This window comes from Longispora sp. NPDC051575, assembly GCF_040681875.1.
In the GTDB taxonomy this organism is placed as follows: Bacteria; Actinomycetota; Actinomycetes; order Mycobacteriales; family Micromonosporaceae; genus Longispora.
Window position 1 is genome coordinate 397,574 of the sequence record NZ_JBFAZP010000004.1, and the last position, 115,343, is coordinate 512,916.

A 115,343-nucleotide genomic window follows, 5' to 3' on the forward strand; every position below is an offset into this window, starting at 1 on the left:
GGGCACGGTCCAGGCCAAGGTGGGGCACGGTCCAGGCCAAGGTGAGGCGCGGTCCAGGCCAAGGTGAGGCGCGGTCCAGGCCAAGCCTGAGATGCGATCCAGGCCAAGTGTGAACACGAGGAACTGTCATACCTGACGGTTACGGTGCGGGTGAATCCTGGAGGAGGAACCATGCACAGCCTGCCCCTGTCCGACCCCGACCGGCCCCACGCCCGGATCCGCTGGCTCGATCTGCCCGGCGACGACGAGCGCCCGGTGCGGGTGTTCGTGCCCGGCGCGGGGGTCGGGGACGGCGCGGTCGACTACGTGGAGTCGGCTCTGCATCCGGCTCTCTCCGGCCACCGCACCCTCCTGGTGGACCTGCCACCGCCCGACCGGGCCGGCCCCGGGACCGACCCCAGGGCCGACCCCCGGGCCGCCTCCAGGACCGACCCCACCCCGGCACCGTCCATACCGGGCGCGCCCCCGACGGACATCGACCCCACCCCGCCGTCCGCCGGGCCGAGCCCGACTCCGACGGCCACCCCGACGACCCGGACCCCGACAGGCGCCGACGCCCTCGCCGCCCTCCTCGACCACCTGGCCCTCACCGCCGTCGAGATCATCGCCCACGGCTCCGCGACCCCGGCCGCCATCGTGCTCGCGGAACTCCGACCGGAACTCGTCGGCCGGCTCATCGCCGCCGCGCCGGACCTGACCGACCACGGCGATACCTTCGCCGCCCTGAAGTGCCCCCGCGCGTTCGTGGTGGGCGGCCGCAACCGACCAGCCCCCGAGGAGGACCTGGTCAGGGCCGCCGGGGTGCCGATCGTGGAGGTCCTCGACGCGGGCCGTGACCTGGTCGGCGACAACCCGGCCGGCTACGCGGAGTCCATCGCGGCGGCCCTGCTCGTGGCCCGCTGAGCCGCCGACCAGCCCCCGCGAAGAGCCCGCCGGCCGGGTCCCCGCGCAGGCCCGCCCCCGCACCCACCGCCCACAGGCATCGACTGCCGTTGTCGGCCCGACTCCTTGACCCGGGGTCGGGCTGGCGATAGATTGCCCTCACTGTTTATTTAGGAAACCTATCTATTTATTAACAGTGAGGCCCCTCATGCAGCTCCGTACCCCTCTGCTCGCAGCCGTGGGTGCGGCGGTCGTCTCCGTCGGCGCGATCCTCGCCGTCTCGACCCCCGCCCAGGCCGCGAATCTCGTGACCAATCCCGACTTCGAAACCGGGAACCTCTCCGGCTGGTCCTGTTCGAACGGATCCGTCGTCTCCAGCCCCGTGCACGGCGGGTCCAAGGCACTCCAGGGCGGCGCGAGCGCGTCCGACATCGGGAAGTGCACGCAGACCGTCAACGTGGTCCCCAACACGGCCTACACGCTCTCGGCCTGGGTCCGGGGTAGTTATGTCTACCTCGGAGTGACCGGCGGGGCGTCGACGTGGACCCCCTCGGCCACGGCGTACTCGAAGCTCACGGTCGCGTTCACCACGACCGCGAGCCAGAGCAGCGTCCAGATCTACCTGCACGGCTGGTACGCGCAGGGCGCCTACAACGCCGACGACATCGCGCTCGACGGCCCGGGCACGCCGCCCACCACGGCCCCGCCGACCACGCCGAACACCAGCCCGAAGCCGACCACCCCGCCGCCGACCACGGCCCCGCCGACCACCCGGCCGCCGACGACGGCTCCCCCGACGACCACTCCCCCGACCTCCCAGCCTCCGGGGAACTGGCACGAGTCCGCGCCGTACCTGTACTTCGGCTGGGGCGAGCCGCCGGCACCGTCCACTGTGATGACCGCGACCGGGATCAAGCACTTCACCCTCGCGTTCATGCTCTCCGGTGGGGGCTGCGTGCCGAAGTGGGACAGCCAGCGCCCGCTGACCGGTGGCGTCGACCAGCAGAACATCAACGCGATCCGCGCCGCGGGCGGGGACATCGAGATCTCGTTCGGCGGCTGGAGCGGCAACAAGCTCGGCCCGAACTGCTCGAGCGCGGCGGCCCTGGCGGACGCGTACCAGCAGGTCATCAACGCGTACAGCCTCAAGGTGATCGACATCGACATCGAGAACACCGACGAGTTCGAGAACTACACGGTGCAGGACCGGATCCTGGGCGCGCTGAAGATCGTCAAGGCGAACAACCCGGGCATCAAGACGGTCGTCACGTTCGGCACGGCGACCTCCGGGCCGACGGAGCACGGCGTGCGCCTGATCAACCAGGCCAAGGCGCTCAACGCGAACATCGACGTGTACACGATCATGCCGTTCGACTTCGGCAACGCCAGCACCAACATGTACACCGCGACGATCAGCGCGGCCGAGGGGCTGAAGAACCAGCTCAAGTCGGCGTTCGGCTGGACCGACGCCGTGGCGTACAGCCACATGGGCATCTCGGGGATGAACGGTCTCAGCGACAACAACGAGACCACCTCGCTCGCCCAGTGGACCCAGATCAAGGACTGGTCGAACTCCAAGCACCTCGCCCGGCTGGCCTTCTGGTCGGTGAACCGGGACCGGCCGTGCCCCGGCGGCGGCCTGCAGGAGACCTGCTCCGGCATCGCCCAGCAGAACTGGGAGTTCACGAAGATCTCCGCCGGCTTCACCGGCTGACGGAACAGGTGGGGCGGCCACTCGCGGGGCCGCTCCACCGCCCGGTCACGTCACAGGAAGCCCGGAACCACGACCACCTGACGGGTACGAGGTCAGGCCGCCCGCGACCCGTTCCGCGCCCGCTTGATCCGGTACAGCGCCTCGTCGGCCGCCCGCAGCGCCGCGTCCGCGTCCTCCCCCAGCACCGCCCAGCCGATGCTCACCGACACCGGCGTGCCTGGCACCAGCGCCCCCCAGTCCTCGGCGTCGACCGCCGCCCGGATCCGGTCCCCGATCTCGGTGGCCTCCTCCGGCGAGGTGCTGGGCAGGATCACCACGAACTCGTCGCCGCCGTGCCGGGCCAGCAGGTCGCCCTGCCGCACCGCCCGGGCGAAGATCCCCGCGATCCGTTGCAGGACCAGGTCCCCGGACGGGTGCCCGTGGGTGTCGTTGACGGCCTTGAACCCGTCGAGGTCCAGTACCCCGAACATGGCGCTGACCCCGCGGCGGCCGAGTCCGGCGACGAACGCCGCGATCCGCCGCCGGTTGGGCAGGCCCGTCAGCGGGTCCGTGGAGGCCGCGCCCGCGTACTGGGCCGCGACCCGGCGGAGTTTGTCCTGGTCGAGTCGGGCCCCGATGCTGTCGGTGAACAGTTCGCGCAGCTGGCGGTCCTCGGCGGTCATCATCCGCACCCCGGCCCGCTCGGCGGCCAGCGCGCCCTCGTGGTCCCCGGCGACGGTCAGCGCGATGGAGCGCAGCCGCAGCGGTTCGACCATGCCGAGCGCGTCGCCCGCGTGCGGGGCGGAGTCGAGCAGCCGCAGCGCCCGGGGCGGGTCGCCGGCCGCGATGGCCTCGCACACCTCGGCCAGGTCGTTGACGTGCTGGAGGATCAGGTCGATGTCGGGGTCGGTGTCGTGGGTGACCTCGAGGTCGACGAGGTGGCCGAGGGCGGCGAGCCGCTTGACCGCGTACCGCAGGTAGACCCGTTCCATCACTACCAGTTCGCCCATCTGGGCGCCGGAGGCGACGAGCGCGCGGAGTTCCCGGACGCTGCCGTCGGTGTCGCCGCGCTGGTCGAGGAAGATCGCGGCCTGCACCTGGGTGGACATGTTCGCCGAGAACGACATCGGCAGCCCGGCCGCCGCGCAGATCCTGGCCCCCTGGCGCATGGCGGCGATGGCCTCGACGTGGAACCCGAGCCAGGAGTACGCCATGGACAGGTCGTGCCAGGTGTCCACGGCCGCGAGGTTGACCTCGGTCATCCGGCGCAGGGAGCGTTCGGAGTGCACGAGGTGCGTCATCGCGGTGCCGAGCGAGCCCTGCTCGTACGCGATCAGGCCGGCCATGGTGTGGAACTCCCCGACCAGCCGGGGGTCCGGGGCGCGGCGCAGGGTCGCGTAGATCTCGTCCAGCAGCGGGCCGAGGCCCTGCGTGTGGCCCAGGTTCATGTAGGCGACGAGCTTCTCGATCAGAGCCTGGGCGACCCGGCGGGTGTCGCGGGATTCCGCGACGATGCGCTCGGCGAGGGTGATCACCTCGGCCGAGCGGCCCGCGCCTGTCAGGTCCCGGAACACCACCCATTCGGCGGCGACCGGGTCCTCTGCATTCCCGTGCGACATAGGCAACTACTCTACGCAACCTAACGACAACTGTACGTGAACTCTCCTGCTGCCTCCGTCGGGTTCGGCCCGAGAATCCGGAGGGTGGCCTTCGCCTGGTACTCGCCCTTCCCGCTGAACTTCCAGTGCAGGTGCAGCGGGACCGACTTCGTCCCGGACGGCACGCTCTGGCTCAGTTCCTGGGTGGCCTCGCCGTCGCTGCGCAGCCACTGGTACGTGACCGTGCCGGGCCGGCCGTTCGTGGTGACCGTGCCGACCACGTCGACCGTGACGTCGCACGCCGTCCCCGGGGCGGTCGCGGGTGCCACCTGGGCGGCGGTCACCTTCAGCGGGTGCGCGTTGTACCACCAGAAGTAGCCCACCACCCCGCCGATGATCGCGCCCGTGACCAGGCCACCGACGATCCGCCGCCACCGCTTGCCGGCCTTCTTCGCCGACTTCGGCGGCGCGGGCGGACCGGCCTTCCACGCCTCCTCGACCCCGGCCGGGATGCCCCCGCCGAACCGCAGCCGCACGTCGGAGCCGTCCCCGGGGCCGACGACGGGCGCGGACCGGGTACCCATCCGGGTCGCCTGGTCCTGCCCGCCCACCGGCTGGGTCGCATGGCCCGTGGGGGCCCCGGGCTGGGTGGCCTGCCCGGTCGGGGTGCCGTAGGCGGTCGGCGGGCCGGTGTGCGGCGCGTAGCCGGTGGGCGCGCCGCCCGGCTGGGTCTGGTCGCCGAGGGTCGCCCCGGGCTGGGCGGCGGGGGCGGGGCGCACCGGCCCGGGCCGGATGACGGTCGATTCATCGGTACGCATCGTGAGCTCGTCGATCGCGCGCGCCGCCTCGGCCGCGTCGGGCCGCCGCCCGGGGTCGCCGGGGGCACCGGGGTGCCCGGGGGCGGGCGCGGAGCCGGCGGCCGGGGCGGGCGACCCGACCTGGGGCGCGGTGGCCGGCCAGAGGGGCACGTGCGGGTCGGAGGCACCCGGCCCGCCGTAGGCACCGGGAACACTGGGCGCGCCGGGGGTGCCGGGCCCCTCGACCCGGACCGTCGGGGCCGAGCCCAGCGTCATCGTCGGCCCACCCCCCGGAGCCTGGGGCGGCGGCGGGGGAATCCGCGCGGTCGAACCCGTCCCGACAGTCTCCTCCGGCTGGAACTGCCGGGTCTGCTCCAGCCCACCCGGTCCGGGCACCCGCACGGTCGGCGCGACCGGCGGCACGGCCCCGGACCCGGCGGGAGCCGTACCCGTCGAAAGGTCCTGCTCTCCCACCCGGACGGTCAACTCCGCGGGCAGGGGCGCCCCCGGGGGCAGCCGCACCGTCGACTCGGCGGCGGGCACCCGCACGGTGCGGTCGGCGTTCCCGCGCACCCCCGGCGGCAGGAACACGGTCGGCTCGGCCAGCGCGGGCCCGGTCAGCGCGGGTCCCGGGTCGATCCGGGACAGCTCCTCCAGCCCGGCGGCGAGCCCCGAGGTCTCGGCGACCCCGGCGGCCCGGGTCAGCCCCGGGTCCCCCCACCGACCGGCGAGGACCCGCAGCAGCGCGGCCCAGCTCCGGACGTCGGCGGACCGCTCGCCGGGCGCGAGGGCCACCTCGATCAGCGCGGCGGCCCCGCTGGCGGCCAGCACGACGCTGTGCGCGCCGAAGTCGCCGTGCGCGAGCCCGCCGTTGTGCAGGGTCAGCAGGGTCTGCCCGGTCCACAGCGCGACGGCGATCGCGTCGTCGCCGTCGTGCGCGGAGTCCGAGGCGAGGAGTTCGGCGACCGTGGGCGAGGCCGGCTCGGCGGTGACCATCCAGACCTTGCCGTACTCGGTGACGACGTCGACCACGGGCAGCACCCCGGGCACGGCGAGCCCCCGGACGGCGACGACCTGCGCGACGAGGTGGTCGAGGGCCGGCCCCTGGCTGATCGCGGGGTCGAGGAGCAGCGCGCCCCGGGTGGCCCCGGCGTGCGTGCTGGCCGTCCACCAGGTGCCGAAGCGGCTGCGTCTCGAGGGTTCGGCGAGCCGCAGCCCTGAGACGATCGTGGGCTCGTCGGTCATCGGAGTACTCCAGCGAGTCGTCGTCCGAGCCTGAGCCAGACGGGGAACAGGGCGACCATGATGACACAGCCTAGGGCGACCAGGCCCCACGGCGGTGGAAGATAACGCTGGGTGAGCTCCGACAGGCGGGACCGCCAGGCCAGCAGGGCCATCAGGACGAATCCGGCGGTTCCCAGCAGAGCGGTCAGACCGTACGTGACCAGGCCCAGTTCGCGGCGGCCGGGGCGGGTCCGCAGCCACGCGCCGGAGAACAGGTACCCGAAGGACTCCTCCCGCAGCCGGGGCATCCGGAGCACGTCGGACAGGGCCTGGTACCCGTCGAGCGGCAGCAGCGGGTTCAGGTTGTACAGCGTGTTGAGGTACAGCCCGAAGGCCAGCTGGTAGCACAGCCCGGAGGCGACCGGGTCGGGCACGGCGGCCGCCCCGACGGCGGCGACCCCGGCGAGCGCGGCCGTGGACAGCGGCCCGGCGAGGGTCACCACCAGCCGGGACCGCCGGTCCCCGAACCACATGTCGCTGGTGTCCACGAACGCGAACGGCAGCCCGAACATCAGCATGAACCCGGCCCGGGTCACGGTCCGGCCGTAGGACTTCACGGCCAGGGCGTGCGCGGCCTCGTGCAGCACGAGCGCGCCCAGGTAGGCGACCGCGACCCCGACCGCCCCGACCCAGCCGGCCCCGGCGGTGTCGAACAGCCGCTGCCGCCCGGCCGCGACCCCGAAGGCCACCAGCCCGACCGCGATCGACACCCACAGCACGACGATGGAGGTACGCGTGAAGAAGCGCCACCCGCCCCGCTGGTACAGCCGCTCGAACCGGCCGTCGAGTCCCGTGATCGCCAGCTCCAGCCGGGCCCACCGCCGCCACCGGGCCCGCTTCCCGGGGGCCTGCCCGTGCAGCCCGCGCACGAACTCGTGCGCGCCGAGGGTGTGCAGGGTGCGCTCGATCCGGGGCAGCGCCAGCTCGCCGTACTCCTCCGCGAACGCGAACAGGAGGTCACGCACCGTGTTGCGCCCGTCGAGCAGGTGCCAGAGGAAGACGTCGCGGTCGTCGAGTTCGAGATACCGGCCGGTCCGCGTGTTGCGCAGCACCCAGGTGCCGCCGCCGGGGACCTCCTTGAGGGCCCAGTGGCCGCGCCGGCGGGGGCGGACGTTGAGGGGTTCGGTGGCGGTGGGGGCGGGTTCCGGGGCTCCCCCGGGCCCGGGGCCCGTGGCCAGGGACGTGTGTTCCGTGCCCCGGACCATCGTCCGACCGCCGACCGCCGCCGACCGGGGCTGCTCGAACCGGACGGGGACGTCCCCGATGTACAGCTGGGTGCTGTCCGGGAGCAGGGCCGAGTCGGCGAACAGGGTGCGGTCGGCGACCCCGGTGCCGTTGAAGGACCCCAGATCCTCGACCGAGAAGCCCTGCGGGGTACGCGCCACCCGCGCGTGCCGGCGCGACACACTCGGATGGTCGATGACCAGGTCGTTGTCCCCGGCCCTGCCGATCGTGGTGACCTCGCGGTCCAGCGGGTAGTCCGTGCCCTCGTGCGACAGGCGCGGGGCCTCGAACTCCGCGATCCGTACTCCGATGCGTAAGGTGCCACACCGCAGGCAGTACGGAAAGTCCCGCCGCAGGTGCACGTGGCAGGCATGGCAGAGCATCGGGGGCCTTCCGGGACGGGCGAGGGTGCGGTGAGCCTAGATCGTTCTCACCGTGCGTGAGGTCACCAAGTTGACAGTGTCCTGCGCCGCCCCCACTCGTTACAAGTCGCCCCGGCCACTGATCCGCAACGATGTCCGGCCCGGGCCTCGCCGGGCGGGCCGGTCCGTGGGCCACACTCGGTGACGGCGGGCCGGCCCCCGGGAACGGCGACGGTCGGCGGACCGCCCGCCATGACCGGTCGGCGATCAGCGCGAACACCTGGTGGGTGTTCGCGGGTCACGTCCCCGGCAGGGCGGGGCGGCCCCTCTCATCCGCAGGTGCCGCACGCTCCCACTACTTCGGACGGAGCCCGCCACCCGCCCTGCGACCTTGTGCTGACGGCCCCGCTCCCCACCAGGTCCGACGCGGCGCGCGCGCCCGGCGTCCAGGCTGAACGCACTGCCCCCTACCTGAGGAGTACCTGGATGAGGCGCACTCTCGCGCTCGTCGTCGCGGCCACCGTGACGGCCACCCTGCTCGCCCCCGCCGCCGCCCACGCGTCCCCGCCGGCCCGGCCGGGTCTGGAGCGCGCACTGGCCGACCTGGTCGGGACCGGCCCTCCCGGCGCGCTGGTCCAGTACCGCGACGCGCGGGGGGCGTGGACCGGTTCGGCCGGCGTCGCGGAACTGGGCCGGCCCGGCCGGGTCGACCCGCACGGCGTGTTCCGGATCGGGAGCGTCACCAAGACGTACACCTCGGTCATGGTTCTGCAACTGGTCGGCGAGGGCCGGCTGCGGCTGACCGATCCGGTCGAGCGCTGGCTGCCGGGGCTGGTGCCCGGCGGGGACCGGATCACGCTGCGCCAGCTCCTCGGCCACACGGCCGGGCTGTGGGACTACACCGACTCCCTCGGCGACTACCCGGAGCTGTACCGCGACCGGGACAAGCAGTGGCGCGCCGAGGACCTGTTGGCGCTGGCCACCTCGCACGAGCCGCTGTTCGAGCCCGGCACGTCGCAGGCGTACTCCAACACCGGCTACCTGTTGCTGGGCATGGTGCTGCGCAGCGTCACCGGGCACTCCTACCAGGAGGAACTCAGCAGGCGGATCACCGGGCCGCTGCGGCTGGAGCACACCGCGATGCCGGCGGACTCGGCGCTGCCCGGCCCGCACGCGCACGGCTATGTCGAGATCGACGGCGCCCTGACCGACTTCACCCGGATGACCCCGTCGTGGGCGTCGAGCGCCGGCGGGCTGGTGTCGACGGCCACCGAGGTGAACAAGTTCTTCGCGGCCCTGTTCGCCGGGCGGCTGCTGCGGCCGGCCGAGCAGCGGGAACTGTTCCGTCCGGTGGGCGCGGCGGACCACTACGGCCTCGGCGTGTACCGGGTGGACGTGTCCTGCGGGCTGAGCGTCTGGGGGCACGACGGTTCGATCCCCGGCTTCGAGACCTGGGCGTTCCAGACCCTCGACGGCCGCCAGCAGGTGGCGTTGTCGTTCACCACGGCCCGGGGCGACTTCGGCGCGGCGGTGACGGCGGTCCTCGACAAGGCGTTCTGCCCGGGCTGACCCGGGCGCCCGAAAGCCGAACCACCTCTGGGCGCCCCTGGCCGAACCGGCCCGGGGCGCCCCGGACAGAACCGAGTGCCCCGGGCCGAACCGACCCGGGGCACTCCGGCGCCCGAGTACCCATCGATGGTTCCCGCTGGGGACAGGTCCGGGAAAATCACCAGAGAGCGCTCTCTCATGTACTCGAAACCGGTGAAACATCACCGCGAAACATTGACGACACAGTGTGGTCACGCTAGCGTCCCCGACAAGAGAGCGCTCTCACCTCCTCCCCTCAGGAGGCACGATGAAACCGTCCCGCATCCTCGTCGCCACCGTCGGCGCCGCCCTCGTCGCCGGCACCCTCACCCACGTCCTGAGCACCGGAGCCCAGGCCGATCCGGTCGGCGCCGGCAGCTACACCACCACGCCCGCCGGCCCGCTGCCGACCGGCTGCGGCACCCTGTCGACCAACCCGCGGCAGTTCGTGACCGCCAACGCGCCCGCCGGCCCCGTGCCGACGAACGACTGGTGGTCGACGATCCTGTTCAAGAAGACCGACTGCGCGTTCGGCGAGCCGCTGCACGCGCACCCGGTCTCGTTCGACACGTTACCGGGTGGATTGGGCCTCTCGGCGAACACGACGCCGCAGATCAGCGGCACGGGTACCGGGGTGGGCGAGTACCACTTCCCGTACGTGCAGGACCTCCAGGTGGGGGTCGCCGGGCTGAACGCGCCGAACGTGAAGGTCGACGGCTGGACCGACTGGACCGTGAGTCCGTTCTGGACGGACGGCGCGCGCACCCTGCGGGCCACGATCGGCCACGGCCTGCCGTTCAGCTACTACCAGGTCACCGGCGGCAACGCGCAGCTCACGGTCAACGCGCCGCAGGTGTGGTCCAACTCGGGCGCCGCGATCGGCTTCACGGCCAACGGCCACGAGTACGCCGCCTACGCCCCGGCGGGCGCGACCTGGCAGGTCAGCGGCGGGACGATCACGTCGGGCCTCGCGGGCAAGGGCTACTTCTCGGTGCTCGCGCTGCCGCCGGGCGACCGGGCCGCGCTGGCCACGAGCCTCGGGCGGTACGCGCACAACCACGTCACCGGCACGAAGGTGGCCTACGCCTACAACCCGGCGACCAGCAACGTCGCGACCACCTACTCCTTCACGACCACGGCGCGGGAGACCGGGTCCGCCGGCACGGTCGCGGCGCTCTACCCGCACCAGTGGCGCGCGCTGACCGGGGCGACCCCGCTGACCAACACCTACGTCTCGGCGCGCGGCACGATGAAGGTCCTCGCCGGGATCGGCCAGTTCACCACGAGCATGGCGTTCCAGGGGGTACTGCCCGAGATCCCGGCCGTCGCCGACAACGCGGGAGCCGAGCGCGCGACCCTCGACGCGTACCTGGCGCAGGTGGCCGGCAACCCGGCCGACTTCCGGGGCGACGACACGTACTGGACCGGCAAGGGCCTCGGCCGGGCCGCCCGGATCGCGGAGATCGCCGACCAGCTCGGCAACACCGGCACCCGCGACGCGGCACTGAACGCGATCCGGACCCGGCTCACCGACTGGTTCACCGCGAGCCCCGGCAAGACGTCCCGGCTGTTCTACTACGACCAGAACTGGGGCACGCTGATCGGCTACCCGGCCTCCTACGGGTCCGACCAGGAACTCAACGACCACCACTTCCACTACGGGTACTTCGTCGCGGCGGCGGCCACCCTGGCCAAGTTCGACCCGCAGTGGGCGACCACGGGCCGGTACGGCGGCATGGTGGACCTGCTGATCCGGGACGCGAACAACTACGACCGCGGCGACAACCGGTTCCCGTACCTGCGGGACTTCGACATCTACGCCGGGCACGACTGGGCGTCGGGGCACGGCTCGTTCGGGGCGGGCAACAACCAGGAGTCCTCGTCGGAGGGGATGAACTTCGCCAACGCCCTGATCCAGTGGGGCCAGGCGACCGGTAACACGGCGGTCCGGGACGCGGGCGTGTTCCTGTACACGACGCAGGCGGCGGCGATCCAGGAGTACTGGTTCGACAGCCGGGACGCGAACTTCCCGGCGGCGTTCGGCCACAAGACGGTGGGCATGGTGTGGGGCGACGGGGCCGCGTACGCGACCTGGTTCAGCGCCGAGCCGGAGATGATCCAGGGCATCAACATGCTCCCGGTGACCGGCGGGCACCTCTACCTGGGCAACAACCCGGCGTACGTACGGGCCAACTACGCCGAGCTGCTCACGAACAACGGCGGCCCGCCGAGCGTGTGGCAGGACATCCTCTGGGAGTTCCAGGCCCTCGGCGACGGGGACGCGGCCCTGGCCAACTTCCGGAACAACAGCGGCTTCACCAGCGAGGAGGGCGAGAGCAAGGCGCACACCTTCCACTGGATCCGCAACGTCGCCGCACTCGGCAACGTCGACACCTCGGTGACCGGGAACCACCCGCTGTCGGCCGTGTTCAGCAGGAACGGGGCGCGCACCTACGTGGCCGCCAACATCACGAACGCGCCGGTCACGGTCACGTTCTCCAACGGCTGGACCCTCCAGGTGCCGGCGGGGAGGACGGCGACGAACGGCGCGTACACCTGGAGTGGCGGCAGTGCCGGCGGCGGCACCAACCCGACACCGTCACCCACCGCGTCGCCGAGCCCCAGCCCGACGCCCTCCCCCACCGGCAACCCGTCGACCAGGACGCTCCACCTCCAGTCCAACGGCACCCTCGGTGGTACCGCCCCGGCGGGCACCGCACCCGTGGCCTCCGCCGGCGGGACCAACCACGACGGCGTACCCACCAATGCCTCGGTCTTCGCCGCCTCCGGCCTGAACGTGACCCGCTCGGCCGGGACCACGACGTTCGACCTGTTCGTCGACGCGGGCAGCACCGTGGCCAACGGCACCCAGGTCCGGGTGTCCTACGACCTGACCGGGGACGGCACCTGGGACCGCGTGGAGACCTACCGGTACTTCGCCACCGACCCGGCCCCCGGCTGGGAGCACTACACCACCTCCGTCGGCCTCTCCTCGGCCACCGGCACGCCGGGCAACCTCACCAACGGCCGCGTGCGCCTGGAGGTCTGGAACGCCATCGGCAACGGGCCCAGCACCGTGGGCACCGGCAACCAGTCCGTCATCACCCTCTAAGGAAGGTCATCATGCGTCGCGTCCTCGCCCCGCTCCTCGCGATCTGCCTGCTCGCCTCCGCCGCCGCGTGCGGCTCCGGCGACGCGAAAGACGAGAAGGTCAAGCTCACCATCGGGCTCTTCGGCGACTTCGGCTTCAAGCCGTTGTACGAGGAGTACAAGGCCACCCACCCGAACATCCAGATCGAGGAGCGGGTCTCCGAGTTCGCCGCCCACCACCAGAATCTCACCGCGCACCTGGCCACGAACACCGGCGCGGCGGACATCGAGGCGATCGAGGTGGGCTACATCAGCCAGTTCACCGCGCAGCCGCAGAAGTTCCACAACCTGCTCGACCGGGGCGCGGGGAACCTGGAGGGCAGGTTCCTGCCGTGGAAGTGGCAGCAGGGCCTGTCCGGCGACGGGAAGTCCCTCGTCGGGCTCGGCACGGACGTGGGCGGCATGGCCATGTGCTACCGCAACGACCTGTTCGCGGCGGCCGGGCTGCCCACCGACCGCGACGCGGTGTCCAGGCTCTGGCCCACCTGGGCGGACTACGTGAAGGTCGGCAAGGAGTACAAGGCGAAGAAGCCCGAGTCGGCGTTCTTCGAGAGCTCCGGCAACATGTTCCGCGCCATGGTCGAACAGGGCTCGCAGGGCGTCTACGACAAGCAGAACAACCTGGTCGTGGACTCCAACCCCGGCGTGCGCGCCGCGTGGGACACGGCGGTGGACGCCATCGACGCGGGCATGTCGGCCAAGCTGACGGCGTGGACCCCGGAGTGGACGGCGGCCTTCGAGAAGGGCTCGTTCGCCACGATCGTGTGCCCGGCGTGGATGACCTCCTACATCCAGACCAACGCCAAGAACGCGTCCGGCAAGTGGGACGTGGCGGCGGTCCCGGGCGGGGCGGGCAGCATGGGCGGCACGCACCTGACGCTGCCGAAGCAGGGCAAGCACGCCAAGGAGGCGTACGAGCTGATCTCGTGGCTCACCGCGCCCGCCCAGCAGGCCAAGGTGTTCAAGGCGACCGGCAACTTCCCGTCGACCCCGGAGCTGTACTCCAGTCCCGAGATCACCGGGTTCAAGAAGGACTTCTTCAACAACGCGCCGATCGGGCAGATCTTCTCCGACTCGGCGAAGGCCGTGAAGCCGCAGTACATGGGGCCGCGCACCGGTGACGTGTTCACCACGATCGGCTCCGGGCTCGGCCGGATCGAGAACGGTCAGCAGAAGGCCGACGACGCCTGGAAGCAGGTCCTGTCGGATGTGGCCAAGCTGAAATGAGCGACCGCCTCTACCGCTGGGACCTGAAGGCCTCGCCGTACGTCTACATCGCGCCCTTCTTCCTGCTCTTCGGCGCGTTCGGCGTGTTCCCGCTGCTCTACACGGCCTGGGTGTCCCTGCACGACTGGACGCTGCTGTCCGAGGAGCACCCGTTCGTCGGGCTGGGCAACTACTCCGCGCTGTTCGGCGACCCGTACTTCTGGAACGCGCTCGGCAACACGCTCTCGATCCTGGTGCTGTCCACCGTCCCGCAACTGCTGTTCGCGCTGGTCCTGGCGCACCTGCTCAACCGGCCGCTGCGGGGTCGGACATTCTTCCAGCTCGGGCTGCTGCTGCCGAACGTCACCTCGGTGGTGGCGGTGGCGGTCATCTTCTCGCAACTGTTCGGGAGGGACTTCGGGCTGATCAACGCCGTCCTGGAGTCCCTCGGGGCGGGCCGGATCGACTGGCAGAACGGCACGGCCAGCTCGCACGTCGCCATCGCCACCATGATCGTGTGGCAGTGGACCGGCTACAACGCGCTGATCTACCTGGCGGCGATGAAGGCCGTGCCCCGGGAGCTCTACGAGTCGGCGACGTTGGACGGGGCCACCGGCCTGCAACAGCTGACCCGGATCACCATTCCGATGATCCGGCCGACGATCATCTTCACCGTCGTGGTGTCCACCATCTACGGGTTGCAGGTCTTCGCCCAGCCGCAGCTGTTCGGGGGCGGCGGGCCGACCGGGATCACCGGGGGCACGGACCGGCAGTTCCAGACGCTCTCGCTGTACCTCTACGAGCACGCGTTCACGAAGGGCTTCCAGTTCGGGTACGCCTCGGCGACCGCCTGGGTCATGTTCGCCGTGATCGTGCTGGGCGCCGGGCTCAACTACCTGTTCGTCCGGAAGATCAGGAGCACGTCGTGACCCGCCGGCTGGTCTACCTGAGCCTGACGGCCGTCGTGTTCTTCTCGGCCTTCCCGCTGTACTTCAGCGTCGTCGTCGCGTCCTCGGACACCTCGGCCCTGAGCAGCGCCCGACTGCTGCCCGGCGCGCACCTGTGGGACAACGTCCGCCGGGTGTTCGGGACCGTGCCGTTCGGGACGGCGATGCTCAACTCGGTCCTCGTGTCGCTGTCGATCACGGTGTCGGTGGTGCTGTTCTCCACCCTCGCCGGGTTCGCGTTCGCGCGGCTGCGGTTCCGGGGGCGCACCGCGTTCCTGGTGTTCATCGTGGGCACGATGATGGTGCCGACCCAGCTGGGCATCATCCCGCTGTACATCCTGATGGCGAAGATCGAGTGGACGGACTCGCTCCAAGCGGTCGTCGTCCCCGCGCTGGTCAACGCCTTCGGGGTGTTCTTCATGACCCAGTATCTGTCGGAGGCGCTGCCGAAGGAGCTGCTGGAGGCGGGCCGGATGGACGGCTGCTCCACCCAGCGGCTGTTCTGGCACGTGGTGCTGCCCGTGGCCCGGCCGGCGGCGTCCGTCCTCGGCATGCTCACGTTCCTCGCCGCGTGGAACGACTACTTCTGGCCGCTGGTCGTGCTGTCCTCGCCGGAGAACCACACGGTGCAGGTCACGCTGTCGCAGCTGCGCAGCGGCTACGTCACCGACTACGCGTTGTCCCTCACCGGCACGGTGCTGGCCACCCTGCCACTGCTCGTCGTGTTCGGCCTGCTCGGCAAACAGATCATCGGAGGAATCATGCAGGGGGCGGTCAAGGGATGATCACATTTCCGGAGGGTTTCGTGTGGGGGGCCGCCACGGCCGCCTACCAGATCGAGGGCGCGGTCGCGGCGGACGGCAGGGGACCGTCCATCTGGGACACGTTCAGCCACACGCCCGGCAGGGTGGCCGGCGGGGACACCGGGGACGTGGCGTGCGACCACTTCCACCGGTACGCCGAGGACGTGGCGCTGATGGCCGACCTGGGCCTGCCGGCGTACCGGTTCTCGGTGTCCTGGTCCCGGGTCGCGCCCGACGGCCGGGGGCTCAACCCGCGCGGCCTGGACTTCTACGACCGGCTCGTCGACCGGCTGATCGAGACCGGCATCGACCCGATCGTGACCCTGTACCACTGGGACCTCCCCCAGCCGCTGGAGGACACCGGCGGCTGGACCGCCCGGGACACGGCGGAACGGTTCGCCGACTACGCCGCCGCCGTCCACGACCGGCTCGGCGACCGGGTGCAGACCTGGACCACCCTGAACGAGCCGTGGTGCTCGGCGTACCTCGGCTACGGCAACGGCGTGCACGCCCCCGGGCAGCGCGACCCCGGCAAGGCGTTCGCGGCGGTGCACCACCTGCTGCTCGCGCACGGGCTGGCCACCCGGGCGCTGCGGGCGGCCGGGGCGCGCACCGTCGGGCTGACCCTCAACCCGGCCTCGGTGTCCCCGGTGGACCCGGACAACCCCGCCGACGTGGCCGCCGCGCGCCTGGTCGACGGATTGCAGAACCGGATCTTCCTCGACCCGGTGCTGCGCGGCGAGTACCCGTCGGATGTCCTGGCCCTGGTTTCCGCGCACCTCCGCGACACCGACCTGAAGGTGATCTCCGAGCCGATCGACCTGCTGGGCGTCAACTACTACATGCCGCTCTACGTCCGGGCCCGGCCCGGCGCGACCGGCGGCGGCGAGGCCTACCCGGGCACCCGGGACATCGAGTTCCTGCCGGCGGCGGGTCCGGTGACCGAGATGGGCTGGCAGATCGAGCCGGCCGGCCTGACCCGGCTGCTGGAACGGATCGCGCGCGACTACCCGGGCACCCCCCTGATGATCACGGAGAACGGCGGGGCGTTCGCGGCGGGCACGGCCGACGCGGACCGGATCTCCTACCTCGACGGGCACCTGCGCGCGGCGCACGAGGCCATCGCCCGGGGGGTGGATCTGCGCGGCTATCTCGTATGGTCACTCCTGGACAACTTCGAGTGGGCCGAGGGCTACCGTAAGCGGTTCGGGATCGTGCACGTCGACTACGACACGCAGCGCCGGGAACCGAAGGACAGTGCCCTCTGGTACCGCGACGTGATCCGCCGGAACGGCCTGGAGGGCTGAGGAATGAACGCGTCACGGGGGCGGCCCACGCTGGAGCAGGTGGCGGCGCGGGCCGGCGTGTCGCGGGCGACCGTCTCGCGGGTGGTCAACGGCTCGACGTCGGTCGCCGAGTCGATCCGCGAGGCGGTGAACCGGGCGATCGGCGACCTCGGCTACGTGCCGAACCTGGCCGCCCGCAGCCTCGTCACCCAGCGCACCGACTCGATCGCGCTGGTCCTGCCGGAGGCGGCGACCCGGGTGTTCTCCGACGACCAGTTCTTCCCGAGCGTGATCCGGGGGGTCAGCCAGGAGCTGGAGGCCGCCGACAAGCAGCTCGTCCTGATGCTCGCGGGTTCGCCGGCCAGCCACGACCGCGTCGAGCGGTACGCGGCGGCCCGGCACGTGGACGGGGTGCTGTTCGCCTCGATGCACGGCTCGGACCCGCTGCCCGGCAAGCTGGCCCGGATGGGCATCCCCGTGGTGTGCAGCGGCCGCCCGCTCGGCCCGGCCACCGTGCCCTACGTGGACGTGGACCACATCGGCGGCGTGACGGCGGCCGTGCACCACCTGCTCGCCCTCGGCCGGACCCGGATCGCCACCATCGCCGGGCCGCAGGACATGGTCGCGGGCATCGACCGGCTCGCCGGCTACCGCGGCGCGCTGAAGGACTCCCGCAGCCGGTCCATCGTCGCGGTCGGCGACTTCACCCGCGAGTCGGGCGCGGTGGCCATGCGCCAGCTCCTCGACGACGATCCCGCGCTGGACGCCGTGTTCGTGGCCTCCGACCTGATGGCGCACGGCGCGCTGGGCACGTTGCGGGCGGCCGGCCGGCGGGTGCCGGAGGACGTGGCCGTGGTCGGGTTCGACGACATCGAACTGGCCCGGTACACCGAGCCGCCGCTGACGACGGTGCGGCAGCCGATCGTGGACATCGGGCGGGAGATGGCGCGCCAGGTGCTGCGGTTGGCGGCCGGGGAGGAGGCGGAGCCGGCGATCGTCCTCCCGACGGAACTGGTGATCCGCCAGTCGGCATAGGACCCTTCGACGGGTACGCGGCCCGCGTGGCCGGGGCTCGGTAGCTGGTGGCGCGGGCGGGTCGGCCGGTTGCCCGGACGGGTCGGCGACCGTCACCGCTCCGGATGTCCCGCGTGGCCCGTCACCCCGCCCGGGACGGCACCCGAACCACCCTGTCGAGCCGCGCCTTCAGCCGGGGCGCCAGTGGTCTTTCCACGCCCACGTGGATGCCCCAGGCGAGCAGGCCCATCGCGGCCGTCAGCCCCGCGACCAGCACGTACCTGTTCACGTGCGGGCCGAGCCAGGCGAGCGCCACGAAGCCGAGGTGCGCGTGCACCAGGTACAGCGGGTAGGTCAGGGAGCCGGCGTGCGCCATCCAGGGCCGGCCGAGCGCCGCCGTCCCGCGCAGGGCGACCAGGAGCATCACCGCGAACACGGCCGTGATCACGACGCACACGACCACGGGCGAGAACGCGGTCGCGTACCGGTCCTGGACACCGGCCGCGAACCCCACCCCCCGGTAGAGGGCGTTGCCCCAGCACAGGGCGAGGATGGCGCCCAGTTCCCAGGTCGGGCCGGAGCGGTAGACGAGGCCGAGGGCCATGCCCGCGACGAAGTAGTGCGCGAAGGTGGACTGGCCGAGCAGGTCCACGAACCCGGGCAGCAGACCGAGCTGGGTGCCCAGGGTGACACCGAGCCAGGCCCACAGCGCGAGGAGGACCCGGCGGCGGGTCAGGCCGATCAGGACGAGGACGAACACCAGCAGGTAGAAGCGGAGCTCGGCCCACAGGGTCCAGTACACGACGTCGACGTTGGCGATGTCGACGGCCGGGTTGAGCATGGTGAGGTTCGCCAGGTACTGGCCGAGGCCCACCCGGAATCTGCCCGACAGCACCGACACGAGGGCCGTGAGGGTGACCGCGACCCAGAAGGCCGGGTAGAGCCGGACCACCCGGGACACGGCGAACCCGCGCGCCGTGCGGCCCCACGCGCTGAGCAGCACCACGAAGCCGCTGATCACGAAGAACAGATCGACGCCGAGGTACCCGTAGCGGGTCAGCTCGCCGAGGCCCGGGAAGCGCGCCGGGCTCAGGCCCTGCATCCAGCCGGAGAACGTGTAGTGGAAGACGACCACGGCGACGGCGGCGCCGATCCGGAGCAGATCCAGCTCGTGCAGCCGCCGACGCGCCGGCCCAGGGCCAGTTGCCGTGCCAGCCCCGTCCGGCCCCGCCGCCGGCGTCACAGTTCGACGGGCCCGTACCGGGTCGCGGCGGCCCGGGTGCTCAGCGCCCAGTACCGGTCCCCGAACGACCAGTGCCACCACTCCGTCGGGTAGTTCACGAACCCGGCCGCCCCCAGCACGGTCCCGAGCACGTCGCGGTTCCCCCGGGCGGCGGCGGACACGGCCGACCCGGTGAAGCACGCGTCCCCGCTGGCCAGCGGGCTGTCGTTGACCAGGGTGCCCATGTCCAGCTCGACGCCCTCGGCGGTGCACAGGGTCAGGTCGACCGTGCCGCCGGTACTGTGCGGGGCCACCTCGGGCGGGGACACGTACTTGCTGGCCTCCACGTGCAGCCGCGCCGGGTCCCAGTCGGGATAGCTGAGGCGCAGCTCGTCGCGGTACCCGTCGAAATAGGTCTTCTGCAGGCCCAGCGGCCGGTAGCCCTCGACGACGAGCAGCCGCAGGCCGTCGGGCAGGGCGCGTTGCGCGGCGAGCAGGCGGTCGACGGCGTTCTCGCGCAGGTGGGCGTAGGCCCCGGCGGGGTCGGCGAGCCGGGGGTCGACCAGCAGGTCGGGGACCTCGCGCAGGTCGACGAGGGCCTCGCCGTTGTCGCGGAGCGGGACGGCCGCGACCCGGGGGTCGGACAGCAGGATCACGACATGCCCCGCTTGCGGGCGTGCCGCTCGAAGGCGAGGGCGATCAGCCGGTCGAGCAGGTCCTGGTAGGACACCCCGGAGGCCTGCCACACCTTCGGGTACATCGAGTGCGCCGTGAAGCCGGGCATCGTGTTGAGTTCGTTGACGTACAGCCGGTCGGCGGCCTCGTCGTAGAGGAAGTCGACCCGGGCCAGGCCCCAGCCGCCGACCGCGCGGAACGCCGCCACGGACAGTTCCCGGGTCCGCGCCTCGACGTGCGCGGGCAGCACGGCGGGCACGATCATCGGGTCGAGGGTGCCGAGGTACTTCTGGTCGTAGTCGAACCAGCCCCCGCTGACGGTGACCTCCCCGACGCAGGACGCCTCCGGCTCGAAGCCGCCGAGCACCCCGCACTCGATCTCCCGGCCGGTGACGCCCTGCTCCACGATCACCACGGGGTCGTACTCCAGGGCCCGGTCCACGGCCGCGACCAGGTCCGACGGGTCGACCACCCGGGTGATGCCGATCGAGGAGCCCATGTTCGCGGGCTTCACGAACAGCGGGTACTCCAGACCGTCGACCAGCGCCAACGGGTCGGCCATCCCCCGCCAGCGGACCTCGTCGGCCCACACGTGCGGGGTGACGGGCACGTCCTCGGCGAGGAACGCGCGCTTCATCGCCACCTTGTCCATGCCCACGGCCGAGGCCGCGATGCCGCCGCCGACGTAGGGCACGCCGAGGAACTCCAGCAGGCCCTGGAGCACGCCGTCCTCGCCGAACGGGCCGTGCAGCAGGGGGAACACGACGTCGAGGTGCGCGACCGGGTCCCCGTCGGCGAGCACCGCGACGCCGGGCCGGCCGGGGCGCAGCTCGACCAGGGGGCCGACGACCTCCAGGTGGTCGTCGATCGCGCGCACGCCGTCGGGCGGGGTCATCAACCCCTCCACCACGTCGTCGGGTACGAGCCGGAAGTCGCCCTCCCGCGTCACCCCGACCACGACCGGCGCGTACCGGTCCCGGGGCAGCGCCCGCACGACCGCCAGGGCCGAGGAGCAGGACACCGCGTGCTCGGCCGAGGGGCCGCCGAAGAGCACCCCGACCCGGATCCGCGCGTCGCCGGTCATACGGTGGCCTCCTGGGGGTGGGTGCCGGCCGGGCGGCCGGGGTTGGTACCGGCCTGGTGGCCGGGGTTGGTGAGATGGGTGCCGGCCCGGTGGCCGGGCGCGGTCGGGTCCTCTGTCGCCAGGATCCCGGCGAGGGTGCCCGGGTCGACGTTGCCGCCGGTGAGGACCACGCCGATGTCGCCGAGCCCGCCGGCCGCCGCGAGCTGGAGCGCCCCGGCGAGCGCGGCGGCGGCCGACGGCTCGACGAGCAGCTTCGCCTCGTACAGCGCGAGCCGCACCGCGTGCGCGATGGCCGCGTCGTCCACCCGGACCACGGCGGACACCACGTCCCGGACGAGCCGGAAGGGCAGCCGGCCGACCTGCGCGGGCCGCAGCCCGTCGGCGAGGGTCGGTTCGGGGACCACGGTGACCCGGTTGCCGCTGACCAGGCTCCGGGCGAGGGAGTCGTTGCCGACCGGCTCGACCCCGTACACGGCGAGGTCGTGGCCCTCGGCGGCCAGGCAGGCCCCGGCGAGGCCGCCCGCGCCGCCGACCGGCAGGACCACGGCGTCGAGGCGCGCGCCCCGGGTGCGGACCTCGTCGAGGAGTTCGAGGGTGGCGGTGCCCTGGCCGCAGATCACGTCCGGGTGGTCGTACGCGTCGAGGACGGCGTGGCCGGTGGAGACCCGGAGCCGTTCGACCACCTCCAGCCGGTCGGCGAGGGTGTGCCCGGCGAGCATCACGTCGGCCCCGGCGGCGTGCACGAGCGCGATCTTGGCCGGGGAGGCGTCGACGGGCAGGACGGCGACGGCGCGCAGGCCGCGTTCGCGGGCGGCGAGCGCGACGGCCACGGCGTGGTTCCCGGTGCTCTGGGCGATCACCCCGGTGTGCCGGCCCTCGTCGGCGATCCGCCCGACGGCCAGCGTCGCCCCCCGGTACTTGTACGAGCCGCCGCGCTGCAGGTTCTCGGCCTTGAGCCACAGCCGGGCCCCGGCCAGCGCGTCGAGGGCGGCCGACCGGACCACCGGCGTCCGCACGACCCGCCCCGCGAGCCACGCCCCGGCGGCCAGGACATCCCGACCACTCAGAGTTATCATGCTTGTCGCCGTAGTCACCGCGATGTGCCCTCCCCGTCCTGAACCGGCTGGTGAGGCCACACTGCCGGGCCAATATGCCCGCCCCGTCCCCGCCGTGTCATGAACCGGTAACAACACACGGAGAGTGACCACGGCGCGTTGGCACGAAGCGGGGATCAGACCGCTGGCCGGCATCTCCTATGGTGTGCGCAGACGCGAGAGGGAGCAGAGATGGCAGAGATGGACGACTGGAGCACGGACGAGCCGGCCGAGGTGGTGGTCGTCGACCACGCTGGTGGCGGCCACGAGGTGGTCACGGACACCGACCACGACGGGTACGCGGACTCGGTCGCCGTCGACGCCGACGACGACGGGCACTCCGAGGTGGTCTACACCTCCGAGCACGGCGACGGGACCACGCTCGACACGGCCTCGGTGGACACCGACGGTGACGGCCGGATCGACGCGGTGTACGCGGACACGGACCACGACGGCCGGGTCGACTCGCTGATGGTGGACCGCGACGGTGACGGCCAGGCGGACGCGATCTACCTGGACACCAACGGCGACGGCATGGTCGACCAGGTCATCCTGGACACCGACTTCGACGGCAACGCCGACTACGCGGCGGCGGACACCAACTTCGACGGGGTCGCCGACGTGACGGTCACGGACACGAACTTCGACGGCACGTACGACACGGTGCACTACACCGAGGCGGGCCCGCGCGGGCTGGACCCGTTCGGCGCGAACTAGTACGAGGGTCGCGGCGGCCACGCCGCCGCGACGCAACCGCCCGGCCGGCACCGGCGCGGGCGACGCCCGTCCGAGCGGCCCGACCCGAGGACGCGGGGTGACGCCTGCCCGAGCGGCCCGGCCCCGGAGCTGTCGGCCCGGGACCGGCCGGTCAGTCGAGGCGCATCCGGCGGCGGGCCGCGACGAACATGCCGGCCCCCACCCCGAGGAACGCCAGCCCGGCGGCCAGCCCGCCGAGGATCCACGTCGCCCCCGTGCCGGCCAGCGCGTCCGACCTCCGGTGCGGCGCGCCCACGGCCGGGGTGCCGGAGGGGCCGGACGGGACGTCGTACCCCGCGTCGAGGGTGTGGTCGTTGTGTCCTGCCGCCCCGGTGGTCAGGCGCACCGACCGGCCGGGGGGCTCCGGGCCCGCCCTGGTCGCCAGCAGGGTGCCGGGGGCCGGCCTCCCCGGCAGGGCCGAGGTGTCGGCCGTGGACACGTCGAACGTCAGCTGGTACTCGGTGCCCGGACCGACCGCGAACAGGTACTCGCCCCGCGAGTTCGTCGTGGTCGACGCGAGCTTCTTCCCGGCCGCGTCGAGCAGGTTCACCGTCACCCCCGGCAGCGGCTCCTCGGACGGGTCCTGCCGGCCGTCGCGGTCCCGGTCGAACCACACCCGGCTGCCGACCTGCACCGGCGGCGGATCGCAGAGCAGTTCCAGGTCGCCGAGCCCGTTGGCCCGCCCGAACGTGCCCTTCCCCGCGCCGTCGACCGCGAAGTCCTGGCCGCCCTCGCCCGTCTTGTTGTCGAACCTGCGGGTGCCCACCGGGGCCACCATCGTCGACACCGTGCCCGTGAACCGGGGCGCGAACGCCAGCCCGCCCATCGCGCCCTCGGCGCGGGTGTCGTCGGCGAAGTCGCCCGGGTAGTACTCCTGGACGCCCGACTGCGGGGGGCCGCCGCGCACGGCGCCGACGTGGCTGGGGCAGGTCAGGCCGTCGCCGTCCCACACGTAGCCGTCGCCGGTCCGGCAGACCCGGGTGATGTCGCCCATCGCCGCGTCGAGCGACCGCCGGCCCGTGTCCACCGCGCCGACCGGACCGGACGCGTCGAGGCCGGCCTGGTCGCCGAGCCGGTCGCGGAAGCCGAGCACGATCGAACCGTCCCGGTCGAAGACCAGGTCCGACAGGATCGGCTGCGGCCGGTTGGCCTCCCGGAACCACCCTCGTCTGGGTACGTCCGGGTCGTCGAACCTGCCGTCCGCGCTGTTGTACGGCTCGTACGTCGGCTGCCACGGCCGCCAGTACCCGTCCCGGCCGCCCCGGCGGTGCTCCAGGCCGTGCGCGACGACCGTGGTGAACGCGGTGCCGTCGAGCCGGAGCACGTACGCGCGCAGGTCCTCGCGCCGCTGGCTGCCCTCGGCGGCGCAGGTGCCGCCCACGTACATCGCGCCGTCGTGGTAGCCCAGCCCGTACGGCCGCCAGTCGGCCGGGCCGGTCGGGCAGCCCGGGTCGGGGATGGGGACCGTCCGCTGGGGGGCGCCGGCCGTGGTGCCGGTCGCGTCGTAGAGGTAGAGGGCGCGCGCCTTCAGGCCGACGGCGTACAGGGTCCGGCCGTCGGCGGACAGGTCCAGGTCGCCGAGCCCCTCCTTGCCGACCGCGTTGTTGACCGCGAGGCTGTCGCGGTCCAGGTCGGCGGCGTGCTCGGCGGCGCCCGCGTCGGGGACGGTCGCGAACGTGGTCACGGTCCTGGTGGCCCGGTCGATCAGGTAGATGCCGCCGGGGCCGGCCGGGCCGTAGGGGGTCATGCGTTTGGTGAGGGCGCCGACGAAGAGGCGGTCGCGGTCGCGTTGGTACGCCAGGCCGTAGGTCGCGCCGATCTGGGAGGTCACGGCCTCGACGGTGACGCCCGATGTTCCCGGAGCCGGGGCCTGGGCGGCGCCCGGGGCCGGGGCGCCGGGTTGGTCGAGGGGCCAGGACACCAGGGCCCGGCTGTCCGGGGTGGCCGCCGTCCCCTGCCGCGCGCACGGGGTGGCCAGGTCCGGGGTCGCGTGGCAGTAGTCGGCCGGGTCGTGCACCCCGGTCAGCACCGTGGCCTTCTTCCCGCCGCGCACGTCCACGAAGCTGACCAGCGCCGACAGGGTCGGGTCGGGGCCGCCGACCGGGGCGGGCCGCAAATACGACCTCGTGGCGGGCACGACGACCTCGACCCGGTACCGGCCCCCGGACAGCCCGCCGGCCGTCGGCTCCAGGACGGCCACCCCGCCCGCGTCGGTGGTCGCGTCCTGGGTGGCCCCGGCGTCGTCGGTGAGCCGGACCAGCAGGCCGGGCTCGCCGACCTCCAGCGCGGGGGTGTGGCTGCCGTCGGAGTTGACGTCGCGGACCACGGTGACGGTGACCTGGCCGTCGCCGGTGTCGGCCCGGGCGGGGGCGGTGCCGGCGAGCAGCCCGACGACGAGCGCGACGCCCGCCGCGACCCGCGCCCTGCGTCCCCGTGCCGTGTGTCCCCGCGCTCTGTGTCCCCGCGCACCCGGCATCTGCGGCCCCTTCCCGGAGCAGGAACAAAACAGACCTAAGTTACATTCCAGACCCTCATCGGGTACGGGACACGCTCACACCCGGTCCACGGAGGGCACCAGGTCCGCACAGCCCGGGAGCGGGCCGGATCGCGTGAGGGCCCGGAAAATGTCGGGGGTGGTGGTTAGGGTCGGCGGGAGTCGGTCGAACGAGGGGGTCGGGCAGTGGTCCAGATCGCGCGCAGCACATTCGTGGCGGGTTCGCAGGACGCGGGGACCGTCCCTTGGGAGGGCGGCCAGATGAGCCGCACGCACTGGGACAAGACGTTCACCGGCGACCTGGCCGGCACCAGCGCGGTCGAGGCGGTCATGCTCGGCCTGGACGACGGCGGCCCCTCGATCTACGTCGGGATCGAGCGGATCGACGGCACGCTGCACGGCCGGGCCGGCAGCTTCGTGCTGCTGCACACCGCGACGCACCACGACAGCGGCGGGCTCGCCCAGTGGGTGGTCGCGCCGGGTTCGGGCACGGGCGAGCTGACCGGCCTCTCCGGCACGGCGCAGATCCTGCCGGGCCACGAGTTCACCCTGACCTACGAGCTGGAGCCCTGACCCCGGTCCCGTTGCCACGCCGTTCCCAGGTCAGCCCTGCCGCCCTGGCCACAGGTCAGCCCCCGGCGGAGGGCGCCCGTGCGGCCAGCCCTTCAAGGACCAGGTCGAGTTTGCGCCGCCACCAGTCGTGCGCCGACCCGTCGATGATCGCCGTCATGATCCGGGCGAACGGCGCGCTGGCCCGGTCCGTGCGGTCCACGCCCCAGGCCTCCCGCATCGTGTCCCGGACGGACGTCGGCCCGTCCGGGGTGTGCCGGACCTGGGTGAGCCGGTCCCAGCCCCGGTACGAGTCGGCCGCCAGGTCGGCGACCGTGTCCATCGCGAGCACCGCGTCCTCGCCGGTGAAGCCGAGCCGGACCAGTTCGGTGACGACGGCGAAGAACACCTCGGTCACGGCCGGCGGGCTGACCGCGAGGACCCGGACCTCCTCGGCGAGCCCCGGGTTCGTCTCGAACAGCCGCCAGATCGCCTCGGCGACGTCGGTGAGGTAGCCGCGCCAGTCCTCGCCGGCCACCGGCCACTCCACCCGGGCCACGGCGAGGTCGATCGCGGCGAGGACCAGGTCCTCCCGGCCCCGGATGTGCCGGTACAGGGACGAGTGGTTCACGCCGAGCCGGTCCGCGACGGCGGTGAGGGTGAGGTCGCGGAAGCCGAGTTCCAGGGCGGCGACGGCGGCGTCCTCGCGGCTGATCCGGGGTCGGGGGCCGGGTCGGCGTCCAGAGGGCGAGGTCATGCCGCCATTGTGCCGACCGGCCTCCCGCCCCACCCGTCGCGGGCCCGCTCCCCGGTCAGCGCTCCCCGGCCCCCGCCAACCTCCACCCCCCGGCCCGGTTCCGCTCCGCCCAGAACCGGGCGTAGTCCCCGCCGGCCGCCAGCAGCTCCGGATGCGTGCCCACCTCGGCGATCCGCCCGTCCCGGAGGAACACGATCTGGTCGGCGGCCGCGATCGTGGCCAGCCGGTGCGCGATCACCAGCAGGGTGCGCCGCCCGGCGAGGGACCGCAGCGCGGCGCTCACCGCCGCGTCGTTGCGCGCGTCGAGGGCGGCGGTGGCCTCGTCGAGGAGGACGATCGGCGCGTCCTTGAGCAGGGCGCGGGCGATGGAGACCCGTTGGCGTTCGCCGCCGGACAGCCGGGTGCCGCCCTCGCCGACCCGGGTGTCCCAGCCGTCGGGGAGGCGGGCGGCGATCTCGTCGACCCGGGCGAGCCGGGCCGCGTCGGCCACCTCCGCGTCGGTGGCGGCGGGCCGGCCGACCCGGATGTTGCCGAGGATGGTGTCGTCGAAGAGGTACACGTCCTGGAACACCATCGACAGCTGCCCCATCAGGGCCTCGGTGGAAAGGTCGCGGACGTCGTGCCCGCCGACGAGTACGGAGCCGGCGTCGACGTCGAAGAACCGGGCGATCAGCCGGGTGACGGTCGTCTTGCCCGAGCCGGAGGCCCCGACGAGGGCGGTCATGGTGCCGGCGGGCACGGTGAGGCTGACGTCGCGGAGCACGGGGCGGTCGTCGTAGCCGAACGCGACACCGCGCAGTTCCACGGTGGGCGCGCCGGGGACGGCCGACTCCGCGGGTTCGGGCATGGTCGGGGTGGCGAACACGTCGGCGAACCGGCGGAGGCTGTTGGCGCCGATCCGCAGTGCCCCGCCGAGGTCGGCGGCGAGCACCAGGGGTTCGGTGAACCGGGTGGCCAGGACCAGCACGGCGACGAGGTCGGCGGCGCCGATCGTGCCGCTCAGGGCCAGGCGCACGCCGAGGACGAGCACGGCGGTGTACGTGGCCTGCACCGCCAGCGCGTTCATGGCCTGGCCGGACACGGTGCCCGTGATGAGCCGCCGGCCGGCCCGGTGCTGGGCGCGCAGGGCGTCGTCGAGCTGGGCGTACCCGCCGGAGGTGCGGCCGAACGCGCGCAGCACGGCCTGGGCGCGCGCGTACTCCACGACCCGGCCCCCGGCGGTGACCCCGGCGTCGTCCACGGCCCGGTCGGCGCGCCCGGTGAGGCCGGCGGCGATCCGGTAGGTGCCGGCGAGCAGCGCCCCGCCGACGGCGAGCGCGAGGCCGAGCCGCCAGTCGGTGGCCAGCGTGACGAGCACGACGACGGCGGGGGTGACGTACGCGGTGACGAGGGGCTGGAGCAGGTGCGCCGGTACCCCCATGACCTGGGTGACGCCCTGGGTGACCATCCGGCCGAGCCGGCCGGTGCGGTCGGTGGAGAACCAGCCGAGCGGCAGGCCGGCGAGGGTGTCGCCGAGCCGGTGGTACAGGGCGCGGGACAGGTCGAGGCCGACCCCGAACCCGAGCACGGCCTGGGTGTACTGGAGGACGGCGCAGACCACGGCGGCCCAGCCGAGGGCGAGGATCCACGGCCAGGCCCGGGAGGGTTCCCCGGCGAACAGGGCGCGCAGGATGGGCACGAGCAGCGCGTACGCGGCGCCCTGGGCGAGCGCGAAGGCGAACAGGGCGGCGAGGTACCGGCGGACGGCGCCGGCCCGCCGGGCGTCGCTGACGGCGGACAGTAGCCGGATCATCGGTCCTCCAGGGAGTCCCACAGCCTGCGGTACAGCCCGTCGGCGGCGAGCAGGTCGGGGTGCCGGCCACACTGGACGATCCGCCCGTCGTCGAGGACGGCGATCTGGTCGGCCCCGGTGACGGTGTGCAGCCGGTGGGCGATGACGAGGACGGTGCGGCCGGCGACGAGGGTGCTCAGCGCGTCCTGGACGGCGGCCTCGCACTCGGGGTCGGCGTACGCGGTGGCCTCGTCGAGCACGAGCACCGGGGTGTCGGCGAGCAGGGCGCGGGCGATGCTGACCCGTTGCGCCTCGCCGCCGGAGAGGACGGGGTCGACCGTGTCGTACCCGTCGGGAAGTTCCGTGATCCGGTCGTGGATCTGGGCGGCCTTCGCGGCGGCGCGCACCTCGTCGTCGGCGGCGTCGGGCCGGCCGAGCCGGATGTTGTCCCGGACGCTCGTCCGGAGCAGTTGGACGTCCTGGAACACGAGCCCGACGTGCCGGTACAGCTCGGCGGGGTCCATGTCGCGGACGTCCACCCCGCCGAGGGTGACGGTGCCGGAGTCGGGGTCGAAGAACCGGGGCAGCAGCCGGGCGAGGGTGGACTTGCCCGAGCCGGACGGGCCGACGAGCGCGGTGACGGTGCCGGGCCGCAGGGTGAGGCTGACGTCGTGCAGGACGGGCGCGTCGGCGGCGTACCCGAAGGTGACGTTCCGGAACGTGATCTCGTGGCCGTCGGGCACCCGCGGTGTCGCGGGCACGGGCAGCGGCGGCGTGTCCAGGGTGGTCCGGACCCGGGTCGCGGCGGCCCTGGCCTCCCGGAGCGCGGCGGCCCCGAAGCCGAGGGTGAGCAGCGGCTGGCCGAACCCGAGCCCCAGCAGCACGAACGGCAGCAGGTTCGCGGGCGTCAGGGTGCCGGACCCGATCATGGCGGTGCCGGCGGCGAGCACGACGGTGAGGACGGTGACCGGCATCAGGGTGGTCTGCGCGGCGCCCTCCCACCGGGTCATCGGCCCGACCCAGGACCGGAACCGGTCGGCGAAGTCGTCGGCGGCCGCCGCGAACCGCGAGGAGGCCCGCCGGGTCCCGCCGAACGTCTTGACGACCGCGATGCCCGAGACGAACTCGACGGCGGCGGTGTTGATCCGGCCGATCGCGGCGTTCATCTCGGCCATCTTCTTCTGGTAGCCGCCGACCAGCACCGCGTACACGGTGAGGTAGACGGGCAGGGTGGCGGTCGTGACCAGGGCCATCCGCCAGTCCACCCAGAACAGGTAGCCGAGGGCGAGCACGGGGGTGACGGCGGCGGCCACGATGTCGAGGGCGGCGTGCGCGACCAGGCTGTGCATGCTGTGCACGTCGTCCTGGACGGCCTTCTTCACCTCCCCGGAGGTGTGCGCGGTGAACCAGCCGAGCGGCACGGTCCCGAGCCGCCGGGCGATGCCGGACCGCAGGTGGTACTGGAGGTCGGCGTCCGCGAGGTGGCTGACCGTGAGCGCGAGGCCCGTCGTGGCGGCCCGCACGGCGAGCGCGACGGCGGCCACCAGGACCCAGGTCCACAGGCCGGTGCGCCCGCCGGCCAGGAGTCGGCGGGCGAGCTCGACGACGGCCAGGTAGGGCACGAGTCCGGCGGCGGAGGACACCGCCTGGAGGAGACCGGCGACCCACAGCCGGACCCGGACGGGGCGCCATACGTCGAAGGTGGGAAGGGTGGACATCAGCACCTCAACTTAGGGGAGCCTTACCTATTGGAGACATGCTGTTGCAATTAAGCCGGGGTGTCAAGAGCCCATCCACCACGAGGGGTACGCGTCGGCGCGTCGCCTGCCTCCGACCAGGGCGGGCACACGGAAGAGCCCCGGACCGCCGCCCTGGTCGGGGCGGGGTCCGGGGCCGTGGGCGCTCCGGGTCGGCGGGTCAGCCGATGATGATCGTGCAGTCCTTGGTGAACGGTCCGGCGCTCGCCCCGGTGCTGGTGGACACCAGGAGCCGCACGTTCGTCTGGGCGTTCGGCCACTTGAAGTTCAGGCCCGGCACGCTGAGGGTGTAACTCGTTTTGCCGCTGTGGCTCGTGGTCGTGCTGCCGGTGGTGCTCCACTGCCGACCGTTGAGGACCTGCACCGTGTAGGTGACCGTGATCGGCCGTGCGTCCGAGGCGGTCATCGTGCCCCGGATCGTCACGCTCGCCTTCGCGCAGTCCCAGGCGACGGCAGAAATGCTGGGGGTGCTCGTCTGCGGCGGCAGCGTGGTCGGCGGCGCGGTCTTCGTCGGCGGCTTCGTCGTCGGCGGCTTGTTCGGGTTCCCGGTCAGGGTCGGCGGGTTCGGCCCGACCGTCGGGGGCACCGTCACCCCGGGGGTCGCCCCGGGCGTGGCCGACGGCGACGGGGTGGCCGACGCGCTCGGGTCGGGGCTCGGGCTCGGGTCGCCCGGCGCGCTCGGCGACGCGCTCACGACGGTCTCGCCGGAGCCGAGCGGCAGGGTGGTGGTCTCCCCCGCCGACAGCGCGTACCCGGTCGCCCCGCCGCCGACCACGATCAGCAGCACGATGGCCCCGGCCGCGAACCAGGCCCGCTTGGGCCCGCCGACGATCGTCTTGCCGAGCACCGTGGTGCCGACCGCGCTGCTGTTGGCCTCGGGGCCGGCGAGCGGGAAGAGCAGGGCGAGCAGGGCGGCGCGCTCGGCGAGCTTGTTGCGCCCCTTCTCCTCCCAGCCGGGCCCGTACCCGGCGGTGGCGATCTGGTCGAGTTCGGCCACGAACGCGGCGGCGTCGGCCGGGCGCTCCAGCGGGTCCTTGGCCATGCCCCGGCGGATCAGTTCGCGGACGGGCTCGGGGGCCTCGTCGGCGGGGATCGGGGCCTGTTCGTGCTGGAGCTGCATGGCGGCCTGGATGTCGGCCACGTACGGCTTGCGGCCCACCACGCACTCGAAGAACGTCGCGGTCGCCGCGTAGATGTCGGTCCGCGGGCTGGCCGGCTTGCCCTTCCACTGCTCGGGGGCCATGTAGGACGGGGTGCCGGCAGCCTGGCCGGTGGTGCCGGTCCGCGCGGAGATGCCGAAGTCGGCGAGCTTGCTGTTGCCCTCGGCGTCGATCAGGACGTTCTCGGGCTTGTAGTCGCGGTGCACCACCCCGGCGGCGTGCGCGGCGGCGAGCCCGAGGAGCGATCCCTTCAGGACGTACAGCGCCGCCTCGGGGCCGGTCGCGCCGTGCTCCTTGAGCAGGGCGCGCAGGGCGATGCCGTCGACGAGTTCCATCACGATCGCGGCGGAGTGGTCGGTCTCGACGTACTCGAACAGTCGCACCACGTTGGGGGCCCGCAGTTCGGCGAGCAGCCGCGCCTCGCCCCGGAACCCGAGCAGGAAGTCCCGCTGGGAACACAGCTCGGGGGCCAGGTACTTGATGGCCACCCGCACCCCGGACACGTCGTGGGTGGCGAGCACGACCCGGCCCGCCCCGCCCCGGCCCAGTTCACGCACCTCGGTGTACCCCTGCACCGTCCAGGTCTCGGTCATGGCTCGTACTCCGTCCACGGCGGTCGATGGGCAACGGTGGTCGATGGCGTCGGCGGGATTCTTCCTCGAAACCCGGCGGCGCGCAATTTCAGTCCTTCCGGGGCAGGCGGATCAGGCTGGCCGCCCCGCCGCCGATGACGCCGCCGGCCGCGACCCCCGCGGCCCCGTACAGGATCCCGGTGGTCAGGCTGTCGTCCGCGGTGGCGGTGGGCAGCAGGCTCTGGGCGCCGCCGGAGACGCCGCCGGACGGTTCGACGGGGACGACCTCGTAGTCGGTCGGCGCGCCCGGGCCCGGCGTGACCACGTCGGTCTGTACCGGTGCGTCCGGGTAGGTGACGGTCGGCGGGTAGGTCGGGGACGGGGTGCCGCCGGCGGCCGGCGGAACCGGCGGATCCACCGGCGGAACTCCCGGATCGGCGGCGAGCGGGAGGTTCGGGTCGACCGGCGGCACGGTCGGGTTCCCGTACGGCAGGTGCGGGTCCAGCGGCGGCGCCGTCGGCGTGCCGAGCGGCAGGTGCGGGTCGAGGTGCCCCACCGACGGCGGCGTGACCTTGACCAGCGGCTGGTGGACGGAACCCAGCTCGGCGCTCCAGTCCAGGCCGTGCGGGATGAGGGACACCGAGGCGCCGCCGAAGCCGGTCTTGGACAGCCGCGCGCCGAGGGCGGTCGGCCCCGCGTCGGTGCGGGCGTCCACCAGCTTGCGGAGCTTCTCGGTCTCGTCGACGCCGAGTCGGTAGATCCGTGCGACCTCGTCAGGGTTCGTCCGGGCATGGACGGCGAATTCGTCGTCGATGGCCATGCGGGCGATCAGGTCCCGGTAGAGCGACATGTGCGGCCTCCTCCTTCTATGCTGAGCGAGCCTAGGGAGCGGACGCGTCCGCCGAACATCCGGTTGAGTACGGATCTTTCCGGGCGACCGCACATCCGTAGCCTGGGGAGGCGCCGTGGAACTCGTGGGTAGGGAGCAGGAGCTCGCCCTGCTGCGCGCCCGGGTCCAGACGGTCAAAGACGGACAATTTTCCTGCGTACTGGTGGGCGGCGACCCCGGCATCGGCAAGACCCGCCTGCTCGCGGAGCTGGACGACGGCATCCGGTACGTACGCGGCGTCTGCGTACCGAGCGCGGACGCCCCGCCGCTGTGGCCGTGGCGGTACGTGCTGACGGTCCTGGGCCGGCCGGTCCCCGAGGGCGAGGGCTTCGCGGTGCTGGTCCGCTACGCCGAGGAACTCCTCGCGGCCGCCGACGAGCCGCTCCTCGTGGTGGTGGACGACCTCCAGCACGCCGACCCGGCGACGGTGAGCCTGTTCGGCTATCTCGCGGCCCTGTCTCCGGCCCGCCCCCTCGGCGTGATCGGCGCGTACCGGGGCGAGTCGAGCCCGGTGCCGGTCACCGGTCCGGCCGTGGCGCGGATCCGGCTGCGCGGGCTGGACACACCGGGCGTGGGCGCGTACCTGGAGCGGCTGCTGGACCGTCCGGTGCCCGCGCCGGTCGTGGCGGAGCTGCGCCGGCGCACCGAGGGCAACCCGCACCTGCTCGCCGAGATCGTGCCGCACCTGACCGCCGCCGAGCTCGACGGCCGGGGGGACCGGTTGCCGATCCGGTGGCCGGCGGAGGCCCGCGCGGCGGCGGCGGCCCGGATCGACGCGCTGGGTCCGGCGACCCGGGCGGTGCTGGCCACCGCGAGCGTGATCGGCCGCGAGTTCGACCTGGCCATCCTGGAACGCGTCGCCCTCGCCCGCGCCCGCACGGCCCAGGCCCGCACACCGGACCCCGGCACCGTCCGCCGCCCGGACTCCTCCGGCCGCACCGGCGCGATCTGGGCGAACCCGACCCCGGCCGACCCCGGCCACCCGCCCGACCTGCTCACCGGTCTCGACGAGGGCGTCACCGCCGGCCTGCTCACCGCGCTCCCCGGCCAGGTCTACGCCTTCGACCGCGCCGTCACCCGCGAGGTCCTCTACGAGTCGCTCCCCGCCCGGGACCGGGCCCGCCTGCACGAGGCGACGGCCGACGCCCTGACCGCGTTCAGCGCCGACGTGGGCGAGCGGGGCCCGACGGCGGCGGAGCTGGCCCACCACCTGGTCGCGGCGGCCGTGCTCGGCGGGGACGACCGCCTGGACCGGGCCATCTCGTACGCGGTGGCGGCCGGGACCGCCGAGGACGTCGGGCAGCACGAGGCGGCCGGGCACTTCGCGTCGGCGGTCCGGCTCGCGGTCCGCGCGGACTGGCCGCCCGCCGCGCTCGGCCGGCTGGTCGTGGCCCTGGGCCGGGCCCGGCTCGCGGTGGGCGACCTCGCGGACGGCCGGGGCGTGCTGGCCGCCGCCGCCCGGCACGCCCGCCGGGCCGGCGACCCGGAGCTGCTGGCCCAGATCGCGCTCAGCCACGGCCCGCGCGCCGGCCTGGGCGACACCGCTCCCCCGCCCGACCCGGCGCTGGTGGCGCTGCTCCGCGAGGCCCTCGCCGCCGGGGTGGCCGACCCGGATCCGTTGCGCGCCCGGCTGGCCGTCGAGCTGGTCGGTACCCCGGAGGCGGCCGGTCTGGCGGAGGCGGCCGGGGACGGCCCGGAGGCGCTGCTGGCGCTGTACGCGGTGGACCCGCGCCCCGGGTACGCGGCGGCGGCCCTGCGCACGGCCGCCGACCCGTTGACGGAGTGCCGGGCCCGGCTGGCCGTCGCGCACCACCAGCTCGAACTGGGCGCGGTCGCCCCGGCCCGCCGGGAACTGGACGAGGTGACCCGGCTGCGGCTGCGTACCCCGCTGGGTCTGTGGTGGGCCGCCCAGGCCGAGGCGCACGTCGCACTGTTGTCGGGGGACCTGGAGCGGGCGGAGCCGTTGATCGGCGCGGCCCTGGCCGTCGGGCGGGGCGCGGACCCGCACTCGGCGGCGCTGGGCCACCTGGCGCAGCTCACGACGCTGCGCACCCTCCAGGGCCGGCTGCCCGACCTGGCTCCCGCGCTGGCCGACCTGGACCATCCGGCGCCCCGCCCGCCGTGGCTGGCCGCCGCCTCCGCGCTGGTGGCCGCGCACCGGGGCGAGTCCGCGATCGCCGAGGCGCTGCTGGAGGCGGCCCTGGGCGACGAACGCGGCAGCCTGTGGACGTCGGTGCTGCTGCTGGAGGTGGCCGCCCTGGTCGGGCACACCGCCGCCGCCGAGCGCCTGACGAGTGCCCTGAGCCCGCACGCGCACCGCTGGATCGTGATCGGCCCGGCGGTCAGTTCGGCCGGCCCGGTGGCCCTGGTGCTGGCCCGGGCGGGGGCGGATCCCCGGCGGACGGCCGGCTGGCTGGAGCTGGCGGGCACGATGGTCGACGGCACGCCGTGGAAGGTGCCGGAGGTGCGGACCCCGGGGCTGACCCGGCGCGAGCAGGAGGTCATGGAGCTGGCGGTGGCGGGCGCGTCGGCGAAGGACATCGCGGAGCGGCTGTTCATCGGGGAGCGCACGGTGGAGACGCACCTGGCGAACATCTACCGCAAACTGGGCGTCCGCTCCCGCATCGAACTCCTGGCCCTCCACAGAACCTGAACCCCTGTTCCGGGTACCGGGACGCACGCAGCGCCCGCCCGCGCGAGGGCCCCGGTGTCCACCCCCGGCAGCGCGGACCTGCCGCTCCGTCGGCCGGGCCGGCTCCGCCCGGAGCACGCGAGCCTCGGGGGGCTCCGCCCGGAGCGCGCGACCCTCGGCCGGCTCCACGCGGACCGCGCAACCCGCTGTGCCGCCGGGAATCCGGTCGTAGGCTGGGCGGATGGAGTTCGCGCAGCTCGCGGGCACGTCCGCCGCCGTGGCCGTCACCGCCGCGCGCAAGCAGAAGATCGCCCTGCTCGCCGAGGCCCTGCGCGCCCTGGGCCCGGCGGAGGTGCTGGCCGGGACGGCGTACCTGGCCGGGGAGCTGCGCCAACGCCAGATCGGGGTGGGCTGGGCGAGCCTGCGCGACCTGCCGCCACCCGCCGACGTGCCCACGCTGACCGTCGGGGAGGTCGACGCGGCGCTCCAGTCCATCGGCGAGCTGTCCGGCGCGGGTTCCCAGGCGGCGAAACGCGACGCGCTCGGCGCCCTGTTCGCCCGGGCGACGGCCGACGAGCAGGCGTTCCTGCGCGGCCTGCTGACGGGCGAGGTCCGGCAGGGCGCGCTGACCGGGGTCCTCACCGACGCGGTGGCCCTGGCCGCCGGCCGGCCGGTCGCCGAGATCCGCCGCGCGTTGCTGCTGGCCGGGGACCTGCGCGCGGTCGCCGCCGAGGCGCTGCACGGCGACCTGGGCGCGATCCGGCTCGCGGTGGGCCGCCCGCTGGCCCCGATGCTCGCGAGCCCGGCCACGGACGTCACGGACGCGCTGACCCGGATCAGCCCGGCGGCCGTGGAGCCGAAACTCGACGGGATCCGGATCCAGGTGCACCGGGACGGCGACGAGATCGCGGTGTTCAGCCGCAGCCTGGACGACCTGACGGCGAGGGTGCCGGAGGTGGTGGCCGCCGCGCGCGCCCTGCCGACCCGGGCGGTGATCCTCGACGGCGAGGGCCTGGGGCTGGACGGTTCGGGCCGCCCGCTGGCGTTCCAGGACACGGTGCGCAAGGGCGGCGTGCTCCAGCCGCACTTCTTCGACGTGCTGCACCACGACGGTGCGGACCTGATCGACGAGCCGGCGGCGGCCCGGTTCGCGGTGCTCGACGCCCTGGTCCCGGCCGCGCACCGGGTCGGCCGGACCGTCGTGGACACCCCGGAGCAGGCGGCGGAGGCGTTCCGCGCGGCCCTCGACGCCGGCCAGGAGGGCGTCGTCGTCAAGGACCTGGCCGCCGGCTACGACGCGGGCCGGCGCGGCGCCTCCTGGCTGAAGGTGAAGCCCCGGCACACCCTCGACCTGGTCGTCCTGGCCGCCGAGTGGGGCCACGGCCGCCGCCAGGGCTGGCTGTCCAACCTGCACCTGGGCGCGCGCGACCCCGGCACGGACGGTTTCGTGATGCTGGGCAAGACGTTCAAGGGCATGACCGACGAGGTACTGCGCTGGCAGACCGACCGGCTCCGCGCCCTCGCCACGACCGAGGACGACTGGGTGGTGCGGGTCCGCCCGGAGCTGGTCGTGGAGATCGCGTTCGACGGGGTGCAGCGCAGCACCCGGTACCCGGGGGGCGTCGCGCTGCGGTTCGCCCGGGTCGTGCGCTACCGCGAGGACAAGACCCCGGCCGACGCGGACACGATCGCCACGGTCCAGGCCCTGTCCCCACCGTGACCCCCGCCCCGGCCGGGCGCCGCGCGCCCCGCGTACCCGTCGAAGGGTCTGTCAGCGGCGTCGGCGGCGCGCCGACGTGGTCAGGGTCGCCGCCCGGGTGGTCGCGGACGGCGCCGGCCCCTGGGCGACGGGTCGGGGCTGCTCGCACGGGTCGAGGGCCTGCGAGTTGGGTTTGCTCGCCTGCGGCGCGATCCCGGGCAGCGAGTCCTTGAACTTCTGGTCCCAGGCCTCGTCCACGAACTCGGTGAGCTTCGCCTTGAGGAACGCGCAGAGTCTGGGCCGGTTGTTGGGCATCCCGATGCCGTAGCGCTCGGTGCCGACCTGCACCGGGGACACCCGCAGCCGCTTGGGGTCGCGGGCGGCGAACCCGTTGAGCACCCCGACGTCGGAGGTGACGGCCACGACGCTGCCCGCGTAGAGGGCGTCCATGCACTGTTTCAGGGTGCTCTGCGGCAGCGGGAGGACCTTGAAGCCGCCGATCCGGTCCTGGTTGGTCGACCCGGCGGTCACGCAGACCTCCCGGCCCTCGATCTCCCGGAGTTCGTTGACCGGCCTGCTGCTCAGGGTCAGGAGCCCCTGGTAGGTGGAGAAGTACGGCCCCGCGAAGTCGATCTCCTTGCGCCGGTCGTCGGTCATGGAGAAGTTGGAGATCACGAGCTTGATGGGCGGCGCGGTGACCCCGGGCACGCTCGCCTCCCGGAGCTTGATCATGCGTTCGTTCGTGGTCATCGGCAGGAACTGCGGCGTGAACCCGACCTTGTGCCCGAGCCAGTTCGCGAGCGAGATGTCGAACCCGGACCACACGCCGTTGACGTAGTCGCTCCACCCGGGCAGGTCGGAGTTGGCGCCGATCTGCACGGTGCCCGACAGGTACTTCGCCGGGTCCTCCTCCGGGTCCGGGTCCGTCGAACAGGCGGCCGACAGGAACATGGCGGCCACCGCGAGTACCGCCCACATGCGACGCATCGTCGTCTCCCTCATCGAAGGGTCCACCGGATCTGGTTCTGGCGGCTCTCGTTCTGGCGGGCCTGGTCCCAGCGGCCCCGGCCTTAGCGGCTGAGCGTGCCGCCGGTCAGGGTCGCGGTGACCTCGCAGCCCTGGTTGGCCGGGTCGAGGTACTCCACGAAGACCTTCACCACGCGGGTACCTTCCGGGATCGGGATCGACACCCGCTCGCCGGTCCGGGCGGTGCGTCCGTGGTCCTCCAGCCACCGGGCGTCGGCGGACGCCTTGATCCGCAGCGACGCCGGCTGCACGCAGTCCCCGGTCTTGTTGTCGGACGTCATGAGCACCCCGAACTCCAGGTCGCCCCGCCAGCGGGGTTGCTCGATCTGGGCGACGATGGTGCGCGTGGAGGTGGCACTGATCAGGAAGGGCCCGCCCAGGCCGACCTCGACGTCGGCCCACTGGGTGTAGAGCCAGCCGCCCACGGCGAACAGCGCGAGGACGACCCCGGTCACCGCCACGTGCCGGGGCCGGAGCTCCGGGATCCACCACGGCGGACCCGACGGCGAGGCACCCGAGCCCCGGGCGCCGAGGAACGCCCCGAACACGCCCACGACGAGGCTGACGACGGCGACGGGCAGCCCCAGCACGTCCGCGATCGCCGCCCCGCGGTCACCACTCGTCAGGAGCCACCAGGTGAGGGCGAACGTGAGCACCACGACGGAGAGCAGCACCCACCAGATCCACATCCTGTTCTTCGAAGCATTGCCCGTCTTCATGGACCTTCCCCGAGGGATGCGCGCGCGACGGCCGTGGCGAAAACGGCCCCACATAAGGAATAGCCCACAAGTAGCAGGATCACCGTGTCGAGATCCCGACATCGGTTCCGGCGTCACACCGCGCGCCCGACGGCGTTGTCCGTGCCCATTGCCTGCCCGGCGGCGTTGCCCGCACCGGCTCCTGCCCGGCGGCGCTGCCCGCATCCGGCTCCCGCCCGGCGGCGTTGCCCGCCCGGCGGCGCTGCCCGCGCGCCGTTCCCGCCGCCGGGCGGTGCTCAGCCGGGGAGGACGGGCAGTCGGGTGAGCCCCCGCATGATCCGCGACGGCCGCCAGTCGAGGTCCTCGGGCGCGACGGCGAGCTTGGCGGTGCCCAGCCGTTCCAGGAGCAGCGGGAACGCGATGGCCGCCTCCATCCGGGCGAGGGTGGCACCGATGCAGAAGTGCGGCCCCCGGCCGAGGGCGAGGTGCGGGTTGGGGTCGCGCCCGAGGTCCAGCTCGTCGGGGTCGGCGAACCGCGCGCCGTCCCGGTTGGCCGACCCGATGGCGAGGCTCACCACGTCCCCGGCCGGGATGGTCACGTCGTGCAGGTCGAGGGGCCTGGTCGCGGCCCGGAAGGTGGCCTTGCGCACGGGGCTGTCGTACCGGAGGAGTTCCTCGACGGCGGTGCCGACCAGTCCGGGGTCGCTGCGAAGCCGGTCCCACTGGGCGGGGTGCTCCAGGAGCGCGAGGGTCCCGTTGCCGATCAGGTTGACCGTGGTGTCGTGCCCGACGAGCAGCAGGATGTACGCGGTGCTGATCAGCTCGTGTTCCGTGAGGGCGTCGCCGTGGTCGCAGGCGTCGACGAGTACCCCCAGCAGGTCGCCGGAGGCGTGTCCTGCCCTGCGTTTGTGCGCGATCAGCTCGGTGAGCCACGCGTGCAGCCCGGCGTCGAGGTCGGCCGGCGCCCCGGCGACGGGCGCGAGGCTGGCGGTGAGCAGGTCCCGGGCGGCGGGGGTGTCGAGGTGCCCGGGCACGCCGAGGACGGTGCGGATCAGGTCGTAGGCGAACGGGAACGCGAAGTCCCCGATCACGTCGACCGCCCCCTCGCGGGGGAAGCGCGCGATCAGGTCCCGCGCCATGCCCTCGACGAGGGGGGTGAGGGCGGCGACCCGGCGGGCGGTGAAGGCCTGGTTGGCGAGGCGTCGCAGCCGGGTGTGCTCGGGTGGGTCGGCGTGCACGAGGTGCTGCTGGAGGCCGGCGGGGCCGGAGACGTAGCCGGCGCCGACGCTGGCGGGGCGTTTGGTGAGGCGGCGGTCGGCGAGGAGGTCGTGGACGTCGGCGTAGCGGGTGACGTGCCAGACGGTGAGGCCGTTGGGTTTGCGCTCGGGGAACACCGGGGCGTGTTCGCGGAGCCAGGCGTAGTAGGGGTAGGGGTCGCGGAGCCGGGCCGCTGCCACGTCCCCGGGTGCCGCCGGGCATAAATTCTGCATTCTGATACTCCCCCGTATAGTTAATTTACGGGCGCAAAGATATCAAAACAGACATTCGACGGGTACGAGTGGGGAGCGGTGCCGGGCGGCGTCATCCGGGTGCGCGGGTGGCGCTGGCCGGGGGCCGGCTCGGCTGGGCGGCGCCGGCAAGCGGCGGGAGCCTGCACGGGTGGCCCGCACCAGCCACGGCGGCGGACACAGCGAGGGACGGAGGCGACGGGGTGCCGCTGCCCGGTGGTCGCCGGCCGTCCGCCGTCAGTGGTCGGGGTGCCTAGCGGTGGAAGGTGCCGGACTTCGCGGCGGTGGTGAAGGTGTGCCAGTCGGCGGGGGTGACCACGAGGGCCGGGCCGGTGGCGTCCTTGCTGTCCCGGACGCCGGTGACGCCGGGGACCTGGGCGACCTCGACACACTGCCCGGAGTTGTCGCTCCGGGCCGACTTGCGCCACACGGCGCCCGTCAGGTTGGTCGTCATCGCTGATCGAACTCCTCTGCTGCTCTGGCCAGGAACACCCGCGAGTCTGCCGCGTTGAGTGCCCTGCTGGCGAGGTCGGTGAATGCCTCCGCGTATTGCCCTACCGCACGCGGGCTGTCGAGATAGAGCTCTCCTGCGAAGGTGCCGACGTAGACAGTCGTGGGCTCACTGTCACCGTTGTGCGAGCGCGGAAATTCAAGAAGCGTGAAGTCCCGAGCCTGCATGCCCTGGTGGAAGCCGAATGCGAATGGGACCACCCTGATCGACACGTTCGGTAGGTGCCCCACATCGTTGATCCGTCGAAGCTGGGCCGCCATCAACGCGGCTCCTCCCACCGGGCAGCGCACCACGGCCTCACTGATGACGATGTCGAGCCGCGGCGCTTGGGGCGTGGTCCTGGTCAGGATCGCCTGCCTCGCCATGCGCACCTCGACCCCTCGCCGGATCTCCTCCTCACTCCGACCACTCATGGAGCCGATGACAACGGCCGCATACTCAGGAGTCTGCAACAGCCCCGGAACGAAGGTCGCCTCATACCACTTGAACTGCGAGGCCGCCGCTTCCAGGTCGAAGTACAACCCGAAGCTGTCTCGAATGACATCGCCGTAGGCGTGCCACCAACCTTTGGCCTTCGTCTCGGCGGCAAGCGCGACGAAGCTGGCCGTGGCCTTCTCTCCGACTTTGTAGACCCGGCAGAGGGCTTCGATGTGGGAGCGGCCGTACTTGACGCTCGGGTCGCCGTTCTCCATCCGCCACAGGGTCTGGCGGGAGACGTCGATGGTCTCGGCGACCTGGTCGGCGCGCAGCCCCGACTTCTCCCGCAGCGCGCGCAACCGCCTGCCGAGCTGCCGGCGCGGTACCGAACTGCCTGCTCCGTCGGACGTGTTCATCGGTCTGACCGGCTCCTCACTGGGGCTCGCGTCCGCGTTCCAATATAGGCGCGGATGTTCCGGGCGGCATGGGGCGGTGGGGCGGGAAACGCCAGATCCGTACCCCTCAAAACAGCTTCGGATCCTACGCCCTGGAACGTTGAATTCCATGAGGGAGGGTTCTACTTTCACCCTTATGAGCCACTCCACGATCGAGGCGGAACTCGCCGGCTGGCAACGCGAGGCGACCGCCCTGGCCAACCTCCTGCGCCGCCACCTGGGCGTCGACGGCCTGTGCCCCGTCTGCGTCCACCCCACCGGCGACCCCCTCCCCGACCCGTGCCCCACCACCACCGAGTCCCGCGCCGCCCTCCGCACCCTGTGCGGCGAACCATGACCCCCCACCCGGCACCAGCCCAGCCGCCCCCGGCCCCCGGCGCCCCCGAGCCGACCGCGCCATCACGGGCCGTGGGGCAACTCCCGGCCGACCCCGCCCCGACCGCAGCACCCGGGAGTGCCGAGCCGATCCGGCCCGACCACGCATCGGCGACAGCGGCCATGGACCACCGGCCAGACCCGGGCCACCAATCACGGGAACCCGGGCGGGCCACGACGGCCAGAGACCGGGAGCCGGTGATGACCTCGCGGGAACACGCGGAGCGCACGCTCGACACGCATGTGGAGAACCTGATCGGCTCGTGCGGCCGGTGCTACTCCGACACCGGCTGGGTGACCCCGGCCCCGTGCCCGTCCCGACGGGCCGCCCGCCGCTACCTCGACACCCCGGACCCGTCATGACCGCCCACCCGTGGCGCGCGTCCCGCCGCCTGAGCCGGTCCTGGGCCGACTCCTTCGGGTGGGCGTCGTGACCGTCTACTACAGCGCGTGGGCGCTACCCGGCCCTCCGGAACGCTGCCGCTTCACCGGCATGGGCCTCGCGGTCCTCACCGATTCGGAGGCACTCCACGTACTCCGCCTCGCCGGCGGCCGCCACGGGCACCTGGTGGCGGTGCGCTGCGACCCGTGCCGGGGCTGGCACATCCGCCCCCGCACCGAACGCACCCGATGACCCCGCCCCGCCCGCACCCACCGGAATCCCCACCCGACATCCCGAGATGCGCCCACCCGGCATGCTTCGACCGGGGAATGGAACGCACCCGCTTCACCCGCACCCAGGTCGACTCCTTCACCCCGACCCAACTCTCCCGGGTACTCCCCTTCCCCTGCCCCACCTTCCCCGGCCTCTTCCACACCCGCACCCGCCCCGGTTGGCACGTCTAGGCCGACAAACACTATTCGCCGAAGATTCACGGCAGGAGAAGCCAATCGAGCGCCCGATGCAAAGGAATGTGGGTACTAGCCGCTTCACTGACACCGGCGCACCGAGCCCGTGCCGATCGATCATTTCACACGAGAACGGGCCTCAGCTACATGGCTTTTTCGGCTACTCAACCGCAATTGGCCCGCCGTAGTGTTGAATTCATCGGACGCGGAATCCAACGCCATGAGTGTTACCGTGATGCTTGCCCAGTCTACAGCCGTTAGATCATTCCCGAAGTGAGCCGAGCCGTCAGGACAATTTCATGGGCTCCGCGAAAACTTGTCAGGATTGAGTCCATGGTCCAACTCACTCGGACCCCAGACTAGGGCTGGCTTGCTGCCTGCGACCTCGCGGCACGCCACCTGCCCCGGCAAGCCAAGCCCAACGACGAAGCCCGCAACCTCAGCGAACAGCCACGTCCTTCGACGCACTTCGGAGTGGTTCCACTATATTCAGCGGTGGAACCACTCCCATCCCAATCTGTCGAATTTCCCACCACTCACGATCGAGCAGTCATTCATGGGGAAGCGCGCCGGATCGCGAGGTCATTTCATTCTTTCTCGCGACTCTTTTCGACCTCATCAGGCATGATGATCTCTCTCCAGAAAATGACTCGCGCCTCCGAGTCCTGGTTCGCGAGCGAGTCATCCAAGGCAGGGTCGTTGACTAGCCTTGGATGCCCCCAAACCGCCTGTGTTCCAGCTTCTCCGCCATCCCGCTGCGCGAATAGCCAATTGTCCGGGAAGCTTCCGTCCACCACATCGAACAGGTCAATCGGATACCAGTCAGGCTGCCGGTTGTCGTCAATGACCAGCACGATCAGACCAGAGTTGAACAGGGCCATCTCGTACACGTCGTAGGTTTGACCTGGGGTTACGTGGAATACCGTCTGCTCCGTGTAGTACAAACCCCGATGGCCAGCCGGCAACTGACGGCCTGTCGCGGTGCGGCATCTAACAATCATGTCTTAACCCGTCACCTGAACTTGTAGTCGTCGACCTGGCCTGTGACCGTGTTTCTCACATAGTGAATCTCGACGCCATTGACGTTCTGAGCCATCTTCACCCAACCATCTTGCGCCATCCATCGCGGGTCAGTCATCGTAACGCCCCGAAGCTGCTTACCCGCCGCTGGATTCGACATCGCGGATTCCATGCCCAACTGCTCTTTTAGGGTATGCGGAACTGTGTGTCCAGTTGAACCGCGACCAAGCGGTTTGAGATCAGTTGCAACGCCACTGGAATCAACCTCAAAGCGAGCCTTACCGCCAGAACCACAGTTGTGCACGAGGACTGGCGATTTCCCTACTATCACGTAGTAGGTGTGGATGTCTGCGACGGTGAGGTCGCGCATCTGCTGGGAGCCCGTGAAGTTGTCGACCGCTGCGACGCGTTGGGCTGGCGCTTCGTCGAGGGTGAGGAGCTGGTGGCCGGGGATGAGCTGTGCGGCATCCACCCAGCGGCCGTCCGTCGCGTCCCAGAACGGGTGGTGCTGGGTGGTGTGCAGTGTGCTGCTGATTCCGTCGGCGGCGGTGACGGTGACATCGGTGAGGTCGGTGTCCTGGTTGATGTGCAGGTTCGTGACCGGCTTGGCAAGGGTCTGGCCGGCCTCCGGGTCTGTCGTCGTGACCTCGTCGCCGACTTCGATGTCCTCGATGGCCTTGTGGCTGCCGTCGGCCATGACGACGAGCGTCGCCGGGGAGAAGCTGTGGACCGAGCAGACCTTGGGCGCGCGACCTGTCTTGATCGCTCTGCCAAGCCCGTCGGTGGCGACAGCTAGCGCTGCGTTGAGGCCGAGTTCAGTGCTGCCTGCGACAGCGGTTTCCACATCGCCGGCAGCGAGCGCGTTAGCGGTCTCGACTTGCAACTTGACGTTTTCCCATATACCTAGGCCAATACTGGCACTGACTTCCATGTTGACCATGAACAGGTTTGCGTATGGGTCCCAGATGTCCATTTCGCCGCTGGTGATGCCCTGGTAGCTCTGCACAAACCAGTTGCCGTAGGCCGTGGCGGTTTGTTTCACGCCACCGACGATGCCGTTACCGAAGTTCTTCGCACCGGTCTTGACGCCGCTCTTGAACTGATTCCAGAGGCTCTTCTTGTTGGTTTGGGGTGCCGTGGGCTTGTCGTAGCAGTCGTCGCGTTGGACGCAGCCCTGGCCGGGGTCGTCGCCCTCCTGGCCGGCTTCCGGGTTGCGGAACAGCCCGGTCGGGTCGCTGCTGGTGGCGGGGGCATTGTTCGCGTAGGCGTAGCCGTTCCAGCTCTGTGGGTCGGCGCCGTCGAAGACCGGGTCGATGGAGATGAACCGTCCGGTGGTGGCGTTGTAGTCGCGGGCTCCGATGTGCAGGAGTCCTGTGTCGGGGTCTTTGACGCCGTTGACGAAGCCGCGTTGGGTGGGCCAGGCGACGGCTGTGCCCCGGGGGCCGCCGTAGGGGTCGGTGCGGCGGCGGGTGACGGTGAGGTCGGTGGCTTTGATGCTGGTCTGGCTGGTGCCGTGGTGGTCGGCGATCATCCAGACCAGGCCGCCGTCGGTGGTGCGTACCGCGCCCGGGTAGGTCCGGGTCACTGTCGGGGACGACACGGGCGTGTTGGCGTGCATCTCGGTGGTGCCGAGGTAGGTGGTGGTGCCGGTGGAGTCTTTGCGCAGGACGCGGTTGCCGTCGGCGTCGTAGACGAAGTCGGTGGTCGCGCCGCCGCTGATGGCGACCTTGGACAGTTTGCCGAGGACGTTCCAGGTGTAGGTGGCGTTGTTGTGGGTGGTGGTGTTGCCGGTGCTGTCGTAGGTGAACGTGTCGGTCGTGGTGGCGGGCGAGCTGCCGACCTTGGTGTCGACCTTGGTCAGGGAGTGTGCCTTGGGCTGGCCGGCGCCCGGGGTGGTGTAGGTGCGCTCGGTGTCGGTGCCCAGGCCTCCGCCGGGTGCGGCGTGCTTGAGTTCCTTGTACCGGTTGCCGGCGGTGTCGAACTGGTAACTGGTCCAGTACGGGTCGGCGCCGCCGAGTACCCCTGTTGAGGGGGTCGACTGGCAGGTGGTGGCCGCCGTGGTCCAGGACTGGGTCATGCGGCGCAGGCCGTCGTACCCGAAGCACTGGTTGGAGATCGTGGCGGGGCCCTTGGTCTCGTTGATGCCCAGGACGTTGCCGGCCAGGTCGTAGGCGTAGTTCTCGGTGTACTGCTCTTCCCACCCGCCCGGCGCGGACACCTTCTCGGTGTCGACCCGGGAGGCGGCCATGCGACCGGTCACAGCCTGACGCGGAGTCGACACCATGACCCGCTTGTCACCCTTGCCGTGGACGGACTGCAGGACGGCGCCGTCGTAGTCGTAGGTGACGCTTGCCAAGTACGTGTCGAGCGGGCTCGTGATCGAGGTCTGCTGGCCCGCCGTGTTGTAGGCGTAGGTCAGCGTCTCCGCCGCCATCGTCCCGGCCGCCGGGTAGGTCACCGTTTCCGGGGCGCCGTTGGCCTTGTAGGTGAAGGTGGTCGTGTAGACGCCCTTCAGCGTGGTGCCCACCGAATCGGGGATCGTGACCGAGGTGCCCAGCGGTCGGTAGCCGCTGTCGTAGGCGGTCACCGCCGTCGTGTACAACTCGGAGCCGACGTGCCGCGAGGAGGAGGTCAGCTGTCCCTTCGCCAGGGTGTCGTACACCCAGGACGCCAGCTGCGTGCCACCGATGTTGTCGATATACGTCCCGGTCCTGCGACCCATGCCGTCGTACTTCACAGCGACCTTGCGTGACTCCGCGTCGACGGTGTGTTCGAGCTGCCCGTCGTCGTAGTACTTCATGGTCGTGATGCCGTTGTCCGGGTCGATCTTCCGCTTCACCTGGCCGCGGATGTCGTACTCCGTGGTCCAGGTGCTGCCGGCCGTGGTGGCGGTGAGCTGGCGGCCGAGCCGGTCGTAACCGTATGTGGTGTCCTGGAACGAGCCCGACGGGGCAGACCCCAGGTACTGGCGCAGAGTGGTCGTCCTGCCATCAACGTCGCTGAAGGTCGTGGTCGCGGTGCCGCCGGTCGGCGGGGTCACGGTGACGCTGTCGCCGTCGTAGGCCGTCGTGACCTGCGAGTGCTTGACGCCCACACCCCACAGTTCGTCGGTGGTCTGGCGGCCCATGTCGTCGTAGGTGGGCCGGTGCTGGACAGCGGCCTGACTGTCGGTGACCGCCTGTAGCACCCCGGACGGCGCGCCGGTGATCCCGAGCTGCGAGGTCTTCGCGGTACGGCCGGCCGTGTCGTAGGTGACGTCGGTGACGTTGCGGCCACCGTTCTGGGTGACCGACTGGCTCTGCCTGGGCCGGAACCGGGAGTCGAGGATGTCGTAGGACACGATGCGGTCGTCGTTGTCCGGCCCCAGCGCGGATGTCGTGATGAGCGGTAGCGCCGTCTTGGAGATGGAGTAGCTGTAGTTGACGTTCGCGCTGTGTATGCCCCTGACCCGGCCCGGACGCCACACCGAGACCACCCGGCCCAGGGCGTCGTAGTAGGCCTCTGTCGTCTTCCCGTTCGGGTCCACCTTCCTGATCGGCAGCCCGGTGTGCGGGTTGATCGTCGTCGTGGTCGCGAACCCCACACCGGTGCCCGAGGGCGGCGGTGTGGTCGTCACGACCTGGGTCGTCGCCCCGGCGGCCGCGGGGGTGTAGGCGGTGGTCGCCGACCGACCCCGCGCGTCCGTCGCCTTCACGACCCGGCCAAGAGTGTCGTACTCGGTGAGGCCGACCGTGGCGTATCCGGGCGCGTTCGCCGACAGGAGCTTCGTCCGGGTCGGCTGCCCCTTGGTCGGGGCGGTGGCCAGGCCGGTCACGTCGGCGGCGCCGTCGTAGTAGGTCTGGGATCCGTTGAGCGGTTGTGCTCCGTTGGGGATGGTGCCGCCGGGGCAGGCGAACGTCTCGGTCTGGGAGACGGTGGACATGATGTGGGCGGTGAGGTTGCGGTTGTACGTGAGCTTCGCGCACACGTCATCGTCCGTCGTGGCGTGGTCGCCCTTGTCGAACTCGATGCTCGGGAACCGCTCCGCGTCGTAGGTGGTGTCCTTGCTGGAGACCCGCCACGTGGAGCTCCGGTGGACCCGGTTGCGGGTCCGGGTGGACGATTCGAGGATGGCCGAGGCGATCCGCGGGATCTCGCCGGTGATCTGGACGGCGAGGACCGCGCCCTGCAGGTCGTGGATGGTGAAGTGGTCGGGGAAGCCGTTGTCGAGGGCGTACTCCTCCCACAGCTGGCCGCGCAGGTTCTCCCAGTCAGGGCTGTTGGTGCTCTCGGAGTTCCACACGTTCATGCCCCGAGTGCCCCAGCCGGCGTCGGTGCGGTCGCCGTGCAGGCCCCGGTAGTACCGGCGGACTGTGGTCTGTGGTTGTTGACCCGCGACGCCGTGGGTCGTGACGACCTGGGAGTAGCCTCGCCAGTCAGACCAGGAGCGTTGCGGCAGCGGGGTCATGAAGCCGTTGTTGTGCGCCCACAGCACGTTGCTGCCCGACGCCGGCACGGAGTTCTCGTTGCTGTAGGCGTAGGACCAGGTCTCCACCGGGCTCACACCCAACGAGTCGGTCACCGTGACCTGAGTGGCGACGTACTTCTGCCACCACGCCCAACCGGCCGGCGAGCCGATCGGTTTCCAGTACTGCGGGAAGCAGCGTTTGGTGTTCATGTCCGGGTCCGGCATCGGGGAGGCGGCGGCGCAGTCCTCGCCCGAGTAGGTCACGGTGGTCACCGCGCCGGTCTCCGAGGAGATCCGGTCGACCCGGTAGTGCACCATCGGCAGAGAACCGGTCGACACGTTGTGGTCGGCGCGGTTGTTCTTCTGGATGCCGTAGAAGTTGACCGGGGGCGTCGCCAGGCCCGTGCCGTCGGAGTCGTAGCCGGTGTGGGTGACCGACTCCAGCCACAGCGATGGCGAGCTGTTGTCGGAGACGGTCGGGAACGATGACGGGAAGTCGTACCGGTCGAGTTTCTTGTAGGTCGACGAGGCCGGGTCATAGACCTTGGTCTCCATGGCCGAGATCTTGTTCAGGATCCAGAACGTCGGCGACTGCACGGACGGGCACGAGGTCCACGACACGTCGCAGAACTGGTCCCACGGCACGTCCGGGAAGTTCGGCTGGTCGTTCCAGGCACAGCTCGAACCGGGCTTGCACCGCCACAGGGTCGGGAACTCGATCCGGTACGGGGCCGGCCCGGCACCCTCGGAACCCGCTCTGGTGCCGTACTCGATGTGGTGCAACAACGCGCCCCGGTGGAACGTCGCCGTGCTCTGGTTGTTCCAGATCCCGTATTTCTGGGTCTCCTGGGTGTAGAAGTACGACATCGAGTTACCGGCCGGGTCGATGACGTAGTCGAGGTTCCACTTGTAGTTCTGCCAGCACGTGGAGGCCTTGATGTCGGGGCTGGTGTAGCAGGGCTCACCCGGGTGGTTGCCGATGACCGGCACCGACTGCTCCGAGCTTGTGCCCGCGTCCCCCGCGAACCGCACCCGGCGCCCGAAGAAGTACTGCGTCCCGTCAGCCGTCGTCACCTTCCACTGACCACCGTTGAACATCGACCCGGTGTAGTCGTTGAGGTGCTCGATCTTCCAGCCCGGGTCCCCGTCCACGTGCCACAGGTCCGAGCCGGACTCCTTGACCAGCGCGCCCGACTTCCCACCGAACGACATCGTGTAGTACTCGCCGCTGAAACACAGGTCCCCGGTCGCCGTGCCATCGTCGGCACACGACACGAACGAACGCTCCACATGCCCAGTGCTCAGGTCCCAACCCGCACCGATCGGCGAACCCTGCGCCGACGTCGCGTTCGTCATCCCGTCGATCGCCGCCGAGGAATACGACAGACTCAACCCCGGCTGCGGACCCGCCGGCGCCTGCGGCGTCTTCAATGGGTACGACCACGAGAACCCACCCCCGGAGTCACCAGCCGTCCACGAGGACGACTCCCCCAACGCCGACTTCGAGAAGTCCCCGGCCGGCCCGCCCGGCGCCGACGCCAACGCGAACACCGGAGCCGAAGCCCCGACACTGGCAGGAGCGGCCATCGAACGCGCCCGCGGCTCCGCCGCGTCCACCGGAGCCGCGTCAACATCCGCCGACACCGTCCTCGACACGGCGTTGTTGGTCGCCCCCACCACCGGCGTCTGCGTCTGGCACTCCCGGCGCTCCGGCGTCACCAGCACACAAGCCGGCAACTCGACCAGAACCAACCGCGAACCGTAGTTCCCGCCAAACGCCTCCGAGAACCCCGAATAGTCCAACTCGACCCGAACCCGGCCCGGCGTAGTACCCCCATCGGCACGCGTCACCCGCAGGCCCGTGCCACTCGACACCACCTGCGAGACCTTGCTCCGGTCCACGATCTCCGCCAGCACCTGCGACGGCGCGGTCGCCGCAGCCGACCGCAGACCCTTCTCATCGTCAGCGGGCGCCGCCGCCGCGGACGCGGAAGCCGCCGTACCGAGTCGCACCGGCAGGGACCCGGCCTTCACGAGGCCAGCCGGGGCGGTCTTCCGCAGCGAAGAGGCCGAGCCCAGCTCCACGACCGCCGAACCCGGCACCGGCCAGGTCACGGGCGTGTCCCCGGTCGCATACGTCATCGGCGCACCCGGAGCCACCGGCTTCAACGGGAACGGCGACGACGGCGCCAACGACACATCCGGCGCGCCAGCACCCGTCCCGGGGGCCGCCAACACGGGCACCCCCGACAGCAAACTGCCGACCAACACTGTGGACAAGACAGCCACAAGCGACAAACGCCGCACGCCGAACCCCCGTAGACATCGAACCCGCGCAACACCAGCGGACAGACCCTACGGAGACCCCGACACCCCGACAAGACCCGTCCCGCTTCGACCGAGATGACTTGCGATGTAGGTCACAGACGAAATGCACATAGACCGTGGCCAATTATGACTGATCTCAGTCAGTCATAAGATTCTGCCTACGGCGCGACTGGGCCGCCAGCAGTGGCACGCGTTCCGACTCAGGCCCTCGCCAGCTGATCCCTCACCCGGGGCGCCATCAGGAGCAGCCCAGCCTTGGCCCTGGCCGCCTCGACATGCTGATAGCCGAACGCCGCGACCAGCGTGTACCCGGGCAGGTCCTGCGCGACATACAGGACACACTCGGTGGACTCACCGTCTCCCCGCAAGTTCGGGCCGTTGACGCAGTACGCGACCGCCCCGGTGCCGGCGTCCAACATCTCCAGCCCATCCCGGACGCCACAGTCCCTCGCCTTGCTTTCGACCCGCTGCAACAGATTCGCGGCCTTCACATTGGTCTGCACAGCACCAGTGCTGACAGCGCCATAGTCCCCGACAGCCCAAACATTCTTGTCCGTGTCCCAGGCTCGAATGTGCGCGGCCTGGGGCAACTCCGAGTGAGACGCCTCGATCCCACACCCGGGAATCAGGACCGCCACCGGTTGATCGACCTCCGGCGCGCCCGTCAACCCCAACGGGGCCAGCGCATCGACCGGCAGAGTGATCCGCTTCGCGACCGCCAAGGCGTCAGCCTCGGACAACACCCCGGCCGGGGTCCTCCCCACGGAAGCCGGCACCGCCTCGGGGCCACAGGCGGCCAGCCCGAGGACGGCGACCAACACGAGACCGATCCGACCGGCGACCACAGGACTCCCCACAAAGATCAACAGAATCCGCAGGGTACTGCGCCCGCCCGACCCGAACCTCCCCAGGGGCTGGCCATCGGGCGACCACAAGCCGCGGGGCGGGCTCGAACCAGGGCGCAGCAAGGGAGTAGGACAGCAGCGACGCCGCGACGCCATTGCCAGCTCCGTTCACCCTGGAGTGCGGATTGCCGCCAGGCTATGCCAGGCTCTCGAACACCACCTTGGCCGAACCGGTCACCAGAGCCACGCGACCGCCGTCCGGCGAGATCGCCACGTAGCCGGCCGCCATTTTCCGCAGCAGACGAAGGTCCCCCGTTGCGAGGTTGACCTCCCACACCCCGTGCACGTTCGCATGAGTAGCCGACAAAAGTACCCGTTTGCCATCGTTGAAGGCCTGAAGCCCGTCGACGTCGCTCAGCTTGTCGACGACGACTCTCGCCGTGGCCGACTCCGGCCCGGCATCCGAGAGCTGCAGCTCCCATTGCCTGGTCTCCGCCCCCTCGGAGGCGTCGCGGATCGGTGCCGCCGCGACGAACAGGAACTGCCTGTTCCCGACGACAGCGGCCGGGCCGACGTCGCCATAGCGGTCACAGTCCGCCGCCGTGTTGGCCTTGGACGCCTCAGGCCGCCAGGAGAAGCCGTGCACATCGACGGTCAGCGACAGATCACGGAGGCCGCGCTCGTCGCGCCAGGCGGGCACCTGGCACTCGCCCAGCCAGAAGTAGCCTCCGGCCAGATCTGGCATCCACACGGACTCCCAGGCCACGGCCGGCACGGGAGCGAGAACCGTCAGGTCCCGCGATCCGAGGTCCATGGCCACGTTCTCCGACTGGCCGTCCTCGCACCACGCCAGCAGGCCCAGGCGCCCGTCGGGGAGGGCCGACAGGTCTGTCCATCGGCCCCCACCGCACGACGCGTCCTTCGTACCCGTCGAGACCTTTTCAACGGACGCGCCCTCCCGCACCCTCCACAGGGTGCTCCGGACATCGGTCTCGGCCCCGGTGGGATGGCGCAGGAAGTAGACCCAACCGTCCGGCATCCACACCGGGGACCAGGCCCTCAGATCAGGATCATCGGGCGACCCACCTCGCAGCAGCCCGCAGCCGCCCAGCAGGGCTGCCAGCAGGATCCCGATGGCCATCACTGCTCCGCAGGCGCGAGAGATCGGCGCCATCAGTCCTACTTTCCCTATCCCCAGGTGAGATCCAAACATACCCCCGCGTTCCCGCAGGTGCCGGGCGTAGCCGCGTTCTTCACCCGGACGCTGAGATCGGTGCTCGTACCGCCCTGCGCCGCGACCGATTCGCCGATCTGATATCCCGCGTAGTTGTTCCGCATGTCGACCCGCGATTCGCCCGCGCCGAACTCCGGAACTCCATCCCCGTGGGGCATGTTGTCCAGCTCGTGTGAAACGGCGAGCATCTCCGCCTCCTTCTCGGGGATTCCGGAGAGTGCCATCTGCCCCATCCAGAAGGCGTGGTGGAAGGCGTTCCACTGCCGCGCACGTCGGTTGTTGGCAGGGTCCTTGATGTTGAGCCCCTCCACGCTGCCGAAGGCTTCGTCCGCCGCGTGGTCCGCCGACTTCTGGGCCGCTAGCGCCTTGGCGCACAGGACGGGACCCACGCTCAGACACCAGGCGGCCTCGTAGCTGTACTCCTTCTTCGTCGAGTCCGAGACCGGGGAGAGAAGATTGATCGGACTGACGACGGTGCCGAACATCCTCCTCATGTCCTCGGCCTCGCGCTGCTGGCGCCGCTCGTTGTCAGTCATCCCGCCTTTGGGAGGAGTGCCGCACTGACCCCAGTTGCACTTCTTCCGGGAAGCAACCGCCGCCGCCTTCTCGTTCTGATCGGCCGTTTTCACACACTGGTCCCGGTCCCCATAGCTGTTTCCACCAAGCGTGCAGCCCAGCGAATCCTTGACGGAGCCCGGACCGCCGCCGTCCCCGCTGGTATCACGGTTCTGTCGACCACTCGGATCACTGGTTGTCGCGGGCGCGTTGTTGGCGTAGGCGTAGCCGTTCCAGGACTGGGGGTCGCCGGCGTCGAAGAGCGGGTCGACGGAGACGAACCGCCCGAGCGCCGGATCGTAGTCACGCGCGCCGATGTGGACGAGACCCGTGTCCGGGTCGTTGACCCCGTCCACGAAGCCCCGCTGGGTAGGCCAGGTCACCGCCGTGCCGCGCGCCCCGCCGAACGGGTCGGTCCGGCGGCGCGTGACGGTCAGGTCGGACGCTTTGATGCTGGTCTGGCTGGTGCCGTGGTGGTCGGCGACGATCCAGGAGAGGCCGCCCGCCGTGGTGCGCACCGCGCCCGGGTACGTCCGGACCGCCGTCGCCGCCGACGCGGGGGTGTTCGCGTGCAGCTCCGTCGAGCCGAGGTAGACCGTGGTGCCGGTGGAGTCCTTGCGCAGGATCCTGCGGTCGTCCGCGTCGTAGACGAAGTCGGTGGTGGGGCCTGCCGCGACAGCGACCCTGGAGAGTTTGCCCAGGTCGTTCCACGTGTACGTCGCGGTGTTGTGGGCCGTGGTGTTGCCCGTGTTGTCGTAGCTGAACGTGTCGGTCGTCGTCGGCGCGGCGGCGCCGATCTTGGTGTCGACCTTGGTCAGCGAGTGCGCCCGGGGCTGGCCGGCACCGGGGGTCGTGTAGGTCCGCAGGGTGTCCGTCGCGACGGCGCCACCGGCGTGCTTGAGCTCCGTCGACCGGTTGCCGGCGGCGTCGAAGCCGTAGGTGGTCCAGTACGGGTCGGCGCCGCCCAGCACGCCCGCCGTCGGGGACGACTGGCACACGGTGTCGGCCGTCGTCCACGACTCGGTCATCCGGCGCAGGCCGTCGTAGCCGAAGCACTGGTTGGAGACCGTCGCCCCCGCGAACGTGTCGTTGATCCCCACGACGTTGCCGGCCAGGTCGTAGGAGTACTTCTCCGTGTACCGCTCGTCGAACGCGCCCGGCGTCCCCGGCCGTTCCGTGTCGACCTGCGCGCTCGTCAGTCGGGTCGTGACCTCCTGGCGGGCGGAGGTCACCCTGACCTGCTTGGACGCCGTACCCATCACCGACTGGTACACGCCGCCGTCGAAGAAGTACGTGACGTTGGCGAGGTAGCTGTCGAGCCCGACGACGGAGGTCTGCTGTCCCGCCGCGTTGTAGCCGAAGGTCACCGTCTCGGCGGCGAGCCCTCCGGCGGCCGGGTAGGTGATCGAGGCCGGGGCGCCGTTGGCCTTGTAGGTCGCGGCCGACGTGTACGTTCCCGCCAGGGTCGTGCCCGCCGACGCGGGAATCGTCACCGAGGTGCCCAGTGGCCGGTACGCGTCGTCATAGTCGGTGACCGCGGTCGTGTAGTCGCCGGTCGCGTCGTGCCGAGTCGAGGAGGTCAGCTGGCCCTTGTCCAGGGTGTCGAACACCCACGAGGCCAGCTTCGTCGCGCTCGTCGAGTCCTTGTACAGCCCGGTCTTACGCCCCAGGTTGTCGTACTCCACCGCCGTCTTGCGTGCCGCCGCGTCCAGGGTGGTCAGCGGCTTGCCGGCGTTGTCGTAGGTCATTGTCGTCGTGCCGGTGTCCGGGTCGGTCTTCGAGGTCACCCGGTCGCGGCGGTCGTACACGGTCGTCCAGGTGCTGCCGGCCGTGCTGGCGGTGGTCTGCCGGCCCTGGCGGTCGTACCCGAAAGTGGTGTCCTGGAACGAACCCGTCGGCGCGGCGCCCAGGAACTGGCGGACGGTCGTCGTGAGCCCACGGGCGTCGGCGAACACCGTCGAGGCGGTGCCGCCCGTCGGCGGGGTGGTCGTGACCCGGTCGCCGTCGTAGGCGCTGGCGGTCTGGGAGTGCTTGACGTTGGTACCCCACAGCTCGTCGGTCAGGGTCCGGCCGAGGCCGTCGTAGGTGTACCGGTGCTGGGTGGCCGCGTCCACGTCGGCCACCGCCACGAGTGACGCGGCCGGCGCGCCGACGTGTTTGAGGACCGTGGTCCGGTCCGTGCGGCCGACGCTGTCGAACCTCGTGTCCGCGACGGCCGTGTGGCCGTCCTGGGTGACTCCCTGGGTCTGGCGGGCACGCAGCCGGCCGTCATAGAGGGCGTACGAGTCGATGGTGGAGGTGCCGTCCGGGGCGAGTTTGCTGGTCTTGGCCCAGTTCACGGCTGTGTTCGACACCGAGTACGCGACCGCGACGTCCGGCACGGCCGAGGTCGGCCGGTTGTTCGACCAGCCCTTGGTCAGCCGTCCCAGCGGGTCGTACCGCAGGGTACGGGTCTTGGTGTTCACGTCGGTGGTGGTGAGGGGCAGACCCCGGCCCGGGTCGAGGGTGACGGAGCTGGTCCAGTTCGCCACGTTCGTCGTCGTGACGGCCGTGACGGCGACCGGCCCGGAGGCCGGCGTGAAGGCGACCGTCGTCGGACGGTCCAGCGCGTCGTAGGTGACGACCGGACGACCGTTCGTGTCGTAGTCGGCCCGGCTGGCCATCTTCCAGTCCCGCACGCCGGCGGCCACGTCGGCCAGCTTCGAGGACTTCCTCGGCAGCCCCAGGGTGGGCGCGACCCCGTTGCCACCGGTGTCGTAGTTGATCTGGGTTCCGGACAGATGGTCGGCGTCGCCGGGGCTGGCCGCACAGGTCGTCGTCACCGTCTGGGACGGGAAGTCGATGAAGTACGGGGCGCCGTCGTCGCGGGCGTAGTCGACGTGGGTGCACGTCTCGTCGCCGTTGACGGCCAGGTCGCCCTGGTTCTTGGTGTCCACCGGCAGGTTGTAGATGTCGAAGGTGGCTTCCGTCTGGGTGCGGCGCCAGGAACTCGTCGCGGCGATCCACGTCCGGTTGCCGGTGGCGGTCTCGTTGGTGCGGTGGGAGTAGAAGTGCGGGCCGCCGACCGGGGAGACCCGGTGACCGGTCTGGGTGGTGGCGTACCCGTGCGTGGTGGCCGCCGCGATGCTGCCGTCCCCGTTGATGGTGCGCGACTCGAGCACCTTGCCGGTGAAGGGCTGCTTGTCGATGTACCGGCCGACCCACTGCTGCGACCGGTGCGTCGAGACCGCGCAGTCCGCCAGGACCGGGGTGGCCAGCATCAGCGCGTTGTCCCCCGGGTCGAGGCACCGCCCCGAGGCCGGGTTCTTCAGGGAACCGTCGGCCTGGGCGACCCAGCGCTGGTTGGGCGCCGCGACCCCGCCGCTGGCGACGCAGTCCCACAGTTGCACGGCCGTGCCGGCCGTGGTGCCCGAGCCGACCAGGTCCAGGCAGCGCCCCGAGTAGGCGCTGAGCAGGCTGCCGTCGGTGCGCAGGGTCCAGGTCTCGGCTTGGGCGCCGTTCGTGCCGCCGCAGTTGTCGGTGCGGACCAGGCCGCCGTTGCCGACCCAGCCGGCGGCGTTGATGTTCAGGCACCGGTTCGCGTCGGACGTGACCAGGGCGTGGTTGTTCTTGGGCATCAGGTTCTGCCGGTAGGAGCCGTCGCAGTCGTTGATGATCAGCTCGGCGCCGTAGCCCCGGGCGCCGCCGGCCGTGTCCAGGCAGCGGCCGGAGAACACGTTCTTCAGGCTGCCGTCGGGCTGCTCCTGGAACCACTGGGTGGAACTGGAGGTGTTGCAGGTCCAGAGCTGGATCCGGGTACCCGGCCACGCCGACCCGCCCACCAGGTCGAGGCACTTGCCGGACTGGGGGTTGATCCAGTTGGAGTTTCCGGCGGCGTCGTTGGAGCGCCACCACATCTGGTTGAAGTCGTTGTTGCAGGGTGCCAGCATGATGCCGGTGCCGTCCGCCATCGTCCAGTTCGGCCGGTCGACGCACATGCCGCCGCTGCCGGCGACCTGGTGGGACAGGTTCGGGGTGCCGAGCGGGAGGGTCGCGCCCGCCCGGCGGGCGGTCCACTGCTTGACCTCCGGGTCGCCGGTCGCGCGGGCGTCGCTGTCCATGCCCCGGTGGTAGACGGTGGTGGTGGTCTGGGTGGGGGCCGTGCCGCCCGCGCCGTGCACGACGCTGACCGTGGAGTAGCCGGCCCAGGCGGACCACGAGCGGTGGCGGAAGGACGAGCCCTCGTTGCCGACGATCCGCCACAGGGAGTTGTCGCTGGACTCACCGGTGGAGTACCAGTACCGCCAGGTCTCGTCCGGGCCGCCGCCGGTCAGGTCGACCTCGGTGACGGAGTCGACCACGTACTTGTGGAACCAGGCGTAGCCGGCCGAGCTGGTCACGTCGTACTGGCCGTACTGCGGAAAGCACCGGTACGGGTTCGAGTCCGACACCGGGACGAACCACCGGTTGCACTCCGTCACCGAGTAGGCCACCCGGGTCTCGGAGCCGTGCCCGGACTTCACCGTGCCGATCCGGTTGTGCCCGTAGGCCCCCAGGCCCCACGCGGAGCCGTAGCGCACCCGGTTGGCCATGGGCGTGGGCACGAAGGTCATCGTGGGCTCGGCCAGGCTGGAGCCGTCCGGGGAGAATCCGACATGGGTGACGCTGTCGAGCCACAGGTGCTTGTCCCGGGTGGCGCCGGAGTCGTCGTCGCCGATCACGGCCTCACGGAACGAGTGCCCGAGATCCCACCTGTCCACCGTGCGGTACGTCGAGCCGGTCCAGATCTTCGTGGTGACGGTCGACAGCTTCCACGGCGTGAGGTACACCGGCACCGGGGTGTTCGGGCACGCCGTGTCCGACCAGCAGAACGTGTCCCACGCCGCGTCCGGGTAGTCGGATCCGGTGCAGGAGTTGATGCAGCGCAGCGACGTCCCGAACTCGATCCGCGCCGATCCGCCCGTGGTCGCCTCAGAACCGGCCCGGGTGCCGTACTCGATCCAGTCCACCGCCGCCGCCGAGTGGTACTGCACCACGCCCCAGTAGGAGTTGTTGAGCAGTCCGGTGCGGCCCAGGTAGCGCTGGTAGTGGTAGGTCATCGAGTTGCCGCGCGGATCGACCACGTAGTCGAGGTTCCACCGGTAGGCCTGGGCGCAACCCGAGTACGCGATCCCCGAGGCGTTGTAGCACGGCTCGCCCGCGTTGTTGCCGTACACGTGGGTCTTGAGCACCGAGTCCGTCGTCATCGTGTCGCCGACGTAACGCTTGTTCTTACCGAAGAAGTACTGCACCCCGTCCTTGTCTGTCAGCCGCCAGTACTCGCCGTCGTTGTCCTCGTTGGCCGCACCCGTCAGCCGGTCGATGCGCAGGCCTTCGTCGTCCCTGCCCCGCCAGACACCGCTCGTGCCGTCGCGGACCAGCGGCATGGAGCGGCCGTTCCACAGGATCGTCGCGTTGTCGGAGAACCAGCAGTTGTCCGAGGTCGTCCCCGTGCCGTCGGTCTTGCACGGCCGGTAGGCGCGCTCGATGAACCCGGGCTGGTAGTCCCAGCCCTCGCCCACCCACGAGGACTGGCCGTTGGCCGCCGACGTCTGGCCGTCCGCGCCGCCCGAGTCGTACGACAACGCGACCTGCGGAACAGGGCCGCCCGTGCCCGGCGGCAGCGCGAACGGGTACGAGTAGGAGAACCCGCCACCCTGCGAACCGGCCGCCCACGACGAGGACTGCGACAGCGGGGTGGCCGTGAAGTCCCCGCCCGCCGACGAAGACCCCGACACGGCCGCCAACGCCATCGGCGCCGCCCCGGACTTCGCGCTCCCCGATCGGGCACCCTTCGACGGCGGCGTGACGTCCTCCGAACCCGGGCCCGCCGGCACCGGCACCTGGGCCGTCACCTTGCCCGCCGCGTTGCGGGAGCCCAGTTCCGTGCGGGTCTGGCACTCCTTGCGCTCCGGCGTCGTCAGCGCGCACGCCGGCAGCTGGACCAGGCGCAGCCGGCCGCCGTAGTCCGCGCCGAACGCGTTCGTGAAGTCCGTGTAGTCCAGCGACACCTCGGCCCGGCCCGTCGACGCCACCTCGTCGCCCCGCGCCACCGACAGCAGGACGCCCGCGCCCACCTGTGCGGCCTTCGCCGGCTCGACCACGGACACCCGGACCGACGCCGGGGAGGACGGCTCCGTCGACCGGGAGCGGGCCGCCTCGCGGGCGGACAGCGGTTCCGGTCTGTCCACAGAGGTCGCGGTCACCTTCAGACCGCCGATGCTGGCGGCGGGGGCGTCCACCGTCACCACACCGGAACCCGCCGACGGCAGGGTCTTGTGGTCGATCGCGGAAACCCCGGGCACCATGGGGGTACCGGGCTTCGCGGCCACCGCGCCCGTCCTGGACAACCGCTCGTTCAGGCCACCCGCGCCCGAACCCGGGGCCGCCAACGCGGGCACGCCCGACAACATCGACCCGACCAGCGTGGCTGACACGACAGCCAACAGCGAAATACGCCGCACGACGAACACCCCCGAAGTCCCTGCACAGCAAACAGCGGGGACGCTACGGACCGGGCTCAGGCGGCACAAGACCCGCTTTTGGTTCGCCCACAATCAAGCGCAATATTCCCATTTGTCGATGGATGGCGAGCTGGGCAGCTTCAGGCCACCGAGTCCCGCCGGACACCCGCAAGACGGTGCAGGGCCGGCGCCTGACGGCCCTACACTTCCGAAACATCCAGTAGACGAACGCCCGAGCCGCCCTCGCCCAGTGTGCCTGTCAGGAGAACCTTGGCCGAGTGTGGCGGGTCGACCAGATCCACGGCCATCTCGTACCTCCACATCCCGGCGACGGTGAGCGGACCCGCCGACGGCACATCCTCGCCGTCCGGACCGACGGCGCGAAACCGTTGCCCGCAGACCAGTTCCCCCTGTAGACAGCGGACTACGCACTTCACCTGCGTCGCGGTCAGGACCTCAACGCCCAGTACCGCCAGAACGGTGTTGGCAAAAGTCACTTCTCCCCCGTTCCCGAAGTCGGGGTCGGAGCTTGGGTCGGGGCCGCATTCGGAGCCGAAGCCAGGGCCGAAGGGGAAGCCGGGGCCGAAGGCGGGGCGAGAGCTGGGGCTGGGGCCGGAGCCGGGGTCTGGGGCGGGCCGGTGAGTGCGCCGGCCAGCAGCAGCCCGAACCCGATGATGTGGATCGGCATGCTGACCGCGGAGATCACGGTGTGCGCCAGGGCGATGCCGAAGACCTTCATCAGCGGCCCCGTGGCCAACATCAGTCCGTGCGTGACCAGGATGTTCAGCAACGACACCAGGCACCCGGCCAACGCCAAACGGGCGCGCCGTCCCCGTTTCGGCAGCAGCACGGCGGCCAGGGTCGCCCCCGCCAGCGGCGTCAGTACCGCGACCAGGAGAAGGAAGAGGTCGAAGACAGCGGCTACGCGATACTCGGTCACGCTCGTATCGTGTACGGACCGGCCGCGGGACGCACCTGGATATGTTCACGCTCACAGAGCCCCCACCCCAGGTCAGGCTCCCGGCGGGCCGTTCAGACAGCGGACGCCTTCCCATGGACCAGCCGGCCCGCGCACCACCGTCCCGGGGCCGACACCACGACAGACACCGGACCGAACGCCACCGCCGGCCACGGCACCAGCACCGCCAGCACCGACCACGCCAGCAGCGGCAGCTGCCACGCCAACGCCAGCAGTCACGGCCACGACTACGGCAAGCCCCAGAGACGACGCCTCACTCGGGCGGAACCAGGTCAAGGGCCGCAGGCCCCGGCGGGGCGAGGAGCTGACCACCGAGCTCGGTGTGCGTGTACCGCACCTCCCGCCCATACCGGTGCCGACTCAGCAACCCGGCCTGATGCAGCACCGCCAGATGCTGCGACACACTGCCGGGCGTCAACCCGGTCCGCGCGGCCAGCGCCGTCGTGGTCACCGGTGTGGCGGTCAACTCCAGCAACCGCGCCCGGTTCGCCCCCAGCAGCCGGGCCAGCGACTGCGGCCGGTGCTGCCCGGACGACTCCCACAGCGTCCCCACGGCCCGCGCCGGGTAGATCGCCGACGGCGGGTTCCAGTCCGACTGGGTCAGCATCACCCGGTGGTCGAGGAACAGGCTGGGCCGCAGCGGCAACCCGGACCCGGCGACGGCTACGTCGATCCGGAACGCGTCCTCCACGAGCAGCCGGTCGCCGGCCCAGCTGGTGCTGGGGTGCAGGGTGTCGAACAGCAGCCGGGGCCCGCCCTCGGCGAACTGCCGGGACCGGTGGCCGATGTCGGCCTCCAACAGTGCCCGCATCCGGGGCCAGTGCGGCAGGATGGCGGCCCGCCACCAGGCGTCGACGGCGTCGGCGATCCGGGGCAGCCAGTGGGCGGGGTCCCCGGCGGCGGCCCGGGCGAGCGGGTGCAGGGGGGCGGCGGGGCGGTGGGTGCTGAGGATGTCCACGGCCACGATCTCGGGCGGGGTGGCCCGGACGGCCGCGACCTCCTCGCCGATCTCCACGAGCGGGTCGCCGGGCGGCGGGACGAGGAAGTCGGGCAGGGGGGCCTTCGGGCGGGCGAACGCGGTCAGGAGTTCGACGTGCGGGGTCAGGGCGGGCTGGGCGGCGACGGTGCGGGCCCAGCGGATCCAGGGCAGGTGGCAGGCGTGCCGGGACGGGTCGGCCAGCGCCCAGAGGCTGGTGACGGTCTCCCAGATCGGGGAGACGCAGAACCGGATCTCGGCGAGGTCGGCGACCTCGAACCGTACCTGTGACATGCGACCTCCACCCGACCAGGATTCGCCTCAGCCTAAAACAATGGGTGTTTGCCGCGCTGTCCCGTTGGCTGGGGACACCACCAGGGTCCCTGTGTCACGGGGGCACAGGGACCCCTGCCCAGGAACGGAGCCGCCCTGTGCGGGCTGTCATCGCCGCGGCGTTCGTCGCCTTCGTGCTGTCCCTGTTGATCACGCCGTTGGCGGCGCGGCTGCTCCGGGCGTTGCGGGCCGGTCAGCCGATCCGGTCGCTGGGCGCCGCGACCCACACCGGCAAGCAGGGGATGCCGACGATGGGCGGGGTGGTGTTCATCGTGGCGACGGTGCTCGCCTACGCGGTCGGGCACGGGGTGCTGGCCACCATGCCGGCCACGGCCACCCGGAGCGCCGGGGTGACCGTGACCGGGGTGGTGCTGCTGGGGCTGCTGGTCTGCTGCGGGGTGGTCGGGTTCCTCGACGACTGGATCAAGGTCCGGCAGAAGAACCCGAAGGGCCTGAGCAAGAAGGGCAAGATCATCGGCCAGGTACTGGTCGGGGGCGGCCTCGGCTGGGTCGCGCTGGGCTTCCCGCGCACCGTGAACGGGTACACGATGACGGTGGGCAGCGAGTACCTGTCGCTGGTGCGGGACATCGACTGGCTGCGGACCGGGCAGGTGTTCGCGATCGTCGTCTTCGTCTTCGTGATCATGTCGATGAGCAACGCGGTGAACCTGACGGACGGGCTGGACGGCCTGGCCACGGGCGCGTCGATCCTGGTCCTGATGGCGTACACGATGATGGCGTTCTGGCAGTACCGGCACTGGTGCCCCGACTACCCGGCCAGCCAGGCGGGCGCGTACTGCTACTCGACCCGGGACCCGTTGGAGATCGCGATGGTGGGCGCCGCCGCGGCCGGGGCGCTCCTCGGTTTCCTGTGGTGGAACACCTCACCGGCGCGGATCATCATGGGCGACACCGGCGCGCTGGGGCTGGGTGGCCTGATCGGCGGCATGGCGATGGCCACCCGCACCGTGCTGCTCACCCCGATCCTGGGCGCCCTGTTCGTGATCATCACGATGTCGGTCGTGCTCCAGGTGATCTCGTTCCGGACCACCGGCCGGCGGATCTTCCGGCTGTCGCCGCTGCACCACCACTTCGAACTGGTGGGGTGGAGCGAGGTGAACATCGTGGTCCGGTTCTGGCTGGTCGCCGGGTTGGGCGTGCTGACCGCGCTGGGCGTGTTCTACGGGGCGTTCCTCCAGGCCTACGGCTGACGGGTCGCCCCGGACGACCCGCGTGCCGGGTGCCCGGCTGACAGGTGCGCGGGCCGACCGCGCGTGCCCGGCTGGGTCGACTGGCCGACTCGCGCGCCAGATGCCCCACTGACAGGTGCGCGGGCCGGCCCAGGTGCCGGGTGCCCGGCTGACGGGTGCGCGGGCCGCGCGGCCCCGCCGGGTTCCCGGGGGACGCCGGCAGGCGGGCCCGCACGCGCCGGCCGGCCCGGCGGACCGATGCGCGCCGGGTCGGGCGCCGCCGTAACCCTCTGATCGTGGTTTCAGGGTCTGCGGCGGCGGGCCTGGGCGCGCGGGGTGATCAGCGACGGGGTGCGGACCGGGTCCGGCGGGCGGAGGGCGTCCTTGCGGACCTGCTCGTAGACGATCGAACTGTGCACCGCGACCACCTCCTTGCGGGTCTGCACCTCGTCGAGGACCAGCTGCTGGAGGTGGCGGGTGTCGACGCAGGCCACGTGCACCAGGAAGTCCGCCTCGCCGCTCACGTGGAACAGGGCCCGGACCTCGGGGACGTCGAGGGCGAAGTCCACGAACCGGGCGAACACCTCGCGGGTGTGCGGGCGGACCTGGACCGCGAGGATCGCCTGCACCGCGAGGCCGACCGCCTCCGGGGAGACCTCGGCGTGGTAGCCGACGATGACCTGGCGTTCGCGGAGGCGGCGGACCCGGTCCAGGCACGTGGAGGGGGCGATCCCGACCTGGGCGGCGAGGTCCTTGTTCTGGATCGTCGCGTCGGACTGGAGGCGTTCGAGGATGGCCCAGTCGATGGCGTCGAGCCTGGTCGCGGAATCCATGACGACGACGATACGGGCGGGGGCGGGGATTCCGCACCCGATTCGGTGAGGGGCGTCAGATCCGTGCTGGATCCGGGAAGTCTTGTGCCGGGTCGGGGCCGGGCCGGAAACTCGCGCACATGCAGACCTCGCCGCGCCACGCCACGCCGTCGTTCCGCGCCGCACCCGGGGCCGACACCCCGGCCGGGGCGCCGGTCGAGCCCGTCGTGCTCGCCGAGGTCGTGCGGTCCGGTTTCGTCGAGGGCCGGCACCGGGGCTCCCTGGTGATCCTGGCGGCCGACGGCACGGTCGCCGCCGAGTACGGCGACGCGCGCACCCCCATGCTCCCCCGGTCCTGCGCCAAGCTCGCCCAGGCCGCCGCCGTCGCCGCCGCGGGGGTCGACCTGCCCGGCCACCTCACCGCGCTGTCGGCCGCGTCGCACTCGGGCGAGGACTTCCACGTCGCCGGGGTGCGGGAGATCCTGGCCAGCGCCGGGCTGTCCGCCGACCTGCTGCGCACCCCCGCCGACCTGCCCTACGAGCGCGAACAGGTGCACCTGCGCGCCGGCGGCGAGGCCAGCCCGCTGCTGATGAACTGCTCCGGCAAGCACGCCGCCATGCTCGTGGCCTGCGCGGTGAACGGCTGGCCGCTGGACAGCTACCTCGCGCCCGGGCACCCGTTGCAGGTCCTCGCCCGCGACACCCTCGCCGACGGGGCCGGGGAGCCCGTCGCGTGGACCGCCACCGACGGCTGCGGGGCGCCCGTGCACGCGATCAGCCTGACCGGGCTGGCCCGGCTGTACCGGACGGCGGTGCTGTCCCCCACCGGCTCCCCCCTGCGGCGGGTGGCGGACGCGATGCGGGCCTTCCCGGAGTACGTGGCCGGCGAGGCGCGGCTCGACACCCGGCTGATGCGCGCCGTGCCGGGGCTGCTGACGAAGGTCGGGGCCGAGGCGGTGCAGGTCGGGGCGCTGCCCGACGGGCGGACGTTCGCGGTCAAGGTCGACGACGGGGCGCAGCGGGCCGTGCGGCCGGTGCTCGGGGCGGTGCTCGCGGGGCTCGGGGTCGGCGGGGACGTGGTCGACGAGATCTGCCGGGTCCGGATCCTGGGCGGGGGGCGCGAGGTCGGCGGGGTACGCGCGGCGGCGTGGTTGGGGTAGCGCCGCGCGGGGGTGACTCCGGACACCCGGGGCGGGACGGCGGGGCACTCCGGCTGTCCCAGCCGGCGGGAAGTGGTAGGCATGAGTCATGCAGCCGGAACTAGGGAGATGTCGATGAGGCAGTGGGAGTCACTGGAGGCCATCGACGCCATGGCCACCACCCTGCACCGACGGCACGTCGACAAGAGCGGGGCGCCGTACATCGAGCACTGCCGGGCGGTGGCCCGGATGACCGCGGCGAACGGCGGGACGCTCGTCCAGCAGATGGCGGCCCTGCTGCACGACTCCGTCGAGGACGTGGACGTGACGCTGGACGAGCTGGTCGGGCTCGGCGTGGCCCCTGAGGTGGTGGTGCTCGTGGACGCGATGAGCCGCCGGCCCGAGGAGTCCCAGGAGGAGTACCTGGGCCGGCTCGTCACCACCCGGGACGCGATCCTGATCAAGCGGGCGGACATCGCGCACAACTCGAGCCCGGAGCGGCTGAGCCATCTGGACGAGGCGACCCAGGCGCGGCTGCGGCTGAAGTACGCGGCGGCGTCGGCCAGGCTCGACGCGGCCGACCCGCGCTGACCCGTTCGGGCCCGGGCCGGCCGTGGAGCAGACCCGCCTCACCCCGAGGCCCGGAAACCAGCCCTGAGAGGCCCCGGGCCGGTCGCGGAGCCGCGCCCGGTGGTTGTCTAGGCGTTGACCGACGTCAGGGACGCCAGCGCCTCGCACAGCCGCTCCGCCTCGTCCTGCCACGCGTCGAACTCGATCCGGTCCTCGGCGACCGTCACCGTGACCGTGGTGAGCAGCCCCAGCTCCTGCGTCGTCGGCCCGGACATCTCCGCGACGGGCAGCGTGCGTCCACCGAGGACGAGCCGGTCGGCGTGCAGCTCGGCGTCGACGAACTCGCCCGCGACGTAGGCCCGGCAGCGGAACAGTGCGTCGTTCATGTGTCTTTCCCCCAGCGTGATCCCCATGACAGTGTCCGGGGGATCCTGCCACACACTGTCCACTACCGTCAGTGAAAAAACCGACAGTCCTTCTCGGACATCTCCCCGCGATCGTCACTCAGTGCTATCAAAAACACAACGAGTGATCTTTGTCGGGTACTTGACCGCCGTGACCGCCCATCCGGGGCCACAAGCGCCGGTACTCCCGCCGGTCCGCCGGATTCCCGCCGGTCCGCCGGACGGCTACGCGAGGGCGGCGGCCCGGGTCACCAGGGCGCGGCGACGGCGACGGACCACCCGGACGGCGAGGACCAGCCCCACGGCGAGCACGAGCCCGCCCAGCGGCAGCCACGGCGGCGCCCACACCGACCCCGACCCGGTGGCCACCGCCAACCGGCCGTCGGCGCTCTTCGGGTTGAACGTCACCAGCGCGGTCAGCCGGCCCAGCGGGGCGACCCCGCTGATCTTCCGGGTCACGGCGATCTCCGACCCGGGCAGCATCTCCGGGATGGCCGCGTCCCCCGTCTCGCCGAGCCCGACGCCCAGCGGCGCGCGGGCCCGCACGTTCGCCGCGCCGGAGACCCGGACGTTGCCGGAGTTGCGCAGCCAGTACGTGACGGTCATGTCCCCGCCCGCGAACGGGTTCCACGGGTTGTCGTACTCCACCTTGACCGAGGTGACCTCCGTGTACGGCCGCACCGGGCCCTCCACGCGGACGTACACCCGGGCGGCCACCCGCTTGTCGACGTTGACCTTCTTGCCGTCCGCGCCGGTCTGCACCTGGCTGACCGAGGCGATGATGCCGCCCGCGTGGTCGCCGGGCGTGACGTTGGCCGGGACGGTCAGCCGGAACGGGATGTCGACCCGCTTGCCGACCGCGATCGTGTACTGCTTCGGCGTCAGGTCCGTCCAGCTGCCCAGGTCCTTGGCCTTCTGGCTGGCCGGCAGCAGGCCGTACGCGCCGTCGGTGGCGGTGAACGCGTCCGTGGCGTACACCGACAGGGTCAGGTCCTGGGAGCTGAGGTTGCTGATCCCCACGTAGTCGAGGATCTGGTGCCCCGGCGCGGCCTTGTACTCGAAGGCACCCCGGCCGTTGGGGCCGTTCTCGGTGGAGGGCTGCACCGCCCACCGCAGCTCCTCGGCGGCGTGCGCGGGCGCGGGGACGAACACCGCGAGCAGCGCGAGTACACAAAGAATCAGGAAGCGTTTCATGGCGGCACTCCGGAGAACGAGAGAATGGCAGAGGGGCCCCCGAAAGGACCCCTCCGCCCCCATATCCCTAGGCCAGGGTCAGGGTGAGGGTCGCGCTGTAGCTGCCCGGAGCGGTGGTGTCCGGGATGTTGAGGCTCAGGTTCGCGCCGCACTTGAAGGTGCCGGCGCTGCTGGCCGCGACGGCCTTGCAGAGGGTCTTGGCGGTGCCGAGACCGTTCGGGGAGACGGAACCGGCGACGACCGCGCCCGAACCGCTCACCTTGCTGGCGGAGGGGGTCCAGCCGAGGTTGTCGGCACCGAAGGTGCCGGCAGCGCCGGTGAAGTCCTCCACCTGACCGACCAGGTTCCAGCCGGCGTTGGTGCCCCGCAGGTCGACGACCGTCGCCTGGTTCAGCGCGCCGGTGGCGGTGCCACCGACGGTGCCGCCGGCCAGGGTGACGGCGTTGCCGGCCAGCTCCAGGGAGAAGGCGCCCGGCGCGATGTCGGCCGTGATGGTCTGCGGCTTGTTGATGCTGCCGCTCGGGGCGGTGACCTGGTACGTCTGCGCCGAGGAGACCGACGGCTTGAAGGCCGCGGCGTTCGCCGGGACGAACGCGGCGGTCAGGGAGTGGGTGCCGATCGGCAGCGTGTTGGTGGTGAGGGTCGCGACACCGTTGGAGACGGTGCCGGTGCCGACCACGTTCGCGCCCCGACGGAACTCGACGGAACCGGCGGCGGCGGCCGGGGTGACCGTGGCCGTGAAGGTCACGTTCGAGCCCTGGGCGACCGGGCCGGCCGGCGCGATGCCGAACGCGGTGGTGGTGTCCTGGGCCGGAGCCGTGGACTTGACCGCCCAGTTCGCACCGGTGACGGTGATGTCCGTGACGAACAGGTCCGGGTGGTCACCCTGGGTCTCGCTGGTGCACACCAGGACGACCTGGTAGTCACCCGAGGTCGGCGCGACGCCACCGTTGGAGGTGGTGAAGGACCGGTTGGCGCCGATCGTGAACGGGGCCGTGTCGTACCCGCCCGCGGAGCCGACCTTGTTCAGGTTGTTGTACGGACCGCCGACCTTGCCGACCTTGATGGTCGCGTTGGTGCCGTAACCCGTCGGGCAGGCGGTCGACGTGGTAGCCCCCGCGAACATGGGGTTGGTGGCCACGTCGCCGCTCGTCTGCGACAGCGTCAGCGTGCCCAGCGGGGCCGCCTGAGCCGGCGCGGCCAGCGCGAGCGCCGCGGCGCTCGCGAGGACCGTGGCAGCCGCGAGGGCCGCCCCCCGCGCGAACAGGGACTGAGTACCCTTCATCAATCATCTCCTCAGAACGGAACAGATCCGAAACGATCTGTGCCTACGGTCAGGTTCATCACCGGTGGTGGCGGCGCATGCAGGCCAACGTCTACGCCGGACATGCGCCAGGGAAACTCGCGGTGACACCGCCTAGCCAAAACGCCCATGTACGTAGTCATGGGTGCGCGGGTCGACGGGGCTGTCGAACATCGCGGCCGTCGTCCCGTGCTCGACGATCAGCCCGGGGGTGCCCGCCTCGGCGAGGAAGAAGGCGCACTGGTCGGACACCCGGGCGGCCTGCTGCATGTTGTGCGTGACGATGACGATGGTGACCTCGGAGCCGAGTTCGGTGATGGTCTCCTCGATCCGGCGGGTGGACGTCGGGTCCAGCGCGGAGCAGGGCTCGTCCATCAGGAGCACCCGGGGGCGCACGGCGAGCGCGCGGGCGATGCAGAGCCGCTGCTGCTGGCCGCCGGACAGTCCGCCGCCGGGCTGGCGCAACCGGTCGCGGACCTCCTTCCACAGCCCGGCCTTCGTCAGGCACTCCTCGACGAGCCGGTCCTTCTCGGACCGAGACACCTTGGCCGCGATCAGTTTCAGGCCGGCCACCACGTTGTCGTAGATGGACATCGCGGGGAACGGGTTGGGCCGCTGGAACACCATGCCGATCTGCCGGCGCGCGTCGGTGATCCGGCGGGACTGGTCGTAGAGGTCCTCGTCGTCGAGGAGCACCTCCCCGGCCAGGGACGCGTCGGGGACGAGTTCGTGCATCCGGTTGAGGATCCGCAGGAAGGTGGACTTCCCGCAGCCCGACGGCCCGATCAGGGCGGTCACCTGGCCGGCCGGCATCGTCAACGACACCCGGTCGAGCACCTGGTGGTCGCCGAACCAGGCGGACACGGCGCGCGCCTCCAGCGTGGCGAGCGTGGTGACTGCGTCCATCACAGCGGTCATCGACAGTCCTTAGAGGAGGTTGGGGAGGAGGCGGACCACCTGGTCCGCGACGGTCAGGCCGAGCGCGCCGAGGACGGGGACGCCGACGAGCCACGCCTGGCGCCGGCCCCAGCGGATCCGGGCCCAGGACAGGGCGAACGCCGCGATCGTGAGGGCCTGCCCCCACAGCAGCAGCGGGGTCCACGCGCCGGGGTCGACGGCCAGGGCCCGCTCGGCGGCGGGCAGCGCGGCGGCGGTCAGCGGGCGGGCCCCGATCGGCTGCGCCTCGGAGACCAGGTCCGCGTCGACCTGGATCAGGTTGTTCGGCAGGAACGGTTGCCCGTCCGCCGTGACCAGCACGAGGCGGCCCGTGGTGGCCGGGGGCGGCTCCAGGTCGCCGGTGCGGCGGACGCCCAGCACCCGGTAGGTGTGCCGGCCCTGGCCCGTGGTCACGACGATCTCGGCCCCGCTGGTCAGCATGTCCAGGTCGCGGAACGGCGCGCCGTAGCTGGACCGCCGGCCCATCAGGACGCTCGTGCCGGCCTGGCCGGGGTACACGGTGTCCCGCCGGTGGCCGGGGCCGTCCTCCAGGACCCCGGAGGCGGTGCCCTCGAAGACGACCTGGCGCAGGTCGAGCGACGGCACCTCCAGGACGGCGATGGCCGTGCCGGGCTGGTACAGGCGGCCGTGCTGGTCGAGCTGGCCCACCGGGGCGGTCGCGGTGGCCAGGGCGCCCCGGAGGTCGGCGTACGCGGTCTGCTGGGTCCGCTCGTACCGGACGTGCGACAACCCGGCCACCTGCGCGGCGAAGCCGAGGGACATGACGCCGAGCAGGCTCAGCGCCGCCCCGGGCAGGGCGACGGCGGCCCGGTTCATGCCGCGCGCCGGCGGCGGACCATCCACACGGCCCCGGCGCCGGCCCCGAGCAGGACGAGACCGATGGGGAGGAGTGTGCCGAGCGAGACGCCCGTGGTGGGCAGCGGGCCGCCCGTGCGGGTCGGGGTCGCGGCGGCGGTGGGCGTCGGACCGGTGACCTCGGCGTTCACCTGCTGGGACGGTCCGCCGGGGGCCCCGAGGGCGGCGCCGCCGTTGACCTTCCAGGTGCCGCCGGTGACGGTGATCCCGGCGACGAACAGGTCCGGGTGGTCGCCCTGGGACTCGCTGGTGCACAGCACGACGACCTGGTACTCGCCGTCGCCGCCGGCCTGGGCGGCGCGCAGGGACCGGTTCGCGTCGAGGGTGAACGGCGCCCGGTCGTACCCGCCCGCGGAGCCGACCTTGTTCAGGTTGTTGTACGGCCCGCCCGCCTTCCCCACCTTGACGGCGGCGTTGGTGCCGTACCCGGCCGGGCAGGCCGCGGAGGTGCGCACGCCGGCGAACACCGCGTCGACGGAACCGGTGGCCGGGGTGATGGCCAGAGTGCCGAGAGGCGCGGCCTGGGCAGGACCGGCCGGAGCCAGTACCGCCAGAGCCGCGCCGAGGGTGATCAGGGCTTTCATGCGCGCACGCCTTTCGTCGACAGTGGTGGCGCGACCACGCGGGCCGCGCCACCACCGGTTGCCGTCAACTAGCTGTTGGCCTTGAGCCGGGTGTCGCCGCAGCCCTGGTGGAGCAGGTCCGCGAACGTGGAGCGGTAGCCGAAGCCGAAGAGCTCGATGCTCGACTTCGCCTGGCAGACCTTGGAGTTCGCGCCGACGAACGTCGCCGCGATGGTCGGGTCGCCGAGCTTGGCGGTCGGGACGACGTTGTACACGTCGCGGACCAGCTCGGGACGGAAGCCGACGTTGAGCACGCCGCCCGTGACCGGGGCGATGTTGTTGACCCGGCCGAGGATGGCCTGGCCGCGCCGGTCGGCGACGGTGACGCCGGTCTGGGCCGCGATCGCCGAGGCGTTGCCCTGCGCGATGTACTGGCCCACCGAGAACGGCAGCAGGTAGTCGTTGTGGCCGTTGACGACCGTGCCGTCGTGCTCCTGGATCGTGTTGTTCAGGGTGTTCAGGCACGGGTAGTCACCGGCGGCGATGTCGGCCTCGGTGACGCCCATCTTCGACAGCCAGAACGAGCGGGTGCCCGAACCCGACTGCATGAGCAGCGGGGTGACCGGGGTACCGCCGACGTTGGTGGTCAGGCAGCGGTAGATGCGCTGGAGCTGCACGTAGGTGAGGCTGGACGGCAGGTCGCTGTCCGCGTTGATCGCGTAGGTGACCGCGTCGACGCCGAAGGAGATGTAGCTGTACGCGCCGGTCTCGGTCGGGGTCGCGCCGCCGTAGCTCGACGAGCGGGCGAAGTCGACGCAGCCCGCGACGTTGACGCCCTGGTAGACGCCGCCGCTCTCGCCGTTGGAGGCGCGCAGCGCGGTCCGGCCGGCACCCGAGCCGTCGGGACGCTTGAACTCGCAGCCCGTCGCCTTGGTCTTGATGGTGGTGTTCAGCGGGCGCGCGTCGTAGGAGGCGACGACCTTGTTGTTGGAGCCGTCCTTGACCACCTCGCCCAGGCCGTTGAGCACGTCCTGGGTGGTGTCGGAGCCGACGCCGGCCAGCTGGCGGTAGTCGCCCACCGGGTTCGGCTCGGCGGCGGCCGGGCTGGCCACGACGGCGAGGGCCAGAGCGGCCGCACCGAGGCTGACGCCCAGCACCCTTCCAATGATCTTCACAGGTACTCCTCGTTCACAGGGGCAAGAGCCGGGATCATCGTTTCCCCGACTTGTGGTCGGGCCGCTTCGCCAACATGTAGGCCGAATGAATTCACTGGCCTCTCCGTCGACGGTTTTCCCAGCGCAACAGGGTCGGACCGGACAACGCGCCGAACAGACCGACCCCGAGCACCGCGAACCAGACGAACCGCAGGACGCCCACGGGCACGCCCTTGGTGACCGACGCGGCGGGTACCGGGGTCTTCGCGCCCAGCGAGGGGGCGGGCACCACGGCCGCGGGCGGGGTGGCGCCGCGGTTCGGGGTGCCGCCGCCCGCGGTGGACCCGCCCGACGTCCCCGGCGGGGTCTCCGCCGGCGCGGTGGGTTCGCCCGCGTTCACCCACTTCTCCAACTTGTCGGCCATCTCCAGGGCCTGCTTGCGCAGCGGCTCGGGCAGCGGCACGTAGCCGGCCGGGAGCTGGCCCCGGGTCCGCCCGGCGACCTGGCCGGGGCCGGCGGCGTAGCGGACCAGGGCCGCGTAGTCCTTGCGCGCCGCGGCGTCCTCGGTGGTGTCGGCGGCGGCGTAGGTCAACATCGTCAGCGGGTACGCGCCGGCGGCCTTGCGCTGCGGGTCCACGGCCAGCACGCCCGCCACCGGGCTGGGCACCATCGCCCCGTAGCCGGCGAGCATCGCCTCCGACGTCGGGGGCACGAACTCGCCGTTGCGGTTGCGCAGGCTCGCCGGGTACAGGCCGAACCGGGAGGCCGACGCGGAGTCCGTGATCGACATCGCGAACCGGACGCCCGGCGACTGCGGCGGGTTGGCCTTGAACGCGGGCGGGATCTTGTTCGGGTCCCACTCGCCGTTCTTGGCCTTGGCGTCGGCGCGCAGGGTCTGGGTGGCCGTCTGGTGCATGCTGCCCAGGTAGGGCCGGTAGTCCTGCATGCAGAACCCGGGGACCGGCACGTCCGGGGTGGCCCGGTAGCAGGACGGGTCCGGGTTGGGGTAGTTCTCCGGGGCGCCGCCCTTGAGCTCGTTGGCGAAGTACTTGTTGACGACCATCTTCGTGGCGTCCGGCTGCCCGTCGAGCCACGCCTTGGCCTCCGGGTCGGCGAGGATCCACCGCCACACCTCGCGGGCCGCCGCCGCGTCGCCGAGGGCCACCATCAGCCCGTCGGGGGCGGCCTTGCGCACGAACGGCGCGAACTTCGGGTTCAGCTCCAGGAACTCGGGGTCCTGGCGCAGGTTCACCTGGTTGTCCTTGACGTGCGTGATCGGAACCTCCGGGGTACCGCCCTGGCTGCCCCCGGGCACGTCCCGCTTGTACGAGTGGGTCAGCAGCTTCGCCACCAACCGGGGCGTCAGCTTCAGTTCGCGCAGCGCGGTGCCCTGTTCGGGGGTGGCGATGTCGAGCTGGGTGTCGATGTTGAACGCGATGACCACACTGGACAGTGCGACGGGCGCGTGCAGGATCGGCGGGGCGTCCTCCGCCGGCAGCACCGGGTCGGCCGTGAACGCGAGCCCCGGCGCGCCCGGCCCGGTCAGCTGCACCTGGCGGCGGGCGTCGGAGTCGCCGGTCTGGGAGTACCCGTAGACCGCGCCGCCGCCCTGGCACAGCGCCGGCTGCCAGGACGTGATCGCGTCGCTGACCATCTCGGTGCCGACGGTGCGCCGTTCGGACCGGCCGATCGGGCACAGGCCCGACACGGGGGCGAAGTCGAGGCGGATCACGATCGCGTCGGCGAAGAAGGTGGCCGACAGCGGACTGCCGTCCACCTTGGCGCCGGAGCCGTCCTGGTACGTACCGTCCGCGTCGTGTTCCCCGCGCGGGACGACGACGAGCCAGCACGGTTCCACGGGCCCGCCGGTCGTGCGCGGTTTGCCGCAGCCGAGGTGCGGGGCCTGCACGGCCGTCTGGGTCTCGAAGATGACCCGGCCGGTGCCGTCGCCGGAGGTGAGCGCGTAGGGCACCTCGTTGGAGCTGTACAGGTCGAAGTAGGGCGCGACCAGGTCGGTGGAGTCGACCGGGATGCTCGTGCCGGGCCGGTTCGGGAACGGGTTCGCGGCCCCGCCGTCGGGGGTGACCTCGCCGGTGAGCTGGGACCGGAACGGCACGGCCTTGGCGTCGGTGCGTTCCCGCGGGTCGATCCCGGTCACCAGGTCGCGGTGCGCCGTGGCCGCGCCGGGCTGGTTGCCGGCGGCGGTCTTGCCCGCGCCGAACTGGCAGGTCTGCCGGAAGTCGGCGGCCGTCGGATCGGGCCCCCAGCACTGCATCAGCTGGAGGTAGTTGGCGCCGAACCCGTCCGGGGACGTCGGTTTGCCGCCCTTCCAGGTGACCGACAGGCCCTGGTTGGTCAGGCCCCGGGTCTGCGCGACCGTGACCTCCAGGGCCGTGTAGTCGTCGTGCGCGCCCTTGCGGCCGTGCGCGACGACGGCCGAGTCGGTGAGCTGGTCGAAGTCCCAGGTCGGCGGGGACTGCGCCTCGGCCGGCGGCCCGGTGAACACGAGGCCGAGGACGACGGCCATGGCGATCCACCTGCGGCGGCTCACGACTTGCCGTCCTGGATCCGGCGGGCCAGCAGCGGCGGGCCGACGATGACCATGAGCAGGAGCACCCCGGCGAGCACCATCATGGTGTGCCGCAGCCGCCAGCCGCCGTCGGCCTCCAGGGACACCGGGATCGCGTTGACGTCCCCGGCGGAGCCGGCCACGTTCGTGTCGCCGCCCCCGCCCGCGCCGCCCGTCCCGTCGGCGGCGCCCGGTGCGCCGGAGCCGCCCGGCGCGCCGGGTGCCGCCGAGCCGGTGCCGCCCGCCGTGCCGCCGCCCCGGGTGACCGGCGTCGGGGCCTTCGCGCCGCCGGTGCCGGTCGCGCACTGGACCGTGCCGACGTGGTCGCACTCGGGCGGGTTCGGGGCGTTCTTGGCCAGGGTGTTCGTGCCGTCCGGCGAGAAGGTCGGGTTGTTGCACTTGGACAGCACGATGTCGTTGCGCGCCGCGCCCGGCACCTGCGTCACCTGTTCCAGCCCGGCCTTGACCAGGTTGATCGGCAACGGCGAGTAGCCCAGGGAGTCGGCCTGTTGCTGGCCCTCGCAGAGGAAGTAGTAGCTGAACGCGGCGATCGTGTAGCCCTTGTTCTCCGTGATGCCGTACTCCAGCCTCGTCGGCAGGATCATGTAGGAGTACGAGGACAACGGGTACGTGCGCTTGTCGTCGTTGCTGTACACCTGGTCGAGCTGCTGGGTCAGGTAGTTCGGCCCCGGGGTCCTGTCGATGCCGGCGAAGGTGAGCGCGACGGCCACGGCCTTGGCGGTGGGCTCGACGTAGTAGCCGCCCTTGTTGAGCACCTTGGCGACCGGGAAGTTGTTGTTGACCGCGTAGGAGTACTCGACGTAGGTGATCGCGCCCTCCGACGAGCTCTGCTTCACGAAGCTGGCCACGCCGGTCGAGTTGGCCTTACCGACGCCGAAGTTGGCCGGGGCCGGGTAGGACGAGGTGAGCCCGCACGGGGTGTTGCGGCCGGAGCGGCGGCAGTAGTCGTTCCACAGCGCCGGGTACTCCTTGCTCATCCACAGCGTGAACTGGGCCGTGGTGCCGGAGCCGTCGGACCGGTACACCGGCACGATCTTGCGGGCGGGCAGGGCGAGTTGCGGGTTGTCCACCTTGATGGCCTTGTCGTCCCAGGAGGTGATCACCCCGGTGAAGATCTTGACCACGTTCTCGCCCGACAACCGCAGGTTCGTCACCCGGTTGTTGCCGATCTTCAGGTTGTACATGAACGACGTGCCCCCGGCGACGATCGGCATGTACGCGAACCCGCGCGGCGGCGGCGGGTCGGCGCTGCCGGTCCCCGCGTCGTTGAGCCCGTACGGGATCTCCGACACGCCGAAGTCGGCCTTGCCGAGCCGGAACTGGTTGCGGCCCTCGGTGGAGCCGGGGTCCTCGTAGTTGATCGTCATGCCGTACTGGTCGACGTTGCGGCGCCACTGGTGGATCGCGTTGGCGCTCCACGAGGAGCCGACACCGGTGACCGGCACGAACACGGGGGCGGCGTTGGCCGGGGTGGCCCCGGTCAGCGCGGCCGAGGCGAGCAGCAGGACGACGAGCAGGCGCCTGAACATAACCTTTTCCTCACGGTCCAGAGGGTGCGCGGGAGCCCGGCACCACGGCGATCGTCTGGTGGCGACCGTTGAAGCGGATGACGTCGCGCGCCGAGGCCCGGGCCCGGCGGCGTTGCTGGCCCCGGGTCAGCCGGCCGGCGGGGCGCCCGCCGACGATCCGGGCCACGATGAAGAGCACGACGACCAGGAACATCAGCACCGCGGCGGTACCGAACCCGCGCGCGATCATGTCGGGCATCGGCGACTTGACGGCGGAGAAGGTCTGCAACGGCAGGGACACCTGCGGCCCGTCGAACGGGTTGGCGTTGACGGCGAAGGCCATCCCGGCGGTGAGCAGCACCGGGGAGGTCTCCCCCACGCCGCGCGCCGTGCCGAGGATGACGGAGGTGGTCAGGCCCGACCGGGCGGTCGGCAGCACCACGTGCCACACGGTGCGCCACTGCGACGCGCCGAGGGCCAGGGACGCCTCGCGCAGGGTGCCCGGCACGAGCCGGAGCACCACGTCGGCGGCCCGGATGATGATCGGCAGCATCATGACGCTCAGCGCCACCGAGGCGGCGAACCCGGACTTGTGCAGGCCGAGGCCGATGATGAGCATCGCGTACACGAAGAGGCCGGCGACGATCGAGGGCAGTGCCGTCATCGCCTCGGTCAGGGTGCGGACCAGTTTCGCGAACCGGCCCCGGGTCTCGCCGAGGAACACCGCGCAGCCCAGGCCGAGCGGCACGGTCAGCAGCAGGGCGATGCCGATCTGTTCGAGGGTGCCGATCGCGGCGTGCGAGATCCCGCCGACGGTCAGCGGGTCCAGCGGCCCGGCCTTGGCCATGTCGGTGGTGAAGAAGTTGACGTGCAGGTACGCCCGGTGGCCCTCCCACAGGATGAAGGCGACCACGAGGAACAGGGCGAGGAACAGCAGGTACCCGAGGCTGCGCACGACCACGGCGGCGAGCCGGTCCCGGACGGCGGGGCCGTTCTCCTCCAGGGAGACCAGCAGGCCGTAGAACCCGAGGAAGGCCAGGTAGGCGATGACGACGAAGCCGAGTGCCCCGTCGAAGGGGGTGAACTGGGTGTAGAGCAGGGTGGTGAGGCCGAGCGCGGCGGCCCCGGCCCCCAGGAGGGCGTACAGGTCGGTGCGCCGCGCCCCGCCCAGGACCCGGCGCTGCTGTGGGGTCGTCGGCTCAGGCGTCACTGCTGGCTCCGGAACGGCTGCGGGTGATGATCGAGGAGGCGACGAAGTTGATGACCAGCGTCATCAGGAACAGGGTGAGTCCGGCGGCCATCAGGGCGGAGGTGCCCAGCGGGCTCGCCTCGCCGTAGCGCAGGGCGATCAGGGAGGACACGGAGTTGGCCCCGCTGCGCAGGATGTGCGGCTGGATGGCGAACACCGGGGAGATGATGAGGAACACGGCGATCGTCTCACCCAGGGCGCGGCCGAGGCCGAGCATCGTGCCGCCGATGATGCCGCCCCGGCCGTACGGCAGGACGACCGTGCGGATCATGCCCCACCGGGTGGCGCCGAGGGCGTAGGCGCCCTCCCGCTCGCCGACCGGGGCCTGGTTGAACACCTCGCGCATGATCGAGCACATCACCGGCGCGATCATCAGGGCCACGACGATCCCGGCGACGAACGTGGACGAGGTGTACACGGTCGCCGTCGACAGCGGGTCCGTCGGGTCGGCCCCGGGCACGTCGAACAGCGGGATCCAGCCGAAGTAGGTGGAGATCCACCGGGCCAGCCCGATGATCTGCGGCTGAAGCATGAAGAAGCCCCACAGGCCGTAGGCGACGCTGGGTACGGCGGCCATCAGGTCCACGAGGGTGATCAGGGTCCGCCGGATCCAGGGCGCCGAGTACTCGGAGATGTACAGGGCCGTGCCCACGGCCAGCGGCAGCGCCACCACGATCGCCACCGCGGCGATGAGCACCGTGCCGACCAGCACGGCCGCGATCCCGAACCGGCCCGCGTCGGGCTCCCAGGTCTCGGTGGTCAGGAACCGCCAGCCGGCGCTGCGCAGCGCCTCGCTCGCCCGGTAGGACAGGAAGATCCCGACCAGGGCCATGATGACCAGTACCGTGGCCCCGGTGCCCCGCAGCAGTCCCCGGAACACCCGGTCGGACGCCGCCGGGCGCTCGCTGATCTTCCGGGGGGCGTCGGGTCCGGCGTCCACCGCCGGCAGCTCGACCGTGGTCACCGCGTCAACTTCCTCGCCTCGTCGTCGGCCCGCCACCGGCCGCCCCGGACGCTGCGCGCGCCCTCGACGACCCGGGCGACGGGGGTGGCCGTGAGAAAACACTCCAGGTTGTAGCCGCACTCCCGGATCCGCAGGTACGAACGGGTCGAACCCGCCACCGGGGAGCCGTCGAGGTCGATCCGCCAGGCCCAGTGGCCGTGGGTGTCGGCGACGGCGGCGTGCGAGCGGATCCGGTCGTACCCGACCCGCAGTTCGGACACGGCGGCGCTGCACGCGGCGTACGTGTCGTACAACCGCCAACTGCGGCCCAGCGGCCGGTTGTTCGGGGAGATCAGCATCCACGCGACCCCGTCGGGTGTGGGCGCTTCCCCCCGGTCGCCGGGCATCGCCAGGAACACGAAGCGCGACAAGCTCACCCCACACACCCCCCTTGATTTATCGGTACGGGTACAGGCTGTGCACGGGCGGTGGCCGTCGCTGCCGTTCGGGGCGCACGCCAGACATGCGGCGGGTGAACTCGACGTCGCAAGCGCGCAAAGTTTCCGATGCGGGCTTTGCGGATGTCCCCTATCCGAGGCCACATCCCGGCCGAACGGCACCCAGAAAATCCTTCGTACTGGTGTACGATTTAAGGGTGGTAGCAGCGGGGGAAATCCAGGACGGCGTATGGCTCAGGACAGTTGGATCATCGAAAATCCCGGGACCGGGGCGCGGTCGGAACATTCAGAACGGTGAGTTGATCGGCGGCCAGGCCGAGTGACCCCTCGACGTTCTGCAACCGGCCCCGGACGAGCAGGGCCGGCGCGGTGCGCGCGATCCGGGCGTAGCGCCGCAGCAGTCCCGGCGTGCAGATCACGTTCGCCTGGCCGGTCTCGTCCTCCAGGTTGACGAACACGATCCCCCCGGCGGTCTCCGGGGCCTGCCGGTGGGTGACGATCCCGCCGACCAGGACCCGCTGCCCGTCGGGAATCCGGCCCAGCGCGCCGACCGGCACCGCGCCCCGGGCCCGCAACCACTCCCGGAGGAACTGCACCGGGTGGCTGTCCGGCGAGCTGCCGGTGGCCCACAGGTCCGCGGCGGCCAGCTCGGCCTCGCTCATCCCGGGCAGGGTCGGCGCGTGCGTGCCCAGCACCGTGCCCGGCAGCCGGTCGGGGGTGTCGCGGGCCGCCGCGCCGGCCGTCCACAGTGCACGGCGCCGGTCCAGTCCGAGGCCCGCGAACGCCCCGGCCGTCGCCAGGTTGCCGAGCTGCTGTTCGCTGAGCCCCGCCCGCCGGGCCAGATCCGCCATCCCCGCGTACGGCTGCCCGGCCGCGATCCGCGCCGCCACCTCGGCCCCGACCCCCCGGACCTGGTCCAGCCCGAGGCGCACCGCCGGCCCGCCGGCCCCCCAGGTCCGGGGCGGGGCGGCCGCCGGCGCGCGGGTGCCCGCGCCCTCCAGCCCCGTGACCGCCGCGCTGGCGTTGACGTCCACGCCGAGGATCGGCACCCCGTGCCGGCGGGCGTCGCCGATCAGGCTGTTCGTCGAGTAGAAGCCCATCGGCTGGGACCGGATCAGGGCCGCCGTGAACGCGGCCGGGTAATAGCGCTTGAGGTGCGCGGACGCGTACACGATGAAGGCGAAGCTCAGGGAGTGCGACTCGGGGAAGCCGTAGCCGGCGAACGCCTCCAGCCGCCGGTACAGGTCGTCGGCCATGTCCCCGGTGATGCCGTTCTCGGCCAGGCCCGCGTAGAGCCGGGCGCGGAGTTCGCGCATCCGGGCGTGCGAGCGCTTGGAGCCCATGGCCTGGCGGAGCTGGTCGGCCTCGGAGGCGGTGAAGTTCGCGCAGTCCACGGCGAGCTGCATCATCTGCTCCTGGAAGAGGGGCACGCCCAGGGTGCGCTTCAGCGCCTTCTCCATCAGCCTGTGCGGGTAGGTGACCGCCTCCTGTCCGTTGGCCCGGCGGATGTAGGGGTGCACGGCCCCGCCCTGGATCGGGCCCGGCCGGACCAGGGCGATCTGCACCACCAGGTCGTAGAACACCTTCGGCTTCAGCCGGGGGGCGAGCTGGATCTGCGCGCGGCTCTCCACCTGGAACAGGCCGATCGAGTCACCCGCCCGGATCATCGCGTAGATCTCCCGGTCGTCCGGCGGGAGCGCCGCCAGGTCCACGGTCGCGCCGCCGTGGTGGTCGCGGACCAGGTCCACGGCGTGGTGCAGGGCGGTGAGCATGCCGAGCCCCAGCAGGTCGAACTTCACCAACCCGGTCGCCGCGCAGTCGTCCTTGTCCCACTGGAGCACCGTGCGGTTCTCCATCCGGGCCCATTCGACGGGTACGACCTCGATGACCGGCCGGTCGCAGATCACCATCCCGCCGGAGTGGATGCCCAGGTGCCGGGGCGCGCCGAGCAGCTGTTCGGCGTGCGTGGCCACCTCGGCGGGCAGGTCCTCGGGCAGCGGCCCGCCCCGGTGGCCCTGGCCGGCCGTCCACGCGTCGGCCTGGCCGGGCGAGTAGCCCAGCGCGCGGGCCGCGTCCCGGATCGCCGAGCGCCGGCGGTAGGTGATGACGTTGGCGACCTGCGCGGTGTGCGTCCGGCCGTGCTTGTCGAAGAGGTACTGGATGACCTCCTCGCGCCGGCCGTTCTCGATGTCGAGGTCGATGTCGGGCGGCCCGACCCGCACGTCGCTGAGGAACCGCTCGAACAGCAGCCCGTACCCGATCGGGTCGGCCTTGGTGATGCCCAGGGTGTAGCAGACCACCGAGTTGGCCGCCGAGCCCCGGCCCTGCACCAGGATGTTCTTCCGCTCGCAGAACCGCACGATGTCCCAGACGATGAGGAAGTAGCCCGGATAACCCAGCTCCTCGATGATGCCGAGTTCGTAGTCGAGCTGGTCGCGGGCCGCCTCGTCGTCCGGACGGTAGCGGCGGGCCAGGCCTTCCAGCGCCAGCTCGCGGAGGTGGGAGTTCTCCGTCTCCCCCGCCGGCACCGGGAACGGCGGCAGGTCCGGGGCGACCAGTTTCAGGTCGAAGGCCAGCCCGGCCGCGATCGGCGCGGTCCGGGTCACCGCGTCCGGCCAGGCCGCGAACCGGGCCCGCATCTCCGCCGCCGACCGCAGGTGCGCGGTGGGCGCGGGCGGCAGCCAGCCGTCCATCTCGTCCAGCGAACGCCGGGCCCGCACCGCCGCGACCAGCTGGGCCAGCCGGTGCCCCGACGGCCGGGCGTAGTGCACGGCGTTCGTGGCCACCAGCCCCAGCCCCAGCTCCCGGGCCAGGCCGGCGAGGACGTCGTTGCGGTCGAAGTCGTCCAGGTACCCGTGGTCGGTCAGCTCCACCTCGACACCGTCGTGGCCGAAGAGCCGGACGAGCGTCTCCAGTTCCGCGCGCGCCGCCTCCGCCCCGCCCGCCTCCAGCGCCCGGCGGACCGCGCCCTTGCGGCAGCCGGTGAGCACCAGGACCTGGCCGCGCACGTCGGCGGCCAGCTCCTCCAGGTCGTAGACGGGCCGGCCCTTCTCCCCGCCCCGGAGCTGGGCCGTGCCGATCGCCGCCGACAGCCGGGCGTAGCCCTCGGTGCCCCGGGCCAGCAGGAGCAGGTGGCTGCCGCCCGGGTCGGGCACCCCGGCCACGGTCGCGGGCAGGTCCAGGGAGAGTTCCGCGCCGAACACCGCCGGCAGCCCCGCCGCCCGGGCGGCCTCGTTGAAGCGGACGACGCCGTACATGCCGTCGTGGTCGGTGAGGGCCAGGGCGGACAGGCCCAGGCGGAGGGCCTCGGCGACCAGGTCCTCCGGGGAGGAGGCGCCGTCGAGGAAGGAGAAGTGGGAGTGCGCGTGCAGCTCGGCGTAGTCGCCGGGTCCGGTGGGGGGCGGCGCGGGGGCGGTCGGGGCCGGGCGGAGGGGCCGGGCCGGGCCGGGGGGCGGTGTCCCGGGGCCGGTGCTCAACGGGGCGGCCATCAGGTCGCGCAGCTCGCCCCAGGTGTGCGGGGCCCGACCGCCCCAGCGCTGGTCGGTCAGCCGCTCGCCCGATGTGTCCGACTCATCAGTCATAGTCGGCCTCCAGGCGCCAGGTGCCCGCCGAGCAGGACACCAGCACCGCCCGGTCGGCGGCGAGCAGCAGCTGCAACCGGGCCTGCCGGCGCGCGGCCGCCGCGTCCCACCACCGGTCGTCGGCCGGCAGCGGCCCGGCCCAGGCGAGCACCCCGGCCGCCGCCCCGCCCTCGAACACGATCCGGGCCGGGGGCCCGCTCAGCTCGGCCCGGCCGGTGACGGTCACCGGCCGGCCCGCGTCGTCGAACAGCCCGACGGCCGGCGGCGAGGGGTACACGGTGGAGGGATAGGGGGCCGGCAGCGCCCCGGGCCAGGGCCGGTCCGTGGGCCGTACCGGGCCGCGCTCGTCGCCCCACGGGACCAGCCGGACCCGCTCGCCCGGGTCGCGTCCGCCGTCGAGGACGGGGGCCATCACCGCCTCGGGGCCGAGCATGCCCTGGAGCCGGGCGGCGGCCCGGTCCGCGCGCTCCCGGTCGTCGCCCGCCCCGCCCCACAGCCCCGGTTGCAGGGCCCCGGCGGTGACGATCCCCTCGGGGACCAGGCGCAGCCGCGCGATGCCGGAGGGCTCCCCGCCGCGCCGGGCGGTGTGGGTCAGCCAGCCGTCGAGCTGCCAGCGCAGCCGGTCGGACACGTCGGCGGCCCGGAGCAGGGCGTCGTGCCGCCACACCCGGCGCAGGTCGGCCCCGGAGGTGGTGGTGGCCTCGATGACGAGGCGGGTGCAGGCCAGGCCGTACCCGGTGAGGAGGTCCTGGAGTTCTTCCGCCAGCGCCCGGGCGGCGAACGCGGCGGCGTCGACCCGCTCCAACGGCTCGTCGAAGACCTGCCCGACCTCCAGACCCAGCGGAGGGGTACGCGGCGCGAGCAGCCGTTCGTCGCGCCCCGACGCCAGCGCGTGCGCCAGGGCCCCGTCCGCGCCGAACCGCGCGCCCACGTCCCCGGCCGGCAGGTCCGCGAACGCCCCCAGCGTCGTGATGCCCAGCCGGCGGAGCAGCCCGACCAGCTCGGGCCGGCCGAGCAGCCCGACGTCGAGGCCGGTGAGGAACCGGGCGCTGTCGCCGGGCGGCACGATCGCGCCGGTCAGGGCCGCCAGGGCCGCCGCGTGCACCCCGTCGGCGATCCCGACCTGGGCCTCCACGTCGCAGGCGAGCGCGAGCTTGTCGACGATGGTCTCGCCGGCCCGCTCCTCGCCCCCGTACCAGCCGGCGGGCCCCCGGGCGGCCAGCGCGCACGACCCGGGCCGCAGCACCTCCACCCCGGCGGCGAGTTCCTCCAGCGCGGCGACCACCGGCTCGAACGCGATCGCGTCGCGGGCCGGGTCCTGCTCGAAGAGCACCATGTCCGGGCACAGCGCCTGGGCGTCGCGTTTGCGCTGCCCGGGGCGCACGCCGGCCGCCCGGGCCGCCGGGGTGCAGTGCACGACCCGGTTCAGGCGGAGGACCGCGACCGGGGTGTGCACGTCGGTGTCCGTGGCGCGGCAGGCGGCGGTGACCGGCCAGTCGGGGCACCACACCACCATGGCCCGCACCGAAGAGGAATTATTCATCTGATGCAACATGGCTTGGTTCCTGCAGGGTGATGACGTGGTGAGTTGCCATGGGGGTCGACAGTGGTCTGACCTGGGTGTTTGACCGCAGCGAACGTGTGATGCAACGATGTTGTATCCACTGCATCACTGGTGAGGGCTCATGCGGAGGCTGGACGTTCCTGGCGCGTCGCACCTGGTGCTCGTCGATGGCGTGATCCATCTCGACGAAGCGGCTGCGGTGTTCGAGGCGATGCTGGAGGGCTGGGCGCGTCAGCAGCGCAGCCGTCTGCTGGCGGTGACGACTGTGGACAGTCGACTGGCTTTGATTCGAAGATTCCGTGCGTTCACCGACGAGGATCCGTGGACGTGGGGCCCTGGTGACGTGGAACAGTTCACGTCGTGGCTGGTCGGTGGCGGCACACCTCTGGCGGTCTCGACTATCCGCGGCTATCAGATGACGCTGCGGCTTTTCTGCGACTATTTGAGCGATCCAGCCTATGGATGGCAAGAGGACTGCGTTCGAAGATTCGGATCCGCACCGATTCAGATCTGCCACGAATGGAACACCGTCGCGCATCTGGCTGACTACGAGGGAAAACCCGAACGTCGACCATTGACATGTGATGAGCTTGAGACGCTGTTCGATTTTGCTGACTCCCGGGTCGAGGCGATAGTCAGCTCCAGACGCAAAGGGGCGTTGGCTGCATTGCGTGACGCCCAGATGTTGAAGACGGCTTACGCTTTCGGACTGCGCCGCCAGGAGTTGTGTCGCCTTGATCTGGTCGACCTTCGACCCAATCCGCATGCGAAAGCGTGGGGACGTTACGGTTCGCTGCATGTGCGTTACGGGAAGGCTTCCCGTGGTGGCCCGCCACGGCGCCGAACCGTATTGACGGTTCCGGAGTTCGACTGGGTTGTCGACGGCATGCGGCAGTGGGTCACCGAGGCGAGGGCGCTGTTCAACGCCGGAGACCACCCTGCATTGTGGGTGACCGAACGGGCGAACCGGGTCTCCGTCCGGTACTTCGACAAACGTTTCGCCCAACTCCGCGATGAGGCCGGACTGCCCAAAGAGCTCGTCCCTCACTGTCTTCGCCACAGCTATGTCACCCACCTTGTCGAGTTCGGATACCCGGAACGATTCGTCCAAGAGCAGGTCGGACATCGGTACGCGTCGACCACCGCGATATACACATCTGTGAGCAATGACTTCAAGAATCGAGTACTGGCCCAGGCCCTTGCCAGGGTGTACTCGGCTGAGAAAGGCGAACAGTCATGACGAGGAAGATGGCCTATCGTTGGCACCTGCGACAGCTCATGGCGACCCGTGGCATGTTCCAGACCAGTGACCTCGTTCCCCTGCTGGCCGAACGCGGGGTGCGCCTGTCGCGCGAACAGGTCTATCGCTTGGTGACTCAGACACCCCAGCGGATGAACATGGATGTGTTCACCGCTTTGTGTGACATCCTCGCCTGCGGCCCCTCGGATCTCATCGAGGTCGTCGCCGAGCCCACGCAGATCCCTAAGAAAGCCGTGGCCGGTGAGGCCACCAACGCGGGGATCGGGCAGCTGCGACCCGTTCGGGCCCGGATCCGTCGGCCAGACCAAGGCACGGACTGACCATGCCCAGGCCGATCGGCCGATGCTCGGCCTGCGGCAAAGACGGCAAACGCATGACGTCGAACACCTCTGGCATCTGCGGGAACTGCCGCGCTCATCAAACGGCCGAGATCTGCGTCCGATGCGGCCGCCTCCGCCCAGTGAACAAACGCACCGAAGCGGGCCCACTCTGCCTGCGCTGCTACCGCCACGACCCTGCATACCAAACACACTGCTCGCGCTGCGGTCGATTGAGCTATATCGACGCACGCACGAGCGAGGGGCCGGTTTGCGGCAGCTGCACTCCTCGTTCTTTAATACTCTGCAGCCGATGCGGACGACAGGGACATCGTCGCGGCAAACTGGCTGGCAAACACATCTGCCGGCAGTGCGACTACGAGATCCGCCACCACCCTGAGACATGCCCTTCATGCCACCAGTCCAGAATCCTGGCCTCCACGAATCAAGCCGGACAGCGAATATGCTCAACTTGCGCTGGCGGGCCATCACCGCTGGCCTGCCGACAATGCGGCCGCGAGGACTACCCCTACGGCATCAGATGCGCCCTTTGCGTTCTGGTCGAACGCGCCACCGCTTTGCTTTCCGGTCCTGACGGGCACATCAATCCCCGCATGAAGCCGGCCCTGGACGCGATGCTGGCCCAACGCCGGCCCAAAACGGCGATCAATTGGATCGGCCGCAGTAAAGCGAAATCCGTCCTCCGTGGCATGGCACTTGGAGAAATACCGATCACCCACGAAGCCCTCGACGCGCTGCCCCGAACCCCCACGCTCGACCACCTGCGCGACTTCCTGATCACCTCCGGTGTTCTGCCCGCCCAACACGTTCGTCTGGAACGCCTCGTCCCATGGCTCAACGGGCTCCTCACCGACCTGCCCTCCGAACACGCGCGAATCGTGAGACCGTTCGCCACCTGGACGGTCTTGAGACGGGCCCGAGCCAAAGCGGATCGCGCTCCCTTCACTCAGAATCAAGCAGCCAGAGCACGATCCACCATCCGCACCGCCGTCAGGCTTCTTCAATGGCTCAGTACCCAAGGAACAACCCTGGCGAAACTGCGCCAACCTCTCCTGGACCACTGGATCCTCGACTGCGCCCAGAACGAAAGGCACTACACCAAAGCGTTTCTCAGATGGGCCCACCAACACCGGCTGGCGGCCGAACTGAGCATCACGCGCCATCCGGAACCGCAACCCACGACGACAATGCACAACGACGACCGATGGACGCTGGTCACTAAACTGCTCCACGATGACCACATCGCACTCGAGCTGCGCATATGCGGCCTGTTCGTCTTGCTCTTCGGCCAACACCTCTCGCGAGTCGCCAAAATGACGACCGATCAAGTCACCGACACCCAAACCCAACTGCAAGTCCGGTTCACCACCGAACCGATCACCATGCCAAACCCACTGGACACCCTGATCCGCCACCTCATGCATCACCGCGGCCATTCCAGCTACCCGGACCCAGCCCAAAAATGGCTCTTCCCCGGCGGATTCCCCGGACGCCCCCTCACCCCCGCCACGCTGGGCCAACGCCTGCACCAGATCGGCATCCACGACACCCGCCAGGCCCGCAACGCCGCCATGATGCACCTCGCCAGCGAAATCCCAGCCCCCGTCCTCGCCGACCTGCTCGGTCTCGACCCCGGACGCGCAGTGGCCTGGGCCAGACTCGCCGGCCGCGACTGGGCCAGCTACGCCGCCAACCGAACACCCACCCCGCTCAAGACGAATACAACCCAGGAGCAATAAGCTCACTGCACCCATTTAGCCCACCGCCCTGAGCCCGTGGCCACCCGGCTCCCGGGCCCGGCCCGCGCCGTCCGGCTCCGGCCCCGCCCCGAACTGGGCCAGTTCCGGCCCCACGGCCACGGCCGGCGGACCTCCCGCGCGCAGGTCCCGCGCCGTGCCCGGGCCGGTCCAGGGCACCGGGCGGACAGCGGTCGGGCGCGCGCCGGTACCCGTCGGATCGGTCTTCTGGCCCAGGCGCAGGGTCGCCCGCACCGGCCGCCCGGGGCCGCGCGCCGTGACGGTCAGCTCCCGGTACCGCAGCCGCCCCCGACCGGGCCGCAGCCCGTGCCACGCGGACCTCTCCGGCTCCAGGACCAGGTCGGCGCCTGGCCACGGGATCGCCCCGTAGCCGATCAGCACCCCGCCGCGCTGCCGGGCCCGGGCCGCCAGCCGGCCGGCCAGCCGCGCCGGCACCGCCCCGCCCGGGGCCGCCACCACCACGTCGAACCCGTCGAGCAGCGCGGAGACGGCCTCGGGCCAGCTCGCGCCCGGCCGGGGCACGAGGGCGAGCCGGTCGAGGACCACCCCGGCGTCGGCGGCGGCGAGGGCGCTGAGGCCCGGGAGTCCGATCACCGCGCACCAGGCGCCGGCCGCCGACGCCCCGGCGAGGAGTTCGATCAGGAGACCGGTCGAGCCGGCGACCGACACGGTGCTCCCCCGCCGCAGGCCGCCGGGCAACAGGGCCGCGCACCGGGCCGTCACCGGGAGGGTCCGCGCGCCGGACCCGCCGTCCGCGTCGGGGGCCGTGGTCGCGGTCCGCACCGCGCCGGCCAGGGCCGGTGAACGCAACAATTCGGTCACCACCGCACGTCGGGGGTCGGCGCCGGGACCGTCCCCCCGGGGCACTGCGACGGCTCCGCCCACCCTGCACACCCCCAACAACAAACACCCAGCTCACCGGGGGTACGAAGTTCTCCACTCCCCTCGACTATCGCACACTAGTACGAAACTTGTGGGCTCAGGTGAGGTAAAAGATCACAGGGGTTCGACCGCCAAGAGAGCGCCCACGGGACACTCCCGACCAGGGTTGCCCACGGGGGTGCCGGGCCGACATTCCGGCCCCGGCACGCGCGCCGGACGAGGGGCCCGCGACCGGACAGCATCAATGTCCGCCGATGTCCTCGCGGTCGGGCGCACCCGTGGCGGGGCCGGTGCCGCCCGCGCGTCCCGGCGCGGGGTCAGGCCGCCGGGGGCGTCCGGGTCAGGCCGCGTCGAGGTCCAGCATTCCCGTCCGGTGCAGATATCCCCGGGCCGCCGCCACCGCCTCCGGGGTCGTGTCGAACACCCGCCCCGCCACCCGCAGCCGGGCGAGCACCCCGGTCGACTCCAGCGCCCTGGAGTGCGCGGCGTCGATGCCGGACACGTACACGGCGATGCCGACGCGTTCGAGGCGTTCGACGGCGTCGCGGAGGACCCGGGCGCCGGTGCCGTCCACCGTCGTGACCCGCGACAGTTGGAGGATCAGGACCCGGACGTCGGGGACCTCGGACAGTTCCGTCAGGCAGCGGTGCGCGGCGGCGAAGAACAGCGGGCCGTCGAGCCGGTACGTGGCGATGTGTTCGGCGAGCAGTTCGCGGTCCGGGTCGGACAGGTCGAGGGGCACCTGTTCGACCCGGACGGCGCGGGCGATGGCGCTGATCGCGAGCAGGCAGGCGACGACGAGGCCGATCCCGACGGCGGAGACGAGGTCGAGCGCGAGGGTGGCCACGGCGGTCAGGGCCATGATCAGGGCGTCGGCCCTCGTGGACCGGGCCAGGACGGCCAGCGAGCCGAGTTCGACCATCCGGATCGCGGTGGCCAGCAGGACTCCGGCCAGGGCGGCGAGCGGGATGTGCGCGACGAGCGGGGCGGCGGCCAGCATGATCAGGGCGAGCGCGGCGGCGTGGGTGACGGCGGCCAGCCGGGATCGGGCCCCGAACCGGACGTTGAGCGCGGTCCGGGCGATGACCCCGCTGTTGGGCAGGCCGCCGAACAGCGGGGTGACGAGGTTGGCGACGCCCTGGCCGAAGAGTTCGCGGTCCGGGTCGTGCCGGGAGCCGACCGTCATGCCGTCGGCCACGGTCGCCGACAACAGGCTCTCCAGCGCGGCGAGGGCGGCGACGGCCCCGGCGGCGGTCAGCAGCGCCGGTACCGCCGAGGGGTCGAAGAAGGCCAGCGACGGCGCGGGCAGCGTCGACGGCAGCGCCCCGATCCGGGCCACGTCGGTCCCGGCGACCTGGACGTAGAGGGTGGCCGCTCCGACCGCGAGCAGCGAGAACGGCACCCCGGGCCGCCACCGGCCCCCGACGAGCATCACGACCACGACGAACGCCGCGATCCCCAGGGTCGGCCAGTGTGGCCGGTCGAGGAAGGCCCGCAGCGCGTGCCAGGCGCCCACGGCCACGGTCTCCTGGTGCGAGGCGCGGACCCCGAGCGCGGCGGGTACCTGCTGCAGGAAGATCACGGCGGCGATCCCGACCGTGAAGCCCTCGACGACGGGGGCGGGCACGTAGCGCGCGAACCGGCCGGCGCGGGCCAGGGCCAGCCCGATCAGGGCGAGCCCGGCGAGTACCCCGACGGTGAGCACCCCGCCGGGGCCGAACTGGTGCACGATCGGGACGAGGACCACGGTCATCGCGCCGGTCGGCCCGGAGACCTGCAGGTGCGAGCCGCCGAACAGGGCGGCGAGGATCCCGGCGACGATCGCGGTGGCCAGGCCGGCGGCCGCGCCGAGTCCGGAGGACACCCCGAAGCCCAGCGCGAGGGGCAGGGCGACGACGGCGACGGTCAGGCCGGCGAGCACGTCCCGGCGTGGTTGGCGGCGCATCGCGGCGAGATCGGCGCGGGCCGGCAGCAGCGCGCGCACCCGCGCCCAGCCGGCCGCGCCGAAGACAGCCCCCCGCGTTCCCGCCACCGACTCTCCCCCGTCACTCGGCGTAGTCGATGCCCCAATATGCCCCGGGAGCATCTTACCTAGAGTAACGGTGAGCCTACCCTGAGTGGAGGCATTCACGACGCGCCGGGGTCTTTCCCGCGACACGCCGACGGTTGGTCCCGGGAACCCGCGCGGGTCCCCGGGACCAACCATCCTGGCGGAGAGCCGTCCGGCGGGTCAGGTCACCGGAAGCGGCGGGTCAGGTCACCCGGACCTGCGAGTCGGAGCACCGCAGATCCGTGGCGTCCGATCAGGTCCGGAACGGCCCGGTGATCTCATACGTGATGCCCCCGGAGCTGGAGCCGCTCGTGCCGCGCTGCGAGGAGAAGTACATCCGGTTGCCCGCCGGGGTGAACGCCGGACCGGTGAGCTCCGACGAGCTCTGCCCGTTGACCCGCAGGAACACCGACACCTTGTCGTCCGGCGTGATCACGCAGATCTCCAGGTTCCCGCCGTCCTCTGCCACGTAGAGATCCCCGAACGTCGAGCCGGTGACGTTGTCCACCCCGGTCAGCGGCGCGGGGCCGGGGTTGACCAGACCGTCGTCGTAGGCCAGCTCGTAGGTGCCGGACAGCAGGTTGAGCTGCCACACCCGGTTGTCGCCCTTGGTGGTGAACCAGACCTGGTCGTTGGCGTAGTGGCAGCCCTCGCCGCCGTTGAACTTCTTCGCGCCCGGGACCTGGCTGCGGGTGGCGGTCGGCGAGCCGTCCGGGTCGGGGATGTTCGCCCAGGTGAAGGTGCCGGACGTCGCGGTGCCGGCGACCAGGACCTGGAGCGTGCCCGAGGCCAGGTTGCCCCAGCTGTTGGGCAGGAACCGGTACAGGCAGCCGTTGGTCTCGTCCTCGGTCAGGTAGATGGCCTGCCGGACCGGGTCGGCCGCCGCCGCCTCGTGCTTGAACTTGCCGAGCGCCGGCCGCTGGACCGCCGCGCCGCCCCACGGGTCGGTCTCGTACACGAAGCCGAGGCTGACCTCCTCACACGACAGCCACTTGTTCCACGGCATCTTGCCGCCGGCACAGTTCTGCCGGGTGCCGGACAGCACCGAGTAGGCGCCGGTGATCGTCGCGCTGGAGTTGAACCTGATCGCCGACGCGCCGCCGCCCGGGTTGATCTCCGAGTTGGACACGTAGATCCATCCCGTGCCGTCGGCGAAGACCGCGCCGCCGTCGGGGGCGTTGTGCCAGGTGTAGGACGTGCCGGACACCGTCTGGCCCGAGCGGGCCACGACCCGGCTGGTGAAGCCGGCGGGCAGCTGGATGCCGTTGGCGTCGGCGGCCCCGAGCGCGCCGTAGGGGCCGGGGGCGTTCTGCGCGGGGGCGGCGTGCGCGGCGGAGCTCCACAGGGCTCCGGAGAAGGCGACAGCGCCGCCGCCGACGACGGCGGTGCGGAGGAGAGTGCGACGTTCCACGATGGACCTCCCGGTATGGGCGAGCATGGGGGTGGCGTGCATCACGCTAGGTAGGTGCCACCGTCCATCGCGAGAACAAATACATGAACACCAAGTGCATCATTTTCTACGCTGCGTTACTGGCTTTTGGGTGTCGGCACCGGGAGGGGCAGGTCGGAGGCCCGCCCCTCCCGCGCCGGTCAGCCGAAGACGTCGATCCGGTCGACCAGCATGTACGTGCCCGAGCGCTTCACCGCCCGTAGCGTATGGGCGCCCGGGGCCAGGTTCCGCCGCGAGTACACGACCTGTTGGGACAGCCGGGTCGGGTTCGTGGTGTCCACGGTGGCCGCGAGCACCCCGTCGAGGTAGAAGTCGACGAGCCCCTGGTCGCTGTACCTCTCGGTGCGGAAGTCCACCCCGGTCCCCGTGAACGTGTACGACACCGCGTCGCCGTTGGTGGTCGTGTAGTGCACGTCGGCGTTGTAGTCGGCGGCGTAGGTGCGCCCCGAGCTGACACTCCACGCCCCGGTGTACGCCACGCCGGGCGCGTCGTCGTTGAGCACCGTCCCCGGATACAGCTGGCTCGCCGGCACGATCTGCTGCGGCGTGTTCGGGCTCGACCAGAACAGCTTCGCGGTCGCCTCCCCGCCGTTCTCGGTGTGCTCCATCGTGATCGCGTACCGCTGCCCGGCCGTGAGCGTGACGCTGCCCTTGTCCACGGTCGCCCCGTGCGGGGTGGTGTTGTCGACCAGCGGCCGCCCGTCGACCCACAGCTTCACCGTGTCGTCGGACAACGTGGCGAAGGTGTACTTCTCCGTGAACCGGGGCTCGACGAACCCGGTCCACCGGCCGGAGAAATTGTCCGTGGGGATGCCGGGCGCCGGGGAGCCGTCCTCGCGCCAGTTGTAGTTGACGCCCCTGTCGACCCGGGTCACGGCCGGCGTACCGCTGAACGTGGTGTTCGCCCAGAACCGCGCGGTGAGGCCGGTGCCGGCGCCGACCGGCCCGGCGGCCTGCGGGGTGATGTCCAGCTCGATCACCGTGGCGATCGGGTCGGGCGCCGTCCCGGTGGGCCGCAGGTCGAAGCCGTCCCCGGCGGCGGTCACCGGCACGGCCGCCCCGGTCCTGCGGATCTTCGCGCCGGTCACCCCGAACGGGGCCAGGGCGCTCAGGTGCAGCGCCGCGCCGCCGGTCGGCCAGGTGTACACGGAGGCGTAGAGCTTGTTGCCGTTGCGGCTGACGACGCCCCAGGAGGGCTTGGAGACCAGGCCGGTGTAGCCCGCGCCGTACACGGCCGGGCCGTTGGCGGCGAGCCAGTCACCCATCCCCCTGAGCCGGTCGACCGAGGTCTGCGGGATGACTCCCCGCTCGTCCGGGCCGACGTTGAGCAGGTAGTTCCCGCTGCTCGCGGCGATGCCGACCAGGTTGCGGGTCAGCTGGGTGCTGGACTTGAAGTTCGTGTCCCAGGCCGCGAACCCCCAGGTGCCGTTGATCGTCATGCACGACTCCCAGAGCTGGGCGTCGGTCGGGGTCGCCGGGATCTCCTGCTCGGGGGTGCCGAAGTCGCCGTCGTTGACCCGGCGGGTACCGACCCGGTTGTTGACGATCGTGTTCGGCGACAGCCCCCGGACGTACTCCTCCAGTTTGGTGCCCTCCGCGGCGGTCCACGGGGCCTCCCACTCGCCGTCGAACCACAGTTCCGCGATGTCGCCGTAGTTGGTGAGGAGCTCGCGGAGCTGGGCCTTCATCCGGGTCAGGTAGGCCTGGTAGTGGGCGCTGCCCGGCTGGGCGTCGGGGTCGTGCCAGTCCCAGATCGAGTAGTAGAAGCCGAGCTTGACGCCCTGGGCGCGGGCGGCCGTGGCCAGCTCGGCCAGGATGTCGCGCTGGAACGGCGAGCGGTCGTGGATGTTCCAGTCGTTGACGGCGGTGGGCCACATCGCGAAGCCGTCGTGGTGCTTGGCGGTGATCACGATGTACTTCTGCCCGCCGTTCTTCGCCGCGCTGACCACCGCGTTCGCGTCGAACCCGGTCGGGTTGAACGTGGCGGCCTTCGCCTCGTACTCGTTCCACGGGATCGCGCAGGTGCGCCGGATCCACTCGGCGTCGCGACACACCGTGCCATTCGACCGGGTGTACTCGCCCCGGTACGCGCTGTACAGGCCGAAGTGGATGAACATCCCGAAGTGGTCCGTCCGCCACCACTGGGTGCGGGCGGAGCTGAACGGGTCGTCGGGGGCGTGGTTGTCGCCGGGCGCGGCGTGCGCGGGAGCTCCGGCGACGAGCAGGGTGAGGGAGAGGGAAAGGGCACTCAGGAGCGCCAGGACCGATCTGAACCGCATGACGGCCTCCGGGGAGAGATCCGATGACCACGCTATAGTGGCGATGACGACCGTCGATGTCAACGGGAGGTTACCGGTAGATTTCGGCTTCAGTGGACAATGCCGGGTCGAAGAGATCCGATGTCAAGGGTGCCAATCGCGGTGCGGCGCTCTGGCGGTGCGGCACGCCCGCGCGCGCCGGCCAGCGGAGGTCGCAACCTCGGCCGGAGGGGGTCCGCGACCCGGCTCGCGCGGTCACCCGGCGCCGCGCACGACCGCCCGGCCGGACGCGCCCGACCTCCGCGTGTCGACACGCCGTCTCACCTCGCCCTGGCACCATGCGACACGACACCCCAACACTCTGTGTCTTTGCATGCGGCGTTCCACTAGATGTAGTGTCATGCCGTTGTTGGTGCACAACCCCGCCAGGGGACGTGCGGCAAGAGGGAACCCGGTGCGACTCCGGGACTGCCCCGCAGCGGTAAGTGGGAACGACCGCCGTCATTGAGCACTGGAGCGATCCGGGAAGCGACGGCCAGTAGGCGCGAGGACCATGCCCACGAGTCCGAAGACCTGCCAATGACGCGCGCACGAGAGCCGTGCGCGCATGTCCCGGGCCTCGTGGGCGGGCCCCGGCGGACAGCGGCCCCGTGTGTGCCGCCGTCGCCGCCTGCCCCGGAGTCCTCGTCTTTTCGGGTGGGAGAGCGATGACCGCAGTGCTGAACACGCCGGCCGAGGCAGTCTCCAGGGCTGCCGAGGGCCTCGCAGGGGTCGACCCCGGTCGGGTGGTGCCCAACCCGTGGCCCGGCGCGACGGAGGCCGACCTGCGGATCCGGGCCATCGAGATGGCCGCCGCCCTGGTCGCCGAGGAGCCGGCGTACTCGCGGCTCGCCGCCCGGCTGCTCGCCACGCACATCGCCGCCGAGGCCGCCACCGAGGGCGTGACCTCCTTCTCCGGGTCGATCGCCGCCAGCCACGCCGCCGGCCTGCTCGCCAACACGATCGCCGGGTTCGTCGAGCGGCACGCCGACGAGCTCGACGCCGTGATCGACCCGGCGGCCGACGACCGGTTCGAGTACTTCGGGCTGCGCACCGTCTACGACCGGTACCTGCTCCGGCACCCCGAGACCCGCCAGGTCCTGGAGACCCCGCAGCACTTCCTCCTCCGGGTCGCGTGCGGGCTGGCCGAGTCCGTGGCCGAGGCCCGGGAGCTCTACGCGCTGATGAGCACCCTGTCCTACCTGCCCAGCTCCCCCACCCTGTTCAACTCCGGCTCGCGCCGCCCCCAGCTGTCCAGCTGCTTCCTGCTCGACTCGCCCCGCGACGAGCTCGAATCCATCTACGACCGGTACGCGCAGGTCGCGCGCCTGTCGAAGTACGCGGGCGGGATCGGGATCTCCTGGTCGCGGGTCCGCTCGCGCGGCTCCCTGATCCGGGGCACCAACGGGCACTCCAACGGCATCGTGCCCTGGCTGCGCACCTTCGACTCGTCGGTGGCGGCCGTCAACCAGGGCGGCCGGCGCAAGGGCGCCGCCTGCGTGTACCTGGAGACCTGGCACGCCGACGTCGAGGAGTTCCTGGAACTGCGCGACTCCACCGGCGACGAGGCCCGGCGTACCCACAACCTGCACCTCGCCAACTGGGTGCCGGACGAGTTCATGCGCCGGGTCGAGGCCGACGCCCCGTGGTCGCTGTTCGACCCGAAGGAGGTGCCGGCGCTCACCGACCTGTGGGGCGACGCCTTCGACACCGCCTACCGGGCCGCCGAGGAGGCCGGGCTGGCCGTCCGGCAGATCAGCGCCCGCGACCTCTACGGCCGGATGATGCGCACCCTCGCCCAGACCGGCAACGGCTGGATGACGTTCAAGGACCAGGCCAACCGGACCTGCAACCAGACCGCGAAGCCCGAGAACGTGGTGCACCTGTCCAATCTGTGCACCGAGATCCTCGAGGTCACCAGCGACGGCGAGACGGCCGTGTGCAACCTGGGCTCGATCAACCTGGCCGCGCACTGCGGCCCCGACGGCATGGACTGGGCCGCCCTGGACCGCACCGCCCGGACCGCCGTGAAGTTCCTCGACCGCACCATCGACCTCACGTACTACCCCACCCCCGAGGCCGCCGAGACCAACCGGAAGTGGCGGCCGATCGGCCTGGGCGTCATGGGCCTGGCCGACGTGTTCTTCCAGCTCAAGCTGCCGTTCGACTCGGCGGAGGCGCTCGCGCTGTCCACCCGGATCGCCGAGCGGATCGCCCTCGCGGCCTACGACACGTCCGCCGCGCTCGCCGAGAAGCACGGCCCGCACCCGACCTACGCCGACACCCGGGCCGCCGCCGGGGTGCTGCACCCCGACCACTGGAACGCGGCCACGTCCGCCGACTGGGACGCGGTGCGCACCAGGGTGGCCCGCACCGGACTGCGCAACTCGCTGATGGTCGCCATCGCGCCCACCGCCACCATCGCGTCGATCGCCGGCTGTGCCGAGTGCATCGAGCCGCCGGTGTCCAACGTGTACAAGCGCGAGACGTTGTCCGGGGAGTTCCTCCAGGTCAACAAGTACCTGATCAGGGATCTGATGGGTCGTGGGCTGTGGACCTCCGCCCTGCGCGAGGCCATCCTGCGGGCCGAGGGCTCCGTGCAGGACCTGGACCTGCCGGCCGACGTCAAGGAGCTGTACCGCACGGCGTGGGAGGTGCCGCAGAAGGCCCTGATCGACCTGGCCGCCGCGCGCACCCCCTTCATCGACCAGTCCCAGTCGCTGAACCTGTTCATGGCCACCCCCACGATCGGCAAACTCTCCTCGATGTACGCCTACGCGTGGCGCGCCGGCCTGAAGACCACCTACTACCTGCGGTCGCGGCCGGCCACCCGGATCGCGCAGACGACGGTGACCAGCGTGCCGACCATCGGGCCCGACGCCGACGCGGTGGCCTGCTCGCTGGAGAACCCCGAGATCTGCGAGGCGTGCCAGTGACCGCCCCCGCCGGCCCGCCGGCACCCGCCACCGTCCCCGGGCCGCCGGCACCCGCCGCGCCCGCCCCCGACAAGGAACCCCGCATGCTGCTCAATCCCGGCCTCGACCTGACCCTGCGCCCGATGCGCTACCCCGACTTCTACGAGCGCTACCGGGGCGGCATCCGCAACACCTGGACCGTCGAGGAGGTCGACCTCACCGGCGACCTGCCCGACCTCGCCTCGCTGTCCGCCGGGGAGCGGCACCTCGTCAACCGGCTGGTCGCGTTCTTCGCCACCGGGGACACGATCGTGTCGAACAACCTGGTCCTGAACCTGTACAAGCACATCAACGCCCCCGAGGCCCGGCTGTACCTGTCCCGGCAGCTGTTCGAGGAGGCCGTGCACGTCCAGTTCTACCTGACGCTGCTGGACACGTACCTGCCCGACGACAAGGACCGGGAGGAGGCGTTCTCGGCCGTCGAGCACATCCCCTCGATCCGGGAGAAGGCGCAGTTCTGCTTCCGGTGGATCGACTCCCTGCACGACGTGCAGTCGCTGCAGTCCAAGGATGACCGGCGGGCGTTCCTGCTCAACCTGATCTGCTTCGCCGCCTGCATCGAGGGCCTGTTCTTCTACGGCGCCTTCGCCTACGTGTACTGGCTGCGCTCCCGCGGCCTCCTCGACGGCCTGGCCACCGGCACGAACTGGGTGTTCCGCGACGAGTCCATGCACATGGACTTCGCGTTCTCCGTCGTGGACGTGGTCCGCGCCGAGGAGCCCGACCTGTTCGACGACGACCTCGGCAAGCAGGTCGTCCTCATGCTGGAGGAGGCGGTGGAGGCCGAGCTGGCGTTCGCCGAGGACCTGTGCGGGGACGGGCTCGCGGGCATGACGGCCACCGACATGCGGTCCTATCTGGAGTACGTGGCCGACCAGCGGCTCGCGAGGCTCGGGCTGCCGGCGCGCTACGGATCGGCGAACCCGTTCCCGTTCATGGCGTTGCAGGACGTGCAGGAGCTGGCGAACTTCTTCGAGCGCCGGGTGACCGCGTACCAGACGGCGGTCGGCGGCACGGTCAGCCTGGACGAGGACTTCTGAGCCGGTCCCCGCGCGGGGGCGTCGGCCTCCGCGCGGGGACGCCCGGCTCCAGGCCGGGCACCTAGCTCCGGGGCGTGGCCAGCTCCGGGGGCGCGGCCGGATCCGGGCGGGGCGCCTAGCGCAGCTGGCCCAGCCGGTACATCCCTACGGAGATCCGCAGGCTGTTCACCAGGGCCGTGCCCGCCCCGGTGTCGGCCAGCTCCCCCACCAGCCCGTCGTGGAGCCGGACCTGCTCGTCCACCCGCGCGTCGACGGCCTCTCGCGTGACCGGCGCGCCGCCGGGGTCCGCCAGCAGCAGCGCGTTCAGCGTGCCCTCCCGCCGGTGCCGCTCGACGGACCGCAGGTCGTTGGCCAGCCGGATCGCCCGGCACGCCGACCCCAGCGCCGGACCGAGCCGGTCGAGGGTGTCCGCCGACCGGCCGCCCAGGAGCAGCAGCAGCGCGAGGGCGAAGCTGCGGTAGTTGATGCTCCGGCTCGCGAACTCCAGATACTCCGGCACCGTCGGCAGGGGCTCCGCGCCGGCGGCGACCCGCCGGCTCAGCAGCGCGTGCGCCAGGCTGCCGGCCGCATCGTCGCGCAGCGCGTCGAACAGCCGGGGCAGGGCGACACCCTCGCGGTCGTGTTCCCGCAGGTCGGCGACCAGGCGCTCCAACGTGCCCACGAGAACGTCCCCGCCGTCGGCCGCGCGGTCCCCGACGCCCAGGGCCTGGTCCACGCTCGCCTCCACCGCCCGGAGCGCGTCGACGTCCGCCGCCGGATCGTCCATCCGGTCGTCGAACATGAAGGTCCACAGGCTGAACCGGACCAGGATCTCGAGCCGTCGCACCCCGAGGCCGGGGGCGATGGCCGCCACCGTGAGGGCGAGGTTGTCGCACAGCTTGGGCCCGGAGACCCCGACCCGGGCGAGAGCCCACTCCCGGTTGTCCGCCGCGATCCGGGCCGCGTCCGCCTTGACGACCACCCGTTCCTTGACGGGTACCAGCCGCAGGACCGGTTTCATCGCACAGTTCCTTCCTGGTGCCATGGACGTGGCCGGCCCAGACCCGCACCCGTCGGGTCACCTGGTCGTCCGCCCCGCTCCCGGTGCCGACCAGCCGCGGGCGACGTCGGACGATCCTATCCCCGCGGGTACCCGGATGGTCATGATGTTGAATGTGTCGGGGCGTCGGAATCCCCTGGCCGCCGGTAGGGTGTGGCCCGTGGAGTTCCGGCTGCTGGGTGCCATCGAGGCCCGGAGATCCGGCCAACCGGTCCACATCGGACAGCGCCGGGAACGCCAGCTCCTCGCCGCCCTCCTGCTGCACCCCGGCCCGGTGCCCACCGAACGCCTCGTCGCCCTCCTCTGGCCGGACACCCCGCCCCGCGACCCCCGCGCCGCCCTGCACGCGCACGTCTCCCGGCTCCGGGGCGCCCTGGCCACGGGCGGGGTCGGGCTCACCCTCGACCCGCGCGGCTACCGGGTCGACGCCGCCGACGTCGACGTCCACCGGCTCCGGGCCCTGCACGACCACGCGGTCGGCGTCCCCGACCCTGCCGAACGGTCCCGCCTGCTCGGCCAGGCCCTCGCCCTGGACCGGGGCCCACTGTGCGGGGCCGACGCCACCACCGGGCTCCGGGCCCTGCTGCCCGGCCTCGACGACCTGCTGCTGTCGGCCGTCGAGGCCCGGATCGAGGCGGACCTCGCCCGCGGCCGGCACCGCGACCTCGGCCCCGAACTCGCCGCCCTCACCGCCCGGCACCCGCTCCGCGAACGCACCGCCGAACTCCAGATCCGCGCCGCCCACCGCACCGGCGACCGCGCGGCGGCCCTCGCCGGCTACGAACGGATCCGGTCGGCCCTCGCCGACACCCTGGGCCTGGACCCCGGCCCCGAACTCCGCCGCACCCACGCCGCCGTCCTCCGCGAGGCCACGGCCGACCGGCCCACCCCCGCCCAGCTCCCGCCGCAGGTCGCCGACTTCACCGGCCGCACCGCCCAGCTCGACACCTTCGACGCCCTGCTCGGCTCCGGCCGGGCCGTCGTCCTGCACACCATCGCCGGCGTCGGCGGCGTGGGAAAGACAGCCCTCGCCGTGTACTGGGCCCACCACGTCCGCGCCCACTTCCCCGACGGCCAACTGCACATCAACCTGCACGGCTACTCCGCCGCCTCCCCGGTCACCCCGCTCGACGCGCTGTCCCGGTTCCTCCGCGCGCTCGGCGTCGCCCCCGAGAACGTCCCCACCGACGTCGAGGAGGCCACGTCGCTCTACCACAGCCGCCTGGCCGGCCGGCGGATCCTGATCCTCCTCGACAACGCCGGCCACCCCGACCAGGTCCGACCCCTGCTGCCCGCCGACCCCGGCAGCCTCGCCCTGATCACCAGCCGCGACCGGCTCGCCGGCCTCACCGCCCGCGACGGGGCCCGCCGGCTCAACCTGTCCGTCCTCGAACCGGAGGAGTCCGTCCGGCTGCTCGGCGCGATCCTCGGCGCGGACCGGGTGGCCGCCGAACCCACTGCCGCCGCCCGGATCGCCGAACTGTGCGGACACCTGCCCCTCGCCCTGCGGATCACCGCCGCGCACGTGGCCGACACGCCGGGAACGTCACTCGCGGAACACGCGGCGCGGCTCGGGAGCGGGGGACGGATCGACGCGTTGGAACTCGGGGACGACCCGTCCGTGTCGGTGCGGGTGGCGTTCGGGCACTCGTACGCGGCCCTCGACCCGGAGAGCGCCCGGGTGTTCCGGCTGCTGGGGCTCGTGCCCGGGCCGGACTTCACGCCGGAGGCTGTCGCGGCGTTGACCGGGACGTCGGTGCCGGCGGCGCGGCGGAGCCTGGACCGGTTGGCGTCGGCGCATTTGGTGGAGGCGCATCCGGCGCACCGGTACGCGTTCCACGACCTGATGCGCGAGTACGCGGCGGAACACGGCACCACCGAATCCGACGCCGGCCATGCGACCTCCCGGCTCTTCAGCTGGTACCTCCGAACAGCAGAGGCTGCCAGCCAGGGTCAGGGTCAGATGACCCGCGAATTCCTCCCAGTCCATCTCGATCCGCCGCCTATGGCTTTCCCAGACCCATCGGTGGCGCTCCTGTGGCTGGACGCCGAGTATTTCAATCTCCGATCTGTCATCCACCATTGCTGCACACACGAAGCAGTGGTTACCGCGCTGCTGCTCACCGAGGCCATCCGCGGATACATGAATCTGCGGCGCCACTGCGCCGACTACCTGTCCGTGACACTGACAGTGCACGGCCTCATCCCCGAGACGTCAGATCCCAGGATCCACGCACTGGCGGAGGACAACCTCGGGACCGCCTACCGGGTGAACAGCCGGCACAACGAGGCCGTTCAGCACCTCACCAGTGGACTGCACTGGATTCGAAGGGTGGAAGGACGTCCTGACGAGGCTCGGTTCGTCGTCAGCCTCGGGATGGCGCTGCGGCTGACGGGACGCATGTCCGAGGCCCTCGACAACTATCACCAGGCCTTGGACCTGTTCCGTCCGCACAACTTCGAGCATTGGCCCTTCCTGTTCGCGCTGAGCCTGGTGTCTGAGGTACACCGTTTGCTGGGCGCATTCGGCAAGGCTCTCGATACAGGCAACGAGGCACTGGTGTTTGCGCTCCGACACAAGCCCTCACTCGCGTGCTATCTCCAGGAGGTGATAGCCACCGTTCACATAGACCGGGGCGCCTGCGAGAAGGGTTTGGAACTCGCCCGCGCTGCCCTGGAACTTTCACGGACATGCCAGGAAAAGCTCGCAGAGCCACACGCACTCAACGCGCTCGGAGCGGCCCGCCGGGGACTCGGGCACATGGGGGAGGCACGCCTCGCATACACCGAGGCCCTGCTCCTGGTCGACACCGCGCGCAGCTCGGAGTCCGAGGTCGAGACCCTGTGCGGGTTGGCCGGCCTCGACAGCCACGACGGCGCGTTCCCACGGGCGGTCGAGCGGGCCCGGCGCGCGGTCGACATCGCCCACCGGTGCGTGAACGTCGTCGGCGAGGGCCGGGCCCGCGCGACCCTGGCGGAGGTGCACCTGTCAGCGGGCGACCTCGACCTCGCCGCGACCGAGGCCCGCCGCGCCCTGGCCATCAACGAATCCACCGGCCACCGCCTGGGCGAGGCCCGGAGCCTCCGGGTCCTCGGCCTCGCGACCACGGACCCCGAACTCACCGCCCGCGCCCGCGAGATCCGCGCCCAGATCGGCGCCGCCCCCGATCCCGACTAGAACGCCATCCCCGCCGCGAAGTCGCACAACGCCAACCGGTCCGAATGCCCCAGCTTGCCGAGCAGGCTCGCCACGTGCTTCTCCACGGTCCGCGCCGAGATGAACAACCGCTGCCCGATCTCGACGTTCCCCAACCGCTCGGCGAGCAGCACCAGCACCTCGAACTCCCGCACCGTCACCCCGCTCTCCCGGAGCGGCGCCGGCACGGTCTCCCAGCCCTTGCGCTGCTGGGGGACGGACGCACCCGCCCTGCGCAACAACGCCCGGCAGGCGGCGGCCGCCGTGCCCAGACCAGCCCGCTGGAAATGCTCCGCAGCGGCCCGGGCCCACGCGGCCGGCTGCCCCCAGTCGTCGTCCAGCGCCGATTCGGCCACCAACCGGAGCACCAGGGCGCGTCCCAGCGGGAAGGGTTCGCCGATCTCCTGGGACTCCGCCACGGCCAGTTCGGCGGAGATCTTGTCTCCGTCGCGGGCGTGCAGCACCGCCCGGGCCGCGACGACGAACTGCTGGTTCCAGCGGACCTGGCCCGGCATCGAGGCCGCGATCGCCGCGTGTTCGGACCAGCCCGCGTCCCCGTCCATCGCCTCCAACAACAGAGCCAGACCGAAGGTCCCCGACAGGGTGTACGCCGACGGGTAGCGGTTCTCCCGCTCCCGGGCCTGGTCGAGCTTCGCCCGGGAGCCGGCCCGGTCCTCCTCGAGGAGCGCGTACACACCTTCGGCCAGGCCCCATGCGACCGGGAGGTAGTGGGTGTCCTCGCCCCCCGCGCTCACCAGGGCGACGAGGTGCTCGTCCATCTCCTCCTTGCGGCCACGGTGCGCGGCGGACACGGCGTTGACCAGGGACAGGTACCGGCCGATCTGGCGGAGTCGGAGCCGACCGGCGAGCTCTTCGCAGGGGTCGGCGATGCGCCGGGAGCCCTCGTAGTCGCCGTGGTGCACGGAGAGCCACGCGAGGAGTCCGTCCACGTTGCACACCGTGGGCAATGCTCCGATCCGCGCGGACTCCTCCCGGGCCTGGTGCAGGCGGCCTGGTGCCCCGTGGGTGAGCATGTCGTTCACGCCGAGGTAGCTCAGCGCGGTCACCCGCCACACAGGCAGGTTGTGCTCGTCGGCGAGGCTCACCATGCGCTGGAAGACCTCTTCGGACTCGGCCATGCTGCGCCGCCGGGCGGCGATGCCGAGCACCTCCAGCGCCTGACAGCCCACCTCGGGCAGGGGGAAGCGGAGGGCGTCGTCCAGCGCGCGGCGCGCCAGGCCCTCAGCTTCCCCCACCCGAGGGTCGTCGGGGACGTCCTGCAGGATCCGGGCCTCGATGACGTCGATCGGGGCCGTCCGTCCGGGGGCCGCGTCCGGGCCGAGCAGTCGGCGGGCGACCGCCACCTGGGCGAGACCGTCCCGCCACCGGCCGGCGACGGCGGCGGCTTCGGCCATCCGGGTGTGCAGGGCGGCGAGCCGGGCCCCGTCGAGATGTCCGGCCAGGACTTCCAGGTCCTTCTCCATCTCCAGGGCCCGTTCGGTCTGCCCGGACTCGGTGAGCGCGGACAGCAACGGTTCGAGGGTCTCGGCCCGCAGCGCCGGACTGAACCAGCCGAAGGACAGCTTCCGCGCCTTTTCCAGCAACGTGACCGCTGAGGTCGGCGCGCCGTCCGCGAGCGCGCGGCGGCCAGCCTCGGTGAAGAGGCTGGCGGCGGCGGGCTCGTCCCCGGTGGCCAACTTGAGCTGGGCGAGGTGCTGGCACCATTCGCCGTCGAGCGTGGGGAACAGAGTCTCGATCGCGGTGGCCAGCTGGCCGGCGAGGACCGCCCGTTCGGAGGGCAGCAGCGGGGCGAGTAGAGCGTCGGCGGTGAGGGCGTGCCGGAAGGCGTACCACTCGGGTCCGTGGTCGTCGGGCACGATCAGCTGGGTGCGCACGGCCGTGCTGAGTACCTGGCGCAGCACCCCGACATCGACTCCGGTGGCCCGCTGCACCACCTCGACGGAGAACCGCCTACCGAGCGTCGCGGCACTGCGCAGGAGCGCGTGCCCGGCCTCGCCCAGCCTTTCGGCACGTTCGGTGACGCTGACGACCACGGTAGTGGGCACCTTGGTGGTGACGGAGCCGTCCACGGTCCACACCCGCGCCCGACGGACCAGGTGACCGGCGCCGACCAGACCTGCGAGGAGTTCCTCGACAACGAACGGGTTGCCGTCGCCGTCGCGGCGGACCTGGGAGGTGACGACCGGAGGGACGGTCTCCTGGGCGGACTCCAGGCAGTGCGCGATCAACTGGCTGACGGCCTGGTCGTCCAGGGCACCCAGTTCTATCACCTGCGCCATCCGGCGGCGGAGCGCCGACTCCGCGAGTTCACGGGCCGGACCGACCTCGGGACGGCTGGTGCCGATCAACAGCACGGGCAGCCGGTCCAGGTTGTCGATCAGGTATTCCACGACCGCGAGGGTCTCGGGATCGGCGTCGTGCAGGTCCTCCAGGACCATCAGGCACCCCGTGTCCCGGCTCGCGACGGCCAGCAGCCGCAGGATCGACTCGGCGAGGACCAGCACCGACTCACCCCGCCGGGCGTCGCCCTCCTCGCGCCATTCGGGGATCAGGCGGCCGAGCGCGGCCCGGTACGGGGCCAGGTCGGGCTGGTCGGGCACCCCGACAGCCCGGACGAGGGTCAGCACGGCCTCGGCCAGGGGGCGGAAAGGAACCGAGGGTGCGGTCGTGCTGGTGCGCCCATGGCACACCAGCACTCCGTCCGCCCCGGCGAGGCGTTGTAGTTCTCCGATCAGCCGGGATTTGCCGATCCCCGCCTCGCCGACCACCAGAGCGGCCTGTCCAGCGCCGCCTCGGGCCACTGTCAGCGCTTCGGTGAGGCGGTGAAGTTCGGCGTTCCGACCGACCAGAACTGATGAGATGAGCCTCATGCCAACGAAGGAATGATCTTTGTGCTGGGGGTGCCTGTCGTGACGACGATGGTCAGCATGTCACCGAGCCAGGGATCCAACGTGATCTCGCCGGCCGGGCTGTCCCCTTCCCGGTACTCCGGGTTCTTCCAACCCCACACCAGTTCCTCAGCGCTCATGGTTTTTCTCCTTCCGCCATGGCGTCCCCGATCAGTTTCTCCTGGGCGAGAAGGTCGTCGGGGCCCATGGCCGCTATCTTCCGGGACACCCGAACCAGATGCGGTTCGGGATAGACGTCGCGAACCCTCGCCCCGACGCCGGTGAACAGATCACGGCTGCCCGGTCTGCTGGTGAACACGGGTACGTCCCCGGCCCACAGCTCGCGCAGCTCGTGGTGGATCAGGCTCTCGCGGAAGGCGTCGCCCGCCGACAGGGCCCACAGGTGGTCAAGGATCCGGTCCCGGTCGAGCGCGTCGCGCAGGACGTCGGGGTGGGTGGACTCGTCGAGGAGCATCGCGTAGACCTGGGTCGGGCGGACCACGACCCGGGTCTCGTCGTCGGCGAAGGCGGCCAGCCGGGTGAGGAGCTCGTCCCGCGCGGCCACGAGCGTGGTGTAGCCGAGGCGGAAGCCGGCGAGCAGGTCGCTGGTGAAGGAGCGGGCGTCGACGGGTACGCCGTCGCGGACCGGTCGGTTCAGCGCGCCCGCGGTCAGCAGGGTCCGCCGGTCGATCCGCATCGCGTCGGTGCCCGGGTCGGCGAGCACGGCGGACTCCGTCGGGTACGGCGTACCCTCCGCCCCGCCGAGCCCGCTCAGGTCGAGGCCCGCCATGGGCAGCAGGCCGGTCTCGTCGACGGCGCCGGTCCGGTGCGGCGGGTGGAACAGGGCTTCCAGGTCGATGAGGACGGGTTGGTCCCCGCAGGCGATCAGGTTCTCCCGGTGGAAGTCGACGCCGTCGAGGGCGTGCACGAGGGCCAGCAGGGCGCCGAGCCGGCGGTAGTAGGGGCCGGGCGGGCCGGCCAGGGGGCGGTGGGCGACGAACTCGGCCCAGCCGTGGGTGCCCCGGTCGAGGACGCGCGGGGTGAGCAGGTCCAGGCCGGTACCCGTCGAGGTGGTCTGGTCGTCGAGCCAGCGCACCAGGTCGTGGAAGTGGGTGTCGACGGCGAGGGAGCGGGGCTTGTAGACCAGGGTGCCGCCGGTGGCGAAGCGCAGGATCGCCACGGTCCGCCCGCCCCGGTGCGCGTCGCCGCTGCCGGTGTCGACGGCCACGCACGGGCCGGGGTCGACGCCGTCGAGCAGGGTGGCGACGAGGGCGGGGCGGTCGGCGCGCAGCCGGTCGAGCAGTTCGGTGTACGCGTCGACGGCGTGGTCGGTGGCCTGGACGAGCAGCCGGGCCAGCACCGGGTACTCCTCGAGGAGTTCCGTGAGGGTCTCGCGCCGGGTGGCCCGCCGGACGAAGCTGGCGAACCGCTCCTGCGGGGTGTCGCCGTCGAGGCGGCCGGTGACCCGGGCGACGTTGAGTTCGAGGACGAGGGTGCGGCAGGCGATCCGGGTGAGCGTGTCGGCGAGGGTGCCGGCGAGGCCGGTGACCAGCGCGGCGCGGTCCCAGAGCGGGGAGTCCGGGATCCGGGCCAGGCAGCGTTCGCGGGCCGTGGTGACGAAGGGCGCGAGGATGGCGGCGAAGCCGGCCTGCCAGGAAGCCCCCACTGCGACCGAGGCCGGGGAGGCGGTGCCACCGGCGCCCGGAGCCGGAGAGGCCGCGCCGTCGACGCCGGGAGCTGAGAGGTCGGTGCCGTCGATGCCGGGAGCCGAGGGGTCCGTGCCGTCGATGCCGGGAGCCGAGGGGTCCGTGCCGTCGGCGCGCTGCGCCGGAGAACCGCCGTGACCAGCACCGGAGCCTCCGACCCCGGCCAGCGCCACCACGAATTCCGGTGCCGTCTCCAGCAGGGCGGTGACCGTCACGGCCCACCGCGGCCGGGGCGCCCGGGCCGCCAACGCGTCGGGCGCCTCGGCGAGCAGGGCCAACACCCCGGTCTCGTCGAGCCCGACGGCCGCGAGCCGCCGGGCCCACTGGCCGGTGTCAGCGAGGTCGTGGGCGGCGCGCCACCGGTCGAGCCGGCGGGCGGCGCGGTCGGGCACGGGGGCGGTCGGGGTGGGCGGGCCGGACAGGGCAAGCCGCTCGGCCAGACTGAGGCCGCTCACCCAGGGAGTCACATCAACATTCTGCGGGCGGGGGGCCTTTCTGCGCCATATCTCGCACCGGCCGGATGAAAGATCCTTTTTGGTAGGACCACCCGCCCCCAGATTCCCGCGCGGTCCCCCCATATTCACCCGCACGCGTTGCGGGCCGCTGACCTGTGGGATTGACTCATTCCAAGCCACTCACATGGCTGAACGGGATGGATCCGCCCCAACACGGTGCCATCCCGGGGCCCCAGTGGGGGTGCGGCTCCTGGGACCGGGTCGCACCCCCACTAAAACCTTTTTATGGGTACTTAATTTACAAGTCGCGGAATGTCTCGATTCGCGCACCCAAAAGGTTCAATCGCTGGGCGAGCTGCTCGTAGCCCCGGTCGATCACGTAGATGTTCCGCAGGACGGACGTCCCCTTCGCGGCGAGCATCGCCAGCAGGATCACCACCGCCGGGCGCAGGGCGGGCGGGCAGATCACCTCGGCGGCCGACCAGTGGGTCGGGCCCTCCACGTACACCCGGTGCGGGTCGAGGAGTTTGACGTGCGCGCCGAGCTTGGTGAGCTCGGTGAGGTAGATGGCCCGGTTCTCGTACACCCAGTCGTGCACCAGGGTGGAGCCGGACGCCACGGCCGCGATGACCGCGAAGAACGGCAAGTTGTCGATGTTCAGCCCGGGGAACGGCATCGGGTGGATCTTGTCCAGCGGCGCGCGCAGGGTCGACGGCCGCACCGTGAGGTCCACCAGCCGGGTGTGCCCGTTGGCCGCCGGGTACTCCTCGCTCCGGCTGTAGTCGAGCCCCATCTCCTCCAGGGTGGCGAGTTCGATCTCGAGGAACTCGATCGGCGCCCGGCACACCGTGATCTCGGAGGAGGTGACGATGGCGGCGGCGATCAGGCTCATGGCCTCGATCGGGTCCTCGGACGGGGCGTAGTCGACATTGCGGTCGAGGTCCGCCGCGCCGTGCACGGTCAGGGTGGTGGTGCCCACCCCGTCGACGGTCACGCCCAGTTCGCCGAGGAAGAAGCACAGGTCCTGGACCATGTAGTTCGAGCTGGCGTTGCGGATCACGGTCACGCCGGGGTGCCGGGCGGCGGCCATCAGCACGTTCTCGGTGACGGTGTCGCCGCGCTCGGTGAGGACGATGGCCCGGGTCGGGACCACGGCCCGGTCGACGTCGGCGTGGTAGAACCCCTCGTGCGCCTTCACGGCCAGCCCGAACGGCCGCAGCGCGCTCAGGGTCGGCTCGATGGTCCGGGTGCCCAGGTCGCAGCCCCCGGCGTACGGCAGCTCGAACCGGTCCAGCTCGTGCAGCAGCGGACCGAGGAACATCAGGACGCTGCGGGTCCGCCGCGCCGCCTCGACGTCCATCGTGCTCAGGTCCAGGACGGCCGGCCGGGTGATCTCCAGGTCGTTGTCCTCGTTGAGCCAGCGGGTCTTCACCCCGATGCTGCCGAGCACCTCCAGGATCCGGTTGACCTCCTCGATCCTGGCGACCTTGCGCAGGGTGGTCCGGCCCTTGTTGAGCAGCGACGCGCACAGCAGGGCCACGCCCGCGTTCTTGCTGGACCGGACGTCGATGCTGCCGGAGAGCTGCTGGCCGCCCTCGATCCGCAGGTGCATCGGTCCGGTGTGCCCGATCGAGATGATCTCGCTGTCGAGGGCGTCGCCGATCCGGGTCAGCATGTCGAGGCTGAGGTTCTGGTGGCCGTGCTCGATCCGGTTGACCGCGCTCTGGCTGGTGCCCAGCGCCTCGGCGAGCTGCGCCTGGGTCCAGCCGCGGTGCTTGCGGGAGGCACGGATGAGACCGCCGATGCGGCGCAGGTAGTCATGCACGTCAGACATGACGGCGACCTTATCTCACAGATGACGTTGCACGCGGCCCCGCTCGTCCGGCGTGGCACGGATCCGGGAGAGGAAACGCGCTCAGTGACGCCAGGGGAACAGGGTGCGCACGAAACCACCGGAGCCGGGTCGCACCACTGCGACCCGGCTGGTGACGTCAGAACTGACCGAGGGTGACCGGCAGTCTCAGGTAGCTCGGCAGCAGGATCGAGTCGTTGAGCTGCGGGTTCTCCCCGATCGCCAGTTCCGGGAACCGGCGCAGCAGCCGGGGCAGGGCGAGCTGCGCCTCCCGGCGGGACAGCGCCGCGCCCAGGCAGTAGTGCGGGCCGACGCCGAAGCTGATCGGGTTGTTGTCCAGCCGCTCGGGGTGGAAGAGGTCCGGGTCGGCGAACCGCTTCGGGTCCCGGTTGGCCGCGCCGAGCATCACGAGGATCGTGCCGCCCTTCGGGATGTCCACCCCGTGCACGGTCAGGTCCTCCGAGGCGCTGCGGCTGACGAAGTGCACGGACGTCTGGTACCGCAGGATCTCCTCGACCAGCGGGCCGGCCGCCTCGGGCTCGTCCCGCATCCGGGCGGCCTGCTCGGGGCGTTCCAGCAGCTCGACCAGCGCGGCAGCGAACATCGGGGTGGTGGTGGAGAACGCCGCGTTGTACGTCACGACCAGGTTGCAGGCCAGTTCGAGGTCGGACACGCCCCCGCCGGCCGCGTCGATCTCCTGGATCAGTCCGCTCGTCACGTCGTCGCCGGGTTCGGCGCGCAGCCGGCCGATGAGGTCCAGGTAGTAGTCGACGAGTTCCTGGGTGGCGACGTCGGCGGCCTCCAGGACCCGGGTGTTGTTCACCCGCATGTTCAGGGCCTCGTTGATCAGGTCCGTGCGGGGCGGCACCCAGGCCTGCTCGGACTCCGGGATGCCGAGCAGCTGCCCGACGACCCCCGCCGGCACCGGATAGGCGAACTCGGTCATGAAGTCGAGTTCGGAGCCGTCGGCGCCCGCCGCCGCCATGTCGTCGAGCCGGGCGTCGATCAGGTCCGTGATGGACTCCTCCATGGCCGTCACGCGGCGCGGGGTGAACACCTTGCCGAACAACCGGCGGAACCGGGAGTGCTCGGCGGCGTTGCTGAACATGATGGTACCCATCAAGGTGGTGTAGAAAGGGTGCTCTTCCCAGTCGGGGCGGGAATCGGCGATATTGTCCCGGTCGAGGTTGACGAACCGGACGTCGCGCAGCACCTCCCCCACCGCCTCGTACCCGTTGACCACGGCGCACATCTTCGAGCCGGGGATCCGCGGCAGGGCGTTGACCTGCCCCAGGGCGTGCAGCGACGCGTACAGCGGCCACGGATCGCGCCGGCCCGCCGGGCTGAGAATCTTACGTAGGATAGTGCCAGCATCCACGGTGTAGTCCTTTAACAGATGTTCGAAGGAACACAGTGGACCTTAGACCGACTTTGCAAGTCGCGGAATAGACAGAAAAAAAACCCGGCACGCCGATGGCGTGCCGGGCTCGGATACTTACAGCAACCTAACGGAGCAGGTTCAGGTTGACGGCGTTCGCCATCGCCTGGTAGCCCGCGTCGTTCGGGTGGATGTGGTCCCCACTGTCGAACTCGGCGCGCAGCTTGCTCGGGGCCGCCGGGTCCCGCATGACCTTGTCGAAGTCGACCAGGCCATCGAAGTCGGAACTCGTGCGCAGGTACTCGTTCACCGCCAGCCGGGTGGCCTCCCGCTCGGGGGTCCACACGGCGCTGGTGGCGTTCTCGTACGGCATCAGGGTGCAGGCCACGACCTTCAGGCCCTTCTGCCGGACCTGGATCGCGATCTGGTGCAGCCCGTCGATGATCGCCTCGGGGCTCTCGTTGCTCATCCAGATGTCGTTGATGCCCAGTTCGACCAGGACCGTACCGACACCGGCCTGCGACAACGCGTCGTGCTGGAGCCGGAACAGCGCGCTGTTGCCGACCTCGGCGAACCCGCCGCCACCGGCGATGGGCTCGAGCCCGTCCTTGGTGACCCGGTTGCCCGCGATGCCGAGGTTCAGCACGCCCGGGACCCGGTCGCCACGGGGGGTGGCGATCAGGCGGCCGGCCAGAGCGTCCGGCCACCGCTTGTTGCCGTTCAGCGTGGAGTTGGTGCCGTTGGCGATGGAGTCACCGAAGATGACCACCGAGCCGCCGGCCTTCTCCCGCAGTACGTCGACACCGGCGAGGAAGTAGAAGTTCTCCCGCGCGACGGCACCGGGCACCGTGGCCTCGTTGGTCCGGTCGCCGGCCGCGACATAGGAGATCTGCCGCGACTGGAAGTGGAACGTCGTCGACCCGGTCGCGACCGGGAAGAAGAGCGTCACCACGAGGTCCTGCTGCGCCCCGACCGCGAAGGTGAGCGGGTCGCTGAGGATGTCGGTGCCCTTTTTCTGAACGACCGACGTCTTACCGTTGAACGTCAGTTCGCGCACGCTCGCCGGGACGATGTCGGACAGGTCCGGAGTCGTGAGATCCGGAAGAGCAACCGTCGCGTGTCCGATGGTGACGGACGCGTTCAGGCCGTACTGGTCGGACAGCCGGATCCGCAGAGCCTCGCCGCCCACCGAGGTGTGCACGATCTGGCGGAGACTCTGATTGGTGAATCCGACCATGCTGGAACCACCGGCGACGCTACCGGGCGTCGACCCCGCCGCCCACGTGCCGACCCATTCCTTGTTCTTGTCAATGCCGCCGGTCGCCGAACCGCTGCTCGCGGCGAGCACAGAGGATGCGACAACCGCGACCGCCGAGGCGGCCAGCAGAACCCGCAACTTTCGAGGGGTGTTCATGTCGGGAGCGAACCTCCAATTGATGACCAACGTGGGTCGCCCGCCCGTGAATTACTCGGGCGGTAGGGACAACAAGTTAGTGCCCTCGCCGTACACCGTCAATCGGCTCTTAGAATGGATTCACCAGCCCTTTCATGTATATCGATATAACGAATGCACTGTGGACTGCCTATTCGGGAAAGCGCCACGAATAGGTCATTCCCGCACCTGAGCCACTGTGGATCTTCCATACTGGCCCACAGCCGGAGAGAGCGGTATTGTCCCGCTAGGTGGGCTGAGCCCCCATGCATTTCTCCGCGTCCGGGGGCGCGATCATCGACCAGTGAAGTAGGGGATTTAGATGGACAACTACGTCAATCGCGCCCTGGACATCCTCGCCGGCTACGGCTCGCGGGAGGCGCTCGTCGGCGACGGCGTCCGGCTCAGCTACGACGACGTCCGCGCGAAGGTGCTCGACCTCGCGGCGTCCCTCCAGGACAACGGCGTGCGCTCCGGCACCGCCGTCGGGGTGCTCGTGTCCAACCCGCCCGAGGCGCTGCCGCTGCACCTGGCCCTGCACCTGCTCGGCTGTCGCACCGTGTGGATCGCCCTGATCACGCCCCGCAACGAACTCGCCGCCTATGTCCAGTTGGCCCAGCTCGACGCGCTGATCTACGACGCCCGGACCCAGGACGCGCTCGGCCGGGAGATCGCGGCCAGCCTCGCCCCGCTGCCCGTGCTGTGCCTCGGCCCGGACGGGCTCGGCCCCGACCTGCTCGCCGCGCGCCCCGCCGACGCCCCCGCGCTGGACCTGTCCGGCGTGACGCACGAGCCCGAGTCGGTGTTCCAGACCAGCGGCACCACCGGACTGCCCAAGATGGTGCACCACCGGCAGGGCTTCTTCGAGCAGGTCATCGAGCTGGCCACCCAGTTCCGCGACGCGGGGCACCCGGTGCTGCGGCACCTGTCGGTCACCCCGCCGTGGCACGTCAGCGGCCCGATGACCGCGTACTTCAACCTGTTCCACGGCGGGGTGCTGTTCGTCCAGGAGGACTGGGACGCCGACGTCTTCCTGGCCACCATCCACGCCGAGAAGATCAACTCGACGTTCGTGTCGCCGCCGCTGTTCTACGAGCTGCTCGACCACCCGAAGCTCGCCGAGACCGACTTCGACCAGATGCTGATGTTCAACGTCGGCAGCGCCCCCACGGCCCCCGCCCGGCTGGTCCAGGCGTACGAGCTGCTCGGCCCGGTCGTTCGGATCGCGTACGGGTTGAGCGAGTCCACCCTGATCACCGCCATGCCCGCCGTCACCCCCGACCCGGCCCACCCGGAGCGGCTCGGCTCCTGCGGCCTGCCCTACGGCGACGTCCGGATCGAGATCCGCGACGAGGACGCCCGCGAGGTGCCGACCGGCGAGCTCGGCGAGGTCTGGGTGTCGAGCAAGCTGAACATGACCGGGTACTGGGGGCAGCCCGAGTACACCGCCGAGACCCTCGTCGACGGCTGGATCCGCACCGGGGACCTGGGCAAACTCGACGCCGACGGGTACCTGTACCTCGTCGACCGGGTCAAGGACATGATCGTCACCGGCCGGGGCTCGCGGAACGTGTTCTCCCGCCCGCTGGAGGACTTCCTCGCCGCCCAGCCCGAGATCCGCGCCGCCGCCGTCATCGGCGTCGACGACGAGAAGCTCGGCGAGGTCGTGCACGCCTACGTGGTTCTCGCCCCCGACAGCGTGGTGGACGTGGAGGTCCTCCAGGCCCGGGTGCTGGAGGACTTCACCCCGATCTGGGTGCCCCGCACCATCGACTTCGTGGACCGGCTGCCGCTCGGGAACACCGGCAAGGTGGACAAGAAGGCACTGCGGGCCCGGTACCGGGCCGAGCGCGCGTGAACCGGCGCACCGGCCTGGTCGCGCTGCTGATCGCCGACACGATCGCGGCGCTCGGCATCCGGATGTCCGTCGTCGCCGTGCCCTGGCTGGTCCTCGTCATGACGGACAGCCCGGTGAAGATGGGCATCGCCGCCGGGGCCGAGATGGTGCTCTACGTCCTGTCCAGCGTGTTCGCGACCCCGCTCGCCGACCGGTTCGGGCTGTGGCGGACGTCCATCTACACCGACGTGGGCAGCGCGGCGGCCCTCGCGGCGGTCGCGCTGATCCCCGGGCTGGACTTCGTCACCCTGATCCTGCTGGTGTCCGTGATGGGCGCGATGCGCGGCGTCGGCGACCGGGCCAAACACGTCCTGCTCCGCCCCATGGCCGAACTCGCGGACGTCCCCATGATCCGGGTGACGTCCCTGTACGAGGGCATGACCCGGGCCGCGATCCTGCTCGGCGCACCCCTCGGCGGCGTCCTCATCTACTGGTGGAGCGCCCCGCTCGTCGTCGGCTTCACCGGCCTGACCTTCGCGGCCGGCGTACTCCTCGTCGGGGTGTTCGTCCGGCCGCCCGCCGAGGAGCCCTCGGAGGCCGCCGAGCCGAAGGAGCCCTACCTGGTCGCGCTGCGCGGCGGGGTCAGGGCCCTCGCCCAGGACCGGCTGCTGGTCACGATGACCGTCATCCTGTTCGCCAGCAACCTGTTCACCCAGGCGGCCGTGGTCGTGTTCGTCCCGCTCTGGGTACGCGACGTCGTGCACACCCCGGCCGCGCTCGGCCTGGTTGGCGGGGCGTTCGCGCTCGGCGTCGTCCTGGGCAGCCTCGTGTTCACGTTCCTGTCGACCCGGATCCCGCAGTACCTGGCGTTCACGCTCGGGGCCATCCTCGGCGGCGCGCCCCGGCTGCTGGTCCTCGGGCTCAGCGACAGCCTGACGGTCGTGATGGTGGTGACCCTGCTGTCGGGGATCGCGATGTGCTCGGTGAACCCGGTGTACGGCGCCGCGCTGTACAAGCGGGTGCCCGCCGCGTTGCAGACCCGGGTGTTCGGGCTGGTCACGGCCGTGTGCTTCGCCGGTATCCCGATCGGCGGGCTGTTGGCGGGGTGGGCGGTGCCCGGGATCGGGTTGACCACCACGATCCTGGTGTTCGGGGTCGTGTTCCTGGCGGTCAGTCTGATTCCGTTGTTCGGGTTCCGGGGGCGGGATCCGTTGGGGGTGGTCGTGAAGGCGGGGGCCGGGGGGACGGCGGTCGCTGCGGGCGAGGAACCGGAGGTCGTGGACGCCGCAGCTCCGGAGACCGGGGAGCCCGTGGCCCCGGGGGCCGGTGGGCCGGTGGCCGGGGAGAGGGCCGTGTCCGCCCCGTAGGGTCACCGGGTGCGGTTCCGGATCCTGGGCCCCTTCGAGGGCGACGTCGACGGTACCCCTCTCGTGGTGTCCCGGCGGCGCGAGCGCCGGCTGCTGATCGTGCTGC

Annotated in this window: 82 protein-coding genes and 1 riboswitch (1 of these 83 cut by a window edge); of the genes, 30 read left to right on the forward strand and 52 right to left on the reverse strand. The window is 71.6% G+C overall.

From position 1 onward, the window contains the following. The first annotated feature begins 171 nt into the window (after nucleotides 1-171). Nucleotides 172-903 (forward strand): hypothetical protein, encoded by a 732-nt coding sequence (locus tag AB0M43_RS12780; protein WP_363723979.1) that lies wholly within the window; start codon nucleotides 172-174, stop codon nucleotides 901-903. Nucleotides 904-1,090: 187 nt separating this feature from the next. Further along, nucleotides 1,091-2,596: a carbohydrate binding domain-containing protein gene (locus AB0M43_RS12785; protein WP_363724562.1), complete on the forward strand. Its 1,506-nt coding sequence runs from the start codon at nucleotides 1,091-1,093 to the stop codon at nucleotides 2,594-2,596. Nucleotides 2,597-2,688: 92 nt separating this feature from the next. Here AB0M43_RS12785 and AB0M43_RS12790 read toward each other — a convergent pair whose 3' ends face one another. The 3 genes from AB0M43_RS12790 to AB0M43_RS12800 are packed head-to-tail and all read right to left on the reverse strand — an operon-like array spanning nucleotide 2,689 to nucleotide 7,861. Next, complete coding sequence (locus AB0M43_RS12790) at nucleotides 2,689-4,194, reverse strand: GGDEF domain-containing protein (RefSeq protein WP_363723981.1); 1,506 nt, start codon at nucleotides 4,192-4,194, stop codon at nucleotides 2,689-2,691. Nucleotides 4,195-4,214: 20 nt separating this feature from the next. Further along, nucleotides 4,215-6,215, reverse strand: a complete 2,001-nt coding sequence (locus AB0M43_RS12795) for a hypothetical protein (RefSeq protein ID WP_363723983.1) — start codon at nucleotides 6,213-6,215, stop codon at nucleotides 4,215-4,217. Continuing rightward, complete coding sequence (locus AB0M43_RS12800) at nucleotides 6,212-7,861, reverse strand: PqqD family peptide modification chaperone (protein WP_363723985.1); 1,650 nt, start codon at nucleotides 7,859-7,861, stop codon at nucleotides 6,212-6,214. The genes AB0M43_RS12795 and AB0M43_RS12800 overlap by 4 nt, the downstream gene beginning before the upstream one ends. A gap of 465 nt (nucleotides 7,862-8,326) precedes the next feature. On the opposite strand from AB0M43_RS12800, the gene AB0M43_RS12805 reads away from it, so the two are divergent. The 7 genes from AB0M43_RS12805 to AB0M43_RS12835 all read left to right on the forward strand — a co-directional run bounded on the left by AB0M43_RS12805 (nucleotide 8,327) and on the right by AB0M43_RS12835 (nucleotide 17,854). Beyond that, nucleotides 8,327-9,409 (forward strand): serine hydrolase domain-containing protein, encoded by a 1,083-nt coding sequence (locus AB0M43_RS12805; protein ID WP_363723986.1) that lies wholly within the window; start codon nucleotides 8,327-8,329, stop codon nucleotides 9,407-9,409. A 286-nt stretch (nucleotides 9,410-9,695) separates the two neighbouring features. Beyond that, nucleotides 9,696-12,539 (forward strand): glycosyl hydrolase, encoded by a 2,844-nt coding sequence (locus tag AB0M43_RS12810; protein WP_363723988.1) that lies wholly within the window; start codon nucleotides 9,696-9,698, stop codon nucleotides 12,537-12,539. A gap of 11 nt (nucleotides 12,540-12,550) precedes the next feature. After that, nucleotides 12,551-13,804, forward strand: coding sequence for an ABC transporter substrate-binding protein (locus AB0M43_RS12815; protein WP_363723990.1), 1,254 nt, complete (start codon nucleotides 12,551-12,553; stop codon nucleotides 13,802-13,804). Continuing rightward, the gene (locus tag AB0M43_RS12820; protein ID WP_363723992.1) at nucleotides 13,801-14,712 is read left to right on the forward strand and encodes a sugar ABC transporter permease; all 912 of its coding nucleotides are present in this window, start codon (nucleotides 13,801-13,803) and stop codon (nucleotides 14,710-14,712) included. Before AB0M43_RS12815 ends, AB0M43_RS12820 begins: the two co-directional genes overlap by 4 nt. After that, nucleotides 14,709-15,515 carry a carbohydrate ABC transporter permease gene (locus tag AB0M43_RS12825; RefSeq protein ID WP_363723993.1) on the forward strand — a complete coding sequence of 269 codons (807 nt, stop codon included), beginning with the start codon at nucleotides 14,709-14,711 and terminating at the stop codon, nucleotides 15,513-15,515. The genes AB0M43_RS12820 and AB0M43_RS12825 overlap by 4 nt, the downstream gene beginning before the upstream one ends. Further along, nucleotides 15,512-16,840: a GH1 family beta-glucosidase gene (locus AB0M43_RS12830; protein WP_363723995.1), complete on the forward strand. Its 1,329-nt coding sequence runs from the start codon at nucleotides 15,512-15,514 to the stop codon at nucleotides 16,838-16,840. Before AB0M43_RS12825 ends, AB0M43_RS12830 begins: the two co-directional genes overlap by 4 nt. A 3-nt stretch (nucleotides 16,841-16,843) precedes the next feature. Next, complete coding sequence (locus AB0M43_RS12835; protein ID WP_363723997.1) at nucleotides 16,844-17,854, forward strand: LacI family DNA-binding transcriptional regulator; 1,011 nt, start codon at nucleotides 16,844-16,846, stop codon at nucleotides 17,852-17,854. A 121-nt stretch (nucleotides 17,855-17,975) separates the two neighbouring features. On the opposite strand, the gene AB0M43_RS12840 is transcribed toward AB0M43_RS12835, so the two are convergent. The 4 genes from AB0M43_RS12840 to AB0M43_RS12855 are packed head-to-tail and all read right to left on the reverse strand — an operon-like array spanning nucleotide 17,976 to nucleotide 21,890. Next, complete coding sequence (locus AB0M43_RS12840) at nucleotides 17,976-19,076, reverse strand: acyltransferase (RefSeq protein WP_363723999.1); 1,101 nt, start codon at nucleotides 19,074-19,076, stop codon at nucleotides 17,976-17,978. Then, nucleotides 19,073-19,711 (reverse strand): M15 family metallopeptidase, encoded by a 639-nt coding sequence (locus AB0M43_RS12845; protein ID WP_363724001.1) that lies wholly within the window; start codon nucleotides 19,709-19,711, stop codon nucleotides 19,073-19,075. Before AB0M43_RS12845 ends, AB0M43_RS12840 begins: the two co-directional genes overlap by 4 nt. Continuing rightward, a complete protein-coding gene (locus AB0M43_RS12850) occupies nucleotides 19,708-20,814 on the reverse strand; it encodes a D-alanine--D-alanine ligase family protein (RefSeq protein WP_363724003.1) in 1,107 nt (368 codons plus the stop codon). Before AB0M43_RS12850 ends, AB0M43_RS12845 begins: the two co-directional genes overlap by 4 nt. Continuing rightward, nucleotides 20,811-21,890, reverse strand: a complete 1,080-nt coding sequence (locus AB0M43_RS12855; protein ID WP_363724005.1) for a pyridoxal-phosphate dependent enzyme — start codon at nucleotides 21,888-21,890, stop codon at nucleotides 20,811-20,813. The genes AB0M43_RS12850 and AB0M43_RS12855 overlap by 4 nt, the downstream gene beginning before the upstream one ends. A gap of 210 nt (nucleotides 21,891-22,100) precedes the next feature. Between AB0M43_RS12855 and AB0M43_RS12860 the strand changes: the two genes are divergently transcribed. Beyond that, entirely contained in the window at nucleotides 22,101-22,625 is a 525-nt protein-coding gene (locus tag AB0M43_RS12860) for a hypothetical protein (RefSeq protein ID WP_363724007.1), read from the forward strand. A gap of 151 nt (nucleotides 22,626-22,776) precedes the next feature. Here the strand turns inward: AB0M43_RS12860 and AB0M43_RS12865 are convergent, their stop codons facing one another. Beyond that, complete coding sequence (locus AB0M43_RS12865; protein WP_363724009.1) at nucleotides 22,777-25,140, reverse strand: SdrD B-like domain-containing protein; 2,364 nt, start codon at nucleotides 25,138-25,140, stop codon at nucleotides 22,777-22,779. A gap of 231 nt (nucleotides 25,141-25,371) precedes the next feature. Between AB0M43_RS12865 and AB0M43_RS12870 the strand changes: the two genes are divergently transcribed. Next, nucleotides 25,372-25,731, forward strand: a complete 360-nt coding sequence (locus AB0M43_RS12870) for a DUF3224 domain-containing protein (RefSeq protein WP_363724564.1) — start codon at nucleotides 25,372-25,374, stop codon at nucleotides 25,729-25,731. Between the two features lie 55 nt (nucleotides 25,732-25,786). Here the strand turns inward: AB0M43_RS12870 and AB0M43_RS12875 are convergent, their stop codons facing one another. The 5 genes from AB0M43_RS12875 to AB0M43_RS12895 all read right to left on the reverse strand — a co-directional run bounded on the left by AB0M43_RS12875 (nucleotide 25,787) and on the right by AB0M43_RS12895 (nucleotide 32,574). Then, nucleotides 25,787-26,464, reverse strand: a complete 678-nt coding sequence (locus AB0M43_RS12875; protein ID WP_363724011.1) for a helix-turn-helix domain-containing protein — start codon at nucleotides 26,462-26,464, stop codon at nucleotides 25,787-25,789. A 55-nt stretch (nucleotides 26,465-26,519) separates the two neighbouring features. Then, complete coding sequence (locus AB0M43_RS12880; RefSeq protein WP_363724013.1) at nucleotides 26,520-28,256, reverse strand: ABC transporter ATP-binding protein; 1,737 nt, start codon at nucleotides 28,254-28,256, stop codon at nucleotides 26,520-26,522. Next, nucleotides 28,253-29,953 (reverse strand): ABC transporter ATP-binding protein, encoded by a 1,701-nt coding sequence (locus AB0M43_RS12885; protein WP_363724015.1) that lies wholly within the window; start codon nucleotides 29,951-29,953, stop codon nucleotides 28,253-28,255. The genes AB0M43_RS12880 and AB0M43_RS12885 overlap by 4 nt, the downstream gene beginning before the upstream one ends. Nucleotides 29,954-30,152: 199 nt before the next feature. Continuing rightward, nucleotides 30,153-31,745, reverse strand: a complete 1,593-nt coding sequence (locus AB0M43_RS12890; RefSeq protein ID WP_363724016.1) for a serine/threonine-protein kinase — start codon at nucleotides 31,743-31,745, stop codon at nucleotides 30,153-30,155. 88 nt (nucleotides 31,746-31,833) lie between these two features. Further along, nucleotides 31,834-32,574, reverse strand: coding sequence for a hypothetical protein (locus AB0M43_RS12895; protein WP_363724018.1), 741 nt, complete (start codon nucleotides 32,572-32,574; stop codon nucleotides 31,834-31,836). 115 nt (nucleotides 32,575-32,689) lie between these two features. On the opposite strand from AB0M43_RS12895, the gene AB0M43_RS12900 reads away from it, so the two are divergent. Then, nucleotides 32,690-35,266 carry a LuxR C-terminal-related transcriptional regulator gene (locus AB0M43_RS12900; protein WP_363724019.1) on the forward strand — a complete coding sequence of 859 codons (2,577 nt, stop codon included), beginning with the start codon at nucleotides 32,690-32,692 and terminating at the stop codon, nucleotides 35,264-35,266. 220 nt (nucleotides 35,267-35,486) lie between these two features. Beyond that, nucleotides 35,487-36,965, forward strand: a complete 1,479-nt coding sequence (locus AB0M43_RS12905; RefSeq protein ID WP_363724021.1) for an ATP-dependent DNA ligase — start codon at nucleotides 35,487-35,489, stop codon at nucleotides 36,963-36,965. 51 nt (nucleotides 36,966-37,016) lie between these two features. Here AB0M43_RS12905 and AB0M43_RS12910 read toward each other — a convergent pair whose 3' ends face one another. The 5 genes from AB0M43_RS12910 to AB0M43_RS12930 form a co-directional block, all read right to left on the reverse strand. After that, nucleotides 37,017-37,931, reverse strand: a complete 915-nt coding sequence (locus AB0M43_RS12910; protein ID WP_363724022.1) for a transporter substrate-binding domain-containing protein — start codon at nucleotides 37,929-37,931, stop codon at nucleotides 37,017-37,019. 83 nt (nucleotides 37,932-38,014) lie between these two features. Continuing rightward, entirely contained in the window at nucleotides 38,015-38,689 is a 675-nt protein-coding gene (locus AB0M43_RS12915; RefSeq protein WP_363724024.1) for a hypothetical protein, read from the reverse strand. Between the two features lie 275 nt (nucleotides 38,690-38,964). Beyond that, a complete protein-coding gene (locus AB0M43_RS12920) occupies nucleotides 38,965-40,158 on the reverse strand; it encodes a cytochrome P450 (protein ID WP_363724025.1) in 1,194 nt (397 codons plus the stop codon). 271 nt (nucleotides 40,159-40,429) lie between these two features. Beyond that, nucleotides 40,430-40,630, reverse strand: a complete 201-nt coding sequence (locus tag AB0M43_RS12925; protein ID WP_363724027.1) for a DUF397 domain-containing protein — start codon at nucleotides 40,628-40,630, stop codon at nucleotides 40,430-40,432. Next, on the reverse strand, nucleotides 40,627-41,520 hold the full coding sequence (locus AB0M43_RS12930) for a helix-turn-helix transcriptional regulator (protein WP_363724029.1): 894 nt from the start codon (nucleotides 41,518-41,520) through the stop codon (nucleotides 40,627-40,629). The genes AB0M43_RS12925 and AB0M43_RS12930 overlap by 4 nt, the downstream gene beginning before the upstream one ends. A 175-nt stretch (nucleotides 41,521-41,695) precedes the next feature. Here AB0M43_RS12930 and AB0M43_RS12935 point away from each other — a divergent pair, with 175 nt between their 5' ends. The 4 genes from AB0M43_RS12935 (at nucleotide 41,696) to AB0M43_RS12950 (ending at nucleotide 42,780) form a co-directional block, all read left to right on the forward strand. Next, nucleotides 41,696-41,896, forward strand: a complete 201-nt coding sequence (locus AB0M43_RS12935; protein WP_363724031.1) for a hypothetical protein — start codon at nucleotides 41,696-41,698, stop codon at nucleotides 41,894-41,896. A 239-nt stretch (nucleotides 41,897-42,135) separates the two neighbouring features. Beyond that, nucleotides 42,136-42,297: a hypothetical protein gene (locus AB0M43_RS12940; RefSeq protein ID WP_363724032.1), complete on the forward strand. Its 162-nt coding sequence runs from the start codon at nucleotides 42,136-42,138 to the stop codon at nucleotides 42,295-42,297. A 67-nt stretch (nucleotides 42,298-42,364) separates the two neighbouring features. After that, entirely contained in the window at nucleotides 42,365-42,568 is a 204-nt protein-coding gene (locus AB0M43_RS12945; protein WP_363724034.1) for a hypothetical protein, read from the forward strand. Between the two features lie 77 nt (nucleotides 42,569-42,645). Next, complete coding sequence (locus AB0M43_RS12950) at nucleotides 42,646-42,780, forward strand: hypothetical protein (protein ID WP_363724036.1); 135 nt, start codon at nucleotides 42,646-42,648, stop codon at nucleotides 42,778-42,780. A 590-nt stretch (nucleotides 42,781-43,370) separates the two neighbouring features. Here AB0M43_RS12950 and AB0M43_RS12955 read toward each other — a convergent pair. Both AB0M43_RS12955 and AB0M43_RS12960 read right to left on the reverse strand, forming a co-directional pair. After that, the gene (locus AB0M43_RS12955; protein ID WP_363724038.1) at nucleotides 43,371-43,664 is read right to left on the reverse strand and encodes a hypothetical protein; all 294 of its coding nucleotides are present in this window, start codon (nucleotides 43,662-43,664) and stop codon (nucleotides 43,371-43,373) included. A 131-nt stretch (nucleotides 43,665-43,795) separates the two neighbouring features. Further along, nucleotides 43,796-49,525 carry a polymorphic toxin-type HINT domain-containing protein gene (locus AB0M43_RS12960; RefSeq protein WP_363724040.1) on the reverse strand — a complete coding sequence of 1,910 codons (5,730 nt, stop codon included), beginning with the start codon at nucleotides 49,523-49,525 and terminating at the stop codon, nucleotides 43,796-43,798. Nucleotides 49,526-49,547: 22 nt separating this feature from the next. On the opposite strand from AB0M43_RS12960, the gene AB0M43_RS12965 reads away from it, so the two are divergent. Next, complete coding sequence (locus AB0M43_RS12965; RefSeq protein ID WP_363724042.1) at nucleotides 49,548-50,015, forward strand: hypothetical protein; 468 nt, start codon at nucleotides 49,548-49,550, stop codon at nucleotides 50,013-50,015. A 763-nt stretch (nucleotides 50,016-50,778) separates the two neighbouring features. Here AB0M43_RS12965 and AB0M43_RS12970 read toward each other — a convergent pair. From AB0M43_RS12970 to AB0M43_RS12995, 6 genes are all read right to left on the reverse strand, one after another. Then, nucleotides 50,779-51,399 carry a hypothetical protein gene (locus AB0M43_RS12970; protein ID WP_363724044.1) on the reverse strand — a complete coding sequence of 207 codons (621 nt, stop codon included), beginning with the start codon at nucleotides 51,397-51,399 and terminating at the stop codon, nucleotides 50,779-50,781. A 220-nt stretch (nucleotides 51,400-51,619) separates the two neighbouring features. Beyond that, on the reverse strand, nucleotides 51,620-52,597 hold the full coding sequence (locus AB0M43_RS12975) for a hypothetical protein (RefSeq protein WP_363724045.1): 978 nt from the start codon (nucleotides 52,595-52,597) through the stop codon (nucleotides 51,620-51,622). 14 nt (nucleotides 52,598-52,611) lie between these two features. Next, entirely contained in the window at nucleotides 52,612-59,694 is a 7,083-nt protein-coding gene (locus AB0M43_RS12980) for a ricin-type beta-trefoil lectin domain protein (protein ID WP_363724046.1), read from the reverse strand. Between the two features lie 200 nt (nucleotides 59,695-59,894). After that, complete coding sequence (locus AB0M43_RS12985) at nucleotides 59,895-60,191, reverse strand: hypothetical protein (protein ID WP_363724047.1); 297 nt, start codon at nucleotides 60,189-60,191, stop codon at nucleotides 59,895-59,897. Beyond that, nucleotides 60,188-60,634, reverse strand: coding sequence for a hypothetical protein (locus AB0M43_RS12990; protein WP_363724049.1), 447 nt, complete (start codon nucleotides 60,632-60,634; stop codon nucleotides 60,188-60,190). The genes AB0M43_RS12985 and AB0M43_RS12990 overlap by 4 nt, the downstream gene beginning before the upstream one ends. A gap of 292 nt (nucleotides 60,635-60,926) precedes the next feature. Continuing rightward, a complete protein-coding gene (locus AB0M43_RS12995) occupies nucleotides 60,927-61,943 on the reverse strand; it encodes a helix-turn-helix domain-containing protein (RefSeq protein WP_363724051.1) in 1,017 nt (338 codons plus the stop codon). 137 nt (nucleotides 61,944-62,080) lie between these two features. On the opposite strand from AB0M43_RS12995, the gene mraY reads away from it, so the two are divergent. Continuing rightward, nucleotides 62,081-63,193, forward strand: a complete 1,113-nt coding sequence (mraY, locus tag AB0M43_RS13000) for a phospho-N-acetylmuramoyl-pentapeptide-transferase (RefSeq protein ID WP_363724052.1) — start codon at nucleotides 62,081-62,083, stop codon at nucleotides 63,191-63,193. Between the two features lie 281 nt (nucleotides 63,194-63,474). Here the strand turns inward: mraY and AB0M43_RS13005 are convergent, their stop codons facing one another. After that, nucleotides 63,475-64,005, reverse strand: a complete 531-nt coding sequence (locus tag AB0M43_RS13005) for an Lrp/AsnC family transcriptional regulator (RefSeq protein WP_363724054.1) — start codon at nucleotides 64,003-64,005, stop codon at nucleotides 63,475-63,477. A 119-nt stretch (nucleotides 64,006-64,124) separates the two neighbouring features. Between AB0M43_RS13005 and AB0M43_RS13010 the strand changes: the two genes are divergently transcribed. Next, nucleotides 64,125-65,144, forward strand: coding sequence for an asparaginase (locus AB0M43_RS13010; protein ID WP_363724056.1), 1,020 nt, complete (start codon nucleotides 64,125-64,127; stop codon nucleotides 65,142-65,144). 114 nt (nucleotides 65,145-65,258) lie between these two features. Then, nucleotides 65,259-65,714 (forward strand): HD domain-containing protein, encoded by a 456-nt coding sequence (locus AB0M43_RS13015; RefSeq protein ID WP_363724058.1) that lies wholly within the window; start codon nucleotides 65,259-65,261, stop codon nucleotides 65,712-65,714. Nucleotides 65,715-65,821: 107 nt separating this feature from the next. Here AB0M43_RS13015 and AB0M43_RS13020 read toward each other — a convergent pair whose 3' ends face one another. The 14 genes from AB0M43_RS13020 to AB0M43_RS13085 all read right to left on the reverse strand — a co-directional run bounded on the left by AB0M43_RS13020 (nucleotide 65,822) and on the right by AB0M43_RS13085 (nucleotide 83,995). Continuing rightward, on the reverse strand, nucleotides 65,822-66,079 hold the full coding sequence (locus AB0M43_RS13020; RefSeq protein ID WP_363724060.1) for a hypothetical protein: 258 nt from the start codon (nucleotides 66,077-66,079) through the stop codon (nucleotides 65,822-65,824). A gap of 243 nt (nucleotides 66,080-66,322) precedes the next feature. After that, entirely contained in the window at nucleotides 66,323-67,291 is a 969-nt protein-coding gene (locus AB0M43_RS13025) for a DUF916 domain-containing protein (protein ID WP_363724061.1), read from the reverse strand. A gap of 67 nt (nucleotides 67,292-67,358) precedes the next feature. Next, nucleotides 67,359-68,576 carry an Ig-like domain repeat protein gene (locus AB0M43_RS13030; RefSeq protein ID WP_363724063.1) on the reverse strand — a complete coding sequence of 406 codons (1,218 nt, stop codon included), beginning with the start codon at nucleotides 68,574-68,576 and terminating at the stop codon, nucleotides 67,359-67,361. Nucleotides 68,577-68,708: 132 nt separating this feature from the next. Next, nucleotides 68,709-69,512, reverse strand: coding sequence for a phosphate ABC transporter ATP-binding protein (locus AB0M43_RS13035; protein WP_363724065.1), 804 nt, complete (start codon nucleotides 69,510-69,512; stop codon nucleotides 68,709-68,711). Nucleotides 69,513-69,521: 9 nt separating this feature from the next. Next, the gene (locus AB0M43_RS13040; RefSeq protein ID WP_363724067.1) at nucleotides 69,522-70,367 is read right to left on the reverse strand and encodes a class E sortase; all 846 of its coding nucleotides are present in this window, start codon (nucleotides 70,365-70,367) and stop codon (nucleotides 69,522-69,524) included. Continuing rightward, nucleotides 70,364-70,990, reverse strand: a complete 627-nt coding sequence (locus AB0M43_RS13045) for a hypothetical protein (RefSeq protein WP_363724069.1) — start codon at nucleotides 70,988-70,990, stop codon at nucleotides 70,364-70,366. The genes AB0M43_RS13040 and AB0M43_RS13045 overlap by 4 nt, the downstream gene beginning before the upstream one ends. Before the next feature lie 68 nt (nucleotides 70,991-71,058). Further along, nucleotides 71,059-72,144, reverse strand: a complete 1,086-nt coding sequence (locus AB0M43_RS13050; protein ID WP_363724070.1) for a hypothetical protein — start codon at nucleotides 72,142-72,144, stop codon at nucleotides 71,059-71,061. Between the two features lie 91 nt (nucleotides 72,145-72,235). After that, on the reverse strand, nucleotides 72,236-74,674 hold the full coding sequence (locus AB0M43_RS13055) for a hypothetical protein (RefSeq protein WP_363724072.1): 2,439 nt from the start codon (nucleotides 74,672-74,674) through the stop codon (nucleotides 72,236-72,238). Beyond that, the gene (locus AB0M43_RS13060; RefSeq protein WP_363724074.1) at nucleotides 74,671-76,242 is read right to left on the reverse strand and encodes a phosphate ABC transporter substrate-binding protein PstS; all 1,572 of its coding nucleotides are present in this window, start codon (nucleotides 76,240-76,242) and stop codon (nucleotides 74,671-74,673) included. Before AB0M43_RS13060 ends, AB0M43_RS13055 begins: the two co-directional genes overlap by 4 nt. Nucleotides 76,243-76,252: 10 nt before the next feature. Continuing rightward, nucleotides 76,253-77,431 carry a phosphate ABC transporter permease PstA gene (gene pstA / locus AB0M43_RS13065; protein WP_363724076.1) on the reverse strand — a complete coding sequence of 393 codons (1,179 nt, stop codon included), beginning with the start codon at nucleotides 77,429-77,431 and terminating at the stop codon, nucleotides 76,253-76,255. Then, the gene (gene pstC / locus AB0M43_RS13070; RefSeq protein ID WP_363724078.1) at nucleotides 77,421-78,434 is read right to left on the reverse strand and encodes a phosphate ABC transporter permease subunit PstC; all 1,014 of its coding nucleotides are present in this window, start codon (nucleotides 78,432-78,434) and stop codon (nucleotides 77,421-77,423) included. Before pstC ends, pstA begins: the two co-directional genes overlap by 11 nt. Further along, complete coding sequence (locus AB0M43_RS13075; protein WP_363724080.1) at nucleotides 78,431-78,850, reverse strand: hypothetical protein; 420 nt, start codon at nucleotides 78,848-78,850, stop codon at nucleotides 78,431-78,433. The genes pstC and AB0M43_RS13075 overlap by 4 nt, the downstream gene beginning before the upstream one ends. Before the next feature lie 269 nt (nucleotides 78,851-79,119). Continuing rightward, complete coding sequence (locus AB0M43_RS13080) at nucleotides 79,120-82,452, reverse strand: error-prone DNA polymerase (RefSeq protein WP_363724082.1); 3,333 nt, start codon at nucleotides 82,450-82,452, stop codon at nucleotides 79,120-79,122. After that, on the reverse strand, nucleotides 82,445-83,995 hold the full coding sequence (locus AB0M43_RS13085; protein ID WP_363724084.1) for a DNA polymerase Y family protein: 1,551 nt from the start codon (nucleotides 83,993-83,995) through the stop codon (nucleotides 82,445-82,447). Before AB0M43_RS13085 ends, AB0M43_RS13080 begins: the two co-directional genes overlap by 8 nt. Before the next feature lie 142 nt (nucleotides 83,996-84,137). Between AB0M43_RS13085 and AB0M43_RS13090 the strand changes: the two genes are divergently transcribed. From AB0M43_RS13090 to AB0M43_RS13100, 3 genes are all read left to right on the forward strand, one after another. Then, on the forward strand, nucleotides 84,138-85,256 hold the full coding sequence (locus tag AB0M43_RS13090; protein WP_363724085.1) for a tyrosine-type recombinase/integrase: 1,119 nt from the start codon (nucleotides 84,138-84,140) through the stop codon (nucleotides 85,254-85,256). Beyond that, nucleotides 85,253-85,597, forward strand: coding sequence for a helix-turn-helix transcriptional regulator (locus tag AB0M43_RS13095; protein ID WP_363724087.1), 345 nt, complete (start codon nucleotides 85,253-85,255; stop codon nucleotides 85,595-85,597). Before AB0M43_RS13090 ends, AB0M43_RS13095 begins: the two co-directional genes overlap by 4 nt. A gap of 611 nt (nucleotides 85,598-86,208) precedes the next feature. Beyond that, nucleotides 86,209-87,354, forward strand: a complete 1,146-nt coding sequence (locus AB0M43_RS13100) for a hypothetical protein (protein ID WP_363724089.1) — start codon at nucleotides 86,209-86,211, stop codon at nucleotides 87,352-87,354. Nucleotides 87,355-87,369: 15 nt separating this feature from the next. Here AB0M43_RS13100 and AB0M43_RS13105 read toward each other — a convergent pair whose 3' ends face one another. The 4 genes from AB0M43_RS13105 to AB0M43_RS13120 all read right to left on the reverse strand — a co-directional run bounded on the left by AB0M43_RS13105 (nucleotide 87,370) and on the right by AB0M43_RS13120 (nucleotide 94,033). Then, on the reverse strand, nucleotides 87,370-88,194 hold the full coding sequence (locus tag AB0M43_RS13105) for a hypothetical protein (protein ID WP_363724091.1): 825 nt from the start codon (nucleotides 88,192-88,194) through the stop codon (nucleotides 87,370-87,372). A gap of 400 nt (nucleotides 88,195-88,594) precedes the next feature. Continuing rightward, the gene (locus AB0M43_RS13110; RefSeq protein ID WP_363724093.1) at nucleotides 88,595-90,286 is read right to left on the reverse strand and encodes a SulP family inorganic anion transporter; all 1,692 of its coding nucleotides are present in this window, start codon (nucleotides 90,284-90,286) and stop codon (nucleotides 88,595-88,597) included. A gap of 271 nt (nucleotides 90,287-90,557) precedes the next feature. Further along, nucleotides 90,558-91,715 (reverse strand): alkaline phosphatase PhoX, encoded by a 1,158-nt coding sequence (locus tag AB0M43_RS13115; protein WP_363724095.1) that lies wholly within the window; start codon nucleotides 91,713-91,715, stop codon nucleotides 90,558-90,560. 179 nt (nucleotides 91,716-91,894) lie between these two features. Then, nucleotides 91,895-94,033, reverse strand: a complete 2,139-nt coding sequence (locus AB0M43_RS13120; RefSeq protein ID WP_363724097.1) for an alpha-L-fucosidase — start codon at nucleotides 94,031-94,033, stop codon at nucleotides 91,895-91,897. A 372-nt stretch (nucleotides 94,034-94,405) separates the two neighbouring features. Then, nucleotides 94,406-94,608, forward strand: a riboswitch (cobalamin riboswitch). A gap of 111 nt (nucleotides 94,609-94,719) precedes the next feature. Between AB0M43_RS13120 and AB0M43_RS13125 the strand changes: the two genes are divergently transcribed. Together AB0M43_RS13125 and AB0M43_RS13130 are read left to right on the forward strand one after the other, a co-directional pair. Beyond that, the gene (locus AB0M43_RS13125; protein ID WP_363724099.1) at nucleotides 94,720-96,987 is read left to right on the forward strand and encodes a ribonucleoside-diphosphate reductase subunit alpha; all 2,268 of its coding nucleotides are present in this window, start codon (nucleotides 94,720-94,722) and stop codon (nucleotides 96,985-96,987) included. A gap of 83 nt (nucleotides 96,988-97,070) precedes the next feature. Further along, a complete protein-coding gene (locus AB0M43_RS13130) occupies nucleotides 97,071-98,066 on the forward strand; it encodes a ribonucleotide-diphosphate reductase subunit beta (RefSeq protein ID WP_363724101.1) in 996 nt (331 codons plus the stop codon). Nucleotides 98,067-98,181: 115 nt separating this feature from the next. On the opposite strand, the gene AB0M43_RS13135 is transcribed toward AB0M43_RS13130, so the two are convergent. Further along, nucleotides 98,182-99,066, reverse strand: a complete 885-nt coding sequence (locus AB0M43_RS13135; RefSeq protein ID WP_363724103.1) for a terpene synthase family protein — start codon at nucleotides 99,064-99,066, stop codon at nucleotides 98,182-98,184. 199 nt (nucleotides 99,067-99,265) lie between these two features. Here AB0M43_RS13135 and AB0M43_RS13140 point away from each other — a divergent pair, with 199 nt between their 5' ends. Then, nucleotides 99,266-102,283: a BTAD domain-containing putative transcriptional regulator gene (locus tag AB0M43_RS13140; protein ID WP_363724105.1), complete on the forward strand. Its 3,018-nt coding sequence runs from the start codon at nucleotides 99,266-99,268 to the stop codon at nucleotides 102,281-102,283. On the opposite strand, the gene AB0M43_RS13145 is transcribed toward AB0M43_RS13140, so the two are convergent. From AB0M43_RS13145 to AB0M43_RS13170, 6 genes are all read right to left on the reverse strand, one after another. Next, nucleotides 102,280-105,192, reverse strand: coding sequence for an AAA family ATPase (locus AB0M43_RS13145; protein WP_363724107.1), 2,913 nt, complete (start codon nucleotides 105,190-105,192; stop codon nucleotides 102,280-102,282). The genes AB0M43_RS13140 and AB0M43_RS13145 overlap by 4 nt on opposite strands. After that, the gene (locus AB0M43_RS13150; protein ID WP_363724109.1) at nucleotides 105,189-105,350 is read right to left on the reverse strand and encodes a hypothetical protein; all 162 of its coding nucleotides are present in this window, start codon (nucleotides 105,348-105,350) and stop codon (nucleotides 105,189-105,191) included. Before AB0M43_RS13150 ends, AB0M43_RS13145 begins: the two co-directional genes overlap by 4 nt. Further along, complete coding sequence (gene lanM / locus AB0M43_RS13155) at nucleotides 105,347-107,383, reverse strand: type 2 lanthipeptide synthetase LanM (protein WP_363724110.1); 2,037 nt, start codon at nucleotides 107,381-107,383, stop codon at nucleotides 105,347-105,349. Before lanM ends, AB0M43_RS13150 begins: the two co-directional genes overlap by 4 nt. A 286-nt stretch (nucleotides 107,384-107,669) precedes the next feature. Continuing rightward, nucleotides 107,670-109,205, reverse strand: coding sequence for a UDP-N-acetylglucosamine 1-carboxyvinyltransferase (locus tag AB0M43_RS13160; RefSeq protein ID WP_363724112.1), 1,536 nt, complete (start codon nucleotides 109,203-109,205; stop codon nucleotides 107,670-107,672). A gap of 157 nt (nucleotides 109,206-109,362) precedes the next feature. After that, complete coding sequence (locus AB0M43_RS13165; protein WP_363724114.1) at nucleotides 109,363-110,601, reverse strand: cytochrome P450; 1,239 nt, start codon at nucleotides 110,599-110,601, stop codon at nucleotides 109,363-109,365. 127 nt (nucleotides 110,602-110,728) lie between these two features. Then, on the reverse strand, nucleotides 110,729-111,988 hold the full coding sequence (locus AB0M43_RS13170; protein ID WP_363724566.1) for an SGNH/GDSL hydrolase family protein: 1,260 nt from the start codon (nucleotides 111,986-111,988) through the stop codon (nucleotides 110,729-110,731). 367 nt (nucleotides 111,989-112,355) lie between these two features. Here AB0M43_RS13170 and AB0M43_RS13175 point away from each other — a divergent pair, with 367 nt between their 5' ends. The 3 genes in view from AB0M43_RS13175 to AB0M43_RS13185 are tightly spaced (at most 9 nt apart) and all read left to right on the forward strand, a layout consistent with a single transcriptional unit that may run on beyond the window. After that, nucleotides 112,356-113,891, forward strand: a complete 1,536-nt coding sequence (locus AB0M43_RS13175) for an AMP-binding protein (RefSeq protein ID WP_363724115.1) — start codon at nucleotides 112,356-112,358, stop codon at nucleotides 113,889-113,891. Further along, nucleotides 113,888-115,237, forward strand: coding sequence for an MFS transporter (locus tag AB0M43_RS13180; RefSeq protein WP_363724116.1), 1,350 nt, complete (start codon nucleotides 113,888-113,890; stop codon nucleotides 115,235-115,237). The genes AB0M43_RS13175 and AB0M43_RS13180 overlap by 4 nt, the downstream gene beginning before the upstream one ends. A 9-nt stretch (nucleotides 115,238-115,246) precedes the next feature. Next, nucleotides 115,247-115,343, forward strand: partial view of a BTAD domain-containing putative transcriptional regulator gene (locus AB0M43_RS13185; RefSeq protein WP_363724117.1) — the beginning only. 2,933 nt of this gene lie beyond the right edge of the window; the window shows 97 of its 3,030 coding nt (coding positions 1-97); the start codon lies at nucleotides 115,247-115,249; its stop codon lies off the right edge, out of view.

Bases quoted from the DNA above. Each gene is read 5' to 3' on its own strand.
- AB0M43_RS12780 (WP_363723979.1), top strand. From the start codon at position 172: ATGCACAGCCTGCCCCTGTCCGACCCCGACCGGCCCCACGCCCGGATC.
- AB0M43_RS12785 (WP_363724562.1), top strand. From the start codon at position 1,091: ATGCAGCTCCGTACCCCTCTGCTCGCAGCCGTGGGTGCGGCGGTCGTC.
- AB0M43_RS12790 (WP_363723981.1), bottom strand. From the start codon at position 4,194: ATGTCGCACGGGAATGCAGAGGACCCGGTCGCCGCCGAATGGGTGGTG.
- AB0M43_RS12795 (WP_363723983.1), bottom strand. From the start codon at position 6,215: ATGACCGACGAGCCCACGATCGTCTCAGGGCTGCGGCTCGCCGAACCC.
- AB0M43_RS12800 (WP_363723985.1), bottom strand. From the start codon at position 7,861: ATGCTCTGCCATGCCTGCCACGTGCACCTGCGGCGGGACTTTCCGTAC.
- AB0M43_RS12805 (WP_363723986.1), top strand. From the start codon at position 8,327: ATGAGGCGCACTCTCGCGCTCGTCGTCGCGGCCACCGTGACGGCCACC.
- AB0M43_RS12810 (WP_363723988.1), top strand. From the start codon at position 9,696: ATGAAACCGTCCCGCATCCTCGTCGCCACCGTCGGCGCCGCCCTCGTC.
- AB0M43_RS12815 (WP_363723990.1), top strand. From the start codon at position 12,551: ATGCGTCGCGTCCTCGCCCCGCTCCTCGCGATCTGCCTGCTCGCCTCC.
- AB0M43_RS12820 (WP_363723992.1), top strand. From the start codon at position 13,801: ATGAGCGACCGCCTCTACCGCTGGGACCTGAAGGCCTCGCCGTACGTC.
- AB0M43_RS12830 (WP_363723995.1), top strand. From the start codon at position 15,512: ATGATCACATTTCCGGAGGGTTTCGTGTGGGGGGCCGCCACGGCCGCC.
- AB0M43_RS12835 (WP_363723997.1), top strand. From the start codon at position 16,844: ATGAACGCGTCACGGGGGCGGCCCACGCTGGAGCAGGTGGCGGCGCGG.
- AB0M43_RS12850 (WP_363724003.1), bottom strand. From the start codon at position 20,814: ATGACCGGCGACGCGCGGATCCGGGTCGGGGTGCTCTTCGGCGGCCCC.
- AB0M43_RS12855 (WP_363724005.1), bottom strand. From the start codon at position 21,890: ATGATAACTCTGAGTGGTCGGGATGTCCTGGCCGCCGGGGCGTGGCTC.
- AB0M43_RS12860 (WP_363724007.1), top strand. From the start codon at position 22,101: ATGGCAGAGATGGACGACTGGAGCACGGACGAGCCGGCCGAGGTGGTG.
- AB0M43_RS12865 (WP_363724009.1), bottom strand. From the start codon at position 25,140: ATGCCGGGTGCGCGGGGACACAGAGCGCGGGGACACACGGCACGGGGA.
- AB0M43_RS12875 (WP_363724011.1), bottom strand. From the start codon at position 26,464: ATGACCTCGCCCTCTGGACGCCGACCCGGCCCCCGACCCCGGATCAGC.
- AB0M43_RS12880 (WP_363724013.1), bottom strand. From the start codon at position 28,256: ATGATCCGGCTACTGTCCGCCGTCAGCGACGCCCGGCGGGCCGGCGCC.
- AB0M43_RS12885 (WP_363724015.1), bottom strand. From the start codon at position 29,953: ATGTCCACCCTTCCCACCTTCGACGTATGGCGCCCCGTCCGGGTCCGG.
- AB0M43_RS12890 (WP_363724016.1), bottom strand. From the start codon at position 31,745: ATGACCGAGACCTGGACGGTGCAGGGGTACACCGAGGTGCGTGAACTG.
- AB0M43_RS12895 (WP_363724018.1), bottom strand. From the start codon at position 32,574: ATGTCGCTCTACCGGGACCTGATCGCCCGCATGGCCATCGACGACGAA.
- AB0M43_RS12905 (WP_363724021.1), top strand. From the start codon at position 35,487: ATGGAGTTCGCGCAGCTCGCGGGCACGTCCGCCGCCGTGGCCGTCACC.
- AB0M43_RS12910 (WP_363724022.1), bottom strand. From the start codon at position 37,931: ATGCGTCGCATGTGGGCGGTACTCGCGGTGGCCGCCATGTTCCTGTCG.
- AB0M43_RS12915 (WP_363724024.1), bottom strand. From the start codon at position 38,689: ATGAAGACGGGCAATGCTTCGAAGAACAGGATGTGGATCTGGTGGGTG.
- AB0M43_RS12920 (WP_363724025.1), bottom strand. From the start codon at position 40,158: ATGCAGAATTTATGCCCGGCGGCACCCGGGGACGTGGCAGCGGCCCGG.
- AB0M43_RS12925 (WP_363724027.1), bottom strand. From the start codon at position 40,630: ATGACGACCAACCTGACGGGCGCCGTGTGGCGCAAGTCGGCCCGGAGC.
- AB0M43_RS12930 (WP_363724029.1), bottom strand. From the start codon at position 41,520: ATGAACACGTCCGACGGAGCAGGCAGTTCGGTACCGCGCCGGCAGCTC.
- AB0M43_RS12935 (WP_363724031.1), top strand. From the start codon at position 41,696: ATGAGCCACTCCACGATCGAGGCGGAACTCGCCGGCTGGCAACGCGAG.
- AB0M43_RS12940 (WP_363724032.1), top strand. From the start codon at position 42,136: ATGACCTCGCGGGAACACGCGGAGCGCACGCTCGACACGCATGTGGAG.
- AB0M43_RS12950 (WP_363724036.1), top strand. From the start codon at position 42,646: ATGGAACGCACCCGCTTCACCCGCACCCAGGTCGACTCCTTCACCCCG.
- AB0M43_RS12955 (WP_363724038.1), bottom strand. From the start codon at position 43,664: ATGGCCCTGTTCAACTCTGGTCTGATCGTGCTGGTCATTGACGACAAC.
- AB0M43_RS12975 (WP_363724045.1), bottom strand. From the start codon at position 52,597: ATGGCGCCGATCTCTCGCGCCTGCGGAGCAGTGATGGCCATCGGGATC.
- AB0M43_RS12995 (WP_363724051.1), bottom strand. From the start codon at position 61,943: ATGTCACAGGTACGGTTCGAGGTCGCCGACCTCGCCGAGATCCGGTTC.
- AB0M43_RS13005 (WP_363724054.1), bottom strand. From the start codon at position 64,005: ATGGATTCCGCGACCAGGCTCGACGCCATCGACTGGGCCATCCTCGAA.
- AB0M43_RS13010 (WP_363724056.1), top strand. From the start codon at position 64,125: ATGCAGACCTCGCCGCGCCACGCCACGCCGTCGTTCCGCGCCGCACCC.
- AB0M43_RS13015 (WP_363724058.1), top strand. From the start codon at position 65,259: ATGAGGCAGTGGGAGTCACTGGAGGCCATCGACGCCATGGCCACCACC.
- AB0M43_RS13020 (WP_363724060.1), bottom strand. From the start codon at position 66,079: ATGAACGACGCACTGTTCCGCTGCCGGGCCTACGTCGCGGGCGAGTTC.
- AB0M43_RS13025 (WP_363724061.1), bottom strand. From the start codon at position 67,291: ATGAAACGCTTCCTGATTCTTTGTGTACTCGCGCTGCTCGCGGTGTTC.
- AB0M43_RS13030 (WP_363724063.1), bottom strand. From the start codon at position 68,576: ATGAAGGGTACTCAGTCCCTGTTCGCGCGGGGGGCGGCCCTCGCGGCT.
- AB0M43_RS13035 (WP_363724065.1), bottom strand. From the start codon at position 69,512: ATGACCGCTGTGATGGACGCAGTCACCACGCTCGCCACGCTGGAGGCG.
- AB0M43_RS13040 (WP_363724067.1), bottom strand. From the start codon at position 70,367: ATGAACCGGGCCGCCGTCGCCCTGCCCGGGGCGGCGCTGAGCCTGCTC.
- AB0M43_RS13045 (WP_363724069.1), bottom strand. From the start codon at position 70,990: ATGAAAGCCCTGATCACCCTCGGCGCGGCTCTGGCGGTACTGGCTCCG.
- AB0M43_RS13060 (WP_363724074.1), bottom strand. From the start codon at position 76,242: ATGTTCAGGCGCCTGCTCGTCGTCCTGCTGCTCGCCTCGGCCGCGCTG.
- AB0M43_RS13080 (WP_363724082.1), bottom strand. From the start codon at position 82,452: ATGACTGATGAGTCGGACACATCGGGCGAGCGGCTGACCGACCAGCGC.
- AB0M43_RS13085 (WP_363724084.1), bottom strand. From the start codon at position 83,995: ATGAATAATTCCTCTTCGGTGCGGGCCATGGTGGTGTGGTGCCCCGAC.
- AB0M43_RS13090 (WP_363724085.1), top strand. From the start codon at position 84,138: ATGCGGAGGCTGGACGTTCCTGGCGCGTCGCACCTGGTGCTCGTCGAT.
- AB0M43_RS13095 (WP_363724087.1), top strand. From the start codon at position 85,253: ATGACGAGGAAGATGGCCTATCGTTGGCACCTGCGACAGCTCATGGCG.
- AB0M43_RS13100 (WP_363724089.1), top strand. From the start codon at position 86,209: ATGAAGCCGGCCCTGGACGCGATGCTGGCCCAACGCCGGCCCAAAACG.
- AB0M43_RS13120 (WP_363724097.1), bottom strand. From the start codon at position 94,033: ATGCGGTTCAGATCGGTCCTGGCGCTCCTGAGTGCCCTTTCCCTCTCC.
- AB0M43_RS13125 (WP_363724099.1), top strand. From the start codon at position 94,720: ATGACCGCAGTGCTGAACACGCCGGCCGAGGCAGTCTCCAGGGCTGCC.
- AB0M43_RS13130 (WP_363724101.1), top strand. From the start codon at position 97,071: ATGCTGCTCAATCCCGGCCTCGACCTGACCCTGCGCCCGATGCGCTAC.
- AB0M43_RS13135 (WP_363724103.1), bottom strand. From the start codon at position 99,066: ATGAAACCGGTCCTGCGGCTGGTACCCGTCAAGGAACGGGTGGTCGTC.
- AB0M43_RS13145 (WP_363724107.1), bottom strand. From the start codon at position 105,192: ATGAGGCTCATCTCATCAGTTCTGGTCGGTCGGAACGCCGAACTTCAC.
- AB0M43_RS13150 (WP_363724109.1), bottom strand. From the start codon at position 105,350: ATGAGCGCTGAGGAACTGGTGTGGGGTTGGAAGAACCCGGAGTACCGG.
- AB0M43_RS13160 (WP_363724112.1), bottom strand. From the start codon at position 109,205: ATGTCTGACGTGCATGACTACCTGCGCCGCATCGGCGGTCTCATCCGT.
- AB0M43_RS13175 (WP_363724115.1), top strand. From the start codon at position 112,356: ATGGACAACTACGTCAATCGCGCCCTGGACATCCTCGCCGGCTACGGC.